At 38.7% G+C, this 84,837-nt stretch carries 88 protein-coding genes and 1 tRNA gene (1 of these 89 only partly in view); 79 read left to right on the top strand and 10 right to left on the bottom strand.

The genetic code is table 11. From position 1 onward, the window contains the following. The 21 genes from DXB77_RS11860 to DXB77_RS11765 form a co-directional block, all read left to right on the top strand. Window positions 1–575: restriction endonuclease subunit S (locus tag DXB77_RS11860; protein WP_182439488.1), on the top strand; the 575-nt coding region annotated here is incomplete at its 5' end. Window positions 576–682: 107 nt separating this feature from the next. Next, on the top strand, window positions 683–4,027 hold the full coding sequence (locus tag DXB77_RS11855; RefSeq protein WP_118663397.1) for a DEAD/DEAH box helicase family protein: 3,345 nt from the start codon (window positions 683–685) through the stop codon (window positions 4,025–4,027). A 38-nt stretch (window positions 4,028–4,065) separates the two neighbouring features. Further along, the gene (locus DXB77_RS11850) at window positions 4,066–5,496 is read left to right on the top strand and encodes a Wadjet anti-phage system protein JetA family protein (protein ID WP_118663395.1); all 1,431 of its coding nucleotides are present in this window, start codon (window positions 4,066–4,068) and stop codon (window positions 5,494–5,496) included. Window positions 5,497–5,509: 13 nt separating this feature from the next. Beyond that, entirely contained in the window at window positions 5,510–6,148 is a 639-nt protein-coding gene (locus DXB77_RS11845) for a DUF4194 domain-containing protein (protein WP_118663393.1), read from the top strand. Continuing rightward, window positions 6,141–9,452, top strand: a complete 3,312-nt coding sequence (locus DXB77_RS11840; RefSeq protein ID WP_118663391.1) for an SbcC/MukB-like Walker B domain-containing protein — start codon at window positions 6,141–6,143, stop codon at window positions 9,450–9,452. The genes DXB77_RS11845 and DXB77_RS11840 overlap by 8 nt, the downstream gene beginning before the upstream one ends. Beyond that, window positions 9,445–10,659 carry a Wadjet anti-phage system protein JetD domain-containing protein gene (locus DXB77_RS11835; RefSeq protein ID WP_118663389.1) on the top strand — a complete coding sequence of 405 codons (1,215 nt, stop codon included), beginning with the start codon at window positions 9,445–9,447 and terminating at the stop codon, window positions 10,657–10,659. The genes DXB77_RS11840 and DXB77_RS11835 overlap by 8 nt, the downstream gene beginning before the upstream one ends. A 215-nt stretch (window positions 10,660–10,874) precedes the next feature. Then, window positions 10,875–11,765 (top strand): Fic family protein, encoded by an 891-nt coding sequence (locus tag DXB77_RS11830; RefSeq protein ID WP_118663387.1) that lies wholly within the window; start codon window positions 10,875–10,877, stop codon window positions 11,763–11,765. Between the two features lie 109 nt (window positions 11,766–11,874). Then, the gene (locus DXB77_RS11820) at window positions 11,875–13,017 is read left to right on the top strand and encodes a DUF4366 domain-containing protein (RefSeq protein ID WP_347559491.1); all 1,143 of its coding nucleotides are present in this window, start codon (window positions 11,875–11,877) and stop codon (window positions 13,015–13,017) included. Then, window positions 13,017–13,151, top strand: a complete 135-nt coding sequence (locus DXB77_RS13460; RefSeq protein WP_347559490.1) for a hypothetical protein — start codon at window positions 13,017–13,019, stop codon at window positions 13,149–13,151. Before DXB77_RS11820 ends, DXB77_RS13460 begins: the two co-directional genes overlap by 1 nt. Window positions 13,152–13,184: 33 nt before the next feature. Next, the gene (locus tag DXB77_RS11815; RefSeq protein WP_347559489.1) at window positions 13,185–13,511 is read left to right on the top strand and encodes a topoisomerase C-terminal repeat-containing protein; all 327 of its coding nucleotides are present in this window, start codon (window positions 13,185–13,187) and stop codon (window positions 13,509–13,511) included. 136 nt (window positions 13,512–13,647) lie between these two features. Beyond that, window positions 13,648–16,182 (top strand): DEAD/DEAH box helicase, encoded by a 2,535-nt coding sequence (locus tag DXB77_RS11810; RefSeq protein ID WP_118663385.1) that lies wholly within the window; start codon window positions 13,648–13,650, stop codon window positions 16,180–16,182. Between the two features lie 9 nt (window positions 16,183–16,191). Next, a complete protein-coding gene (locus tag DXB77_RS11805) occupies window positions 16,192–16,407 on the top strand; it encodes an excisionase (protein ID WP_118663383.1) in 216 nt (71 codons plus the stop codon). Continuing rightward, window positions 16,407–17,687 carry a site-specific integrase gene (locus DXB77_RS11800; protein ID WP_118663381.1) on the top strand — a complete coding sequence of 427 codons (1,281 nt, stop codon included), beginning with the start codon at window positions 16,407–16,409 and terminating at the stop codon, window positions 17,685–17,687. Before DXB77_RS11805 ends, DXB77_RS11800 begins: the two co-directional genes overlap by 1 nt. A gap of 109 nt (window positions 17,688–17,796) precedes the next feature. After that, window positions 17,797–18,714 (top strand): hypothetical protein, encoded by a 918-nt coding sequence (locus tag DXB77_RS11795; protein WP_118663379.1) that lies wholly within the window; start codon window positions 17,797–17,799, stop codon window positions 18,712–18,714. Between the two features lie 136 nt (window positions 18,715–18,850). Further along, window positions 18,851–19,048 (top strand): hypothetical protein, encoded by a 198-nt coding sequence (locus tag DXB77_RS11790; protein ID WP_118663377.1) that lies wholly within the window; start codon window positions 18,851–18,853, stop codon window positions 19,046–19,048. A gap of 87 nt (window positions 19,049–19,135) precedes the next feature. Then, on the top strand, window positions 19,136–19,783 hold the full coding sequence (locus DXB77_RS11785; RefSeq protein ID WP_147353823.1) for a hypothetical protein: 648 nt from the start codon (window positions 19,136–19,138) through the stop codon (window positions 19,781–19,783). 535 nt (window positions 19,784–20,318) lie between these two features. Beyond that, complete coding sequence (locus DXB77_RS13070) at window positions 20,319–20,486, top strand: hypothetical protein (RefSeq protein WP_005604143.1); 168 nt, start codon at window positions 20,319–20,321, stop codon at window positions 20,484–20,486. Window positions 20,487–20,615: 129 nt separating this feature from the next. Next, complete coding sequence (locus DXB77_RS11780) at window positions 20,616–20,888, top strand: excisionase (protein WP_118663374.1); 273 nt, start codon at window positions 20,616–20,618, stop codon at window positions 20,886–20,888. 259 nt (window positions 20,889–21,147) lie between these two features. Beyond that, a complete protein-coding gene (locus DXB77_RS11775; protein WP_118663372.1) occupies window positions 21,148–22,008 on the top strand; it encodes a helix-turn-helix transcriptional regulator in 861 nt (286 codons plus the stop codon). 110 nt (window positions 22,009–22,118) lie between these two features. Beyond that, entirely contained in the window at window positions 22,119–22,331 is a 213-nt protein-coding gene (locus DXB77_RS11770; protein ID WP_118663370.1) for a hypothetical protein, read from the top strand. A 430-nt stretch (window positions 22,332–22,761) separates the two neighbouring features. After that, window positions 22,762–22,956, top strand: coding sequence for a SymE family type I addiction module toxin (locus tag DXB77_RS11765; RefSeq protein ID WP_118663368.1), 195 nt, complete (start codon window positions 22,762–22,764; stop codon window positions 22,954–22,956). Window positions 22,957–23,035: 79 nt separating this feature from the next. Here the strand turns inward: DXB77_RS11765 and DXB77_RS11760 are convergent, their stop codons facing one another. The 3 genes from DXB77_RS11760 to DXB77_RS11750 are packed head-to-tail and all read right to left on the bottom strand — an operon-like array spanning window position 23,036 to window position 24,968. Then, complete coding sequence (locus tag DXB77_RS11760) at window positions 23,036–24,121, bottom strand: HNH endonuclease signature motif containing protein (RefSeq protein ID WP_118663366.1); 1,086 nt, start codon at window positions 24,119–24,121, stop codon at window positions 23,036–23,038. A gap of 17 nt (window positions 24,122–24,138) precedes the next feature. Further along, a complete protein-coding gene (locus tag DXB77_RS11755; protein ID WP_182439487.1) occupies window positions 24,139–24,711 on the bottom strand; it encodes an ASCH domain-containing protein in 573 nt (190 codons plus the stop codon). Continuing rightward, entirely contained in the window at window positions 24,708–24,968 is a 261-nt protein-coding gene (locus tag DXB77_RS11750) for a hypothetical protein (RefSeq protein WP_182439486.1), read from the bottom strand. The genes DXB77_RS11755 and DXB77_RS11750 overlap by 4 nt, the downstream gene beginning before the upstream one ends. A gap of 199 nt (window positions 24,969–25,167) precedes the next feature. On the opposite strand from DXB77_RS11750, the gene DXB77_RS11745 reads away from it, so the two are divergent. The 8 genes from DXB77_RS11745 to DXB77_RS11710 all read left to right on the top strand — a co-directional run bounded on the left by DXB77_RS11745 (window position 25,168) and on the right by DXB77_RS11710 (window position 35,070). Beyond that, a complete protein-coding gene (locus tag DXB77_RS11745) occupies window positions 25,168–25,356 on the top strand; it encodes a helix-turn-helix domain-containing protein (RefSeq protein WP_118663360.1) in 189 nt (62 codons plus the stop codon). A 15-nt stretch (window positions 25,357–25,371) separates the two neighbouring features. After that, window positions 25,372–26,433, top strand: a complete 1,062-nt coding sequence (locus DXB77_RS11740) for a DNA cytosine methyltransferase (protein ID WP_118663358.1) — start codon at window positions 25,372–25,374, stop codon at window positions 26,431–26,433. Continuing rightward, window positions 26,433–27,497: a DNA (cytosine-5-)-methyltransferase gene (gene dcm, locus DXB77_RS11735; protein ID WP_118663356.1), complete on the top strand. Its 1,065-nt coding sequence runs from the start codon at window positions 26,433–26,435 to the stop codon at window positions 27,495–27,497. The genes DXB77_RS11740 and dcm overlap by 1 nt, the downstream gene beginning before the upstream one ends. Window positions 27,498–27,509: 12 nt before the next feature. Continuing rightward, window positions 27,510–29,087, top strand: coding sequence for an AAA family ATPase (locus DXB77_RS11730; protein WP_118663354.1), 1,578 nt, complete (start codon window positions 27,510–27,512; stop codon window positions 29,085–29,087). A gap of 1 nt (window position 29,088) precedes the next feature. Next, a complete protein-coding gene (locus tag DXB77_RS11725) occupies window positions 29,089–30,471 on the top strand; it encodes a hypothetical protein (protein WP_118663352.1) in 1,383 nt (460 codons plus the stop codon). Between the two features lie 33 nt (window positions 30,472–30,504). Next, window positions 30,505–32,391: a helix-turn-helix domain-containing protein gene (locus tag DXB77_RS11720; RefSeq protein ID WP_118663350.1), complete on the top strand. Its 1,887-nt coding sequence runs from the start codon at window positions 30,505–30,507 to the stop codon at window positions 32,389–32,391. A gap of 61 nt (window positions 32,392–32,452) precedes the next feature. Then, window positions 32,453–33,844, top strand: coding sequence for a hypothetical protein (locus tag DXB77_RS11715; protein WP_147353822.1), 1,392 nt, complete (start codon window positions 32,453–32,455; stop codon window positions 33,842–33,844). A gap of 677 nt (window positions 33,845–34,521) precedes the next feature. Further along, window positions 34,522–35,070, top strand: coding sequence for a sigma-70 family RNA polymerase sigma factor (locus DXB77_RS11710; RefSeq protein WP_118663346.1), 549 nt, complete (start codon window positions 34,522–34,524; stop codon window positions 35,068–35,070). Between the two features lie 117 nt (window positions 35,071–35,187). Here DXB77_RS11710 and DXB77_RS11705 read toward each other — a convergent pair whose 3' ends face one another. The 7 genes from DXB77_RS11705 to DXB77_RS13055 form a co-directional block, all read right to left on the bottom strand. Further along, a complete protein-coding gene (locus DXB77_RS11705) occupies window positions 35,188–37,167 on the bottom strand; it encodes a DNA polymerase (protein ID WP_347559493.1) in 1,980 nt (659 codons plus the stop codon). A gap of 93 nt (window positions 37,168–37,260) precedes the next feature. Then, window positions 37,261–37,437, bottom strand: a complete 177-nt coding sequence (locus tag DXB77_RS13065; RefSeq protein WP_182439485.1) for a hypothetical protein — start codon at window positions 37,435–37,437, stop codon at window positions 37,261–37,263. Continuing rightward, complete coding sequence (locus tag DXB77_RS13060) at window positions 37,434–37,610, bottom strand: hypothetical protein (RefSeq protein WP_182439484.1); 177 nt, start codon at window positions 37,608–37,610, stop codon at window positions 37,434–37,436. Before DXB77_RS13060 ends, DXB77_RS13065 begins: the two co-directional genes overlap by 4 nt. Before the next feature lie 70 nt (window positions 37,611–37,680). Continuing rightward, window positions 37,681–38,271, bottom strand: a complete 591-nt coding sequence (locus tag DXB77_RS11700; protein WP_118663342.1) for a DUF2815 family protein — start codon at window positions 38,269–38,271, stop codon at window positions 37,681–37,683. A gap of 12 nt (window positions 38,272–38,283) precedes the next feature. Further along, a complete protein-coding gene (locus DXB77_RS11695; RefSeq protein WP_118663340.1) occupies window positions 38,284–39,405 on the bottom strand; it encodes a DUF2800 domain-containing protein in 1,122 nt (373 codons plus the stop codon). Then, the gene (locus DXB77_RS11690) at window positions 39,398–39,778 is read right to left on the bottom strand and encodes a hypothetical protein (protein WP_118663338.1); all 381 of its coding nucleotides are present in this window, start codon (window positions 39,776–39,778) and stop codon (window positions 39,398–39,400) included. The genes DXB77_RS11695 and DXB77_RS11690 overlap by 8 nt, the downstream gene beginning before the upstream one ends. Further along, a complete protein-coding gene (locus tag DXB77_RS13055) occupies window positions 39,768–39,929 on the bottom strand; it encodes a hypothetical protein (protein WP_182439483.1) in 162 nt (53 codons plus the stop codon). Before DXB77_RS13055 ends, DXB77_RS11690 begins: the two co-directional genes overlap by 11 nt. A 455-nt stretch (window positions 39,930–40,384) precedes the next feature. Here DXB77_RS13055 and DXB77_RS11685 point away from each other — a divergent pair, with 455 nt between their 5' ends. From DXB77_RS11685 to DXB77_RS11440, 50 genes are all read left to right on the top strand, one after another. Then, the gene (locus DXB77_RS11685; RefSeq protein WP_118663336.1) at window positions 40,385–40,789 is read left to right on the top strand and encodes a DUF4406 domain-containing protein; all 405 of its coding nucleotides are present in this window, start codon (window positions 40,385–40,387) and stop codon (window positions 40,787–40,789) included. Further along, entirely contained in the window at window positions 40,790–43,081 is a 2,292-nt protein-coding gene (locus tag DXB77_RS11680) for a phage/plasmid primase, P4 family (RefSeq protein WP_118663334.1), read from the top strand. A 240-nt stretch (window positions 43,082–43,321) separates the two neighbouring features. After that, complete coding sequence (locus tag DXB77_RS11675; protein WP_118663332.1) at window positions 43,322–43,603, top strand: VRR-NUC domain-containing protein; 282 nt, start codon at window positions 43,322–43,324, stop codon at window positions 43,601–43,603. Next, on the top strand, window positions 43,584–44,939 hold the full coding sequence (locus DXB77_RS11670; protein WP_118663330.1) for a DEAD/DEAH box helicase: 1,356 nt from the start codon (window positions 43,584–43,586) through the stop codon (window positions 44,937–44,939). Before DXB77_RS11675 ends, DXB77_RS11670 begins: the two co-directional genes overlap by 20 nt. A gap of 73 nt (window positions 44,940–45,012) precedes the next feature. Continuing rightward, the gene (locus tag DXB77_RS11665) at window positions 45,013–45,246 is read left to right on the top strand and encodes a hypothetical protein (protein ID WP_118663328.1); all 234 of its coding nucleotides are present in this window, start codon (window positions 45,013–45,015) and stop codon (window positions 45,244–45,246) included. Further along, window positions 45,243–45,689 carry a sigma-70 family RNA polymerase sigma factor gene (locus DXB77_RS11660; RefSeq protein ID WP_118663326.1) on the top strand — a complete coding sequence of 149 codons (447 nt, stop codon included), beginning with the start codon at window positions 45,243–45,245 and terminating at the stop codon, window positions 45,687–45,689. The genes DXB77_RS11665 and DXB77_RS11660 overlap by 4 nt, the downstream gene beginning before the upstream one ends. Before the next feature lie 129 nt (window positions 45,690–45,818). After that, complete coding sequence (locus DXB77_RS11655; protein ID WP_118663324.1) at window positions 45,819–46,196, top strand: HNH endonuclease signature motif containing protein; 378 nt, start codon at window positions 45,819–45,821, stop codon at window positions 46,194–46,196. Between the two features lie 206 nt (window positions 46,197–46,402). Next, window positions 46,403–46,945, top strand: coding sequence for a P27 family phage terminase small subunit (locus DXB77_RS11650; protein ID WP_024853538.1), 543 nt, complete (start codon window positions 46,403–46,405; stop codon window positions 46,943–46,945). Window positions 46,946–46,955: 10 nt separating this feature from the next. Beyond that, window positions 46,956–47,738 (top strand): S-adenosylmethionine synthetase N-terminal domain-containing protein, encoded by a 783-nt coding sequence (locus tag DXB77_RS11645; RefSeq protein WP_118663322.1) that lies wholly within the window; start codon window positions 46,956–46,958, stop codon window positions 47,736–47,738. Continuing rightward, on the top strand, window positions 47,738–49,018 hold the full coding sequence (locus tag DXB77_RS11640) for a site-specific DNA-methyltransferase (protein WP_118663320.1): 1,281 nt from the start codon (window positions 47,738–47,740) through the stop codon (window positions 49,016–49,018). The genes DXB77_RS11645 and DXB77_RS11640 overlap by 1 nt, the downstream gene beginning before the upstream one ends. After that, on the top strand, window positions 49,002–50,849 hold the full coding sequence (locus tag DXB77_RS11635; RefSeq protein ID WP_118663318.1) for a DNA cytosine methyltransferase: 1,848 nt from the start codon (window positions 49,002–49,004) through the stop codon (window positions 50,847–50,849). Before DXB77_RS11640 ends, DXB77_RS11635 begins: the two co-directional genes overlap by 17 nt. A 99-nt stretch (window positions 50,850–50,948) precedes the next feature. Next, a complete protein-coding gene (locus DXB77_RS11630) occupies window positions 50,949–51,632 on the top strand; it encodes a virulence (protein ID WP_118663316.1) in 684 nt (227 codons plus the stop codon). Continuing rightward, window positions 51,632–52,024 (top strand): DUF4314 domain-containing protein, encoded by a 393-nt coding sequence (locus tag DXB77_RS11625; protein WP_118663314.1) that lies wholly within the window; start codon window positions 51,632–51,634, stop codon window positions 52,022–52,024. The genes DXB77_RS11630 and DXB77_RS11625 overlap by 1 nt, the downstream gene beginning before the upstream one ends. Further along, window positions 52,014–52,250 (top strand): hypothetical protein, encoded by a 237-nt coding sequence (locus DXB77_RS11620; RefSeq protein ID WP_118663312.1) that lies wholly within the window; start codon window positions 52,014–52,016, stop codon window positions 52,248–52,250. The genes DXB77_RS11625 and DXB77_RS11620 overlap by 11 nt, the downstream gene beginning before the upstream one ends. A 116-nt stretch (window positions 52,251–52,366) precedes the next feature. Continuing rightward, window positions 52,367–52,741, top strand: coding sequence for a hypothetical protein (locus DXB77_RS11615; RefSeq protein ID WP_118663310.1), 375 nt, complete (start codon window positions 52,367–52,369; stop codon window positions 52,739–52,741). A gap of 157 nt (window positions 52,742–52,898) precedes the next feature. Then, complete coding sequence (locus DXB77_RS11610) at window positions 52,899–53,093, top strand: hypothetical protein (protein ID WP_118663308.1); 195 nt, start codon at window positions 52,899–52,901, stop codon at window positions 53,091–53,093. Between the two features lie 62 nt (window positions 53,094–53,155). After that, the gene (locus DXB77_RS11605; protein ID WP_182439482.1) at window positions 53,156–54,754 is read left to right on the top strand and encodes a terminase TerL endonuclease subunit; all 1,599 of its coding nucleotides are present in this window, start codon (window positions 53,156–53,158) and stop codon (window positions 54,752–54,754) included. Between the two features lie 60 nt (window positions 54,755–54,814). Further along, complete coding sequence (locus DXB77_RS11600) at window positions 54,815–55,564, top strand: HNH endonuclease signature motif containing protein (RefSeq protein ID WP_118663306.1); 750 nt, start codon at window positions 54,815–54,817, stop codon at window positions 55,562–55,564. A 54-nt stretch (window positions 55,565–55,618) separates the two neighbouring features. Next, on the top strand, window positions 55,619–56,965 hold the full coding sequence (locus DXB77_RS11595; protein WP_118663304.1) for a phage portal protein: 1,347 nt from the start codon (window positions 55,619–55,621) through the stop codon (window positions 56,963–56,965). Then, the gene (locus DXB77_RS11590; RefSeq protein WP_118663302.1) at window positions 56,874–57,719 is read left to right on the top strand and encodes a head maturation protease, ClpP-related; all 846 of its coding nucleotides are present in this window, start codon (window positions 56,874–56,876) and stop codon (window positions 57,717–57,719) included. The genes DXB77_RS11595 and DXB77_RS11590 overlap by 92 nt, the downstream gene beginning before the upstream one ends. A gap of 14 nt (window positions 57,720–57,733) precedes the next feature. Then, window positions 57,734–58,927 carry a phage major capsid protein gene (locus tag DXB77_RS11585; protein WP_118663300.1) on the top strand — a complete coding sequence of 398 codons (1,194 nt, stop codon included), beginning with the start codon at window positions 57,734–57,736 and terminating at the stop codon, window positions 58,925–58,927. A 66-nt stretch (window positions 58,928–58,993) separates the two neighbouring features. Further along, entirely contained in the window at window positions 58,994–59,266 is a 273-nt protein-coding gene (locus tag DXB77_RS11580) for a head-tail connector protein (protein WP_118663298.1), read from the top strand. Next, a complete protein-coding gene (locus tag DXB77_RS11575) occupies window positions 59,266–59,598 on the top strand; it encodes a phage head closure protein (protein ID WP_118663296.1) in 333 nt (110 codons plus the stop codon). Before DXB77_RS11580 ends, DXB77_RS11575 begins: the two co-directional genes overlap by 1 nt. A gap of 1 nt (window position 59,599) precedes the next feature. After that, window positions 59,600–59,980, top strand: a complete 381-nt coding sequence (locus tag DXB77_RS11570) for an HK97 gp10 family phage protein (RefSeq protein ID WP_118663294.1) — start codon at window positions 59,600–59,602, stop codon at window positions 59,978–59,980. Next, window positions 59,980–60,297 (top strand): hypothetical protein, encoded by a 318-nt coding sequence (locus DXB77_RS11565; RefSeq protein ID WP_118663292.1) that lies wholly within the window; start codon window positions 59,980–59,982, stop codon window positions 60,295–60,297. Before DXB77_RS11570 ends, DXB77_RS11565 begins: the two co-directional genes overlap by 1 nt. A 14-nt stretch (window positions 60,298–60,311) precedes the next feature. After that, a complete protein-coding gene (locus tag DXB77_RS11560; RefSeq protein ID WP_118663290.1) occupies window positions 60,312–60,920 on the top strand; it encodes a major tail protein in 609 nt (202 codons plus the stop codon). Between the two features lie 13 nt (window positions 60,921–60,933). Beyond that, entirely contained in the window at window positions 60,934–61,311 is a 378-nt protein-coding gene (locus tag DXB77_RS11555; protein ID WP_118663288.1) for a hypothetical protein, read from the top strand. Window positions 61,312–61,506: 195 nt separating this feature from the next. Then, window positions 61,507–62,625: a hypothetical protein gene (locus tag DXB77_RS11550; RefSeq protein ID WP_118663286.1), complete on the top strand. Its 1,119-nt coding sequence runs from the start codon at window positions 61,507–61,509 to the stop codon at window positions 62,623–62,625. An 84-nt stretch (window positions 62,626–62,709) separates the two neighbouring features. After that, window positions 62,710–65,640 (top strand): phage tail tape measure protein, encoded by a 2,931-nt coding sequence (locus DXB77_RS11545; RefSeq protein WP_118663284.1) that lies wholly within the window; start codon window positions 62,710–62,712, stop codon window positions 65,638–65,640. Between the two features lie 2 nt (window positions 65,641–65,642). Further along, window positions 65,643–66,005 carry a hypothetical protein gene (locus tag DXB77_RS11540; RefSeq protein ID WP_117539116.1) on the top strand — a complete coding sequence of 121 codons (363 nt, stop codon included), beginning with the start codon at window positions 65,643–65,645 and terminating at the stop codon, window positions 66,003–66,005. A 12-nt stretch (window positions 66,006–66,017) separates the two neighbouring features. Continuing rightward, window positions 66,018–68,234, top strand: a complete 2,217-nt coding sequence (locus DXB77_RS11535) for a hypothetical protein (protein ID WP_118663282.1) — start codon at window positions 66,018–66,020, stop codon at window positions 68,232–68,234. Then, window positions 68,227–69,336 (top strand): hypothetical protein, encoded by a 1,110-nt coding sequence (locus tag DXB77_RS11530; protein ID WP_118663280.1) that lies wholly within the window; start codon window positions 68,227–68,229, stop codon window positions 69,334–69,336. Before DXB77_RS11535 ends, DXB77_RS11530 begins: the two co-directional genes overlap by 8 nt. 2 nt (window positions 69,337–69,338) lie before the next feature. Beyond that, on the top strand, window positions 69,339–70,757 hold the full coding sequence (locus DXB77_RS11525; protein ID WP_243100181.1) for a hypothetical protein: 1,419 nt from the start codon (window positions 69,339–69,341) through the stop codon (window positions 70,755–70,757). Between the two features lie 78 nt (window positions 70,758–70,835). Continuing rightward, window positions 70,836–71,258 carry a phage holin family protein gene (locus DXB77_RS11520; protein WP_118663278.1) on the top strand — a complete coding sequence of 141 codons (423 nt, stop codon included), beginning with the start codon at window positions 70,836–70,838 and terminating at the stop codon, window positions 71,256–71,258. A 38-nt stretch (window positions 71,259–71,296) separates the two neighbouring features. Further along, entirely contained in the window at window positions 71,297–72,157 is an 861-nt protein-coding gene (locus DXB77_RS11515) for a glucosaminidase domain-containing protein (RefSeq protein ID WP_118663276.1), read from the top strand. Window positions 72,158–72,435: 278 nt separating this feature from the next. Next, window positions 72,436–72,846, top strand: coding sequence for an RNA polymerase subunit sigma-70 (locus DXB77_RS11510; RefSeq protein ID WP_118663274.1), 411 nt, complete (start codon window positions 72,436–72,438; stop codon window positions 72,844–72,846). Beyond that, window positions 72,846–73,073 (top strand): excisionase, encoded by a 228-nt coding sequence (locus DXB77_RS11505; protein ID WP_118663272.1) that lies wholly within the window; start codon window positions 72,846–72,848, stop codon window positions 73,071–73,073. Before DXB77_RS11510 ends, DXB77_RS11505 begins: the two co-directional genes overlap by 1 nt. 143 nt (window positions 73,074–73,216) lie before the next feature. Beyond that, a complete protein-coding gene (locus tag DXB77_RS11500; protein WP_118663419.1) occupies window positions 73,217–73,462 on the top strand; it encodes a helix-turn-helix domain-containing protein in 246 nt (81 codons plus the stop codon). Then, window positions 73,396–74,676 (top strand): site-specific integrase, encoded by a 1,281-nt coding sequence (locus DXB77_RS11495; protein ID WP_118663270.1) that lies wholly within the window; start codon window positions 73,396–73,398, stop codon window positions 74,674–74,676. Before DXB77_RS11500 ends, DXB77_RS11495 begins: the two co-directional genes overlap by 67 nt. 235 nt (window positions 74,677–74,911) lie before the next feature. Then, a complete protein-coding gene (locus tag DXB77_RS11490; RefSeq protein ID WP_118663268.1) occupies window positions 74,912–75,832 on the top strand; it encodes a DUF4268 domain-containing protein in 921 nt (306 codons plus the stop codon). A 13-nt stretch (window positions 75,833–75,845) separates the two neighbouring features. Next, window positions 75,846–76,550, top strand: a complete 705-nt coding sequence (locus DXB77_RS11485; RefSeq protein ID WP_118663266.1) for a hypothetical protein — start codon at window positions 75,846–75,848, stop codon at window positions 76,548–76,550. 228 nt (window positions 76,551–76,778) lie between these two features. Then, window positions 76,779–77,261 (top strand): low molecular weight protein-tyrosine-phosphatase, encoded by a 483-nt coding sequence (locus DXB77_RS11480; protein WP_118663264.1) that lies wholly within the window; start codon window positions 76,779–76,781, stop codon window positions 77,259–77,261. Window positions 77,262–77,413: 152 nt separating this feature from the next. Next, window positions 77,414–79,081 (top strand): GGDEF domain-containing phosphodiesterase, encoded by a 1,668-nt coding sequence (locus DXB77_RS11475; protein WP_147353821.1) that lies wholly within the window; start codon window positions 77,414–77,416, stop codon window positions 79,079–79,081. Further along, window positions 79,065–79,655 (top strand): prolyl-tRNA synthetase associated domain-containing protein, encoded by a 591-nt coding sequence (locus tag DXB77_RS11470; RefSeq protein WP_347559488.1) that lies wholly within the window; start codon window positions 79,065–79,067, stop codon window positions 79,653–79,655. The genes DXB77_RS11475 and DXB77_RS11470 overlap by 17 nt, the downstream gene beginning before the upstream one ends. Before the next feature lie 107 nt (window positions 79,656–79,762). Then, window positions 79,763–80,971, top strand: coding sequence for a 23S rRNA (uracil(1939)-C(5))-methyltransferase RlmD (rlmD, locus tag DXB77_RS11465; protein ID WP_117821957.1), 1,209 nt, complete (start codon window positions 79,763–79,765; stop codon window positions 80,969–80,971). A gap of 19 nt (window positions 80,972–80,990) precedes the next feature. After that, window positions 80,991–81,692, top strand: a complete 702-nt coding sequence (locus DXB77_RS11460) for a TraX family protein (RefSeq protein WP_008401875.1) — start codon at window positions 80,991–80,993, stop codon at window positions 81,690–81,692. Window positions 81,693–81,925: 233 nt separating this feature from the next. Further along, window positions 81,926–83,023: a redox-regulated ATPase YchF gene (gene ychF, locus DXB77_RS11455; protein WP_117807322.1), complete on the top strand. Its 1,098-nt coding sequence runs from the start codon at window positions 81,926–81,928 to the stop codon at window positions 83,021–83,023. Window positions 83,024–83,052: 29 nt separating this feature from the next. Next, window positions 83,053–84,033, top strand: a complete 981-nt coding sequence (lgt, locus tag DXB77_RS11450) for a prolipoprotein diacylglyceryl transferase (RefSeq protein WP_117807323.1) — start codon at window positions 83,053–83,055, stop codon at window positions 84,031–84,033. A gap of 127 nt (window positions 84,034–84,160) precedes the next feature. Beyond that, window positions 84,161–84,232: transfer RNA gene (locus tag DXB77_RS11445), tRNA-Gly, on the top strand. A 560-nt stretch (window positions 84,233–84,792) separates the two neighbouring features. After that, window positions 84,793–84,837 carry the start of an LTA synthase family protein gene (locus DXB77_RS11440; protein WP_118615920.1) on the top strand. 2,001 nt of this gene lie beyond the right edge of the window, so only the first 45 of its 2,046 coding nucleotides appear in the window; the start codon lies at window positions 84,793–84,795; its stop codon lies off the right edge, out of view.

The following is an 84,837-nucleotide window of genomic DNA, read 5'->3' as shown; positions in this document are numbered from 1 at the left end:
ACCTCATCAAAGCCCGATTTGTCGAGATGTTTGGCAGTATTCATAAGAGCACAGAATATCCGTATGTAGCGGTAAAAGACTTGACTGATGTTATAAGTGGCGGAACTCCAAGCAGAGATAAGGCTGAATATTGGGAAGATGGAACCATTCCATGGGTAAAGACAACGGAACTACAGAATAATATTATTGTTAATGTTGACGAATATATTACGGAGGCTGGTTTGAATGGTTCTTCTGCAAAGTTGGTTCCTGTAGGCACTGTTTTAGTAGCAATGTATGGGCAGGGAAAAACAAGAGGAATGACAGCATATTTGAATATAGAAGCATGCACAAATCAAGCATGTGCTTGCATTTTGCCGTCAGATAAAATTGATTCAATGTTTATGTGGAAATTTTTCGAGTTGTCTTATGAAAAAATAAGAAGTTTAGCGCAGGGGGCTGGACAGCCCAATCTTAATGGGAACATGATAAAGAGTTTTCAAGTATTAGTACCTCCAATTGAGCTACAGAAGGAGTATGTAGACTTCGTCCATCAAGTCGACAAATCAAAAGTTGTAGTTGCAAGCGTTAGGTGAGATAATATATTATCAGTGTGGATGTATCCGCACAAAAAAGAAGAATTCATAATAATGAAATAATAGATTATTCAGATGTAAATACTTGAGAGAATGGAGGGGATTATATGATAACCAATTTTGATTACTTAAAAAACGAATCAAAGTTTTCCAGTTTTGCAGATGTTGCCATTTCGGCAGAGAAAATTATTCTTATAGATCCGGAAGCGAGTATTATTAACAGCCGCCGGGCTATGGAATTTGCATTAAAGTGGATGTATTCAGTAGATGAGGAACTTGAAAGGCCATATCAGGATAATTTATACAGCTTAATGAATGCAGAAGAATATCGCCAGATTGTAGGACCGGATCTTTGGAAACGCATGAACTATATTCGTCGAAGTGGAAATAATGTTGCTCATAGCAATAAGAAATTAGGACGGGATGAAGCTATGCTTTGTCTTGAAAATTTGTTTATTTATTTAGATTATATTGCACATTGTTATTCTGATCATTATGAAGACAGATCTTTTGATAAATCATTAATTATATCTCGTCTTGAAAAGGTAAAGCAATCAAAAGAGATTGCAAATGCAGTTAATGAGGAACTAATAAAAGAACAGAAAAAGTTTGCAAAACAAGAACTTGATTTACAAAAATTAATTGAAGAAAATGCTTCACTTAAGGAAGCTCTTTCTGCGCGAAGACAGGAACAACAGAAGACATATGTTCCGAAGCCACTTGATTTGTCAGAGTACAAAACAAGAAAATTATACATTGATTCTATGTTAATGGATGCGGGATGGACAGAAGGAAAGGATTGGATGAATGAGGTCGAAATTTCAGGCATGCCAAATAAATCAGGTATAGGATTTGCAGATTATGTGCTTTATGATGATATGCACCGTCCGTTAGCAATTATAGAGGCGAAAAGAACTTGTGTGGACGTTGCAAAAGGCAGACAACAGGCTAAGCTCTATGCAGATTTACTAGAAAAAGAATATAAGAGAAGACCGGTTATTTTCCTTACCAATGGATTTGAAACACATATTATTGATGGACAATATCCGGAAAGAAAATGTTCCGTCATTTATTCAAAACGAGACTTGGAAAAGTGGTTTAATTTATTAACTATGAGGACAAGTCTTAAGTATGTTGTAGTCAATAAAAATATTGCTGGACGATATTATCAGGAGGCTGCTATTAAAGCAGTTTGTAATAGCTTTGATGAGAAAAATCGTAGAAAAGCGTTGCTTGTCATGGCAACGGGCTCTGGAAAAACAAGAACTGTGATAGCGTTATGTGATTGTTTATTAAAAGCCGGTTGGGTAAAAAATATTTTATTTCTTGCAGATCGAAATTCACTTGTTACACAGGCAAAAAGAAGTTTTGTGAATATGCTGCCTAATTTATCATGTACAAATCTTGTTGAAGAAAAAGCCAATTACAATGCACATTGTGTATTTTCCACATATCAGACAATGATGAATTGTATTGATACAGTAAATGATAATGAGGGAAAATTATTTACATGTGGTCATTTTGATCTTGTAATTTGTGATGAGGCACATAGATCAATTTATAATAAATATAGAGATATATTTTCATATTTTGATGCGCCGTTGGTTGGTCTTACTGCTACCCCCAAAGATGAAATTGATAAGAATACATATGAGATATTTGAATTGGAAAATGGTGTTCCAACATATGGTTATGACTTAGCACAGGCTGTGAAAGATGGATATCTTGTTGATTATGTTTCAGTTGAATCGAGACTGAAATTCATTGAACAGGGAATTGTATACGATGAATTATCAGAAGAAGATAAAAAAGCATATGAAGATACATTTAAAGATGAGCAGGGTAATTTACCAGAGGCAATAAGTTCGTCTGCACTTAATACATGGTTATTTAATGAGGATACCATCAAACAGGTATTAAATATTTTAATGACGGAAGGCATTAAGATTGAGTACGGACAGAAAATAGGTAAGACTATTATTTTTGCAAAGAATCATGATCACGCAGAGAAAATATTAAAAGTATTTAATCAGGAATATCCGCATCTTCCTGACTTTGCAAAAGTAATAGATAATTATATGACCTATGCACAGAGCGCAATAGATGAGTTTTCGGATCCAAAGAAAATGCCACAGATAGCCATATCTGTAGATATGTTAGATACAGGTATTGATGTGCCTGAAGTTTTGAATTTGGTGTTCTTCAAAAAAGTTATGAGTAAAGCAAAATTCTGGCAGATGATTGGTCGAGGTACAAGACTTTGCCCTGGTTTATTGGACGGAGCGGACAAACAGAAATTCTATATTTTTGATTTTTGTGGAAATTTCGAGTTCTTCCGAATGAATAAAGGGAAAGCCTCAGCTAATATGATTGCACTTCAAGGGGCGATTTTTAATCTGAAATTTGAGATTACCTATAAGCTTCAGGATATTGAATATCAAATGGACAGGCTTATTGCATATCGAAAGGCATTAGTTCAACAAATGAGTGAGAAGGTTCAAGAACTGCCAAGGGACAATTTTGCTGTTTGTCAACACCTGAAATATGTAGAATTATATTCTACAGAATCGAATTATCAAACCCTTACATATGAGGATACTTTAATAGTTAAAGAAGAGGTTGCACCACTGATCTTACCGGATGGTGAGGATGCAAGTGCTGTAAGATTTGATGCGCTTATGTATGGAATTGAATTAGCATATTTAGTTGGCAAAAAGTATTCGAAGGCTCGTACAGATCTTTATAAGAAAGTGACGGGAATTGCAAGTGTAGCGAATATTCCAGAAATTCAGGCACAATCCGAATTAATCAATAAGATTTTGGATACAGATTACGTTGATAATGCGGGAATAAATGAATTTGAAGAAATAAGAGAGCAACTTCGTGATCTTATGAAGTATTTGCCACATCCGAATATACGTTATGATACTAATTTTACAGATGAAATACTTTCGACAGAATGGAATGAATCTGAACTTGAAAATGATGAATTAAAAAATTACAAGGCAAAAGCAGAATATTATATAAGGCAGCATCAGGACAATATTGCTATTGCAAAGTTAAAGACTAATCGTCCATTGACATCAACAGATATTGCTTCATTGGAAGAAATACTATGGCAGGAAATAGGCACAAAACAGGATTATGAACAAGAAATTGGTACAAAACCACTTGGCGAATTTGTTCGTGAGATTGTTGGCTTAGACATGAATGCAGCAAAAGAGGCCTTTTCCGAATATCTTACAAATACAAGTCTTGACAGCAGGCAAATTTACTTTGTAAATCAGATTATCGAATATATAGTTCATAATGGAATGATGAAGGATCTTTCTGTCTTACAGGAATCTCCATTTACAGATCAGGGAAGTGTTGTTGAAATATTTACTGATTTAAATGTGTGGATGGGAATAAGAAAGGTTATAGACACAATAAACGATAATGCAGCGGCATAGGGAAAAGGATAAAAGGCATTAATCCAGGAGGTGAGAAAGTGAACTTTTTTGAATATGTAAAAAATGATTCTTTTTTTAAGCCACTAACATTGAAATATAAAAGGATATATTATGATTGCATTCAGATATTAATTGATAGAACAAAAGAATTACCAGTATTGTATGAAACTGATGCAAAAGATAGTCTTACAGTTTATTTGAAAAATGTGGGAATAAATGTTACAAGAAAAAGTTTGTTGGAAGATATTGCAGTGGGTGAGGAAAGAGAAATAGAAGAAAATGGAATTGAATTGCAATCTTCTGAAATTCTTTCCCTGTTTCGTGAATGTGGATGGTTACTTCCTCGAGAGATCGGTAGAAATGGTGAGTATGTTGTTAATATCTCAATTGACTGCAGACGATTTATGGATTTTTTGAGAAAAATGACAGAAAAAAGTGGAGAAGGTATGATGTCAAACCGTATTTTCTCTATGTACGAAATTGTAAAATCTGCATTTGAGGAAGATTCTGTTCGTAGAGAGAGACCATATACTAATATTTTAGTGCCGCTAATTGATAATGAAACAGAATTAAAAAATGAATTGGTAGAGTTGAAAGATAATATTTCAAGTATTATGAAAGCGGTGATTGTTTTTCAAGATATCAATAGTTTTGGGCAATTTATAATGAAAGATGAAATGCTGGATCATTTTTTTAACGAATATTTTTTTATTAAAAATAATGGTTTAATTCCTACACAAATATCATTTATAAAGGCAAAATTAAGAATACTTAGACAGGAAGAAATGTGTGAAAAAATAATAAAAGAATGCTCGGAAAAATTGCAATTGAATTATGAAGATGCGAGAGAGCGTGTTGAACGATATTTTGCCGAACTCCAGTATTTCTTAAGTGTTGAATACGAATCAAATATGGAGCTTATAGATAACCGCATTAATAATTACTATAATCTTGCAAATACAAGAATTATGCTGATGGCAAGTAATGGGATAAGATTAGAAGCTGCAATTAATGATTTTTTAAATACTGTTTCTAAGATGACAGAAGAAGAACAGAATGTTGCAATGGAAAAAGTTGCAGATTGTACACGTATCACGAATCAAAAATATGTAGGATATAAATCTTTTGAAAAAAATAAGCGTGTAAAAAACGAGGGAGAAAATATTGGGCTTTCAACAATTGAGTTATCAGAAGAAGAAAAGAGAGCACAAACAGAAAGGTTGTTTAATAGTTCACCAAATAGATATTCTGTTGATAGGGTAACTACTTTCTTGGATGTACAATTGGGCAGTGAAAATGAAATGAATATTAAAGAAAGATCGATTCAGACAAAAGATGAGATATTGATGTATGCAGCGCCAATGCTTTATGCTAAAAATGATGAGTTCCCGTATGATATTCGACTGTCAGAAGAAACTGTAAAAACAGAGATTGCGGACATTACTGATATGACAGTAATTAAGAAATAGAAGGAGTCTGTTTATGAATGATTTCAACTTTATGAAAAAAATGAGTGAAGAAGATGCATATTTATTTAAGAAATGTATTCGTAAAATGCTTGATACAACATTTATTGTGGCTGACAAAGATGAGAAATTATATGATTTTATTTCGTCAGAAGCCAATCAATATGATGTAAACACATATTTGGCAGCTATTGGTTACAAGGTTGTTGTTGAAGAAAGAATGAAAGTGGCAATGTTACAACAAGCGGATGAAGACGTTGAGACAGTTGGGTTAAAGAGAATAAATCTATATCGTTTTGATACAAAACAAGTTAAATTATTAATGGTACTGTGGCTTTTGTTTTTGGAACGTATGGGATATGCAGATCCGGTGCATATTACAGTTGGTGATATTATTGACAAATGCAAAATTTATCAAATTAATATGAAACCGGCAGACTTTAAAGATGCGTACCGCATATTTAAAAAATTTAGCCTGATAGATTATAGTGATGACATATCAACAGAAGAAGGGAAAGTTCGATTATACCCATCATTACAATTTTGTATGGATATTGGACAACTAAAGCAAGTTATGGCAGAATATGCACCCGATGGAGAAAATATAGAGACTGAGCAGGAAGAATTCTTGGAAAGTGAGGATATAGATGAATAAAACTATTTTGCGTAATATACATTTGGTAAACTGGTATGGATTTAGTAATAAGACAATCCCTATTTCTGAAAATCTAACATTGATTTCGGGTGAAAATGAATGTGGAAAATCAACAATATTAGATGCTATTAAATATGCATATACAGGTGACACGCAATTCAATAAGGCTACTAGTGGGTACAATACTGGTGTGGGAAAACGTAATTTAGTTTCATATACGCGATGCCTGGTGGATGCGAGCGCTGGAATATATGCAAGACCTGCTGATAAGATACCAGTAGTGTACACACATATTGCGTTGGAATATTTTGACCAGATAAATGAGAATCCATTTGTGTTGGGGGTAGTAATAGAAACAGCTGTTACAGATATTAGGGGTACTTATTGGTATGCCATGGATGGAAAGAAAATTACAGATGTTTCATTTGTTTATGAAGAAGATTCACTTGTAAAACCTTATGATGCTTCGGGATTTCAGAAAAAATATGGGTTGCAGATGAAAAATAAAAAAGATGGTATTACTTTATTTATGCAAATGACAGGACTTAAATTGCCTTATCAGGAGGTCCCTAAATATCAAAGGAAGTTAAGAAATATAATGGCATATAATCCCGCTGCGAAAATTCAGGAATTTATAAAGGAATCAGTTTTAGAAGAACATGATGTTAATTTTGATAAATTGAAAGAAGCAAAGAAGAATATTGAACAGATAAATGGCAGTTTGGAACAAATAAATCAAGAGTTACAAGATTTAGATTCTATATTGGCAGATTATGACGAGCATGATAAGAAGGCATTACAGCTGAAGATAGATGATATAAAAATTAAGTATAAAGCTTTAGTGGAGTGCCAGAGAGAGATTTTGGAGGCAGAGGAATTAATCAAAAAGAGTGTTATTACATGTGAAGATCTGGAAAGGAGAATTGAAGAGCAAGACCAGGAAATAAATGATATTGATAAAATTTATTCGGAAACCAGAAGGGCTCTTCTTGATTTGGATGTTTCAAAGGCGATAGAAGCATCTAAACAATTGATAGATACGTATGAAAAGCAATTGACAAAGTTGAATGATGAAAAAAGGAAATTGGAAATCTTTCAGCAGAAAATGCAGGAAATGATTATTCGATTATCGGAGATGGGAGTAGCCGTACAAAATGATAATGTGCTTGGAAGATTGACATCAAAAAATCTTGAGGTGGCTGAAAAACAAAGATTTATTGATTCATTGAAAGAAGAGATACAGGGATGTCGTGACAACTTAATTGGAAAAAATACTTTGCTGAAAAAAGGGCTGGAAACAGTGCAGAGCGAATGTGTGGAACAAAATAGTATTATTGAAAGCTGCAATAAAAATAGGATGAATTATTCCAACGTTCAGGAGCAGGTAGAGCTTATTAAAGAAATTAATCGAGAGTTCAAAAAGCGTGATATTAGCGAAGAAGCTCATATGGCTTATGAATATGTAGTAGAGTTGAAGGATGAGAATTGGAGGAATGCGATAGAGTCCTTTTTGGGGGTACATCGTTATGCAGTTATAGTATCGAAAGATGTCTTTGATATTGCGAATGCTGTGTTGGATAAGTCAAGATATCGATATGTAGAGCTGGTAAATACAAAGCGATTAATGTCAAAGCAACTGAAATGTGAAGAAGATTCTGTATTTCGTTATCTTACTATTCAAAATGAAACTGCGGCAAATTATTTTAAATTTTGGTTGGGAAGAATTCATGCGGTAGATATTGAAAAAGTACCGGATTATGATAATGCTATGTCGATGGAAGGAAAACTGAGTCGCAATATGGCTGTAACCTATATTAATACAAGAAAAATCAGAAGTTATTGTCTGGGAAGTCAGGCAATAGAGCTCAATAGAAGATCAGCAGAGAAAAGGCTGCATGAGTTAGAAAAGAAAGAACAGGAGATACTTTTAGAACAAAGAATCCTGCAAGATAAATCAAAATATCTGCAGGATGGTTTAGATTGCTTTAAAGAGTTCAATTTAAATGTTCACAAGGAGTGGTCAGATGTATCTGTTAATTTGAATAATGAAAGAGGTCATTATAAAGAGCTGTTAGAAGCACAGAAAAATAATGTAGAATTTATGGCATTAAATGAAAGGGTATCTGTGCTTGAAAGCCAGCTAAATATCAAAAAGAATGACAGAAAGAAAAATATAGATCAAAAGACAATTTTAGAAGCAAGGATATCAGAAAATGAAAAATCAATTAAAAAGTCTAAAACACAGGAAACTTTAATACAGGTGGAATTAGACGAGAAAAGAATTGTAAGTAATTCTGCTGTGGAAAAAGCAATAGAAGAATATGACCAATATTTGTCCGGGGAAAACCAGAATGGTGCGCTTATGGTTCGTGTGACAAAAGAAAGAGTAGATCGCAGAGTGCGTGAACTTGAAGGAAATATTAATGGTAAGCAACAAGCGTATAATAATCGAAAGCAAGAAGTAGATAAATTACCTATTGGTTTGGAGTATGAAGCTGACTACCAGAGACGAAGAGGAAAAATCTGGATTGATGATTTGCAAGGAATACAGCAAAAACTCAAAGAGCAGACGGTAACTTATGAACGAATATTTAAAAGAGAATTTGTACTCAATATATATGAAACTGCAAAGAATGCAAAAAGTGATATAGCAGATATAAATAAGGAATTGCGAAAACTTCAGTTTTCTACGAAATATCAATTTGATGTAAAAATGTTGAGCGATAATTCGGATTATGCAAAAATTCTAAGATATGCAGAATATTTGCAAGACACAAACAATATGTCTGATGGTCAAATGATGTTCACAAATCTGATGGGATATGAAAATGACGAGATAGAAATAAGAGAAAAGGAAATTCGAGATATTATCAATAAGATTATTGACCATAACGATATTGCGGAAATAAAGAAATTTGCAGATTATCGAAATTATATGAGTTATGAGATTATTATCAATAATGATGAAGTAAAAGATGGTAAGCTATCGAAACAGGTGGGATATAATTCAGGTGCCGGGACTCAGATACCATATACGCTGATACTTTCGGCGGCGTTGTCAATGTTGTATAATGTCAGAGTTAATTCAGTTAGATTGATTTTCATAGATGAGCCTTTTGAAAAAATGAGCGATCATAATATAAAATTAATGCTGGATTTCTTTAAAAATCAGAATTTTCAGGTTATATTTTGTGCACCGCCTAATAAGTTGGAATCTATTGGTAGTGAATGTGGCGTAATTATTCCTGTTTTGAAATATAGTAATGATAATATGCAGATAGGAGAAATTAGATTCCATGAGTAGTAAGGAATACAAAAAAGAGATAATTGATGGTTTGCTAAAAAAATATAATATTCGATATGCAAAGAATATTGCTACCAATAGAAGGGTTATATTAAAACCAACAGAAATATATAAAGATTATGCTAAAAATAATGCAGATATATTGGAAAAACAAGGAATTAATGAAGCAGCATGTGTATTGGCTGGTATGGGTTTCATAACCGTTGATTATTTGAAATTCAGTGATGATATAGAAAAAATATATCTTTCAGAAGAAAAATTAGATGCCTTATATGAATACTTGAAAGAAGAATATAGTGTCATTCCTCAAAGTACTATTTCAAAACAAGTACATGAAATAGTAGAAAAGTATATTTGCACGGGGCAAATTGTGAATAAATATTGCGAAAGTATTCTTGAACAAATAGAAGATCCAAGGTGCATACTTGTTCCGAAACAAATTGAAGCAAATCTGAAAATGTTATTTTTTTTGGAAAATAATAAGGAACATTTATATGTAAGAGAAGCTTCGGTGTTGGTATATGGAGATTCAAAATGGTTTGAAAGTAATAACTATGAAGAAGTATGTACATTTTTGAGAACTGCAACCGGTAGAATTAGAGAAGAGGGAGAAAGAAATGATGCTATCTTAAGCTTCTTTTATATTACACCAGCAGAACAGGAAATATTTATAAAAGGTAGCTGGACAATTGAATGGGAGCAATATGCCTTAAATATATCAAAAATTCAAGGTGGTATAGCTATAGCATCCGGCGATGTTCAAAGTATAAAAAAAATCAGTGTTAATACTGAGAGTGTAATGACCATTGAAAATAAGACATCTTATCAGAGATTGAAAGATGGAAATTTTGCTATGATGTATTTGGGAGGTTTTGCTAATAGACATCAGATAGAGTTCCTTAAAAAAGTTATTTCGGATAATCCTAATGTTAGATATTATCATTTTGGAGATATTGATGTTGGAGGATTTCTAATTCATAAACATTTGTGTCGAGAAACTGCTAAAAAGTTTGAACTATATTGCATGGGAATACAGCAATTATGTGATAAGAGATTTAGTCATTGCCTAAGAGAATTGACGGATAATGATATGAGTAGGCTTGAGGCATTAATGGAAGAAGATTTGTACAATGAAGTGTTAAGTTATATGAAGGAACATAATGTGAAACTGGAGCAGGAAATAGTGAGTTATTATTTAGAGCAGTGATAATCAAGTGCTGTTCAATGATCTGGATAAGGAAGTGGCATCCATTTTTAAAATTAGAGTTTTCTGCGTCGGCAAAAACGACAGAAGAATGAGGGTAAAATATGGATTTATTGCCGATAATGTGGTATACTAACTATAGTAAACGTGATTTTTGAAATCATGATAATAAAAGGCTCACAGAATATACTTTTTATCGTGTGAAAGGAGGACGGCAGATGCGATATCTTTCAGTTGCTGAAATGACAAAAAAATGGGATGTATCTGAACGTAGTGTAAGAAATTATTGTGCCCATGGTCGTGTGCCGGGAGCATTTCTTACCGGAAAGACATGGAATATTCCGGAAAATGCAGAAAAGCCGGAGCGCACTAACAAGAAGAAAGAAAAACCAACGACCTTACTGGATATTTTGCAGGATGAGAAGGCAAATAAATATGCTGGAGGCATTTATCATAAGACACAGATTGATTTAACATATAATTCAAACCATATGGAAGGCAGTCGGCTGACCCACGATCAGACCCGATATATCTTCGAGACGAATACCATTGGTATAGAAAAAGAAGTGCTTAATGTAGATGATGTGATTGAAACAGCAAACCATTTCCGGTGTATTGATATGATTATTGATCATGCAAAATTGGCATTGACGGAAAAGTTTATTAAGGAGCTGCATCTGATTCTGAAAAATGGAACCAGTGATTCCAGAAAGGATTGGTTTGCTGTCGGTGATTACAAGAAAATGCCAAATGAAGTCGGCGGTATGGAAACCGCACTTCCGGAAGAAGTTGCAGACAGGATGAAGAAATTGCTGTCAGAGTACAATAACAAGGAAGAAAAGACCTTTGACGATATTCTGGATTTTCATGTGAAGTTTGAACGTATCCATCCATTTCAGGATGGAAATGGTCGTGTGGGACGTTTGATTATGTTCAAGGAATGCCTGAAATACAATATTGTTCCATTTATTATCGAGGATAATTTGAAAATGTTTTATTATCGAGGATTGAAAGAATGGGACAATGAAAAAGGGTATCTGACTGATACTTGCCTGACAGCACAAGATAGATATAAAGCATACCTGGATTATTTTAGAATTGCATATTAAAAGTGAAAATACTGCGGCACAATATCGTGCGACAGTTCCTGTGAATGCGGATATGCTACTTCTTTATTATGATATTTCTTTGATTTTATTCCTTTCTGGGAAGATATGCTTGAACGAGACATTGAGCAGGCACCGGTTCGGATGTCATAAAGCTTCTTCTGGAGCTTGGAACAGGATTTGCATTCCGGGGCAAAACAAGGAGAAATACAACAATGATAAAAGCCGTGCAATTAAATGTTTTGATACTATAAAGCCCACATTAAATGCTGCAGTCAGTGACGGACTTTTGAGTGTGCAGGTGCATGATACGGATTCCGGAGCAAAGGCAGTATATGTCAACGGATATGAATTTACAGACCTTACAAACAGAACTTTGAATATCCGCTTGCAGCAATTCGATGCGGGGTATGAGTATTTTACCATTTCTGCCATGGACAATGCCGGAAATATGTCGGAGGTTTATAAGACGAAAAATCCATATTATAAGGACCCGGCAGATGAGAGTGATGAAAATCCGGCAGAACAGCTTCCGGTCAATGCAGAAGCTACCAAGCCGGGAAGTGCCACAGGAACCGTAACAGAACATACAAAGACAGACAGTAATGGGAATACCACTTCACAGACCAGTTCTGCGGAGCAGAAAAAGCAGGCAATGGCGGAAGCGGATGCTTCGGAGAAAGCAAAGAATGAGGATAAGGACAGTAAGCAGTCCGAGCAGGGTAAGGAATTTTACACCATTCAGACAGCATCGGACAAGGTGTTTTATCTGATTGTCGACAGGGATGGTGAGGAAGGAATGGTCTATTTCCTGACAGAGATTACGGAAAATGACTTGTTGAATGCCACATCGGATAACAATGAAACCTTACCGAAAAATTATGCCGCATTAGAGTCTGCAATCCCGACTTCTGAAAGTGCATTGCCGAATAATAATACAGATCAGGAAAATAAGCAGGAGGGAGCTGCAGAAGATACAGAGGGAACAGAAGAAGATACAGAAAGTACAGAGGAGCTGGAAGAAAAGGACGTGCCAGAGCAGGAAAGTCCTATGATTTCTTATGTTTTGATGGGCGTTCTTGCTGTGGCATTCATCGGAGGTGCGTATTATTTTAAGGTAGTGCGTAAGAAGAAAGAGGACTTCATCGAGGATGAAGATGAGGACGAAGAAGATAACGAAGAATATGAGAATGAGGATGAGGAATCAGAGGAAAGCCCGGATGATGATTTCTTTGAAGAACAGGAGGGAGAATAATGCAGTTAGTGATTGCAGAGAAGCCAAGTGTCGCACAGTCAATTGCCAAGGTGCTTGCCCTTGTGGCAAAGGGAGAGTATTCCATGGAAGAGTTTATGGATGGCATTGCGGATATGGTAACAGACCTTGTGTAGACTTATCACAGCATTAGTGACGAACAGAAATCCATGTTTGGAGGGAAACAGAACGGACAGGAAGCCCTTGGAAAATGCCCGAAATGTGGCGGGGATGTAGTAAAAGGAAAATATGGAGCTTACTGCAAAAATAAATGTGGTATGAATGTTGGGAAGGCTATGGGAACAGTCCTTTCCGATACGCAGATCAAGAGTATGCTGGAGGGGAAAAAGACTTTCGTTAAAGGATTAAAGGGAAAGAAAGGAAGTTATGATGCCTACCTTATCCCGGAGGGAATAGAGGATTATTCCTATACCAAAGATGGAAAGGAAATCAAAGGCTCACAGTATAAGGTCAAACTGGAATTTCTGAAAAAGTAAAATGAGAATTATATTTGCTTTAAGATTTTCAGAAAAATAGAGAAGAACATACAATTCAATTTTGGTGGAATTATGGTATAATAAGTAAGAAGAATATATTATGTTCTTCATAAAAATATGAAGGGGGATGGCAAAAATGATTGATTTCAAGAAAAAACTTAATTCTGCCAAAATAGAAAGAAAAACAGAGCCTTGTGAATTATATTCTACATTAGATAGAAAAAGTGTTGCCGGTCCGTTACGCCCTGCTCAAGAGTGTATTTTAAGTGAATGGTATACAAACCATCGTGATGATAGAGATTTAGTTATAAAATTGCATACAGGAGAGGGTAAAACATTAATAGGTTTGTTATTATTACAATCTATGATTAATTCTAAAAATGGACCATGTTTATATATTTGTCCAAATGTATACTTAACTGCTCAGGTATGTGCAGAAGCAGAAAAATTTGGTATACCATATTGTGGGATAGGGAACGATAATCAAATCCCAGATGAATTTGTATGTGGTGAAAAAATTCTTATAACTCATGCATATAAGGTTTTTAATGGTAAATCAATTTTTGGAATAGGTAATAATTTTATTGATGTTGACACAGTAATATTAGATGATTCACATGCATGTATTGATGTAATAAAAGATTCTCAGACTATCAGTATAAAAAAAAGTGATTCGGACTATGTCTATCAAAAAATAGTATCATTATTTTCAGATGAATTGGTAGACCAAGGAGAGGGAAGCTTTTTAGATATAAAAAATGGTGATTATGATACATTTATGCCTATTCCATATTGGAGTTGGTATGATAAAAAAACAGAGATGCTAAAAATACTGTCAGAAGCAAATGATATACCATCAATACAGTTTGTATGGCCTTTAATGAGAGATAGAATTACAGATTACAGTTGCTATATTTCCGGAAATGAAATTGAAATAGTTCCTTACAACGCTAGCGTTGATGTATTCGGGTCATTTTCAAAGGCAAAACATAGGGTTTTGATGTCTGCAACAACACAGGATGATGCTTTTTTTGTTAAAGGGCTTTCATTTAGTACAAGTGCTGTAAAATGTCCATTGATGTTCAAGAAACAAAAATGGTCTGGAGAGAAAATGGTAATAATCCCATCATTGATAGATGAGAATTGTGATAGAGATTTGGTGGTAACGGATTTTGCAAGAATGGAAAATAAAAAATTCGGTATGGTATCACTGGTTCCTAACACTAGAAAAGCGAAACAGTATAGTAATTTGGGAGCTATTTGTGCGGATAAAAATAGTATCTTTAAGGTAATAGAATCCCTCAAAAAGAGAGAATTTAAAAGGCTTGTTGTTATTAATAATAGATATGATGGAATAGATTTGCCAGATGAAAGTTGCAGAGTATTGATAATGGATTCTATGCCATATTTTAATAGTTTATCTGATAAATATGAAAAGAAGTGTCGGCCAAATAGTGAAATAATTAACAAAAAAATAGCGCAAAAAATTGAGCAAGGTTTGGGCAGAGGGGTTAGAGGAGAAAAGGACTATTGTGCTATTTTAATAATTGGTTCAGATCTTGTAAAATTTATGAGAAGTGTTACAACAAAAAAATATTTCTCATTGCAGACGCAAAAACAAATAGATATTGGACTTGAGATTGTTAAAATGGCGAGTGAAGATTCGAATCAAACCGAATCCACTATGAAGCCAATTATTTCATTGATAAAACAGATGTTGTCTAGAGATGAAGGATGGAAAGAGTATTATAATGACGAAATGCAATCGATTGAAGAAGAAGAAAATGAGTCTAGTATATATGATCAATTATTAGAAGAGTCTATTATAGAGAAAATGTATAGTGTAGAAGAGTATGAAAAGGCTTCTTCTGCAATGCAAAAATTTATTGATAAATATGTAGTGGACCCATTAGAAAAAGGATGGTATTTGCAGCAACTTGCTCGTTATTATTATCCGATTAGGAAGGAGGAATCTATTAAAATTCAAAAAGCAGCGTTTCGATCAAATCCTCAATTATTGAAACCTAAAACAGGAGTTGAATATACCAAGGTATCATTTATTAATGAGAATAGAATTAATAGGATTTCTCAATATTTGAAACGGTATAAGAGCTATAATGAATTAATGCTGGCAGTTAATGAAATATTGGATAATTTATCATTCGGAATTGAAGCTGATAAATTTGAATCTGCGCTCAAGCAAATTGGTGATTTACTGGGATTTGTGAGTCAGCGTCCAGATACAGAAATTCGTAAAGGACCAGATAATTTATGGTGTGGAACTAACGATGAATATGCTTTTTTTGAATGTAAAAGTGAAGTAGAGGAAACTAGGCAAGAAATAAGTAAACATGAAGCTGGACAAATGAATAATCATTGTGCATGGTTTGAGACAGAATATGGTGATAATGTATTAGTAAATAGATATTTATTGATTCCAACAAAAGATTTGTCGTATTATGGTGATTTTACGCATGAAGTTAGAATCATTAGGAGAGGAAAGCTGAAAAATTTTAAGGAGTCTATAAAAAGGTTTATTAAAGAATTAAAACCATATAACTTATATGATATTTCAGATGAAAAACTTCAAAATTTAATTGATTTACATCACCTAAATTTGAAAGATATAAGGGAGTTATATTCAGAAGAATACTATCATAGAACAAAATAATATTGTTGCATACAAAATTATTATTTAAGTTTAGCAGAAAAAGATATTTTAAATCCTTCTGAGGCAATTGAATATTTTGTTTTGAGCCGGAGAAAATTTTATGATTTATTGAGTAATACGGATGGAGAAGATTTTCTGGCATACTACGGAGAACGCAAGCTGATTCTTCGTGTAGCCTTTGAAAGGTATCTGCGTAACTATCCAGAACTAAGGAGGCGGGTATAATGGCAAAGGCAGGAAGAGGACAGACAAGGCGAGACTCCAAGCGTAGAGTATTAAGACCGGGAGAGAGTGTAAGAGCAGATGGAAAATATCAATATAAATATCATATTGATGGAAAACCACATTTTGTATATAGTTGGAAACTGGAGCCTACGGACAAACTTCCAAAGGGCAAAAAGCCATGCCTTTCCCTTCGTGAGTTGGAAAAACAGGTAAACACAGATTTAGATTTGCTTATAAATATCGTGGACGGACAGATGACAGTCTGTGAATTGGTAGACCGATATTTGAAAACAAAGACCGGAGTAAGGCAAAGCACGAAGCAGGGATATGTTACAGTGCAGAGATTACTTGCAAAGGAAGCGTTTGGCAAAAAGACAATCCGAAGTGTGAAAACTTCAGATGCAAAGCTGTTTCTTATCAAATTGCAGCAGGAAGATGGGAAAAGCTACATTTCCATTCATACCATCCGTGGAGTGTTGCGACCAGCCTTTCAGATGGCGGTGGATGATGACATTCTGGTAAAGAATCCATTCGGATTTCAGCTTGCCGGAGTATTGGTAAATGATGCAGTCACAAGAGAGGCAATTACAAAAGACCAGATGAGAAAGTTTCTGAAGTTTGTGCATGACGATGTGGTGTACTGCAAATACTATGAAGTAGTGTACATACTCTTTCATACGGGAATGCGAATATCAGAATTTTGTGGACTGACGCTGAAGAATATTGATCTTGAGAACAGAACTGTGAATATCGACCATCAGTTGCAGAGAACATCGGATATGCGATATATCATAGAAACCACAAAAACGGATGCAGGAACAAGAGTATTGCCGATTGCAGAGGATGTGGCACAGATGTTTCAGGCAATCATCGAGGATAGAAATGCACCGAAAGTGGAGAAAGCTATAGACGGCTATAGCGGATTCCTATTTTATGATGATAATGGAATGCCACTTGTGGCAATGCACTGGCAGCATCGATTCAATCATATGGTTGGAAGGTACAATGATATCTACCGGGTGCAGATGCCAAACATTACTCCCCATGTATGCAGGCACACCTACTGTTCCAACATGGCAAAATCGGGAATGAATCCCAAGACACTACAATACCTCATGGGGCATTCGGATATATCGGTCACAATGAATGTGTACACGCATATCGGATGCGATGATGCTGAGGAAGAACTGAAACGAATGGAAGAGTTTAGGAAAGCACAGGCGGAGGTTGAGCAGAAGAAGGAGAAACCGATGTCACAGAAAATGTTCAAGGTAATTTAATATGGAGGATAGGTGACGCTCTGGCTTGGCTGGGGCTTTTTTTCTGTGGAAAAAGATAAAATTTGACGATATAATTGAGGCATAGTATTGAGAGGCGGTGATATTATTTATGTTTGAGGTTGAATACTGCAATAATCCAGAGTTGGGAGATATTCATTCGACTGATATAAAGTATGATTATACATTTGATGTGGAGTTTAATGCAAAACTGAAAGATTTAGATAAATTCCTCTTCTTAGTAGACATGCATACCATTATTAATTCTTGTGGAGATGATTTATTATCGATTACTATTGATGACTTTGATGAATTTTGGAAAATAAACAAACAACTTTTAAATTTTGTGAATGCAATATATGGTTACAAAGAGTATGTGAATAGTTATGAACCATCATTGAAGCCAATTACTGAAAAGTATTACAATATGAAAAAATGGTATAGATTTATATGTGATTTTAGAAATTATATTATTCATCAATCGATTATAATTAAAGATTACAGACCTTCTGATGGAGATGTTTTCATAAATATTGAAGAGGTTGCAGGACTACTAAGTGAGTATGATTATCCTAAGGACTGGCAGAGACGAAATGCAGAAGAATTTACAGAATGGATAAAGACTTTTAAAGGAGATTCTTTAGAAATAAAAGATAATCATTTTTTAAGTATGAAGAATGTAACTTCCTTGGTCATAAAGGAAATGAGTCAAATGAAGGACGATGTTTTAATGTTCGCATATAAGAAAAGTATAAAACCTTCGCTAGTGTGGTTGCTTGAACAGATTCCAAAGGTAGATGGAATCTTTCAGTATGCATTTATAGTGGATAAAGCAAATATGCCAGAATCCATCTGTGAGCCAAACTATGCATTGGAAGACTTTGTTAGAAGAATGATTAAGACTTTAGGAGATGACTCTATTATATGTAAGGAACTGCTAAATCTACTTGACAGAGAAGGATATTCGCTGTTCTATAATGGAAATTGTGGGATAAAGGATTTTATTAAAAATGCAAGAATAAGTAAATAGCTTATTGTTGAAGTCTAGAGTATATGCTATATTTAAAAATGAGAGTTGTGAATAATTGGTCTTGACTACTGGATTTTGGTTATAAGAGCCAAACAATGTGTTTGGCACCAAGGTTTATAGAAAGGTGGTCATTATTATGACAAATGAAAACACAAAAATTGTTGTATCACAGCAGGAAATTGATTTAAGGGATGAAGCTAAGAAGCAGTTTCGCATTGCAACAGTTGATTCACTGAATTGCGTGAGAAAACCTGCAAAAGATTTCACAAATTGTGCAATCGATTATCTTGTTAATCATTTTATCAGCTGGCTGGACAGCAAACTCTCAGCATAGATAGTTTTGCAATAGCAAAATAATATATGCTACTGACGCTCTGTTACAGCAGGGCGTCTTTTGATATACATTGAAGGGGAAAGAACTATGTTGAAATGGATAAAAAAACATAAAGTGTTTATGTGCATATGTTTTGTATTTATTGTTATTGGAGTTCCGTTTATTATTCACTGTTTATTTAAATTACATCCAACAGAAAAGTTTTCTTTTTTTGTTGCAGAGTGGAGCGCAGGAGAATTGTTGCAATATTATGGTGGCGTTCTTGCGTTTGCTGGTACTGTGATATTAGGGGCATTATCGTTGCATCAAAATGAGATTATTAAGCAAGAATCGGATAAAAGAATTGCAATGCAGGAAAAAAGAGAACATGATAGTAATATGCCTCGTTTTCGAGTAAAATTTTTATATTGCAGTGGAGGGCACAGTAATATGAAAGTAAAAATTGAAAATATATCTGATAATGTGGCGAATGATATTCTTGTATATAGAATCTGCATTGTTAAAAATAAAGATAAAATTTGGAAATGTTCAACTGCTACAAGATATGATGTAATAAAAGCAAATGATGAACTTGAGGTAGAATTGAAAACTGAAGAAATTCGAGAAGATAAATATACCATTCAATTTGACTTTAAATGTAATGACAAATATGGAGAGGAGCATAAGTATCATGCATATGCGTTTTGTGAGAATAATAGTTCAACACCATATTTTAGCTTGGAAGAAATTTCTTAGCGAAAATCTTTAGTAATAATCCATTCCATTTTACTACCAATTTTGCTACTAACAGGTAGTAACAACTTGCAGGGTTCTGCTCCAATCTGCCACAATTTGTAATTTTAGAGCATATCACAATAACCCCGAAAACCTTTGCAAAATACGCGAAGCAACGAGCGAAGTGTCCCGATATGCTTGCATAATCGGGCATTTTGCGACTGCCGCGACCGAGACGATAGTCGAGGTAGGGCATTTCCGGGCAAAACAAGGAGAAACAAAACTATGATAAAAGTACTTTTCATCTGCCATGGCAGGACTGTGAAAAACCTTATAAATCTAGGAATAATGGGGCAAAACGGGGCATAGTCTGGTAGTTAGAGCATTTGGGGACTACGGTAATACTACGAATGAGAAAATGAAAAATACGAAATGTGGATAACCGTTAAAATATGAGGAACAATCGTTAAAAAGTAGCAGTAACATAACAGTTTTCAACTTTTGCAAAAACAATACAGATGATTTACCACTGCAATAAAGAAATGAGGTACTGAACATGGATAGTACAATTAAGGTCAGAGTAGTAAATGGGTTAAAGAGTAAATTATATGCACCGATGACTGAGGAGGAGATGCTTGCAAGATTGAAAAAGTCTAGAGAACAGGAAATCTTCAGGGACGCAGATCATGTAATTTCTGATATGAGGTCAAAGTATGGATTATAAGACTTTTCTATGAGACAGATGGATAAAGTGTATATTAACTGAGAAAAGATTAACAGGAAGTTGACTTATTTTGCTGTAGGAGTGATATATGTTATACCCTTTGAAAAATCAGATTGGAGGATATGACACATGAAAAATTTACAGAATCAAAAGAATAATGAGGACATGGTTCCAATTCCTGAAAAGTATATGCTAACTATCCGAGAAGCTGCGTCATATTTTAATATAGGAATAAAGAATATGAGAAGACTGTGCGAAAGCAATGAAGGAGAGTTCAGCATTCGTTGGGGTAACAAATATCTTATTTGTAGACCAAGGCTTGAAGCATATCTGAATCAGTTGATGGTGCGAGAACAGAATCAAAATGATGTAGAATTGGAAGAAGATCATGGTGTAAGTTAGAACCATGATTTTTTGGGGGAATGTATCCTTAAGTAGAAAGGAATGGAATTGAAACAAATTAAATCTGAATTTGAATATATTGTAATAGAAAAAATCAGAAATTGAACTACAACAGGTCGGATTCGTCAGTAATCACCGAGGTTTGACGCATCCGGCTTTTATATTACAGAAATATGACATAAAATGGATATGCGATTCTGCCGATATAAGGTATAATGAATTTGAAATTACGAGCCTAAAATGAAAGGTAATAGATCAGATGGAGATTGATGACAATATCATCGGAAAAAACATAAAATATATGAGAACAATGCATGGAGAGACTTTGGAAGAACTAGGATACGCAATTTGTTCATCTAAAAATACCGTTCAAGGATATGAGAGCGGCAGACGGAAACCGGATATTAATACTGTAGAAAAAATTGCACGGTACTATGGAAAAACTGTAGATGAGATGATCCATAACAAATTATTTGAATTAGAAAAAATTAGTCCTGATAAAGTAATAAAAATGGATGAAATGATTGATGTTTCATTACATGTATTACCCATTATTGAAACTGAAGAAGCATGCAAGAATAAATCGTTTTTGGAAGGTGTTACTGAGATAAAAAGTATGATTAATTCATTACGCAGTGGAATGGAAGTAGAAGGAATGATAATTCCCCAAATTGGTGATTGCTTTATTAAAGCAGTAGAAGATAATGTTATTGAAGCTGTTGCTAATATGATTTGGTGTATATTCTTTATTTGGTCTCAGCAATATACTGATTTTGAGAGATTAAGAAAACTTCAAACACGGATAAATAATGGTGAAGTTGATTGGAAAGAATTAACATATGAGTATCAAAAAGATGCAAAGAAGTCATTTTCAAAAAAGAAATCTTTTATTTGTGATTTTGACAAGTTGCTTATTGAACTGATTAGAGAACTTAAAACAAATGAGGAATGGTCGCAATTGGGTGATTATTATTTGGCTTTGCGGTATGTATTAGGCATGGTTGATACGGAATATTCGGATGCAATGAATCAAGTTATAGGAATGCAGATGCTTATGGCGTTTGCTCAAATAGGAAATGTGTATGCACTCGATTTTCTAAAAACATGTAGTGATATTTGAGTGTGTTAAAAAGTGGGTTTTAGTCCGCAATATGCGGACTTGATTTTATTGATTGTTTTACTGATTAGACTTATCCTTTTATTAACAAATAAGATGAAAGGATGATTCATATGAGAGAAGAAATTATTAAATTTGGAGCAGAAGAATGCAGTCGGGAAATGTTTAAAAATTCAAGTGTTAGGTTATCACTTGAGGGGTGGCCATGTGCAGTTGCAGTTATTGGAATTGGATTTACATATGCTATGGTAACAAAAATAAAATGTGATGCACAAGTAAAAAATCCAGAAAATACTGATACAAAAAGAATTGAAAAGGTGGCATAAGAATAAATAATAAGATGCTGTATTCTTAGATTTCAGAGGGGGTTCATTTGAACCCCCTTTTGAACACCCCTAAGAAAATATGGTTAAATTGTGTCAACATCAGTGTCCAAACGAACAACTTAGCTATAAATATGATACAAACTGCGAGGTATAAATCCCTTGAAAGAAGGCTTTTTCATGGTTCAAATTATGGTATTATACCTATTCAGCTTGTAATAACGCAATACAGGACAAATTCTGAATATCCTATTTGAACCCCTTTTAACGATAGAAATGAATAATCGTTAAAATGTAGGGTATCGTTAAATGTTTCAAAAGCAGAGAATATCTGCATCAATTGTGCCAATTCTGGTACAAGTAACCATTTAAATTATGAAAGAGAGGAATAGCCTATTGTTCACATGGATGAAACAGAAAGGAAGGGTTACCTATGGCAGCATTTAAGAAAGAACGGAAGATGAAAGTATATGCACAGTCGGGATATCAATACAAGGATACAGCCACCATCATATTGAAAGGCGCATGGCTTGAGACACTAGGGTTCGAGCCGGGAACGCCCATAAATGTTGAGTGTGATGGAGGGAGGCTTGTGATTACCAGATCAGATGAAGTGATTGTGGAGTAAAAAAGATGTTAGATTGCAATTAGCTGTGGGAAGTATAATAAATGCAAGCCAGAATAGATGTTTCTGGCTTGCTCAATATTTATATTTTTAATTTAGAATGATGATCAGCCATATATGGTTGCATTTGTGCTGTTATTGTAATATTTGGTATAGATGAAATATTTAATTCTGCTTGTTCCCTGGCAGAAAGTGTAGGAGAGACAATAAGTGTACCGTTATGTTCGTCAAATGTAATAAGGTGTTTATCAAATAAAGCATCGTGGTGTGGGCATAATAAAAGTCCATTATTATCATCTAAACGTTCGGAGTCATTCGCACAATCTGACCATCTTTTTATATGGCTTGCTATTAACATTGATTCAGTGGTGATGCCACAAAGTGCGCACTTACAACCATATTTGTTTTTTAAGAGATCCTTAAACAATCCTTGACCAACTCTTTGCTTGACCACGACATCTTTTTCGGTTTGTGTCAAGCGAGAAATGGAACTTAATAGAGAGGTGGTGGTACGTATAGTTCTAGCACGCCTTCCTGGAAGTGTTGCGGAACGAACTCGCCCATTTAGTGTGGTATTAGTACCAGCTGTGCTTGGAGCAACGGGAGGCAAAGCAAGTATATTACCCGCTGTAACTAGGTCAATATAATCACTTAGGTAATCAGGTGTGAATGTATAAATAGTATTGTTATGTGAGTCGGTTGTTTGGTATATACCAGATACTAATCCAGATAACAAATCATTTACATTAACTTGACATGACTTTTGCTTTCCCCTTGAAGCATTTGCAGCAGCATCCCAAGCTGCAAAAATTGGGGTTCCACATGGACTATCATAAAGACCAAGGAGCAATGTTTTTTGCGTAGGTGTTATTGGACGTAAAAATCCAATCTGACTAGCAGTAACTCCAATTTCGATTCGTTTTTCGTTTACGAGTCTTGACCGTCCACCATTTATGATTCGCCAAGCATAGATATAAAGGTCTATAGGTCCTAATCCGTTATCAATTATTAGTTGATATGGTTGGTGCGAACGATTTTGCCAGTTTACGGTATAGCCATCGGCTAAGAGAGCATTTTCGATAGTTTGGCGTATGACATGTGGTGAGGGACCGGCGGGATCTGGCCCGGGTGATATTGTAGGTCCTGCTATAATTTGATTATATGGCATATTAATTCCTCCCTTTATTATTTGACATTGAGTTGTGAAATTATATATTCTATCTCATTTTCGGCTATTTCATCTGTAACTAGTTTGGTATTTCCTGATAGAAGATCTGAAATGGCAACAAGAGCAAAATACTTCTTTTTAATCCAGTAAATAAGCATTGTATTACCAAGAAATTTACAAGCCAATCTCTCTGAAACAAAAGAAATTGGATGAGAATTTATATTGTTAAAAATTGATGAATCAATATTTATGTATGGCTTTTGGGTTTCTCTGCAAATAGTGATTTTTGCTTCATACTTAAGAGGTGTTTCAAGTACCCATGCATACGCAGGAGAATTGTTTCTGCGATAGGGTAAAGATTCGTAATTGCATGAAGTTCGATGTTTTTCAAAATTCATTTCCCAACGCTCTTTGTTGAGAGGAATACAATCTTTTAAGTGCATTTGACAGATTACCATGTTAGATTTTGAGTCTATGATTGCAATTGCGCCTCGATATTCAGTTGGATAACTTCTTATTTCCCATGTTTTCATTCCTTTGGCGTAAAATGAAGGCCAAGGAGATGTTACAAACAGACCTAGCATATTCATAGAAGTTTCCATTTTCCTCGTTCAAGATTTTGAATTTTATGACGTTGTTTTAATTCTGTCCTTGCCCATCGCATCAGATAGCTATATTGGCTACCTGAACCATTTGCCTCTTCAATTAATAGTAAGTTTTCTGGAATCGACAACAGATTTACAACTTTGTCATTTATTTCCTTGGTTGTTAAAACAATGCTTGTATCGTTGTTAAAAACAGTTAATATAGCCTTTGATAGTTCGCTTCGTGTAGGTAAGTAATTCAACAGTACACCTCCTTACATTTACATTTATTAGTATATCATAGCATTAATAAAATGTATATATTTTTGTTAGATTATAAAAAAAGTGATTAAATCATAATTATTCATAGATATTCATATATAAAACCGTAAAACTCCTTTAGATATTGAATATTCATGAGAATTCTGATATACTTAAAGAACTCAAAAAGGAGGAAAAAATATGGAACAAATAGCTAATGAACCATGGGTAGGTTTGGAAGAGGTTGCGACATATTTAGATGTTAATAAGGACACCGTACGGAATTGGATAAAAAAGACGGATATACCTGCGCATAAAATTGGTCGGCAATGGAAGTTTAAAATTTCAGAAGTAGATTTATGGGTAAAAAGTGGCAAAAGTGCCATGTGAAAAGGAGACATTGTAATGAGTGAAATGGTTGTATCAGTAAGCCTGTTTTCAGGTGCTGGTGGACTAGATATTGCTAGTTGTATGGCAGGGGTCCCTGTTATTTCTAGTACTGATTTTGATTCGGATTGTATAAGGACACTTCGAGCAAATGAACAATATTTTGGAAATACAGAGATATTTGAAGGTGATCTTCATCAAATAGATAGTTCGATTTTTAAGGATGTAGTTGAAAAGTGCAAGCCTGATAAATTCATTGTCATAGGAGGAGCTCCCTGTCAGCCGTTTTCAAAAGCTGGATATTGGGTAACAAATGAAGTAAGACGAGGAATAAATGATCCAAGAGCAACTCTTGTTAATGAATATCTGAGAGTTGTTACTGATTTGCAACCAGATGGTTTCGTTTTTGAGAATGTTGAAAGTCTGCTGCACCCTACAAATAGAGTTATTGTTGATAAATTCATTGAAATAATAGAGGAAAATGGATATAAGTATAAAATAGTTAAGGCCAATGCTTTGGATTATGGAGTGCCACAAAAAAGAAAACGTTTATTTATTTTAGGAACTAAAGGTGAATTTAGAGCAGAAGAACCCAAAAAAACACATGGACCTTCAGAGATTTGTGAGAAGGAAGGATTATTGCCATATGTTAATGTTGGTGATGCGATAGCTGGATTTGATGGCCCCGAATATTTTGAAGAATATGAGGTGACAGAAGGAGGAACTTACTATGAAGATTTGTGTGAAGTTCCACCAGGGATGAATTATAAGGCATTAACCGCATGGGCAGGATATCCTAATCCTAAATTTGTAGCAGATAAGAGATTTTGGAATTTTCTTCTTAAGTTATCTCCAGATCAGCCATCATGGACAGTATGTGCTCAACCGGGTCCATGGGTTGGTCCGTTTCACTGGGACAATAGAAGATTACGTGCGCCAGAGGTGGCTGCTATTCAAACTTTCCCTAGAGGTTATATTTTTTGCGGAAACCGACGTTCTGTACAAAAACAGATAGGAAATGCCGTGCCTTGTTTAATGGGAAAAGCAATGATTGAGTTTGTAAAGGAGAGTTTACTGTAATGCCTAATGTACTTAGCATTTTTTCAGGTGGTGGTGGAATCGATTTAGGTTTCAAAAAAGCCGGATTTGATATATGTTTTTCAACTGATTTTTGGCAGCCTGCTTGTGATACTTTAGAGAAGAACAAGGTCGGAAAGCTGGTTGTGTGTGATGATATTCGCAATATAGATTATGATGCATCACTTGAACGTATCGGAATGAAAAAGAATGATATAGATATTTTAGTAGGGGGGCCACCATGCCCGGCCTACTCAAAATCACGTTTTTATAGAACTGAAAAGAAACGAGCATTGGAAGACGAAAATTCATTTACTCTTTATGAATATTTTAGAGCATTAGATGAAATTAGACCTAAAGTATTCTTCTTTGAGAATGTATTTGGATTTGTATATAAGCCCCACAAAGCTGCATTTGATTTACTCACTAGCAAGGCGGAAGAATACGGCTATAATCTTACATATAAGGTTGTAAATACTGCAAATTATGGAGTTCCACAGACAAGGGAAAGATTTATTTGTGTAGGTGTTAAGAAAGAATTTACTGAGAATTTTATTTTTCCAAAAGAAACTCACTATAATCCAGATGATGAAAAAATATCGGATGAAGATAAAATTGGAAAAAAACCATGGGTTACTTGCGGTGATGCTATCGGAGATTTGGATTACGATTTGCCGGAAGACAAGGATATGCAGGCAGGATCAAAACATAAGGATTTGTTAAAACTTGTTCCGCCAGGGGATAATTATCTGTATTTTACAGCAGAGAGGGGTTATCCAGAACCTATATTTAAATGGAGATCACGATATTGGTCTTTTTTGTTAAAATTATCACCTGATAGACCATCGTGGACTATACAAGCTAGTTTTTCAAATAACATGGGACCTTTTCATTGGAAAAACAGGTTCCTTAGAATTAATGAGATAAAGAGAATACAAACATTCCCAGATGATTATGAACTGTGTGGCGATTTTAGAGATCAGTGGAGACAGGTGGGAAACGCAGTACCTGTTGAAATGGCGTATATAGTTGCTGCAGCTATTATGCAACAGTATTTTCCAAAATAGGAGGTGTAATGTATGCCAGAATACCAATTTGCAGAAAAAGAAGGAAATATAGTTAATGTTGAATACGACAGAAGCAGTTCACTTTCAACTGAGCAAGTCTTTAATTATTTAAGGCAGGCATTTGATTTATTTCCGTATAAAGTAGATATTCTTCACGAAGATGGATATGAAGATGTATACCATGTTGTGTATAAAGATGGTGACTTTAAGGATATATATATTTGTGCAAAAGGAACAACACCGGGCGGAAGAAGTGGATTAAAAGACGAACAGCGTATTCAGCCTAAAGCAAAGTATCTTAACTATGTTTGTAACCAAGGAAAAGATGGAAAGAAAGCAGTTTTTCTTGGAATTTATAATAGAGATGGACAAACCATATTATGTACATGGAAAGTAACCTCTTCGGCCGCTGGCTCTTTAGAAACACCCATATCCAAACAGATAAAAATAGTAAGTATCGCAAAAGCTATTAAAGAAGGATTTGTTCAGCAGGATAAGGGAAAAGGGGAATATGCGTGTGCATTTAAACCAGAGTTTTTGTATTTTTATCTTAAAAACAGTGATTGGTTGCATGAGGGACCTGTAACAGAATTAGTTGATCATATGGAATTTGAGAGAACAGATAATATATATAGTGACAATCAGGTTGAACAAGAAGAAAAGCATAAAAATTGTCTTGAAATAGTAAGAGAACCAAGAACCAATAAGGTGCATCCTCTGAATTTCATTGTTTATGGTGCGCCGGGAACAGGAAAGACATATTCAATGGTAGAATATGCACTTTCTATTATTGATGGGGTTTCTATTGATGATTTTAGAAAATCAAACACAGACAGAAAAGCAAATGTTAGTCGATATAAGGAACTAGTAAAAGCTGGGCAGATTGTATTTACTACATTTCATCAGAATTATGGATATGAAGAATTTATCCAAGGACTACGTCCTGATAAGGATAGTGAAACGATGGCATTTAAGACAGTAGATGGTGTATTTAAGGTTATTGCAGATACCGCACTTAATGATACTGAGAACAAAAATTATGTCATAATTATTGATGAAATCAATCGTGCTAATATATCCAAGGTGTTTGGCGAACTGATTACACTTATTGAAGAGGATAAACGATGGGGTGAATTGAACGAGACAAGTGCAACATTGCAGTCTGGTGATAAGTTTGCAGTGCCTAATAATTTATACATCGTTGGTACTATGAATTCAGCAGATAAATCCATTTCGTTAATTGATGCCGCCCTTAGAAGAAGATTCGATTTTATTGAGCAGAAGCCAGATTCAGCACTTGTTCCAGAAGGTGTTTTAAGAAAAATGTTTGATAATATAAACGAAAACCTTGTTAGTGAGTTAGATAGTACAGACCTTCTTGTTGGTCATTCATATTTTATGAAAAAGACAGAAAAAGATTTATGTAATATTCTTAACAATAACATCATTCCGCTGCTTTATGAGTATTTTTATGATAATAGAAAAAAAGTGGCAAAATTGCTGAAGGATGCAATTGATAAATCTGGAGCGCAGATTGAAATTGTGGATGAAAAGGTTGGAAGACTAAGAGTGAAGGATAAGGTGGAGTAGTATGGTGCTAGACAGGTATGAGTATAGCAAAATTCCAAATGCTAAACTACCGGGAACCTGGCAATCACAAATGGCTCTTGATGAGTTGCTCGACTTTTTGCAACAAAACTGGGAACAGAGATCAGTTTTTTATGAAGACGGTGAGATAAACAGCAAGCAGCAGTTTCTGGATTTTCTTGGCTCCGGGGCAATAAGAACAAAAAAGTATATTGGAACAATTGTTTTTAATGGTGAGCAACTTAATATTTATCCGAGAGTGTTCAGCACCGAAAAAGAAGATCATGAAACAGATGACCTTACGCAGAAACACTTATTAAAAAACCTCGTTAAATGGATTGAATACTGTAATAAACTGGAATATCCCTTTATAAATATATCCAGTGAACTCAGTGATGCTGAGGATTTAAAGGAACTTTTTATCACGCTGTATATTGGATATGTGCGAAGTGCAATTAAACGAGGGCTGTACTATCAGTATGTTGATGAGACAGAAGATTGTACAAGTATAAAGGGAAAATTTGACCTAAAGGATTATTTGATATCAAAGATACCAAATGGACAAGCAGATAAGTTCAGATGTACATATTCTAACTTTGAGTTTGATAATGCTGTAAACCGAATTATAAAATATACTTGTAAGCAATTGATGAACATTACGTCAAAAAAGAATCAGAAAGCCATACGGACGATATTAACCAGACTGAATGAGGTTGCCGATGTTCGGTGTACACCTAATGACTGTAATGGCATTCGATTGAGTAAGATGCATAGACATTATGGTATTATTATCAGCATGAGTAAGATGTTTCTACTTAATAAAATGTCAAATTATACAGTTGATACAAATGAATCTTTTTGTTTTCTCTTCCCAACGGATCTTTTGTTTGAAGGGTTTATCGGAGGCTTCCTAAAAGAAGTATTACAGGATGTTGGCGGAAAAGTTCATTTGCAGGAAAGTAAGATGAGCCTTGTAGAAAAAATAATATACAAGGGCGAAACGAGTGGTGCTGCATTTATGATGAGACACGATATACTTGCAGAGTATCATGACAAGGTATTTGTATTGGATACAAAGTATAAGGAAATGTCACGTTTTGAAGATAACCCGGATTACAAGGAAACCATCAGCAATGAGGCTAAGCAGGGTGACTTATACCAGGTTCTTGAATATGCGAGAAAGCGAGATATTCAAGATGTTTATTTACTTTATCCGATGTACAGGTATGAGGAAAAAGAGGAAGAATTTCCTGTGGCGGTGAGCGAAAGTCCTAGCGGAGATATAAACGTTCATTTTATAAGAATGCCGTTTATATTTGAAGAGGACGAAGATAGAACAAAGCAGCAGTTAACGGATGTTATAAAGGCTGTATTTGAGATAAAATAAAACAATAATATTTATAATGGGGGGTGGAATTTATTGGCAAGGTCATTTTCGGATTATATATCTGATAGATTTTATAATGATATTATTCATTCTATCCAAAACTGTATAGATGATAATGGTGATTGTTTGAATTTATGGGTAAACAATATCCACAAGGTGGGAGAAGTGGTTGCGACAGATTTTCATATTAAAAAAATGTGGATTGATGATTTGCCAGATATGGAAGTCGGAATTGAGATGGCAGTGGAGGCTGACCTTGAAGTTAAAGAAGCTGACTACCATTATGATAATTATGAAGAATCCACCAAATGGTTTATGTTGCATTGTACAGGAAACTTAGATTGTAATTTGGATGATTTTATTATTTCATCGACAGATATTTATAGAGAAAAGGCAGAACCGAAACGACCTATGTCAGATTCCTTGGTTCCTATAATTTCAAAAGACAAACTAGATGATATTGCATCAGAAATACTGATGAGATATTACCCAGAGACATTAAAGACCCCAATGGCTGTTGAACCACATATATTGGCGGAAAGGATGGGACTGAATATTATTATCAGACCATTAACGGAAGATTCTTCTGTTTTTGGACAGATAATATTCTGTGATACTATAATAGATACATATAATGTTGATACTGGCAAGTTGGAGAAAACAGAGATATCAGGGAAAACAATAATGGTTGATCCTGCAAATTTCTTTTTAAGAAATCTTGGATCGGTGAATAATACCATCATACATGAGTGTGTCCATTGGGAAAAACACAGAAAGGCCTTTGAGTTAGAAAGGCTATATAACAAAGGTGCCAAATTCATTAGATGCCAGACCATTGGTGGTGTAAAGGACAATAAGATACGAAGTGCCACAGATTGGATGGAGTGGCAAGCAAATGCTATTGCACCGAGATTGCAAATGCCAATTGGTCCCTTTAAGGAAAAGACAAGAGAATTTATACAGAAATGTCGGCAAGAAATAGGTAATGTTGCAATTGTGGATGTACTGGAATGGGTTATTGATAGCCTTGCAGCATTTTTTGTAGTTTCAAGAGAAGCTGTAAAGATACGATTATATGACATTGGTTATGATGAGGTTTTGGGTGTTTTCAATTATGTGGATGGAAGATATGTAAGACCTCATTCATTTAAAAAGGGGTCACTAAAATCGAATCAGACATTTTCTATTTCACAAAATGATGCTGTTGCGGAGAGTGCATTAAATCCAGAATTAAGGGATAAACTTGTTAGTGGAGAGTATGTATTTGTAGATTCACATTTTTGCCTAAATTCAGGGAAATACATTCAAAGGAATGATGTTGGAGAACTTGAACTTACAGACTATGCACGACATAACATGGAGAAGTGTTGTCTTGTTTTTAATCTGGTTGTAAAGTCTGTAAATAAGTATGGAGAACGTTTTTTTACGGAATGTGTTCTATATAGAGATGCAGCATCAAATATTGTATTTGAAGCACATTATACTTCAACAGATGAAAACATAAGTGTTGATGATGAGATTAAGAAATACAATGCAGATATATTAAAGGTTGCAAAATCTTTACCTGCAACCTTTTCAGGAACATTGGATAAGTTGATTGAGTGGTCAGAAATGACGGAGGAAGAATTAGCGGAGGCAGCAGAAATTAGTGAAAAGACAATTCAGCGATTAAGGAATGATGAGCCAGATAATGTAACATTAGAAACTGTTGTACAGTTAATTATTGGTCTTTCATTACCTCCGGCTTTGAGCGATTGTTTATTAAGAGCATCAAGGAAAGATTTCATGATGACTGAACAACATATGATGTATCGTATGCTGGTTTTGACTTGCTATCCAAAAACAATTTATGAGTGTAACGAAATGCTCCTAGCACAGGGATTAAAGCCGCTTGGTAGACAAAATAGAACAAAATCATAAAAAATTTTTGTGTAGCCGGACATCGGATGTCTGGCTACTTTTAATATATGGAGGGTTTATGGTGGATAATAAGGAAATAAAAGAATTAGTCATTCAAAAACGATGGGGGAATGAGGGACGCTATGGAGACGATTATCGTAGTTTAAGCAAGCAGATTGACAATTTTCTTAAGCATATGGAAGATGAAGATTCGCCTCTTCAATGGTTGCCTCTTTATTTATTAAGTAGTCAGGAAATTGCAGATTTGATTTGTACTTATATTGATAGAAGTGCAGAAAATAGATTGCTGTTAGAGAACTTGGATTATAAGGGAATAAAATATAATTATTCAGATTTAATAGTGGAAAATCCACGACAGAAGCGTGAAATGAAACTTATCCTGGATTCGGAGCCTCGCCTTAAAGATTATAAAACTCTTAAAATTGCAGAATTGGCAGAGCAAATAAATATTATGTTGGTTGGGGCTAAATATGAGGGATATCGTAAAACAGCAGGTCAGCTATTGCGTGTTATCGATACGGTGCGTGCTGAAATATGGGATGAAAAGAATCTGTTCAAATGCATAGGCATTGGCTTTCTAAATACGGGATACATCGAACAGTTTATTATGATATGCGAAAGAATATCCTATGGTTCTCTCTTTTATTTTATTGTGGAAAATAATAATGTACAGGATAAAATGGCAACTTTGACTCAATTTGAACAATTACTTATTAAAGCAGACGAAACGATACAAGAGGAAGTGGAGGCTGCAAAGCAGAAATACAAGAAAAGTCGTGATTTTCATGAAGAGTATTATAAGGCTGTTCCAAGAGAAATGGATGAAATAAGCATATATTTTGTACAGTTTCTGGAAAGGCAGTCCTTTTATAATGAAATGGATATTATCTCTGATATACTAGTAGCGTCTTTTAAGGATGAGCAGATATGCCAGAATAATCTATGCCAAGCAATCGAGGATAAGGTTGAAGAATATGATGAAACGCAGTTGGAACAGTATTTGTGCAATGGTAGTAAGGTAGCGAATTACAAACAAAAGGTTTCTGATACAATTGGAATTATGGATTTTGCATTTGAAAAGGGGAGTCATTGGGCATCATCAAAAAATGTTTTTGATTTAAAGATTGCTTTTCAGGAACTAATACAATGTAAGGAAAAATATAAGAGACAAACAGCAATTACCATGATGAGAAACATATTATTTGATAAGAAACCTACGAGAGAGCAATTGATGTTTTTGGATTCAAAAATGATTCGAGGTTATTTTAGAGAAATGGGATTAGTGAATGAGTATGAGGTTTTTGTAAGAATATGTAAACAAACACGAAAGATGTACTTAAATTGCTATAGTGCGATAAATGATGTTGAGGCTTATAGGCTGATTCATAGAACCTGTTTTGAGTTTTTGTATTTGTTTGGGGATCCTACATATTCAAAAATAATAATTGAATAGAAAGATATCGTGATAAGCGGTGGCAGAAATGCTACCGCTTATTTTTTTTTGCACGGCTCGTTCCTCAACATCTAAAATCCTTAGCTATAAAATCGGACATAACAAGGGCGCACAATTCGGACATCCCATGTCCGAGTGTTTTTGATAGTTTTTTTGTAAGCTACTAATAACGAAAGGGATACATCAATGGATGTAGTACTGATTGATGATATTCAATTTATGCTGTTGATGCAGATAACTATGATGCTTGATTGGTTATCGTGAGTGAAAAAAGAAAAATCCCTAACCTATATTATTCTCCATTTGCATATGCGTAATTCACCTAAAAGTGTGAAAGCAAACGGAGAATAAATATATAGGAACCTCAATTGATGATTTTGAAACATCAGTTGTCCTAATTTTTTACTGAGTTAGGATTAGTTTTCTTAAGATAACGTCTTTTCTGAGTTAGATGTTGAGATGAGATATACATAACAGATGATTTCTCATCTGAACACCTAACAGTGTTCATATAAAATATTTTAAGCCTATGGCGCGCGACTTGGGCGAGGATATACATAAAATTTTTGAGTTACCTATAAGGGTATTTCAAACATTTTATGGTATCTCGTCTTGTTGTCGTGCCATCAGACAGATTGTCCTCGCCCCTTGCGTTGCAAAGGCGGAAAGAGGCAATCATGGTAAAAAAAGAAAATGTACAGGCACCCGTTAACGCAGCACTTAATTATGCACATCCTTATTTCATACCTATCGATGATGGGGACGAAGCAACCATCAAGCACTATAAAAATAATGATGTGCCAGTTGCTCATATTGCACTTCCTGGTCGTATGAAACATTATTATGCAGTGTTTGATGCAGACACACAGGAAGAGGCAGATCTTATGAACAGAACATTCAACACCTGGGAGAAGAAAGCTGCTCGTGAGGTGGAATTGAGAGCACTGAATGAAACTTCCTACGACAAGCTGTTGGATGAAGGATATGATCCGTCAGATGATGCCAGTAATCCTGAAGAGATTATTGCTTATAAGGTTGTGATGGATGCTCTGAATGATGCGTTGGACGTGTTATCGGAAGAAAAACTCCGTGCCTGCATGATGGTGGCTAATAAAGAGTCACAGCGCAAGGTGGCAGAAGAACTCGGTATTTCAAGACGTACTTTAAGAGACCGCAAGGATGATGCCATGTCGGAACTTAGCAAAAAAATGGATAAATACAGATAAAGAGAAGAACCCTTATGGCAGGCACGAATGTCATAAGGGTTCTCTTTATATAAAAAAATAACCATTAGTGTTATTTGTCAAATTTCTGACGGTAACGCTAACGGTTACTTTTTTCTGTTAGTCTTTTTTATAAAATGCTGTTTCATACCCATCGGCACGAAGGAGCAGTCCATCAATCCACTTTGGAGTTCTGCCCATCTGCTCACAGATGGCATTAAGGTCAGCATCCATAGGTGTTTCAATGATCAGTTCATCGTGTACATGACCTACAATAAAGCAGTGGGAGAGAGTACGCATGGCATGGCAGAGGATATCCCGGCTGATGGCCTGTACGATATTTTCTACGAATTTAGGACCATAGGATTCGATACGTTCCCATTTCTTGTTTGTGCCGACACCCTCGTATGTGACAGATTCACCACCGAATTTATTTTCACCAATCTTAGGTTTGACATAACATAAGCGTCTGCCGGAAGGAAGTGCAATAAATAACATACCACTCTGATAGATAAATCTGATTCCGTGTGTTTCTGTAGCAGTACGCTGCTTGATGGCTGTTTTAACGCAACGGTCAACATCCCACCAGAACTGTACGATGTTGGGATTAGAGGCTCGCCATGAATCAACCAGTGGCTGTAACTCATCTTCGGTAAGTCCCATATCCAACGCTCCCATAGCAGTTAAAGCACCAACAGAACCACCATAGCCGAGTGCTAACTCAGCGATTTTGCCTTTCTGTCTGAGGTGTCCGTTGACACCATGCTTTTCAACAGGAACATGGAACATGGCTGATGCAGAGGCACAGTAGATGTCCCCGTTTTCTTTAAATACCTTCATACGCCAGTTCTCTTTTGCCAGAAAAGCAATAACACGAGCTTCAATTGCAGAGAAGTCGGATACACAGAACTTGTATCCCTGCTTTGGAATAAAAGCAGTACGGATAAGCTGTGAGAGGGCGTCCGGCACATCATCGTATAACATATTCATAAGTTCATAATCCCCGGATTTTACGATATCTCTTGCATCTTCCAAATCGGTCATGTGGTTCTGAGGAAGGTTCTGCAACTGAATAATGCGTCCCGCCCATCTGCCAGATCTGTTTGCGCCATAAAACTGGAACATACCTCTGGCACGACCATCGGCACACACAGAATTCTGCATAGCCTGATACTTTTTTACAGATGATTTTGCAAGCTGCTGACGGAGTTTCAGAACATCTGCTACATCAGAAGGTACGGTCTTAAGCAGTTCAATGACAGCTTTTTTATCAAGGGAGTCAGTTTCTACACCTTTGGAAATGAGCCAGTCTTTCATCTGTGTTACAGAGTTTGGATTTTCAAGTTCAGTCTTATCCTTTAATGTTCCCATAAGCCTTGCCTTGCTGAAAGCATCAAATTTTATTGCATTTGTTACAACATCCATATCAAGCAGGATGCCACGGTCATTGATTTCCTGGTCTATGTGGTATTCATCCCATACGCTGTCCGGCACGGGAAAACGGGAAAGTTTCTGCTGAATGGACATCTCAACCTCAACATCCCTTTTATTATATTTTTTGAACAGTTCCCATTTATCTGGAGCATCGGATGGCATATTTCTTGTTTTGCCACCATTGACCTTGGTAGGCTTGCATGGAACACAGAAATAGCGGATGAGGTCTTTACCTTCTTTAAGTTTCTGTTCCTCAAGTCCAAGCACAGCACCAACACCTTCAAGTGAAAGTGGAAGTCCCATATATGCAGACCAGATTATACTGCATCTCCATGAGGACGGGTCGAGATAATTACCAACGGAATCTTCTGGGATACTGTAACTTTCAAAACATTCTGGATAGTTGCGTTTAAGCCAATAGGAGAGAAAGATTCGCTCGAATGATGCATTGAATGCCCATTTTATTACGGAATTATCTGTCAGTGCTTTCAGTATATAATCTGGGATTTTCTCTCCGTTTGCAACATCTACTACGATGACAGGTTCATCATTGATGGAATATCCAAACAGAAGAATCTCAGCATCTGGGGATTCGGCATATGGATATACTCCATATTTGATAGGTACGCTAGAGTAAGTCTCCAAGTCGATAGATAATTTTTTAATCACTTCTGGAATTTGCATAGATTGTCTCCTTTATAAAAAAGGTGGCAGATGAGATATCTACCACCCAGATTGTTGTGTTTCTCTGATTGAAAATCAGTTTTTCTTATGATTTGTCAGCCCTGGGCAAAGCCAATGGATGAACTTAATACCCAATCCGATAAGCCATTTCCATGTAGCTGCAAGTGCAAATATACAAAGCATCAGCACAACGGATGCTAATGTAAATTCGATTGCTGCGTTAATAAATGTGTTTACCATTTCCATTGTCATAGATTGTTACCTGTCCTTTCTTTGTCATCATTAATATTCTGTTCCTTTTTTGCTTTGTGCCTTTCCTTAAGGAGTTTGATGCCGTCTGTAATTATGATCATCAGACCACCAAGCATCCATCCTACATTCATGCCGAAGCACACCGACAGCATCATATGTTCAATATTTGTCATAGTTTTACCTCATTTCGTAAAAGTGACTGGCAGCAGTTATACCACTGCCAGCCGGGTTAATAGTTACAGATTAAGCAAGAAAATCGTCATCCTCTTCGGTAGCAAAGTCTGATTCAGCACTTGCCTTACCTCCGAGAGGCTCGCCATCTCTTAACTTCTGCAGGTTATTCAAGCCACAGGCAATACCACGATTGCCATTCACATTGAAAGCGTAGAAGTTGATGGATGCCCTGCCGTAGATGCCGGAATACATCTCAGAACGCTCGATGATAGGCTGTCTGTCTGCATCTACGATACCAGGAGCAGAAGCGGAATTCGCATTCACAAAATAGCTGTTAGCGTACGCCTCATCATCAGGTCTTTCGATGTCACCATCACGGAGAGGGTTCTTGATTGCTGTAAGAGCCGGTACTGACTTGCCATTGCCTTTAAGCTTTGACTGACCTTCCTCATATGCAGCCTGAATGGCAGCCTTGATCTTATTGATAGTGGCGGTGTCATCCTTTGGGATGATAAGTGAAACCGAATACTTAGGCTTACCACCATCGATTGCCTTTGGTTCCCATGCATTGAGGTATGAGAATCTTGTGTCTGGTCCTGTGATTACCTTTGTAGGTACTGTTAATCTTCCGTATTTAGTTGTGTTTGTCTTAATATCCATGATATTTTCCTCCTAATTTTCATTGAAATCATCAATTGCCGTGTTAAGTGCCTGTCGCTTGTCCGTTTCAGGCACAAGTGTTGGTTTCCCCTGTGGCTTTTCAATCAAGCCTCCAAGGAGTTCATTGAACTTCGACTTACCGAGAAGAGAAGTCATTGCTGTGATACCGAGAAGTTTCTTCTCGTAAGGGTCATATCCGGCATTTACTACAGCTGATGCGACAGCATCTGCATCCACATATCTGCGGTTGGATTTTCCCTCGACTACTTTGTAGCCATCATAGTGAGTTCCGCTTAAGGCTTGTCCGAGAGCGTATTCCTTGATGTCGTTAACCCAGTTTACGAGATCATCGACCTTTGGCAGGATAGCTGCAATCTCAGAATCCTCAAGTGTAGCAGGCATTGCAAAGTCATATTTTGCAAGTTCAAGATTGTACTCTGCCCGTTTACGGCAGGTAGCCTTAATTTTGCAGAAGGTGCAGTGGTCACCTGCTTTGAATTCTCCACCGCCTTCATATGCTAACTTTGCAGTTGGTGCAAGAACTGTATCTGCCCAGGTGAGAAGATCAGTCTTTGTCATGGTACAGGTGGAAACATTATCCCTGCGAGGCTGAAAGATTGTCATCTTTACAGTCTTGATGTCATAGATGCCATCGTAGATATCGATAGCACCCAAGGCATAACACATCATCTGTGGATTGTGTTCTGCATCAACCAGAACCCCAAGTCCGTATTTAAAGTCGATGATGTGAAGTACCTCATCTGCCACGATAAGGCAGTCACCCGTTCCAAAGCCGTCCGGCACCCAGTTGGAGAAGTCTAGTCTCTGTTCTACGAGTACAAGAGGGTCAGCACATAATATTTTTGCTTCTTCGTACTGTTCCATGACGAAGTTCCTGTATTCTTCCGTGCAGTTTTCCATCTCGGCATCATAGAATTCGAGGTTTTCTGTCGGATCATGTCCGGCATGACCAAGTGCTGACAGAACTTTGTATTCACAGAGTTCATGTGCATCGGTTCCCTGCTGTGCATAAGGGCTTGCCCTGTCCCGGATATTGGCACATAACCTTGCTGATGGTGGACAGTTGAGCCATTGCTTACTGGATGAAGCAGATAGCAGTGCGTGTTTAGGCATTGCCAACCACCTCCAGGGCAGCTACCACATCTGCGTATTTATCAGCCGGAATGCCGGAGAGTGTACCATCAGATGAGTATTTTGCTACGATGCCTTTAACATCAGCTTTGTACTTGCCTGCCTCAGCTTTTGACATCTGAGCCAGTTTCGCTCTGACCTCTTCCTTGGTATAAGTAACTGGTTCTGTGCTTTCTTCATCATCAGCAGCAGATTCCTCTGCCGGAGCGGTCTCTGTTTTCTTTTCTGCCTTTACAGGCTTGTCCTTTTTTACAGCTTTTGGCTGTTCTGCATCCTCGGAAGAGTAGTACTCACTGAGTTTTGCAAAGCCATCGGCTATTGTTCTGTACAGTTCAGCTAATTCCTTATTTTTCATTTGTCTTTGCCTCCTTTGACATATGTCTGACTGTGATTTTCCTTGCAAGCTGTCTTGAAATGACGCTTATTGCAATCAGCACATCTGCAATTTCTTTATCAAGTGCTTCATCACTGATTGCCGTGTTTTCTGTTTCTTCCGTGCTTGACATCTGTTTACCTACCTTTCTGAAGGAGTTCCTTTTCCCTTCACTATCCAATGGACATGAATCTGAAAAATGGGCGGTAACTTTTTTCTGTGATATTTAAGTTCCTTATCCCTTCACCATCCAATGGACATGAGTCTGAAAAATGGGCGGTAACTTTTTTCTGTGATATTTAAGTTCCTTATCCCTTCATCATCCAATGGACATGAATCTGAAAAATGGGCGGTAACTTTTTCTGTGATATTTAAGTTCCTTATCCCTTCACCTTCTAATGGACAAAGAATCTGATATCGGGCGGTATGTTTTTTGAAAAATGTGGATTTGTATTTTGCATTAATAAGGAAGAAACAGAATCAAAGAAAAAAATTTATAAAAATTCCCGCCCATTACAAGAAATCCTGTCCATTGGATATTGAAGGGAAAGATACATCCCTACCATTTAACGAAAGGAGACGGTTCATATGGGAGTAGGTTACAGAAACCCGGAAGGTTACGCAGATCCTGTACCGTATCAGGCAATCTCTAATATGGATAAGGAACAGAAGCGTTATATGCCGATGGTGTATATCTGTTCAGCATATAGCGGTGATGTGGAATGTAATACAGAGAAAGCCAGACGATACAGCAGATTTGCTGTAGATGCAGGAAGGATTCCGATAGCACCACATCTGTTACTTCCTCAGTTTATGGAAGAAGAGTCAGAGCGTGAACTTGCCATGTTCATGGATATTGCGATTCTTTCCAAGTGCAGGGAGTTGTGGGTATTCGGAAAGCCGACAGCCGGGATGTTAAATGAGATAACTTATGCAGAGCGTAAGCAGATGACAATTAAATACTTTAATGAAGAATGCAAGGAGGACGATTAAATGCAGATGACATTATGTTGTGCGACCTGTGTCGGGCAAGCTGCTAACTGTATTTATCCTAATAAGGTAGTCGTGGATAATGCAGCAGATATGGAAGCAGCAGTAGCAGTTGATCATGTATGTGCCACATACACAGGTAATCGCAGAGGCAACAGTAACTTTATTGAATCAGATGTAATTCCAATGGATATTGACAATGACCACAGTGATAATCCGGCAGATTGGATTACGGAAGATAAGATGGAAGAACTCTTTGGGGATGTGGACTATGCGTTAGTGCCAAGCAGACACCATATGCTTGCAAAGGACGGAAAGTCAGAGCGACCAAGATATCATGCATATTTTACTATTGAGAAATGCACGGATGCAGCACAGTACACAGCAATGAAAACAGCAATCCAGAAAGCCTATCCGTTCTTTGATGACAATGCCCTCGATGCAGCCAGATTTTTATTTGGTGCAACAACAGGCGAGGTTATCTGGCATGAAGGTTGGATGAGCATTATGGAAGTAGTGGCTGATACAGAGCCGGATGCTGATGACGGAGATTTCGATGATGGATTTGTCGGTGGTCCCATTACAGAGGGCAGCCGTAATAAGACATTATCCCTTTTTGCCGGAAGAGTTCTGAAGAGATACGGGGAGTGTGATAAAGCACATGAAGTATTTCTGGAACAGGCAGAAAAGTGTGACCCACCTTTGGATGATGCAGAACTTTCCACTATCTGGTTCTCAGCACTGAAGTTCTTTAGAAATAAGATAAGTGGCAGTAACGGATATGTCCCTCCAGACCAGTACAATAACGATTTCGGTGGAGAGCCTGGTTCATTAAGACCAGATGATTACTCAGATATCGGACAGGCAAAGATCCTGTCAGCCACATACGGAGATGAACTGAAACACACATCAGCAACGGATTATATAAGATATGACGGAGAAGTGTGGGTGGAAGATAAGCAGATGGCTGTTGGAGCCTGTGTGGAATTCCTCGACTTACAGTTACAGGATGCAAACGATTATATGGAGGCAGCCAAGAAAGCACTCATCAAAGCAGGATACCCAGAAGAGTCCGTAAACCAGGGGTCAAAGGTTCTTGCTAAGGATTGTGACATTAAGCCGGATGACCTTCCAATATTTTATATGCTTGTCGGAGCAGAGAAGTACCTTGCTTTTACTATGAAACGCAGGGATTACAAGTATATTACTTCGGCGCTGAATGTAGCAAAGTCTATGCTTGGCATTAAGGTATCAGACCTTGATAAGAATCCGAATCTGCTGAACACACCATATGCGACTTACAATCTGGAACTCGGCATGGCAGGAGAACAGCCACATGACCCGTTCGACCTTATTACTAAAATCACAGAATGCTCTCCGGGAGATGAAGGAATGGATATCTGGCTTGAGGCACTTGATACATTCTTCTGCGGTGATGTAGAACTTATCGAATATGTACAGAAGGTAATCGGACTGGCAGCTATCGGTAAGGTGTATGAGGAATTCATCATTATAGCCTACGGAGATGGCGCTAATGGTAAGAGTACATTCTGGAACACGGTGGCAAGAGTCCTTGGAACTTATGCAGGTAAGATTTCATCAGATATTCTGACGATGGGTAATAAGGTAAATGCCCAGCCGGAGATGGCAGAACTTAAGGGTAAGCGACTCATCATTGCATCCGAGATGCAGGAAGGTGTGCGCCTTAATACAGCTATGGTAAAGCAGTTATGCTCTACTGATGAAATACAGGCTTGCAAGAAATATAAGGATCCGTTCCATTTCGTTCCTTCCCATCAAGTGGTGCTTTACACGAACCACCTGCCAAAGGTCGGTGCAAATGATGACGGTATCTGGAGAAGATTAAAAGTAATTCCGTTCTATGCGAAGATTAAGGGTAATTCCGACATCAAGAATTATGCTGATTACCTTTATGAGAAAGCTGCCCCTGCCATCATGAAGTGGATTATCGAGGGAGCAGAGAAGGTAAGCAAAGCTGACCATAAGGTATCGGACCCGAAATGTGTGGAAGATGCTGTGGCATCATACCGTGAGGACAATGACTGGCTCGGACACTTCCTTGCAGACTGCTGTGAACTTGGCTCTAATTTGGAAGAAAAGTCTGGGGAGTTCTATCAGCAGTATCGTGCCTACTGTATTCAGGGCGGTGAGTATATCCGTAGTACGACTGACTTTTATGCAGCCATTGAACAGGCAGGATTTTACAGACACAAGACGAATAAGGGAAGTTTCGTGCATGGCGTGAAACTCAAATCTGGAAGTGATTTCATTTAATGTCTTGCAAGTGACGGTCAGTGACAGTCGTTTGTAAGTGGTGATGGTCAAATACAGACTTTTATGAGTTCTACTCATAATTTCACAAATCCTTATTTTAAGCCATTTGTGATAGTCATTACACTCTCTACTAAAAGTAGCCTATAGAGAAAAAATAATGATAAAAAAAGCCCTATAGAGAGGTTTGGGTAGAGAGTATCTTGACCGTCATAGTTACAAATTTTGATGGGAGGTTCGTGGATGAGAGAAAAGACCATTGAACAGAAATTAGTCAGCGAAGTGAAAAAGCGTGGTGGCATCTGTCCTAAGTGGGTCTGCCCATCCTTTGATGGGATGCCTGACCGATTGGTATTTTTACCGGGTAGGCATTTCGGGATGGTGGAGGTGAAAGCACCAGGCGAGAAACCGAGACCTTTGCAGGTGTCCAGACACAGATTATTACAGAGATTAGGCTTTAAGGTGTATGTCCTTGATGCCTTGGAAAATATAGGAGGTATCCTTGATGAGATTCAAACCACATAATTATCAGCAGTATGCAATTAACTTTATAACCCATAATCCCATAACGGCAGTACTTCTTGATATGGGAATGGGAAAGACAGCCATAACACTTATGGCAATCGACTATCTGATGTATGAATACTTCGAGATTGTGAAGGTACTTGTTATCTGCCCCCTGCGAGTTACACGAACATGGAGGGATGAGGTAAACAAGTGGGAGCAGCTGTCCGGCTACAGACTTTCCATTGTGACAGGTACTGTTGCACAAAGGAAGAAAGCACTGGCAGCAGATGCAGACATTTATATTATCAACCGAGAAAATGTACCGTGGCTTGTAGAAAAAAGCGGTGTTCCATTTGACTTTGATATGGTTGTGATTGATGAATTATCATCCTTCAAAAACCATCAGACAGCAAGGCACAAAGCACTTATGAAGGTTCGACCATTCATAAAAAGAATCGTGGGTCTTACTGGAACACCCGCAAGCCAAGGACTTATGGATCTGTTTGCAGAATTTAAAGTGTTGGATTTCGGGCAGCGTTTAGGTCGGTTTATCGGTCAATTCCGACTCAATTATTTCAGACCAGATAAGGTGAACGGAAATATCGTGTATTCATATAAACTTCTGCCGGGAGCAGAGGAGAAGATCTATGAGAAGATACAGGACATCACGATTTCAATGAAAGCGGTGGATTTCCTTGATATGCCGGAACTCATAAATACAGAATATCCCGTGTATCTGGATGAGAGCGAACAGGAGAAGTATGAAGGACTTAAGAAGGATTTGATTCTTTCTACTCCAGAACATGAGGTAACAGCTGCCAATGCAGCATCCCTTGTGAATAAGCTGTCGCAGATGGCAAACGGAGCAGTTTATACAGATGATGAGGATATCATCACATTTCATGATAAAAAACTGGATGCCTTAGAGGACATCATAGAATCAGCCAATGGCAAACCACTTCTTGTGGCATATTGGTTCAAACATGATTATACAAGAATTGTGGAGCGACTTAACAAAATCGGTGTGAAATATATGAAGATAGATTCCGATGAGAGCATCACCAAATGGAATAACAGGGAGATACCTGTTGCAATGATCCATCCTGCGTCAGCCGGACACGGACTTAACCTTCAGCAGGGTGGAAACACAATGGTGTGGTTCGGTATCACATGGTCGCTTGAATTATATCAGCAATGTGTCTGCCGACTTTACAGACAAGGACAGACGGAAGGAACAGTAACCATAATTCATCTTATAACACAGGGAACTGTTGATGAGAAAAGTATGAAAGCATTGTCCGAAAAGGATAATACGCAGTCAGCCTTAATCGAGGCTGTCAAAGCAGAGATATAGAAAATCATAGTCAATCAGAAGTCAATCATGGTCAATCCGAGGGAATAAAAAATTCATTTCGGAGGTAAAACCTATGAGCGTAAGAAACTTAAGTCCATATGAGGCATTAGGAAATGCTGTGGTTCTACAGGCAGTAAAAGACTATAGGGATGCAGTGCAGAAACTGTCTCGTGGAAAAAAGAACACGATTGCAGAATCCATGAAACAGGAATGTGAGAGATTCTTTCAATCCCCATATTTCAATGTGTTCACACAGCTTGATGGGAAAGCACTCCTGTCACAGCTTGAGAAGGAGGTGTCTGCATGACAGTAAAAGAATATTTGGGACAGGCTTATCTGTTAGATAACAGAATCAATTCAGATACAAAGGAACTGGAAGAACTCCGCCTTATGTCACAGACAATTTCCAGTCCGGGATTCGAGGAGCATTACAATGCAAGCAGAAATACCGATGCACCATACATTCACACATTGGAAAAAATCTTTGATATGGAATCCAAGATTCTGGAGGAGATGAATCTGCTGATGGCATTGAAACAGCAGATAAGGGACGTGATCAGCAAGGTGGAAAAGCCGGAGTATCAGATGATACTTAGGTACAGATATATCCACAATATGTCATGGCCAAAGATAGGAGAAATGCTTAGTGCTGATGGTCGAACTGTACAAAGGTGGCACAATAAGGCAATCGCAAGTATTAAGCTGCCGGAAAATATTATAAACTTGAAAGTTGTCACGGTTTGTCATTAGTTGACATGGTTGAGTTTGTGATATTGTATAATCAGCAAAAATGATAAAGATGCATACAGGCATGAGCCTTCATGGTGGAACCCCCACTGTGAGGGCTTTTCTTATGCCCTTATTGAAGGAGGTGCAGTGATGCCAAGAAAGGCAAAGCATCCGTGCCACCATCCCGGCTGTCCCAAGCTGACAGAAGGAAGGTTCTGTGAGGAACACCAGAAGGAAGAGAACAAGCGTTACGAGAAGTACGGTCGTGACCCTGCAACAAGGAAACGGTACGGACGTGCGTGGAAACGCATCCGTGACAGCTATGTTAAGACACACCCCTTCTGTGAGTTGTGCTACGAGAAGGGAGTGCTTGTCCCGGTCGAAGAGGTACACCACAAGGTTCTTTTGTCGGAAGGTGGAACACATGACAGGTCCAACCTTATCTCTTTGTGCAAGTCGTGCCACGCACGGATCCACGCAGAGAGAGGTGACAGATGGCACGGAAGAAAGAGTGATTCGTATGAATAATGGTCGTGCCAGTCAAATATAAAATTATTTTATTATATTTTTTATTATGACGGTCATGACAGTCATTTCGCAAAGGGTAGGGGAGTGCAAATCTCTGTGGGCAGAGCCACCGGGCAACGGTGCCGCCCCTTCGTGCGCACAAAAAGCGAAATTGAATGGGGTATTGCACACTAAATAGTTAAAAAGTTTTATTAGGAGATGAAATTATGGCAAGAGATGGAACTGCCCGTGGCTCAAATATCAAGGTCAATGCCGGAAGAAAATCCAAGGCATTAGCTGAGAAGATGGCAGCAGGCAATCCTGGTGGAAGAAAGCTGAAGATCATTGACTTGCCGGACGGAGCAGAACTTGAAGGGGAAGATATCCCAGAGCCAAGTTCTTACATTAAGTCCAAGCAGAAAGCTGTGGGAGAGTTCGATGCAGAACATATTTACAGATACATCTATCTGTACTTGAAAGAAAAAGGATGCGACAAACTGGTGAGCAAGCATCTGGTGGAGCAGTACGCAATGAGCGTGTCCCGACTGATGCAGTGTGAGGAGGCAATCTCAGAATACGGATTCCTTTCCAAGCATCCGACCACAGGAGCTGCCTGTGCAAGTCCATTTGTCGCTATGGCTCAGAACTACCAGAAACAGGTAAACACAATATGGTATCAGATTTTCCAAGTGGTAAGGGAGAACTGCTCGAAGGATTATAACCCTGATGAGTCCGACCCGATGGAACTTCTGCTACGAAGCAGGGGATAAGGAGATAAACATGATAGAAAAAGTAAATCCGATGCACCCAGACAAGGTTGCAGACCGAATAGCCGGTGCAATCGTTGATCTGGCATACGCATCTGAAGATAATCCCAAGATTGCTGCCGAGGTCTTAATTGGACATGGCGTGTGCCATGCGATTATAGAAACTTCAGCACACATTGATGAAAAAGAAATAGAAAAAGCAGTACACCGTATTGCCGGAAATGTTCAGACAGACATTGTTATGGTTCCACAGGACATTCATCTGTCTGAGAATCAGAAAGGCAATGTGAGATGCGGGGATAATGGCATCTTTAAGGGAATGCCACTTACTGGAGAACAGAAAGATCTTTCACAGATTGCAAGGGACATTTACAGAAAATACCCGACAGACGGAAAGTACATCCTTGATGGAGTAAGACTCATCATCTGCCAGAGCAATGCAGACAAAGAGGAACTGGAGAATCATTACCCAGGGGCAGAGGTCAATCCGCTTGGTGCCTGGGCAGGTGGTACAGATGTAGATACGGGAGCAACCAACAGAAAACTTGGCTCTGATATGGCTGATTCTGTTACTGGCGGAGGACTGCACGGTAAGGATTTATCCAAGGCAGATGTATCCGTAAATATCTATTCCTTCCTTAAGGCACAGGAAACAGGAATGCCAGTCACACTCTGCTGTGCAATCGGTGATGAGATGGTGGATGGAAAGCCTTATGCAGAAATCGTGCAGATGGCAAGAGAGTATATCCAGTCAGTTGGCGGATTTGAGAAATTTGCAGAATGGGGGTTATTCTAATGGCGAAGCATACAACAGAAATGAAAATGGTACAGACTTCCAAACTGATACCATATGTAAATAATGCCCGTACCCATTCGCAGGAACAGGTAAATAAGCTGCGAGGTTCCCTTCGTGAGTTTGGGTTTATCAATCCTGTTATTATCGATGCTGACTATAATGTCATTGCCGGACACGGAAGGCTTATGGCTGCAAAGGAAGAAGGTATTGAGGAAGTTCCGTGTGTGTTCGTGGATTATCTGACGGAGGCACAGAAGAAAGCATATATCCTTGCCGACAACCGATATGCACAGGATGCCGGATGGGACGAGGAAATGTTAAGGGTTGAGATTGAAGCCCTGGAGGGAATGGACTTTGATGTGTCATTCACAGGCTTTGATGAACAGGAGATTGCAGATCTTCTTGCAGGAGATGCTGATGATGCAAAAGAGGATGATTTTGATGTTGAGGAAGAATTACAGAAACCGTGCTTTTCTAAGACAGGAGATATATGGCATATCGGAAGACACAAAGTCATCTGTGGTGATTCCACACAGGAAGATACCTATACACAGCTTTTCGAGGATAAGAAGTGTAATCTTGTCTGCACGGATCCACCATACTTTGTAGCACTTGAGAATGCATCCGGCAAGATTGCCAATGATGACTTAAACGATAAGGACGGATATGAATTCCTTATGAAAGCCTTTACCAATTTCCATAATGTTATGGCTATTGATGCATCCATCTATGTATTCTATGCGACCATGAAGGCTCGTGTATTTTATGATGCATATGAAGATGCAGGTTTTAAGGTCGGTGCAGGTCTTATATGGAAAAAGCCAAGGGCACCGCTTATGAGGACTGACTGGAAGTTCAACATGGAGCCAATCATCTGGGGGTGGAGAAAAGATGGAAAGCACAAATGGTATGGTGACCAGAAACAGAAATCTGTATTTGAATTTGATGGTATTAAGAATTCAAAGGAAGATGGATTCGGGCATCCATCCAGCAAGCCGGTTCCGCTGATTGCATATCTTATCAAGCAGTGTACACAGGCAAACGGCATCGTCCTTGACGGATTCTTAGGCTCTGCATCCACGCTTATGGCCTGTGAGCAGCTTGACCGTATCTGTTATGGTGTGGAACTTGAACCGAAATTTGTGGATGTGGCGGTAAAGAGATACCTCGAATATAAGAATGATGACAGCACGGATGTGTATGTCATCCGTAATGGTGAGAAGATCAGTTACGAAGATGCAGTGGCAGGAATGGAGGATGCCGATGGAACAACAGAATAAAATGACGTTAACCCTCGGCAGTCTTTTTGACGGTTCCGGGGGTTTTCCATTGGGTGGAGTCATTGCAGGAATCACACCGAAGTGGGCAGCAGAGATTGAACCGTTTCCCATAAGGGTCACATCAGTCCGTTTTCCCAATATGACACACCTTGGAAATATAAGTGAGGTCAGTGGGGCAGAGATTGAGCCAGTTGATATCATCACATTTGGAAGTCCCTGTCAGGACATGAGCGTGGCAGGGAAAAGAGAAGGCTTGGGCGGTAACCGTTCAGGTCTTTTTTATGAGGCAATCAGAATCATAAAGGAAATGAGGGAGGCTACCAATGGAAAATATCCAAGATACATCGTCTGGGAAAATGTTCCCGGAGCATTCTCGTCAAACAAGGGCGAGGACTTCCGGGCAGTCCTTAATGAAATCTGCAAAGTCAAAGAAGAATGTGTGTCTGTACCTAAACCTGCAAAATGGGAAAATGCAGGACGCATCATGGGAGAAGGCTTCAGTATTGCATGGAGACTCCTTGATGCTCAGTATTGGGGTGTTCCCCAGAGAAGACAACGTATCTACCTTGTCGCAGATTTTGATGGAGGGGGTGCCGGAAAAATATTATTTGAGTCAGAAGGCTTGTCTGGGTATTCTGCGCAGGGCTTCAAGTCGTGGCAAGACGCTGCCAACGGTATTACAGAAAGCATTGGAGAAACAGGCTCAGACAGCTTAATGTTTGAAAACCACTCACAGGATACAAGATACCGGGGACCACTTGCTGTGGCACAGACGGTTTCATCTACTTATGGAACAGGTGGAAATAATCAGCCGTTTGTATTACAGACACCAAAAACTCTGAAAATCAGATGTGGCTGTGAGGGCGGTGGCAAGGGTGCACTGATACAGGATGACCTGTCAGCAACACTTGGAACAAATAATGATCAGACATTATTCCAGCCGAGGGCATTCGGTGTGTGTGCAAAGAACAGCAACTCCATGAAATCAGATAATCCGAACAGCGGTTTTTATGAAGCAGAGACATCAAGAACCCTTGATGCGAATGGTGGAAATCCTACCTGTAACCAGGGCGGTATTGCTGTGCTTGAAGGCAATGGCAGCAGACCTTCCCATAAAGGGGACGGATATAAGGAATCCGATATCATGTACGCTTTAAATGCAACGGAGCAACACGCAGTAGCATTTGCAGATGTTCATGCCACACTTTCTGCAAATGATGGCCCCAAGGGTCCATCCAGTCAGATGATGAAGAACCCGGAAGAGAACTTTGTTGGAGAACCATCCTATGGCATTGGCAGACCTGCAATGAACCAGGGTTACAACGCTACTTTCAGTTTCCAGATTGAAGAGGAAGTAGAACCAACACTTGTTGCAGCCGGAGCAAGCGGTGTGGCTCATCCGAGATTTTCTTCATCCAAGGCATCGTTCTTTACCGAGGCAAATGAAGAATGTGCCAATACCTTAGTTGCTACGGATTATAAGGATCCTCCAATTGTAAATGACGGAGAGAATACTGATTATATAGTACGAAGACTGACACCTACGGAATGTGCAAGACTGCAGGGATTCCCGGACTGGTGGTGTGACGGACTTGCTATTGCAGAACCAACCGATGAGGATATTGTCAAGTGGAGAGAAATCTTTCATATCCATGCCAGGGCAATGGGAAAGACCACAAAGCCAAAGACGGACAACCAGATCAGAAAGTGGTTACAGAATCCAAGGTCTGATTCTGCTGAATATAAAATGTGGGGAAACGGAGTGGCATTACCGAATGTTTATTTTGTTCTGTCTGGCATTATGTACTATGCACAAGAATCTGCCACATAAAGGCAGTATATTTGTACCCCTGTGAATGCACATAATCGTTGCTTTTACAGGGGTTTAGAGTGATATATGTACATACCAAGAGAAAAGGAGGTACATAGCATGGTACTACATTTTAATGTGAAAGGCGAAAGCCGGAAGGCAATGGTCACAGCCATTGAAAAAGAAATAGGCGGGAAGGCAAGATACCTTGGAGCTCCATCCTGCGCATACGAGATTGGAAACTACACGGTAGGCAGAAACGGGGAACTTGAATTCGGAGATTTCGATGACATTGATGAGGTTGCACCAATCGTTGATGCCTGCGTTATGGCAACAGGAATCACCCCGGCAGAATGGGAAGAAAACAAAGATGCCGAAGAAGCAGAAACGGAAGGTGCGATGGAACTTACAGTCACAATCCCATTTACAAAGGTAAATGTGGCAAATCTTACAAGCCTGCTTGAAGCAAAAGGAAGTCTTATAAAGGATGCCCTTGGGATTACAGACCTGCGGTTTGAGATGAATGAGGATTCCGTTTCATTCCCTTGGTTTTCAAAGGTCGAGCCGGAAGAGGCTATGACCTACACAAAATTTATTACAGCAATCTGCGAAATGACCATGAAGCAGAAACGAATTACTGCCAAGCCAAAGGAAAACGAAAATGAGAAATATGCATTCCGATGCTTTCTCCTCCGACTTGGATTTATCGGGGATGAGTACAAAGCCGACAGAAAGCTGCTGCTTTCCAAGCTGAACGGCTCATCAGCATTTAAGTGTGGAGCCAAGAAAGGGGGCGAGCAGTAATGTTCTTTCCATCAAGAGATATTGTAGAAAAAGTAAAGAAAGAATATCCATCGGGTACAAGGGTTGAACTTGTATCCATGAATGACCCATACCGTGATATGCCGACAGGCACAAGGGGAACCGTTGACTGTGTGGACGATACAGGCACGATTCATGTGGCATGGGATAATGGATGCCATCTCGGAGTTGTCTATGGCGAGGACTCATGTAGAAAGCTGCATACCATAAAGACCATCTGCCACGGGAAGGAAGAAACATGGGACTGTAAAGAAGATGCAGTTGCATTTTTCCTACAGGCGGTTGCAGGAAGTGAAGGTGCAGAGTGTGAGAGATACACAAAGATACTGACAGATCTTGCGATGGGCATGGGCATATGTACAGATGGTGAGTAGAGTTCTGGAAAGATACACAATAACTGGTGTGTATCTTTGTCCGGTAGCCTATGATGTATCCACAGATTATATCATCGGACATTTTCCATTGCCACTTCCGGCACCAAGCACGGAGTCAGAGTATGAACTCTATAGGAAAGTGTCACAAATGAGTGAAGAGGAATTGGTTGGGTTGTTTAAAAGATTGAAGGAAGAGAAGGCAAACTTAGAAGATACTACGGCATAATATACACAATAATCCCTCTGAAAATCTGGTACATGATCGTATTCCAATAAGTGTGAAAGTACGGTAATGTACACATACCGAAAGGGAAAACAGAAAAAAACAGGAGGGCATCAGCCATGAAGAAAATTGAGATTTTAGAGAAAGCAGCAGAAAACAGAACAAGCTACAAGGACATCAATGTGAATTCAACCTTTGGAGCAGCATACTTTTACAGCGAGGAGGCAGGAAACGAACTCATCAATTTTGCCGAGGCCATTTGGGATTACGATATTGACGAGATTATCGAAAACTGCCAAAGATTCGGAATTACAGAATTCACGATTTCAAGCACCTTTTCAAGCCTCATCCTTACGATTGCAGAATTTGAAAAGAAAGGATGCAAATTGCAGGGACTGGTTGAGATAAACAGCAGGCATGACGATTGGAAAGCTTGCTTTGAAGGAAAGCCAAGCGTAAAAGAAAGAATTCCGGCATTCAAATTAAGCCTTTAAGAACCATAACATGGGAGTTCACAGGGACTCCTTTGTTATGTTGATATACACAATAATCTCTCTGAATATCTGGTACATAATCGTATTCCAATAAGTGTGGAAGTACGGTAATGTACACATACCGAAAGGGAAAACAGAGAAAACGGAGGATACGAGCATGACAAGATATGAAAAGGATGTAAAAGAAATACAGGAAGGGAACGAAATCGAGGTTCTCAAAAGAAGGAAGGCAGAACTTGAGGAACTTTATAAGAAAGGCAGATGCGAAAAGAACGGATTCAGAAGACAGTGCATTGCACAGGAGTATGAGAGAAGATTGGCTGAATATGAAAAACTGGATGCCATGATTTGAATTTAAACATAAAGCATTTAAGGGGAACCCACCGGGGTTCCTTTTTTCGTGGAGGTGATCATGTGAGAAAACTGAAAAAATATAAAACGACTAGATTCATGGCAGAGGATTCTCACTATGATAAGTCTGAGGCAGATTTTGCTGTGAATTTTATAGAGAATCTGTGCCACACCAAAGGTACATGGGCTAGGAAGAAGTTCTTGCTGATGGACTGGCAGGAACAGATTATAAGGGATGTATTTGGAACGATAAAGCAGAATGGCTATAGGCAGTTTAACATGGCATATGTGGAAATCCCAAAGAAGAATGGCAAGAGTGAATTGGCGGCTGCCGTGGCATTGTTACTATTATGCGAAGGGGAACAGCGTGGGGAGATATACTCCTGTGCAGCGGATAAGAATCAGGCCAAAATCGTATTTGATGTAGCTGCCGATATGGTGCGTTTTTCAAAACCACTCAGCAAGCGAATCAAAATATATGAGTCACAGAAGAAGCTGGAGTACATTCCGACAAAGAGTACTTATCAAGTGCTGTCAGCTGATGTTTCTAACAAACATGGCTTCAATACACACGGTGTTATCTTTGACGAATTGCACACACAGCCGAACCGTAAATTATATGATGTTATGGTTCAAGGGTCAGGTGATGCAAGAATGCAGCCACTGTATTTCCTTATAACTACTGCCGGAAATAATACAGAAAGCATATGTTATGAAGTGCATCAGAAGGCTTTGGATATTATGGAAGGTCGAAAGCATGACAGCACATTTTATCCTGTGATATTCGGTGCAGGAGTTGATGAGGATTGGACAGACCCAGAAGTTTGGAAGAAAGCCAATCCGTCACTTGGGGAAACAATCGGAATCGATAAGGTCGAAGCTGCCTGTGAATCAGCAAGGCAGAATCCGGGAGAGGAGAATGCATTCCGCCAGTTAAGGCTGAATCAATGGGTAAAGCAGAGTATCCGATGGATGCCAATGGAGAAATGGGATGCCTGTGCATTCCCTGTTAACGAGGATGACCTTGAGGGACGTGTATGTTATGGAGGACTTGACCTTTCAAGCACCACCGACCTTACTTCGTTCTGCCTTGTGTTCCCGCCGGAAGATGAAGAAGGAAAATATTATGTACTTCCTTACTTCTGGCTCCCAGAAGAAACGCTCGACCTGCGTGTACGAAGAGATCATGTAAATTATGATATCTGGGAAAAGCAGGGATATATACAGACCACGGAAGGCAATGTAGTCCATTATGGATTTATAGAAAAATTCATAGAACATCTGGGTGAGCGGTTCAATATCCGTGAGATTGCATTCGATAGGTGGGGAGCAGTACAGATGGTACAGAACCTTGAAGGAATGGGATTTAATGTTGTGGCTATGGGACAGGGATTTGCATCCATGTCACCGCCTACCAAGGAACTCATGAAACTGGTGCTTGAACAGAGGATAGCCCACGGAGGGCATCCAGTCCTTCGGTGGAACATGGATAACATATACATCCGTACAGACCCTGCCGGAAACATTAAGGCAGATAAGTCAAAATCAACAGAAAAGATAGATGGAGCCATAGCCTGTATTATGGCGTTAGATAGAGCAATCCGTTGTGGTAATGAATCAATGGAATCTGTTTACGATAAAAGGGGATTATTGATTTTTTAGTGACTTGTGAGTTGAATTTGATATAATTAATAATAAATTCAATTTGCGAGGAGAAAAAATATGACGATAGATATGAAATATTTTAATGTTTATTATTTTTGTCAGTTGGCAAATGAGAGCATGGGAAAATTTGAATATATTCGAACTAATGCTGAATTTAGGGAAAATTTATTTATTGATGAGATTAAGGATTTCCCTAAGATATCTGTATTAAGAGAATATTGTAGTTGGTTGATAGACAGGGTGTTTTATGAACAAGCAAAATATATTAGCCAATATGGTGAGGTCGTAGATTTTAACCCGATCAGTTGGATAATACAAGCAGCAAAAAAATATTATGAAATAACAGTTGAATACAAGATCTGTGATAAAGAGGAAGATTTTGAGGACAATTTTACGAATTTTGTTGACTATCTTGGAGATGAATATGATGATTTATATTGGAATATTATTGAAAGAATAGCAACTGAGGTTGAATATATTCTGTTCCAGAATAGAGAATTTCTTCTTAGATTTAATCAAGAAATTGCAGTTTCTTTTGAAGAAAATAATGTAAAAAGGGCGTATATGCCAGAATGGGTAAAACGAGCTATTTTATTTAGAGATAAAGGGCGTTGTGTTTTTTGTAAAAAAGATTTAACAGGTTTATATACATTATTGGATGATGGGGATAAGCAATTTGATCATATAGTTTCACTAGATGAAGGTGGAATCAATGATGTTTGTAATATTCAACTTACTTGTCAGGATTGTAACTTAAAAAAATTAAATTCAAGTAGTACAAGTTCATTATATCAAAGTGCTTATTAGTGTTTATCTAGCACCTGCCCTATAAGCAGGTGCTTTTTTGAAAGGATGATTAATATGGGAATTCTTAGTGGATTATTGAAATCGAGGGATGCACCAAAGAACAGAACTGCAGGCAGTGCCTACAGTTTTTTTATTGGACAGAGTGCAGCCGGGAAAAGGGTAAATGAGCGAAGTGCCATGCAGACATCGGCAGTTTATGCCTGTGTGCGTGTTATTTCAGAATCTGTGGCAAGCCTGCCACTTCATGTTTACAGATACAACAAGAATGGTGGAAAGGAAAAGGCGTTAGACCATCCTTTATATCATCTGCTGCATGATGAACCGAACCCGGAAATGACAGCCTATTCATTCTTTGAGGTTGCTCTGACACATCTGCTGTTATGGGGAAACTCGTATAGCCAGATTATCAGAAATGGAAAGGGAGAAGTCCTTGGGCTGTATCCACTCATGCCAGACAGAATGAATGTGGACAGGGATGATAAAGGAAATATTTATTATGAATATTCAGTAAGTTCTGATGATGCACCTACCAATAAAGCAGGAACTGTAAGGCTAAAGCCAGAAGATGTTCTTCATGTTCCGGGGCTTTCCTTTGATGGTCTTGTAGGATATTCACCTATTGCGATGGCAAAAAATGCCATAGGTCTGGGAATTGCAGCCGAGGAGTATGGCAGTAAATTCTATGCAAACGGGGCTGCACCAAGCGGTGTGCTTGAACATCCGGGAACATTAAAAGACCCTTCGAAGGTAAGGGAAAGCTGGACACAGACATTTGGCGGTTCATCCAATTCCAACAAGGTGGCAGTTCTGGAAGAGGGAATGAAGTATACACCGATTTCCATAAATCCGTCTGAGGCACAGTTCCTTGAAACAAGGAATTTTCAGATATCAGAGATTGCAAGGATATACAGAGTTCCGGCTCACATGATTGGACAGCTTGATAAAGCAACCTTTTCCAATATTGAACAGCAGTCTTTGGAGTTTGTTGTGTATACACTCCGCCCTTGGATTACAAGACTGGAGCAGGCAATGGTACGCAGACTTTTGTCGGAAGAGGAGAAGAAAGACTATTTTATTAAGTTTAATGTGGATGGTCTCCTTCGTGGAGATTATCAGAGCAGAATGAATGGGTATGCAACAGCAAGGCAGAATGGCTGGATGTCTGCAAATGATATCCGGGAACTGGAGAACCTTGACAGGATACCCGCTGAACTTGGTGGGGATTTATACCTCATCAATGGAAATATGACAAAACTTGAAGATGCAGGAATTTTTGCAGATTCAGCACAAAAAGAAGAGGAGGATTCCGATGAAGAACAAGAAGTTCTGGAACTGGAAGAGCAGGAAAACGCTCAACCGGGAAACAAACGAGGAAATCGTAGAAAGAGTTCTCAGCCTTAACGGAACCATCGCAGAGGAGTCGTGGTTTGACGATGATGTCACTCCACAGCTTTTTAAGGATGAATTAAATGCCGGAAGTGGTGATATCACTGTATGGATCAATTCACCGGGAGGTGACTGTGTGGCGGCGGCTCAAATCTACAATATGCTCGCAGATTACAAGGGGAATGTCACAGTAAAGATTGACGGTATTGCAGCTTCGGCAGCATCCGTGATTGCAATGGCAGGTGACAATGTACTTATGTCCCCGGTTTCAATGATGATGATCCACAACCCTGCGACAGTAGCATTCGGGGACCATACCGAGATGGCAAAAGCCATCGAAATGCTCGAAGGGGTTAAGGACTCTATCATAAATGCCTATTCCTTAAAGACGGGAATGTCGAGGGCAAAGTTATCAAGGCTTATGGATGCTGAAACATGGATGGATGCAACCAAGGCGGTGGAACTTGGATTTGCTGATGATATCATCACAAAAAATGAGTTCCCTAAAAAAGAAGATGATGAGCCGGATGAAGATGGCGATTCTGATAAAGAAAGCACCGAAGAGGATGAGAAAAAGAAATCATCCAATTCAGTGCTTTTTTCACGCAAAGCTGTAAACAATGCACTTCTTAATAAGCTGGAAGAGCATTACAGAAAGCCAAGCGTGGATGTTGCAGGGCAGGCAAAAATCCCCGCCACGAATGTAACTGACGGTGTATCTGCCAAAGAAATCAGAGACCGTCTGGATCTTATCAAAAAGTATATTTAAGGAGGACTGCGATTATGACAGTACAGGAATTAGTTGACAAGAGAGCCAAGGCATGGGAGATGGCTAAGGAATTTGTAAATACCCATGAGGATAAGAATGGCAATTTATCTGCTGAGGATGCTGCGACATACAGCAGAATGGAGGCTGATATCGAGGAACTTACCAATTCCATCGACAGACAGCAGAGAGCCGAGAGAAGGGAGCAGGAACTTTCCAAGCCTGTGAATTCCCCTATTACAGGAAAGCCTTATAAGGATGGGCCACAGGGCAAGGTAAAGACAGGCCGTGCATCTGATGAGTATAAGAAGGCTATGTTAAATGCAATCCGCAGCAACTTCAGACAGGTTTCCAATGTATTACAGGAAGGTGTGGATGCAGATGGTGGTTATCTTGTGCCAGAAGAGTATGACCACAGACTGATTGATGTTCTTACAGAGGAGAATATCATGAGAGAAATTGCGACCAAAATTACTACTTCCGGGGAGCATAAGATTAACATCGCAGCTACAAAACCGGCTGCAGCATGGATTGAGGAAGGAGCAGCTCTTTCATTTGGAAATGCTACATTTGACCAGATGATTCTGGATGCATATAAGCTTCATGTTGCTATCAAGATCACAGAGGAACTTCTGTATGATTCTGCTTTCCCTCTTGAGAACTACATTATCACAGAGTTTGGTAAGGCGCTCGGAAATGCAGAAGAGGATGCATTCCTTAATGGAGATGGCAAGGGCAAGCCTACAGGTATTTTCAATGCAACAGATGGTGGACATCTTGCAGGAACACTTACGGCAGCACTTAAGTCTGATGACCTCTTTGACCTTGTTTATGCTTTGAAGAGACCTTACCGTAAGAATGCATCCTTTATTATGAACGATGCTACATTAGCACAGCTTCGTAAGTTAAAGGATAACAACGGGGCATACATCTGGCAGCCATCATACCAGGCAGGAGAGCCGGACAGAGTTCTTGGCTACCAGGTACGAACATCTGCTTATGCACCTGCAGATGCGATTTCCTTCGGTGATTATAAGTATTACAACATCGGTGACCGTGGAACCCGTTCCTTCAAGCAGCTCAATGAACTCTTTGCAGGAAACGGCATGATCGGTATGGTGGCTAAGGAGCGTGTGGATGGTAAGTTAGTACTTCCAGAAGCAGTGCAGATTCTTAAGCTGAAGTCCGATGCACAGGCAGGAAAAGCCTAAGAGAACCAATGGGGCAGAGTGACAAACAGTTGCTCTGCCTTTAAAGATTTATGGAGGTGTAACAGAATGATTTCTCTTGATGAAATGAAAAATTATCTTCGGATTGATTTTGACGATGATGATACACTTCTTGAAAATCTGATTGTCTCATCAGAGCGTCTGTGTATGGACATTGCCAGAATAAAAAGCAAGGCTGTATTTGAGAAAAAGGAAAATGCAAAGATAGCAGTCATGTATGCGGTGGCATATCAGTATGAGCATCGTGAGGACTGCGACCATCATGCACTTGCCATGTCGCTCCGTTCCATGCTTTCTGGGATTAGAAAGGCGGGATTCTGATGGAAGTAGCACTTTTAAATGTACGGATAACATTTCAGAAGGATGAGGTCGTAACAGATGCTATCGGAAACCATAAAAACAGGTGGACAGACTATTATTCGTGTTATGCCACGGTAAGCGGTGAGAGTGGTTCGGAAAAAAGTGTGGTAGCCAATACGCTGTATGAATCAGACCTTGCTTTTACAGTCCGTTACTGTAAGATGCTCGCCTGTGCTGACAGCACAAAACTCCGTATTTTATTTAATGGGGAACTTTATGATATTACATTTATTGACCACATGAATTACAAGAATAAATGCTTGAAATTCAGATGCAGGAAAGTGAGGAGATAGCATGGCAAATGTACAGATTGATAATTTGGCATCCGAAGTCATGAAAGGACTTATGGAATATAAAGACCTTGTTACCTCGGATATGAAGGTGGCTGTGAGAAAAGCAGGACGATCAGTGAAAAAAGACATCCAGGCAAATGCTCCAAAGAAAACAGGTGCCTACTCGAAGAGTTGGAAGGTCAGTACAACAAAAGAGACTTCTGAATCTTTGGAACTTACAGTACATTCCCCAAAGAAATATCAGCTTGCACATCTGCTTGAGAAAGGTCATGCAAAAAGGGGCGGTGGAAGGACAAAGGCAGTCCCACATATCGCACCCGCTGAAGAAAGTGCTGTCAAACAACTGGAGTCTGATATTAAAAAGGCAATTGGAGGTTCATGATGGATGCATTAGTGAAAATCATAGAAGAAATGGGGATTCCCTTTGCATATGACCATTTTGCAGAGGGAGAAAGTCCCGACCCACCATTTTTGTGTTACCTGTTGCCGGGTAGTGATAACTTCGCAGCCGATGGCAAGGTTTATTACAAAATGAGTGAAGTAAGGATTGAACTGTACACAGATTTCAAGGATGTGTCCTTGGAAGAAAAAGTAACTGCCGTGCTTGATAACCACGGTATTTTTTATGAGCAGTCGGAGGTATGGATAGAGGAAGAAAAACTCTATGAGGTAGCCTTCGAGTTTGCCATGCCAGTATGAAGGAGGATATAAAGATGGCTAATAAAAAGAATAAAGTCAAGTTTAATATCTGCAATGTACATTACGCACCGATTACTGTTGCAGAGGAAGGCACGGTCAGTTTTGGAACTCCTGTACCGATGCCGGGTGCAGTATCCATCAGCATGGATCCGACAGGTGAGCCGGAATCATTCTATGCAGATGGTATTGAGTATTATGTAATCAACAACAATCAGGGATATGATGGTGACCTTGAACTTGCCATGATTCCTGAGTCATTCCGCACAGATATCTTAAAAGAGGAACAGGATGCCAATAAGGTCCTTGTCGAGAATGCAAATTCTGAAACAGGTAGCTTTGCACTTCTGTTTGAATTTGATGGAGATATCAGAAAAATCCGTCATGTGCTTTATAACTGTACGGCATCCCGTCCAACAATTGAGTCTAAGACCAATGAGGATGAGAAGGAAGTACAGACAGAGACACTTACCATAAAGGCAAGACCGATGGCAGACGGATATGTTAAGGCTAAGACAGGTGATGCCACTACTGATACAGTTTATAACAACTGGTACAAGAGTGTATATCAGCCAATAGCGGCCGCTGAACAGCAGTCTGTAAAATCAGCCAAGGTTGTATCTTAAGGAGGAGCAGGATATGGGAATCAGAAAAGATATAGAGATTGACGGACAGAAGGTTGCATTCAAAGCGAGTGCAGCCATCCCACGAATCTACAGATTAAAGTTTCAGAGGGATATTTATAAAGATCTTGCCGTGCTTGAGAAAAGTATCGGTGATGGAAAGGAAGAGTCATCAAATCTGGATATGTTCTCACTTGAGATGTTTGAAAACATAGCTTTTATCATGGCCAAACACGCAGACCCATCCATCCCGGACACTCCAGAAGAGTGGCTTGATAATTTCAATACATTCTCTATTTACCAGGTTCTTCCACAGCTGATTGAACTTTGGGGACTGAATGTAAAAACGGATGTTGAATCTAAAAAAAAGTTCGCCCAACTGAGCGTGAAATGACAACCCCGTTGTTTTTGCTTCGCTGTGTGCAGTTAGGCTTATCGATGGCAGATCTTGATATGGTGTCGATAGGTCTTATCAATGATATGTATGCAGAGAGCAGAAACGATGACTGTAAATATGCAGAACTTGCAACGCAGGAAGATTTCGACAGATTTTAGTTTTCATGATAAAATTAATCATGGAGGTGGTTGCATGGATGAGAAAAAAAGTTCTGAATTAGAATGCTTGAATTCAGCTATAGATTTTGGAATGAGACATGGTACAGATGAAACCAAGAGAATATTGGAAATTCATGATTGTGAGGATATAGAGTGTGATGAACGTCCAGATTTTATAAGACGGAATGAAAAATACAATTGCCTATTGGGAATAGAACATTTTAGAGTTGATCATTTTGTAAAGAAGAAAAGGGGAAAAGTCCAGTCTACAGGTGTCATGAATAAAAAGGAAATTAGTGATGTATACAATACCCATAAGGAATCGGTATTGGCATCAGATGTAGTGCCGGGAGAAGCTATTGATGATCTTATGAAAACTGTTTCAAACCAAATAGAGCGGAAGAGCAAAGCAACCTACAAAAATTTTCTGACTTCATTTGAAAGCAGTTTGAGAAAACATCAAAATAGTGTCGATGTTTATAAAGAAAAACTTGAACAGATAAAGAATAGTGAAGATATTTCTATAACTTTTTTAATTGAGGTATACACAGATTTTAGCGAGTTATTCTTAAACAGATATAGCACGAAAAAGATGAATCTGGGTGGTCTTATGCCCTTTTTTAAAGATGTAGTAAATATGATAAGTAACATAAGCTGTGATCAAGTACATTATTACATTTTTTATTTAAAGAATTATAGCGGTAGCAAAGAAGAAGTTTATGCTTTTGATAATTCAGATTTAATGGATTCATTTAGAAAGCAGAATATTGATATCTACGAATATACGGGGATTGATATGTATGTTGAACCATTCAAATCAGTTGAAAATATAAAATTTCAAAATGACGGATTTGATAGAAATGATGATAAAATAACAATGAATTTTATGGCAGATTTTTCAGAAATGGATTTCAAAAATAGGATAGCTTTGATTTTTACATCTGCTAAGCAGGCACTTAAATTTAAAAAATTAAATGTAAAATATGCTTGCGATAAACATACAATGGAATTTGTTTATGTATATGGGGATCATGTATGTGGATGGCAGACGGCAAGAGGAGAACAGAATTTATATACACCGACAATCCGTCCAATGAGTCAAAGGATGTGTGAAAATAGATATAAACAGTTTGAAGAAAAATTCAAAAAATAAAAGTAAAATAATATTCCTTAGTTAAGGGCATCAACTTCGGTTGGTGCTTTTTTTGTACCCATTTTTAGGAGGAGGTGAGAATTCATGGCAAGCCGTATACAGGGAATTACCGTAGAAATCGGTGGTGATACAACTAAATTACAGAATGCCCTTAAAGGTGTGAATGGACAGATCAAGACTACCCAGTCGCAGTTGAAGGATGTTAACAAACTGCTGAAACTGGATCCGGGCAATACGGAACTTTTGGCACAGAAGCATAAACTGCTTGCCGAGGCTGTTGGCGAAACAAAAGAAAAACTGGCAACCTTAAAGACGGCAGCAGAACAGGCAAATACAGCACTTGCCAATGGAGAAATCTCACAAGAACAGTATGATGCCCTTCAAAGAGAAATAGTAGAGACAGAGCAGGATTTGAAGAACCTTGAAACACAGGCAAATCAGTCAGCTACGGCAGTCCAGAAGATAGCCACAGCCGGAGAAAAGTTAAAAACTACAGGAGATAACATTTCCTCTGCCGGACAGAAATTATTACCCGTTACAGCAGGGGTTACTGCTTTAGGAACTGCATCAGTTACTACGGCTGCCAATTTTGAATCTTCCATGTCACAGGTACAGGCAACAATGGGAATCACAAAAGATTCCATGTCTAAGGTAAATGGGCAGTCAGTAAATACAATGGATACACTTTCCAAACTGGCAAAGAAGATGGGTGCAGAAACTGCATTCTCCGCATCAGAGTGTGCCGAGGCTCTTAATTATCTGGCTCTTGCAGGATATGACACACAGCAGATGTGCGATACTCTGCCAACAGTACTTAATCTGGCAGCTGCGGGTGATATTCAGCTTGCATCTGCATCGGATATGGTAACGGATGCCATGTCAGCCCTTGGTATGGGAGTTGATGAGGCAGGAACGATGGTAGACCAGATGGCAAAGACAGCATCTACCACAAATACATCCGTGGCACAGTTAGGAGAAGGTATTCTTACCATTGGTGCAACAGCAAAATCCATTAAGGGTGGAACAGCAGAACTGAATACTGCTCTTGGTATCCTCGCCAATAATGGTATCAAAGGTGCAGAAGGTGGTACGCATCTTCGTAACATCATTCTATCATTGCAGAGTCCGACCGATGCAGCCGCCAAGCAGATGGAGGCATTAGGAATATCCGTATATGATTCGGAAGGAAACATGAGAAGTCTGAATGATATCCTTGGAGATTTGAACACTTCTATGGATGGCATGACATCAGCTGAAAAGTCAAATATCATCAGTACGATTTTCAACAAGACAGACCTTTCTTCCGTAAATGCTTTACTTGCCAATACGGGAAGTACATGGGATGACCTTCAACAGAAGATTACAGACAGCGGTGGGGCTGCACAGCAGATGGCAGATACACAGCTTGATAACCTACAGGGACAGATTACCATTCTAAAATCTGCCTTAGAGGGACTTGCCATTTCGTTTGGAGAACTGCTGATGCCTGCCATCAAGCAGATTGTTGGATGGGTTCAGAAGTTCGTTGATTTCCTAAACAGCCTTGATGAGGGAACAAAGAAAACTGTTGTCACCATAGCACTTCTGGCGGCGGCTCTCGGCCCTGTACTGATAGTCATTGGAAAAGTGATATCGGCAGTAGGTACGATCATGACAATTGTTCCAAAGATTGCCGGAGTTATCAATACAGTTAAGGGAGCATTTGCAGCACTTAATACGACAATGCTTGCAAATCCAATCGTTCTTATTATCGCAGCCATAGCAGCACTTGTGGCTGCTTTTATTTACCTCTGGAACAACTGTGACGGATTCCGTCAGTTCTGGATCGACCTTTGGGAGAATGTAAAACAGGTTGCTATTACAGTATGGAATGCAATCAAGGAGTTCTTCTCACAGGTGTGGGAGGCAATCAAGACGATTTTCTCTACAGTATTTGAAGTAATAAAAACCCTTGTGACAACTTATTTCAATCTGTACAAGACGATTATCGAGACTGTCATCAATGTGATAAAGACAGTTATCACAACAGTATGGGAGGCAATCAAAGGTGTGTTTACTACAGTCTTTGAAGTGATAAAGACCATAGTGACAACCTACTTTAATATATACAAGACCATCATCCAGACAGTACTGACGGTCATTCAGACTGTGATAACAACAGTATGGAATACCATAAAAACTGTGATTACCACGGTGCTTAATGCAATCAAAACAGTATTTTCTACGATATGGAATGCCATCAAGACCATAATTAGTGCAGTAATCAGTGGTATTAAGGGGCTGATTACAGGAGATTTTACTGCTGTAAAAAATTCCATTACCACGATAATGAACACGATCAAGAGCACGATATCGACCATCTGGAATACCATCAAATCCACGGTTTCCACAGTTCTTGGAGCAATCAAAAGTGCTGTAACATCTGTGTTCACTGGCATCGTGAATGCTGTTAAAGGTGCGATGGGAAATGTGTTAAATGCAGTAAAGACAGGATTTTCCAATGTGAAAAGCCATATCACGGGACTTGCTTCACAGGCATTTACATGGGGTAAAGACCTCATTATGGGAATTGTGAATGGCATAAAAAGCTGTATTGGTGCAGTAGGAGATGCCGTTAAGAGCGTGGCTGATAAGATCAAGTCATTCTTACATTTCTCTGTGCCGGATGAAGGACCACTTACGGATTATGAATCATGGATGCCTGACTTTATGGGAGGACTTGCAAAAGGAATCGAAAAGAGTAAAGGCATGGTGGCAAAGGCAATCGAAGGTGTGTCGCAGGATATGATAGTGAGTCCAAATGTAAGCGGAATGGAGACCGTTGCAGGAATGCAACCTTCTGAACAGTCATCTACAGGGATTGCAGGCATGATGTCAGCAGTCACATCTGCGATTAAAGACATGAAGGGGGATTCCGGGGATATTGTTATCCCTGTGTACCTTGGTGGAACGATGCTTGATGAAGTGATCGTATCGGCACAGCAGAGGGCAAATCTGAGAAGTGGAGGAAGATAAGGATGGCATTTATACAGTACTTAAAATTCGATGAAACGAATCTTCCTCTGCCGGATTCCTATGATCTTGATATTTCGGATGTGGAGGCAGATTCATCTGGGGAGACAGAAGCAGGAACAACACAGAGGGATGTGGTAAGGACAGGAGTTATTTCCATAGCAGTTTCTTTTTCTGTTTCCCCTAAGTGGTTAAAGCTACTGACGGCATATAGTAAAAGGTCAAAAATTGCTGTGAAGTATTTTGATACGGAAGAACTGAATCTGAAAGATGCAGAAATGTATATTACAGGATTTAAAGCAAAACTGGAAAAGGACACAAGTTACAAAGGATTGTGGACGGTGTCATTTACATTGAAAGAGTATTAGAGGAGTGGTTTTATGTACCCGGTTTCAAAAGAATATCAGAAAGCCATTAGTGAGTCATCACGTTCATTCTTTTGGACGGGGATGATTACCACTAAGGCAGGCAAAAAATATACATTTGGGAATAAGGACATTGTAAAGGGTTCCGGCTATATCAGCAGACAATGCTCCGGCTCGTCAGAGATTGAACTCGGATCTGTGTATGCAGCTGAACTTGGAATCTCTCTTTTTTCAGATATTGACAGATACAGTCTGGAAGATGCATCTATAACAGTTTCTTTTCATCTGAAGGTTGGTGATGCTTATGAGGAAGTTCCGATGGGGATTTTTTATATTGCAGAGGCAAACAGAAAGATAAAGACACTTGAGTTAAAGGCATATGATACAATGCTGAATCTGGATAAGAATTTCAACAAAGGTCTGTCGAGTGCATTCCCATATGATTTCTTATCTCTGCTTTCCAAAGCGTGTCATGTAGAACTGGCACAGACGAAAGAGGAGATAGAGGCACTTACAAATGGAACAGAACTGCTTGGTATATACCAGGAAAACGATATCGAGACATGGAGGGATTTTTTATATTATCTGGCACAGGCACTCGGATGTTTTTCTACCATAGACCGTGATGGAAAGCTGAGACTTATACAATATGGCATTACTGATAACAAGACGGTAGACAGCAGACACAGATTTTCAAGTACATTTTCAGATTTTGTGACAAGGTACACGGCAGTAAGTTCTACAAATAAAAAGACGGATATCGCAGAGTATTATTCGGTTAAGCCAGATGATGGTCTGACGATGAATCTGGGGGTAAATCCATTACTGCAGTTTGGCTTGGAAGAAAAGCGTAAGAGGATCATAAACAATATCCTGTCTGCCATTACTGTAGTAAATTATGTGCCGTTTGACTCGGACACCATTGGTGACCCGGCTCTTGATCTGGGGGATGTCATCAAATTTACGGGCGGTCATGCTGATGAAACAAAAAGGTCTGCCATCACATCCATTGAAACAAAGATAAACGGAAAGCAGACAATAAAGTGTGTTGGGAAGAATCCGAGACTTGCAAGTGCTAAGAGCAAGAATGACAAGAATATCGCAGGCCTTGAGAGTTCCATGAATGAGAACAAACTCAGCATATACACTTATGTGAATGCCTTAAAAATAGGGATTGGTACTGAGAAAACATCCATAATCAATATAGAATTTGCATCCGGGGATGAGACAAATGCAGAATTTCACGCAGAAGTCATACTGGACGTAAAATCCAATACCGTAAGCAGGAAGGTCGATGCAGAAACAACGATAGAGATTGGAGAAGAAAACAAAGTCATTTCAATCCCTGTCAACTGGACGGATGATGGAAAGACACTTCTAAAGGCATATTATGTGCTTGATGGGAAGGAAGTGGAGCAGTTCCATCCATCGGAGACATGGTTTAGCGGAAAGCATCTGCTGAATCTGTATTATCCGATTATAGAAATGAAAGCCAATGAACTTCATACCTTTGAGGTGCTGATAGAACTTACGAATGGAACAGCAACGATTGAATCACAAAATGCAATGGCAACCATATCAGGACAGGGACTTGGTGCACAGGAAAGATGGGATGGAAGGATTACGATTGATGAAGAAATCAAGATGGTTGAACTTTCTGGACTTCCTACAAATACGCTCCATGACAAGGTTGTGGCTGCATTTATTACACCGAAGAAAACAGGTATTACACAGCCTATGGATTCCATCAGAATGACAGGTCTTATGGTGCGGGAGTTTTATGATAATATTTTCTTCTTTGTACCGATTGTAAGGGATGTGATCGAAACTGCTGACAGGGATAAGATGGTGTACGAAAGAGCCTATGTGGAGGATGATAAGCAGTTCCGGCTCCAAAAGAGTTACTTCCTAAGTGGCGGTAATTATATCATCATGGACAGGGGAAGAGCCATCAGTCTTACGATTGATACAGAACCTTTCCAGGAACTTACGGATATTAAAATACAGACCTTTGAAACTGCACCATTTGTGAATAAACATAAGACAAAGGCTGGGGAACTGGCAACAAACCATTATACCAGACTTTCATCCGGGCAGATGGTACTTATCCAGGATTACAAAGAAAGGATAAAGGGAGTTGTGGAAGAACTGGATAAGGGAACGATGGCATCCTTTGACCTTGGATTTGATAAATTTGATGAAGTAATGACATTGGAGGTGCATAATGGCTGATTATGTTATGTTGGAAGATATATTTGAAACAACAGAAAATATGACTGTTTTGCGTGATAACAGTTATAACGATGATGGCACAGATACGGTAGCAGGTGTTGACTGGTTTAAGTTCCGGGAAACAACGGCTGCCAATTTTTATGTCAGCGGTAATACATGGATTGGCATAGGACAGAACTCCGAACAGCTTAAGATCAGCCGGAGGGATGCTGACCTTTATACGCTGAAAAGAGAGGAAGGAACTCTGCTTTCAAACTATAAATTCTTCCGTATCAGATGGGAGGGCTATAGCGTTCATGGAAATAACAATGCATCGACCAGACTTATTTGGGATGCGTTATTTTTTGATACAGGGGATATTGTCCTGTATTTTATTGAAGTTCCGACCTCTGCATCCAATATTGGGGAATGTGTTCTTTACACAAAATCAAAGAACATATCATTCTCGATTGCAAAGGGAAAGACTGTTACATTCCTTCATCAGGACGATGTTGGAAATGAGTATGAATTGTCTGATGAGCCGCCTGTATTTTTAGACCCATATAACCGCAGGTATCTGTTTAAGAATGAAGAGGGAGTGCTTTATACCATTGCAGATGATGTACTTGCTCCTCTTGAAGAAACGGAACTGACAGCAGAATTGTTTGAAATGCATGGTATCCCAGACCTGCCGGATGGGAATGTACTTCTGGGACTAAAAAATCCAACCATCCTTTACTGGCATGATTCCTATAACCGATTCCCAGATATGAAGATCAGTTACAAAGGAGTACCGAAACCACAGGTGATTTATTCAGAAAATGTTGATATGTCGGATGCGAGCATCCTTGGAATAGAAAAAGTTACCTGCGACTGTGATGAGAAGTGCCTGTTTGCTGTGTCCTTCGATAACGGAGAAACATGGCTCGGCTATGTAAATAATAACTGGGTAAAATTCACGGATGAATCATCTGGGATGTCCAAGGCAGCGATTGAGGCTGTCAGTTCTGATGCGTGGGCAGAAAAAGCAACAACGGGAATGATAAAGTACAGATTTGTCTTAAGCGGTGCAGATGGTTTTATCACAAATGTGATCACAGACTTTTTGAATACGGAGGAATAGTCATGTTAAAAGGAAAAAGCGTAATTGAACTTACGGATGTGCATACAGGTAAAAAAGAGGTGTATGAGGATACCAACCTTGTCACGGATGCAATCAATGCCATCCTTAATTCCAATATTTTAGGAATGCTCTATAACAACACATCTTTTGATGGGGAAACCGGAGAAAAATGGATGCTGCCAATCGTAAATAAACTTACAGGTGGTATTCTGCTGTATCAGGAACCTTTGGAAGAAAGGGTCGATAATCTGTATGCTCCGTTTTCTAATCCTTTGATTGGGTATGCATCAAGTGATGCAAATAATACAACGGATGTCGGAAGGGGCAGCAGAAATCTGACAGAAAGTAAGAGAATCGATGGCGGATATAAGTTTGTCTGGGATTTTGCTACTTCACAGGCAAATGGAACAATATCTGCAATAGCCCTTACGAATAGGATAGCCGGAATCGGACAGGAAAACGGCAACAATTATCTTGTCCGTATTGGTCAGTATGCATCACAGAATAATGCATATAGTGATGAAAGTTACAGACCAAATAAGAGAACTTACATCAAAGACGGATACAGGCTTGAGATGATTACAAGAAATAATTCAAAAACAGCTCTGCTTAAGAAGGTGCCGGAGGAATATCTTCATGCCGGACTTGTAGAGAACTTGATTTCACAGAAGGCTTTTGATGCTTCAGAAACTACGGAGATTGATTTAGGTCACTATCCGTACTGGATTCATAGAACCGGCTCTCCGTCAAAAGGAGAGTATGACTGTCCGAATGAGGATAATGCAAATATAAGGAGCCATATTTTTCATGGTACAGATGGCTGTTGGTATGGAATCGCAAGAAAGACTAATCAGAAGTATTCATACACATATCGTGATACAGAGCAGTTCGACCATGTCAGCTATGAATTCTATATGGATAAGATTGAGAATGGCAAGTGTACATCGCAGAAGATTTCAGTGCCAAGTGGTGTGAGTGATTTTTACAGCATCGGCATGAGTGGAAAATGGCTGATGTGCGTGTCGAGTGATAGCAGCAAGCTGTATCGGTTGGATACCACAAATGTTGCAAATCTTGAGAGGGTTACGGATTATACCTACAACAATAGTAATGAGTATTCCTATGTGGTAGATGATGATATGGTAATCAACGGATGGTATTTTGAAGATGGAAAGCCTGTACAGAAAATTGGCTCTATAGGTTATCAGAGTTACTATGCATGGGGTGTTAACCAGATGGCAAGGTACAAGACCTATATGATAAAAGAATGGGTTTATAGTTACAACGGCTATAGGAATTATAAAGATCTGTATCTGTATACACCATATCTTGCAACCATCAATAATCTTGATACGCCTGTTATTAAGACGGCAGATAAGACCATGAAAATCACATATACATTGACGGAGACAAAAGAATAAAACAATTTTGGAATCAGGCAGTTATCCATTATGGGTAGCTGCTTTTTTCATACAAAAATTTATAAGGAGGACAAGACGATGAAGGAATTCTGGAACGCAGTACAGTTCGTATTCACGGCTGTAGGTGGATGGCTTGGTTACTTTTTGGGAGGATGTGATGGTTTGTTATACGCATTAATTGCATTTGTGGCCATTGATTATATCACAGGGGTCATGTGTGCAATCAATGACAAGGCATTATCGAGTGAGGTTGGATTTAAAGGCATCTGCCGAAAAGTTCTGATTTTTCTCTTAGTGGGAATTGCAAACATTCTTGATTTGAATGTAATCGGGACAGGCAGTGTGCTTAGAACAGCAGTGATCTTCTTCTATATTTCCAACGAGGGAGTAAGCCTTTTGGAAAACGCATCCCATCTGGGACTGCCTGTACCACAGAAGATTAAAGCAGTATTAGAACAGTTGCACGACCGTGCAGAAGATGATGAGACCGGGGAGGAGTAATCTTCCCCATTTTTTATGCAGAAACGGAGGATTTTATTATGAGTGAAAAGACAACTAACTTTATTAACACAATCGGAGTGCTTGCAAGAAATGAGTTCCTTTCAAGGGACAGATGGGTTCTTCCATCAGTATGCATTGCTCAGGCTGCACTTGAGTCTGGATGGAATCTTAATGCTAAGACTTTATTCGGAATAAAGGGTAAAGGTTTTACAGCGACAACAAGTGAGTACTATGATGGACATTATGTTCAGATTCAGGATTCATTTAGAAGTTATCCAAATGCTGCAAGTGCAGTAGTAGGATATTATGATTTTATCACAGGTACATCAAGATATGCCGGAGTGGTCAATAATGCAGACTATAGGGATGCAGTTGATAAGCTGATTCATACAACGGATGGTGCACCATATGCAACAAGTCCTACTTACATTAATAATGTAATTTCGATTATCGAACAGTATAATCTTACAAAATGGGATGTAAGGGACACAAAGCCTAATACATCAAATAGCACCTCAACATCACATAATGTGGGTGAGAGAGTGAATTACCATACGATCTATGCATCTTCTGATTCAGAGCAGGCATTATCACCTCTTTACAAGGAAGGAACTATTACAAGAATTGTAGCAGGAGCAAGAAATCCATATCTTCTGGATGACGGTACTGGTTGGATTAATGATGCCTGTATTGGAGAGAGCAATACACCTTCGGTATCAGAGGACATCAGCGTGGGAGACAAGGTTCGTGTGTTGAATAATGAAACATACACGGGTGGCAGTTTTAGAACCTATTATGATGAATATGATGTTATTGAGGTTAAAGGTGACCGTGTTGTTATCGGCATTGGTGATGTAGTAACTTGTGCCATTAACAAGTGCAATATTGAAAGAGTATAAGCGTCAGGCTCGGAGGGAGAAATCCTTCTGAGCCTTATTTTTTTTGCCTTGAAATAGGGAAATGGCTGTTTCCCTTACTACCTCATTTGAAGGTGATAATAACTTTTTTATATTTTTTTCCGCCCATTTTGCTGTTTTCTGTCCAAGGGATAGTGAAGGGAAAAGGATATATTTTCGGTCAATCAATAAAAAAATGCCCAGCGAATAGTGAAGGGTATACGACTTAACGATGAACCTATAAAAGTTATTCCCTTCAAATTCGGTGGAGGTGAAACAGCATGAACGATATACAGCGACAGCAGATAAAGGAACTCAGAGGCAAAGGGTACGGATACGGAAGAATCGCACAGATGCTTTCTTTAAGTGAAAATACCATAAAGACATATTGCAGAAGGCACGGACTTGGAGGAGTGGTGGCAAACCCTGCTACCATTGATGGAGAAGTGCATCATTGCCTTTGTTGTGGCAAAGAGGTAGTGCAGCCGGGAGGACGGAAAGAGAAGAAGTTCTGCTCCGATAAATGCAGAAATAAGTGGTGGAACAGTAATCTTGATAAGGTGAATCGTAAAGCCGATTATGAGTTTATATGTCCCCATTGTAAAAAGCCTTTTAGTGCATATGGGAATAAGAACAGAAAATATTGCAGTCATGCCTGCTATATCGAGGACAGATTCGGAGGTGCAGAATAATGAATGAATTAGCCAATGAAGCAAATAAGAAGGAACCAATAGTGCCTGTGTGTGAAAAATACACTCTTACAATCAAAGAGGCAGCAGCATATTTCAATATTGGAATTAAAAAGATGCGTAGATTGGCAGAAGAAAACACAGGAAAATTTTCTGTTTTTTGTGGAAATAAATTTCTGATTATTCGTCCGAAGTTTGAAAAATTTATCGATGATTCTTCTGAAATATAATCTGCTGAAAGTAGTTATTTATCTGCCAAAAGTAGTTGATAAATAAGTGATTCAGAGTGATATATGTTATACCTCAAAAGAGGAATTTTAGCTGAGAAAGGGGCAAAGAAAAATTGAGATCAAAAGTTGATGACAAGGACACCATGACGGTTCAAGAGGCAGTTACCTATTATAAATTGAGCCGTAGAAAATTTTATGAATTATTACATCAAGAAGGATTGGAATTTATAGCCTTTTATTATAATGGCAGGAGGCTGATTCTGAAAAAAGAGTTTGAAAGATATCTGAATGGGCACCCAGAAATACGAAGGAGGGAACGAGGATGGCAGGAAAATCAGGATTGCGAAGAGATTCAAAACACAGAGTACTCCGAAGGGGCGAATCAATAAGAGCAAATGGAAAGTATCAGTTTAAGTATCATATAGGCGGGAAACCACATTTTGTTTATAGCTGGAGATTAGAACCAACTGATCCGCTCCCGGTTGGTAAAAAGCCATGTCTTTCTCTGAGAGAACTAGAAAAACAGATAGGTTACGATCTTGATAATCGGTTGGATCCATTGGGAAAGAATATTACTGTAAATGAATTGGTGGAGAGATATCTTAAGACTAAGGTAGGAATGCGACCAAACACATTAGCCAATTACAATTTTGTGAGAAACATTCTTAAAAATGAGCCTTTTGGAAGTCAAAAGATATCGAAAATAAAGACATCTGATGCAAAGTTATTTCTGATAAAGATGCAGCAGGAAGATGGGAGAGGGCATAGCACGATAAAGACAGTGAGAGGAGTACTTCGTCCGGCATTTCAGATGGCTGTGGATGATGATGTTCTTATGAAAAATCCCTTCCAATTTGAATTAGCCGGAGTGGTAGTTAATGATGCTGTCACAAGGGAAGCAATTTCAAAAGACCAAATGCGAAAATTCTTGAAATTCATACATGATGATGTGGTTTATTGTAAATATTATGAAGTGATTTACATCCTTTTTCACACAGGTATGAGAATTTCGGAATTTTGTGGACTTACAATGAGGGATATTGATTTAGAGAAAAGAACCATCAATATTGATCATCAGCTGCAAAGAACTTCCAAAAGAGAGTATGTAATTGAGCCAACAAAAACCAATGCCGGAACAAGGGTTATTCCAATGACAAATGAAGTGACAGAAATGTTTCGAGCAATTATTGAGGATAGACTAGATTATAAGGTTGAGAAAGTGATAGATGGTTATACGGGATTTCTTTTTCTGGACAAAGATGGAATGCCACTTGTAGCCATGCATTGGGAACACAGATTCAATCATATGGTCAGCAGATACAATGAAATCTATAAGGTTCAGATGCCAAATATTACCCCTCATGTTTGCAGACATACATATTGTTCCAATATGGCAAAGTCCGGCATGAATCCTAAAACACTGCAGTATTTGATGGGACATTCGGATATAGCTGTGACGCTCAATGTCTACACCCATGTAGGACTTGAGGATGCTGAGAAGGAACTTCAGAAGATGCAGGGATTGGAAAATGCCAGAAAAGAGATGGGAATTTCGGATACGGATGATAAACCTTTGAAACAGAATATGTTCAAGGTGGTATGATAATATAATATATGATAAGGAAGAGATTTTGAGGACACTCAGGCTATACGGCTTGGGTGTCTTTTTGGCTGGTAAAAGAAGAACTTGGATGCTATAATAAAATTTAATCATTTAATATTTATTTTTGAAAGGTAAAGCATTGTAAAACAGAGAATTCATCCCGTATTGATATTATAGACTATTGTTAGCATCCGGGCGAGTTCTGGGTGCTTTTTGATTGGAGGGATAAAAGGCTATGATTAACCTTGGCACATTAAAAGAAATTAGTGATTTGAGAAGTATATGGCCACATGAAGCTTTGAACTTTACTCCTTGGGTGGCAGAGAATGTTGAATTGCTTGCAGATGCTGTTGGTCTTGATATTACGGTTGATGAGACAGAGTCCTCTGTTGGAGACTTTAATGTTGATATCTATGCATCTGAAACAGGAACAGATAGAAAGATTATCATTGAAAATCAACTAGAAGATACAGATCATGACCACCTTGGTAAATTAATTACTTATGCATCTGGTAAAGATGCAGATGTGGTTATATGGGTAGTGAAGCATGCAAGAGAGGAACATAAAGCAGCTGTTGAGTGGCTTAACAATCATACGGATGATAAGATTGGATTTTTCTTATGTGAAATAAAGCTTTTCCAGATAGGTGATTCTGATATTGCTCCATCATTTACAGTAGTTGAAAGACCAAATGATTGGACGAAGGAGATTAAGAAGACAACTGCTACAAATCCAACACAGCAGCAGAGGCTGGAATATTGGCAGGCGTTCAATGATTATGCCTTTCAGAACGCAGAATTTAACAAAGCATTTAATAAGAGAAAACCAACGACAGATCATTGGATGGATTTTAGTATTGGATCATCAGCTTGTCATATCGCAGTATCTCAAATCCAAAAAAGAAATGCGATTGATGTTGAATTGTACATAAATGATGATAAGGAACTTTTCAGAAATTTGCTTTTACATAAAGATGAGATTGAATCAGTGATGGGATTGGTGCTTGATTGGAGAGAACTGCCGGAAAGAAAGGCAAGTCGTATTATTATTGAAAAAGAAGTGACGTTTGATAATCGTGCCACATGGTCACAGCAGTTTGATTATATCATGGATGTCTGCATGAAGATGAAGAAGGCATTCAAGAAGTACTTATAAGAAGGTGGTATCAATGAACACGGTAGATATGATTATTTCTTCATCCACAAGTTTTTATAATGATTTAAAGAAAGACCCGTATGGACGATATCGTTCATGGGAGCATTGTTATTCAAATTTTTATCATGCTAGAGAAAAAAATAATATTGATGTAGATTACTTAAGTTTACAATTAGCTTTTTACTTGGCGAGTTGGGGAATGTATAGAGGTTCTTCGTTTCTTTTGCAGAAAGATTATAAGATACATGCGCCTGTTGTTGAAAAGTTGCTGAATAAAAAATATGACTCATTGATGGGGATAAATTGTTCAGAATTGAAGAACGAAGTGAATCAGAAAAAACTTATAGAATTGAATGCATTTATGAGTAAGTATTATGATGTTATTCGCAGGAATGTAAAAGAGAAAGATTTGAAGAATAACTTATCATATACTCTGATTACGAAAATTTTAATGGGAACTATGGGCTGTGTTCCGGCATATGACAGATATTTTATTGCTGGCATCAAGAATCAAAAGGTTGCTACAGGAAGTTACAATATTAAGTCTATTTTACAGCTTGCAGATTTTTATGAAAGAAATGAATCTCGTTTAGAACCTGTCAGAGAGAATATGAGAGTGTATGATTTACCATACCCACAGATGAAAATGATTGATATGGGGTTCTGGCAAATTGGGTTTGATTTGGATACTAACAAAGGAATAAATGTAGCACATTAGTAATGGTTTATTTTGTACACCCTTTTGTTAAATAATGCACACCCCCATCCGTAGTCTGAACCCCCTTAACTGACTACGATTTGACTACTACACAAGGCATTGAATTGCTCCGTTTTGCATTATTTTGCAAAAAGTGTAGTTTTAGAGAAGAAAAATACGATGCCCGGAAAAGTCGATAAACCCTTGCAAAATAGGGCAATACAGGGCATTTCAGAACAGGAGAATTTTATGATTAGAGTACTTTTCATCTGCCACGGCAACATCTGCCGTTCCCCCATGGCAGAATTCATATTAAAAGATATAGTAACAAAACGTGGTATTGCCGATCAGTTTGAGATCGCATCGGCAGCCACCAGCACAGAAGAGATTTGGAATGGTGTAGGGAATCCGGTGTATCCGCCGGCAAGAGGAGAACTTGCCAGACATGGGATAAGCTGCAAAGGCAAACGGGCGGTGCAGCTTACAGCCTCAGATTATGATCATTACGATTATCTGATCGGTATGGATTCTATGAATATGAGGAATATTGAACGAATGACCGGACACAGACGTGGGGATAAGATCTATAAGATGCTGGAGTTTGCCGGACGAGATGCAGATGTCAGAGATCCGTGGTATAGTAGAAATTTTCGGGAGACTTATGAAGATGTTGTAGAAGGCTGTCAGGCGTTTCTTGACTGGTTGACAATTAACAAGAAATTAAGTAATTGATTAACCCAAATTTCACTTGATTTCCGAATAATTAAGTTGGATGCGAACTTTCTTTTTGCTAAAGAACATGTTAATATATATAATAGCAAGTTCCTGTGGGAACAGAACATGTAAAATTAGGTAAGTATTCATTGTTGGGAGAAGATATTATTATGGCATTTGAATCATGGAGAGAGATTAACAGAATAAGGAAAAATCACCGCGACGCCATATATTTTTACGCGAATCTGCAAGAGCGGTTTTACACGATTGAGGAAAATGATATTCTGCCTGATGAGTTGAATCCGGATGATAAAAATTTACTAAAAGCATTTTGCGACTGCACATGTATAGAAGAAACAGAGAAGAATAAAATGTGCAATTTGTATAGACAGATTGAGCAGGGAACAAAAGAGCCGATCAAGATGGATGATTTGGAGACATGGGTGCATCTTGAGACCAGATCAGGGAAGAAAGCTCTGATGGCAGTCCTTTGTTACCTTGAGAAAGATGAAAAAGGATTGATTCGGGAGTATGTGGGCATGATACGGATCATGCGCAAACAGGAATTAGAGAATCGGGAGATTGTGACATCGTTTAGCAATGATAAGAATCCGGCATTCTTTCTCAAGAAGATTGCGCGTTTTCAGGCAGAGCATCCGGAGCGGGAGTATGCATATATTCAGTTTGATGTCCGTAGATTTAAGTATATCAATGAGAAGTATGGCAGTGATACAGGAGATAATATTCTTCGGTATATATATGACACGCTGGATGTGATGTGTGATAAGGAACATCTGCATTGTAGATTGTCAGCGGATGTATTCCAGATCGTGACCTATTATAATTCCAGAGAAGAAATCATGGAATTTATTGATAAACTTGATGAAAAAATTCGGAGATATGGTGATATCAAGTTAAGCATTACATATGGAGTGAATATCGTACCGGGCAGCTCAACGGCATATCGCAAGCATGGAGATGAAGCAGGACTTGCCCGTGCAGAGGGTAAGCGGACGATTTTGAATAAGGTTGTATTCTATGAGGATACGCTGATGAATCATGTGAAACAGACGGGAGCGATCGAGGAAGTTGAGGAGGAGGCTCTGAGACGGGAAGAATTTCAGGTTTATCTTCAGCCGAAGTACCAGTATGACAGAAGCCATGCGAAGATCGTCGGAGCAGAGGCGCTTGTGCGCTGGATTGATGCAAATGGAAAATGCAAGTCGCCGATGGAATTTATTCCGGTATTTGAGGCAAATGGATTTATATACAAATTAGACTGTTTCATGTGGGAGATGGTATGTAAAGTTATCAGAAGATGGCTGGATACCGGAAGGCAACCACTTCCAATCTCGGTGAATGTGTCGAGAACCTATCTTCAGAAAGAAGATGTTGCAGGATATATCAGGAATCTGATCGACCAATATCAGATTCCGATGGAGCTGTTCCAGTTAGAAATCACGGAGACAACGGAGAATGCAGAATCATTGTCTTATATCAATAGTTTGAAACAGGCGGGATTTACATTGTTAATGGATGATTTCGGATCAGGTTATTCTTCCCTTTGTATGTTGAAGAATACACCATTTGACGTATTGAAGATGGATCGGCAGTTTTTGGATGAATGTTTGGACAGTAAACAGGGTAAGACGATCATTTCTCATGTGATATCCATGTCAAATGATTTGGGCTTAAGTATTATAGCAGAAGGCGTAGAGAATCGAGGAACGGCAGATTTCCTTTATGATAATGGATGTAGCGTATCTCAGGGATTTTATTTTTCCAAGCCTGTTCCGATTCCGGAGTTTGAGCATATGCTGGATGAACAGCAGAGGTAGATATAAGGAACGGGAGGACAAAGTACTGTTGGAACTTATGGATGGAAGACCGGAGAATACGGAAGGAAGACTAGAGAAGGAGATTCGGGTATATGATTTTCTTGACCATCTTGGAATAGAATATAAGAGAGTCGACCATGAACCGGCATTTACGATGGAAGTATGTGAGGAGATTGATAAGATGTTGCAGGCGACAATCTGTAAGAATCTTTTCCTGTGCAATCGTCAGAAAACACAGTTTTATCTGTTGATGATGCCGGGAGACAAGCCGTTTAAAACGAAGGAAATCACTTCACAGATCGGGAGTGCAAGACTGTCATTCGCATCGGCTGAGGACATGGAGAAATATCTGGATATCGAACCGGGGGCTGTCAGTGTCATGGGACTGATGAATGATACGGAGCATCATGTACGGCTGCTGGTGGATGAAGACATATTAAAAGGCGAGTATCTTGGCTGCCACCCATGTGTGAATACATCCAGTCTGCGGATGCGCACGACAGATGTATTCGGATTGTATCTGGATGCGGTCGGACACGATATGACAAAAGTCGTCCTGACAGGTGAAGCATAGAGCAAAGAAAAAACCAGGCCATAAGTCATATACATTCAGGGAAATGTTGTTGACCATGTGTTTGGTTTTTGCTATGTTTAGACGAGAGATTTGAAAGGAAATAAAATATGAAAGAAAATATAAAGGGACAGCCGGGAAATAGAAAACCGGATGGCAGAAAAGTCCAGTCCCCAAATAAGAAACCTAACCCCGTGGCATACGAATATACAGACGAAGAATACCGGAGATTACTTGTAAAGAAGCAGACAGAGATGGAAAAGCTGCTTTCAGGATTTGCACCGGTCGATCCAATCGTGGGAATGGAAAATCCGTATTATTACAGGAACAAAGTATGTGCAGAATTCAGAAAACTGAAGAACGGTACGATCATCTCCGGCCGATATCAGGAGGGTACTCATAATGTCATAGAGACAAAAGGCTGCAAGATCGAAGATCAGCGGGCAGATGCGATCATTCAGGATATCACAGAGCTGTTCCGGTCATTTAAAATGATGATCTATAATGAAGACAGCGGATATGGACTGATTCGTCATGTGCTGATCCGGACAGCACATCAGACCGGACAGATCATGGTGATCATTGTGACGGCATCTCCGGTATTTCCGTCGAAGAAGAATTTTGCAAATGCACTTTTGAAGCTTCATCCGGAGATCACAACGATCGTTCAGAATATAAATACAAAGGATACGAATATGGTGTTAGGTGACCGAAATCAGGTCATCTATGGCAAAGGCTATATAGAAGATGTTCTCTGTGGCAAACGGTTTCGTCTGTCGCCGGGAAGCTTTTACCAGATCAATTCTGTTCAGACGGAGAAATTGTATAACAAGGCGATCAAATATGCGGATCTGAAAAAGAAAGAGACGGTGATAGATGCATACTGCGGAATCGGAACGATCGGTATTGTTGCAAGCGACCGGGCAAAACGAGTGATTGGTGTGGAACTGAATGCAGAAGCAATCCGTGATGCGAAGATTAACAGCCGGATGAACAAGATAGAAAATATCGAGTTCTATGCAAATGATGCAGGCAGGTTTATGGTAGAACTGGCAGACGCAGATGAGCATATTGATGTTGTGTTTATGGATCCGCCTCGTTCAGGAAGCACAGAAGAATTTCTTTCTTCTGTTGTGACTCTGTCTCCGCGTAAGGTAGTTTATATTTCCTGTGGACCGGATACCCTTGCGAGGGATCTGAAGTATCTGACCACACATGGCTATCAGGTGTTAAAGATCACACCATTTGATCTCTTCCCGTTTACTGAGCATACAGAGGTTGTTACGCTATTGACGAGAGACAGAGTTATTTTTAAGTAGGAGAGGAACGTTATTAAAGATGAAAGAAAAGATAAAATTATTATCCGGTGCACAACTGAAATATATAGCATTTGCTTCAATGTTGATCGATCATGTTAATAAAACATTTTTCATATATTTTAACAGTAAGGCTTTAATAGTTATGAGTGAACTGTTTGATATATTAGGCAGGATCGCATTTCCTATCTTTATTTCCCTGTTGGTGGAGGGATATTTTAAAACGAGAAATCGATGGAGATATTTGGGAACACTCCTGGTATTTGGAATTATATCAGAGGTTCCGTTTGATATGTGTACATCTAATGTATTTTTTGAACCAAACTGGAATAATATCATGTTTACGCTTGCACTGGTGTTGGCGATGATCTGGATTATTGATGCCCTGAAAAAGAAGATGCAGACACTGCCCAAGTTCTTGTGGTATCTTGTATCTTTTATAATTGTAGCAGTAACTTGTCTGATAGCCATGAATCTGAGTCTGGATTATGATTCCCATGCGGTGTTGATTGGTTATTTTCTGTATCTTTTTCATGACAGACCGATTATTGCTATTCCGTTTAATTTTGCATCGATGTATAAGGAACCATGGGCACTTCTGGGTTTTGGCCTGATGCTTACTTATAATGGAAAGCGTGGAAAGCAGAATAAGCTTGTGAACTATTTGTTTTATCCGGTGCATCTTCTGATATTGGGAATTCTGAGAATGTGTCTTGGAATTTGACAGTAATTTGACGGCAACCGGCTGATAATCATTGAATTTTATGCCCCAATGTAGTATAATCATCGTGCTATTTTGGGGCTTTTTTGCACCATTATACAGGTAAAGAACAAGAATACAGAGAAAAATTACCTTGTGGCATCAACTTTGAACGGCCATCTGACATAACGTAATATGGCTGAATGGTATGAGTTGTATGACCTTATAAATCAAGGTTTTAAGGAGGAATTATAACCATGAAGCTCGGCATAGTTGGACTTCCCAATGTTGGAAAAAGTACATTATTTAACTCTCTGACAAAAGCAGGTGCAGAATCAGCAAACTATCCATTTTGTACCATCGACCCAAATGTAGGTGTCGTTGCAGTACCGGATGAGAGGTTAGACAAGCTGACAGAGATGTATCACTCAGCAAAGACCACTCCTGCAGTTATTGAATTCGTAGATATCGCAGGACTCGTAAAGGGCGCATCCAAAGGCGAAGGTCTGGGAAACCAGTTCCTTGCAAATATCAGAGAGGTAGATGCGATCGTTCATGTTGTCAGATGCTTTGAAGATACAAATGTTATTCATGTAGATGGTTCGGTTGATCCGATCCGTGATATTGAAACGATTAATCTGGAGCTGATTTTTTCCGATATCGAAGTTCTGGATCGTAGAATAGCAAAGACGATACGAGGTGCAAGAAATGATAAGATGCTTGCAAAGGAGCTGGATTTCCAGCAGCGTATCAAAGCGCATTTGGAGGAAGGCAAGCTTGCAAAGACTCTTGAAGTAACAGATGAGGACGAACAGGGTTGGATCGAGGAATACAACCTTCTTACATGGAAACCGGTTATTTTCGCAGCAAATGTAAGCGAAGACGATGTAGCAGATGATGGAGCATCAAATGAGCATGTTCAGAAAGTAAAAGAATACGCAAAAGAATTTGATTCAGAAGTGTTTGTTGTCTGTGCACAGATCGAGCAGGAGCTGGCAGAACTGGATGACGAAGAAAAGAAAATGTTTTTGGAAGATCTTGGAGTAAAAGAATCCGGTCTTGATAAACTGATAAAGGCAAGCTATTCACTGCTTGGACTGATCAGTTATCTGACAGCCGGTGAGACAGAATCCAGAGCATGGACGATCAAGAAGGGAACAAAAGCGCCGGGAGCAGCCGGCAAGATCCATTCTGATTTTGAGCGTGGATTCATCAAGGCAGAGGTTGTAAGCTATAAAGATCTTATGGAATGTGGCAATATGGTAGCTGCCAAAGAAAAAGGTCTGGTAAGACAGGAAGGTAAAGAATATGTGGTAGAGGACGGAGATGTCATCCTCTTTAAGTTCAATGTATAAAACAGCTTCCTTTAGGAGATAACAAGAAAATGGAAACAATTTCAGAATATTTTAACAGTATTATCTTTCCGCATTTGGGAATCTTCCTGAAGCATGTAGGTGATCATATATCCATTGGCAGCTTTGAGATCCGGTTTTATGGTATCATCATTATGTGTGGATTTATCCTTGCCTACTTCCTTGTGACAAATGAAGCGAAACGAACAGGACAGGATCCGGAAATGTATCTGGACTTTATCCTGATCCTGATCATTCCGGTAATCTTAGGCGCAAGAATTTATTATATATTGTTCCGACTGGATCAGTATATAGTGGCGGGAAATGTAAAAGAAACCATCCTTGGTATGTTAAATATCAGAGGTGGCGGACTTGCAATCTATGGTGGTGTAATTGCTGGTATTATTACCGGATGCATCTTTGCGAAGAAGCGGAAGGTAAATGTGCTTCGGCTTGCCGACACAGCAACGTTTGGTCTGCTGATCGGACAGATCCTTGGACGCTGGGGCAATTTCTTCAACAGGGAGGCGTTTGGTGCGTATACAGATTCTGTATTTGCGATGGGAATCCCTCTTGATTATTACAGACATGAAGGAACACTAAACAGTCTGATCAACAGTGGAGTGATCTCAGATACTATGCTTGCAAATACACAGACACTTCATGGTATGGAATGTATAACAGTACATCCTACGTTCCTGTATGAGTCACTCTGGAATCTGATGTTGCTGATCTTTCTTCTTATATATAGAAAGCATCAGAAGTTTACAGGTGAATTCGCATTTATCTATGTAGCAGGCTATGGCCTTGGAAGATGTATCATTGAAGGACTTCGTACAGATTCCTTAATGATTGGCAATTCCGGTATCCGTGTATCACAGCTTCTTGGATTTGCATGCTTTTTAGTTGGTGCAGTTGTGCTCATCGTTGGCTATGTTCGCAGAGCAAAAGGGCAGTTGCAGACCATTGAAAATGAGTCTGTTCAAGCGCCTTCAGAGGATGAAAACAACTAGGCTCAATGCGGTAATTCATTGCGTGAAAAAAATATTTAAAAAAGTTGAAAAAAGTTGTTGACAGAAACAACGTCTTATGATAACATATCCATTGTTGTGAGGCAAATAAATCACAACAATGGAAAATGCGCGAGTGGCTCAGCGGTGGAGCACCTCCTTGCCAAGGAGGGGGTCGCGGGTTCGATCCCCGTCTCGCGCTCTTATTTTTTAGAAGTCTTAAGATTTAAGACTTCTTTTTTTATGGTTGATACTTTGAACCTCAATGAGCCACTGCCATTTATCAGAAAAACAGTAGCATAGACGACTGACTTTCGATGATCCGATGCTGGAACGCCGGGCACAACGAATTTATCGTGCCCGGCGTTCCATGCAGATCGGATCGGAATCGAAAGGAGGAGAGTCATGCGTGTTTTACGATAAATGGCAGTGGCTCATTTGGGCTCAAAGTCTTAATCATCTTAAGAATCCTAAAGAAGATTTAATAATTGTTTTATTGTAGTTTTCTCCGAAATATGATATTTTCCCATCATATAAAGCATTCCCAAAGATATAGATAGAAGAAAAGTAAGTAAAAATTACGCAAAAAATGAAAAAATGAGGTAATTATTTGTAAAATTTGCGGATTGAATAAAAAGAAAGGAATGCTATAATGAAACCGGTTTAATCTTATTCTGAAATTACCGGTTTATGAATAAGATAACAGGATTGCATTAAGTATTTGGTTAGTGGTTGCCGAATCACGGCAGAATGGAGTTTTAGATGAAAGACAAATTGAAGAAATTGTGTAGTACAGCTATATTCCAG

This window comes from Clostridium sp. OM05-9, assembly GCF_003481465.1.
In the GTDB taxonomy this organism is placed as follows: Bacteria; Bacillota; Clostridia; order Lachnospirales; family Lachnospiraceae; genus Coprococcus; species Coprococcus ammoniilyticus.
The sequence above is the reverse complement of the archived record's forward strand: the minus strand, read 5'-3'. Positions and strand labels throughout refer to the sequence as shown.

Bases quoted from the DNA above. Each gene is read 5' to 3' on its own strand.
- lgt (WP_117807323.1), top strand. From the start codon at position 83,053: ATGGAAACAATTTCAGAATATTTTAACAGTATTATCTTTCCGCATTTG.
- DXB77_RS11625 (WP_118663314.1), top strand. From the start codon at position 51,632: ATGTTCTTTCCATCAAGAGATATTGTAGAAAAAGTAAAGAAAGAATAT.
- DXB77_RS11550 (WP_118663286.1), top strand. From the start codon at position 61,507: ATGGATGAGAAAAAAAGTTCTGAATTAGAATGCTTGAATTCAGCTATA.
- DXB77_RS11595 (WP_118663304.1), top strand. From the start codon at position 55,619: ATGGGAATTCTTAGTGGATTATTGAAATCGAGGGATGCACCAAAGAAC.
- DXB77_RS11585 (WP_118663300.1), top strand. From the start codon at position 57,734: ATGACAGTACAGGAATTAGTTGACAAGAGAGCCAAGGCATGGGAGATG.
- DXB77_RS11675 (WP_118663332.1), top strand. From the start codon at position 43,322: ATGAGAGAAAAGACCATTGAACAGAAATTAGTCAGCGAAGTGAAAAAG.
- DXB77_RS11580 (WP_118663298.1), top strand. From the start codon at position 58,994: ATGATTTCTCTTGATGAAATGAAAAATTATCTTCGGATTGATTTTGAC.
- DXB77_RS11610 (WP_118663308.1), top strand. From the start codon at position 52,899: ATGACAAGATATGAAAAGGATGTAAAAGAAATACAGGAAGGGAACGAA.
- DXB77_RS11475 (WP_147353821.1), top strand. From the start codon at position 77,414: ATGGCATTTGAATCATGGAGAGAGATTAACAGAATAAGGAAAAATCAC.
- DXB77_RS11700 (WP_118663342.1), bottom strand. From the start codon at position 38,271: ATGGATATTAAGACAAACACAACTAAATACGGAAGATTAACAGTACCT.
- DXB77_RS13065 (WP_182439485.1), bottom strand. From the start codon at position 37,437: ATGACAATGGAAATGGTAAACACATTTATTAACGCAGCAATCGAATTT.
- DXB77_RS11770 (WP_118663370.1), top strand. From the start codon at position 22,119: ATGAGAGAAGAAATTATTAAATTTGGAGCAGAAGAATGCAGTCGGGAA.
- DXB77_RS11650 (WP_024853538.1), top strand. From the start codon at position 46,403: ATGGCAAGAGATGGAACTGCCCGTGGCTCAAATATCAAGGTCAATGCC.
- DXB77_RS11495 (WP_118663270.1), top strand. From the start codon at position 73,396: ATGGCAGGAAAATCAGGATTGCGAAGAGATTCAAAACACAGAGTACTC.
- DXB77_RS11800 (WP_118663381.1), top strand. From the start codon at position 16,407: ATGGCAAAGGCAGGAAGAGGACAGACAAGGCGAGACTCCAAGCGTAGA.
- DXB77_RS11815 (WP_347559489.1), top strand. From the start codon at position 13,185: ATGTTTGGAGGGAAACAGAACGGACAGGAAGCCCTTGGAAAATGCCCG.
- DXB77_RS11775 (WP_118663372.1), top strand. From the start codon at position 21,148: ATGGAGATTGATGACAATATCATCGGAAAAAACATAAAATATATGAGA.
- DXB77_RS11790 (WP_118663377.1), top strand. From the start codon at position 18,851: ATGACAAATGAAAACACAAAAATTGTTGTATCACAGCAGGAAATTGAT.
- DXB77_RS11535 (WP_118663282.1), top strand. From the start codon at position 66,018: ATGTACCCGGTTTCAAAAGAATATCAGAAAGCCATTAGTGAGTCATCA.
- DXB77_RS11490 (WP_118663268.1), top strand. From the start codon at position 74,912: ATGATTAACCTTGGCACATTAAAAGAAATTAGTGATTTGAGAAGTATA.
- DXB77_RS11740 (WP_118663358.1), top strand. From the start codon at position 25,372: ATGAGTGAAATGGTTGTATCAGTAAGCCTGTTTTCAGGTGCTGGTGGA.
- DXB77_RS11830 (WP_118663387.1), top strand. From the start codon at position 10,875: ATGCGATATCTTTCAGTTGCTGAAATGACAAAAAAATGGGATGTATCT.
- DXB77_RS11785 (WP_147353823.1), top strand. From the start codon at position 19,136: ATGTTGAAATGGATAAAAAAACATAAAGTGTTTATGTGCATATGTTTT.
- rlmD (WP_117821957.1), top strand. From the start codon at position 79,763: ATGAAAGAAAATATAAAGGGACAGCCGGGAAATAGAAAACCGGATGGC.
- DXB77_RS11695 (WP_118663340.1), bottom strand. From the start codon at position 39,405: ATGCCTAAACACGCACTGCTATCTGCTTCATCCAGTAAGCAATGGCTC.
- DXB77_RS11615 (WP_118663310.1), top strand. From the start codon at position 52,367: ATGAAGAAAATTGAGATTTTAGAGAAAGCAGCAGAAAACAGAACAAGC.
- DXB77_RS13460 (WP_347559490.1), top strand. From the start codon at position 13,017: ATGCAGTTAGTGATTGCAGAGAAGCCAAGTGTCGCACAGTCAATTGCC.
- DXB77_RS11845 (WP_118663393.1), top strand. From the start codon at position 5,510: ATGAATGATTTCAACTTTATGAAAAAAATGAGTGAAGAAGATGCATAT.
- DXB77_RS11505 (WP_118663272.1), top strand. From the start codon at position 72,846: ATGAATGAATTAGCCAATGAAGCAAATAAGAAGGAACCAATAGTGCCT.
- DXB77_RS13055 (WP_182439483.1), bottom strand. From the start codon at position 39,929: ATGTCAAGCACGGAAGAAACAGAAAACACGGCAATCAGTGATGAAGCA.
- DXB77_RS11520 (WP_118663278.1), top strand. From the start codon at position 70,836: ATGAAGGAATTCTGGAACGCAGTACAGTTCGTATTCACGGCTGTAGGT.
- DXB77_RS11755 (WP_182439487.1), bottom strand. From the start codon at position 24,711: ATGAATATGCTAGGTCTGTTTGTAACATCTCCTTGGCCTTCATTTTAC.
- DXB77_RS11745 (WP_118663360.1), top strand. From the start codon at position 25,168: ATGGAACAAATAGCTAATGAACCATGGGTAGGTTTGGAAGAGGTTGCG.
- DXB77_RS11545 (WP_118663284.1), top strand. From the start codon at position 62,710: ATGGCAAGCCGTATACAGGGAATTACCGTAGAAATCGGTGGTGATACA.
- DXB77_RS11835 (WP_118663389.1), top strand. From the start codon at position 9,445: ATGAGTAGTAAGGAATACAAAAAAGAGATAATTGATGGTTTGCTAAAA.
- DXB77_RS11690 (WP_118663338.1), bottom strand. From the start codon at position 39,778: ATGAAAAATAAGGAATTAGCTGAACTGTACAGAACAATAGCCGATGGC.
- DXB77_RS11630 (WP_118663316.1), top strand. From the start codon at position 50,949: ATGGTACTACATTTTAATGTGAAAGGCGAAAGCCGGAAGGCAATGGTC.
- DXB77_RS11810 (WP_118663385.1), top strand. From the start codon at position 13,648: ATGATTGATTTCAAGAAAAAACTTAATTCTGCCAAAATAGAAAGAAAA.
- DXB77_RS11485 (WP_118663266.1), top strand. From the start codon at position 75,846: ATGAACACGGTAGATATGATTATTTCTTCATCCACAAGTTTTTATAAT.
- DXB77_RS11685 (WP_118663336.1), top strand. From the start codon at position 40,385: ATGGGAGTAGGTTACAGAAACCCGGAAGGTTACGCAGATCCTGTACCG.
- DXB77_RS11760 (WP_118663366.1), bottom strand. From the start codon at position 24,121: ATGCCATATAATCAAATTATAGCAGGACCTACAATATCACCCGGGCCA.
- DXB77_RS11780 (WP_118663374.1), top strand. From the start codon at position 20,616: ATGAAAAATTTACAGAATCAAAAGAATAATGAGGACATGGTTCCAATT.
- DXB77_RS11665 (WP_118663328.1), top strand. From the start codon at position 45,013: ATGAGCGTAAGAAACTTAAGTCCATATGAGGCATTAGGAAATGCTGTG.
- ychF (WP_117807322.1), top strand. From the start codon at position 81,926: ATGAAGCTCGGCATAGTTGGACTTCCCAATGTTGGAAAAAGTACATTA.
- DXB77_RS11640 (WP_118663320.1), top strand. From the start codon at position 47,738: ATGGCGAAGCATACAACAGAAATGAAAATGGTACAGACTTCCAAACTG.
- DXB77_RS11680 (WP_118663334.1), top strand. From the start codon at position 40,790: ATGCAGATGACATTATGTTGTGCGACCTGTGTCGGGCAAGCTGCTAAC.
- DXB77_RS11660 (WP_118663326.1), top strand. From the start codon at position 45,243: ATGACAGTAAAAGAATATTTGGGACAGGCTTATCTGTTAGATAACAGA.
- DXB77_RS11565 (WP_118663292.1), top strand. From the start codon at position 59,980: ATGGATGCATTAGTGAAAATCATAGAAGAAATGGGGATTCCCTTTGCA.
- DXB77_RS11460 (WP_008401875.1), top strand. From the start codon at position 80,991: ATGAAAGAAAAGATAAAATTATTATCCGGTGCACAACTGAAATATATA.
- DXB77_RS11655 (WP_118663324.1), top strand. From the start codon at position 45,819: ATGCCAAGAAAGGCAAAGCATCCGTGCCACCATCCCGGCTGTCCCAAG.
- DXB77_RS11635 (WP_118663318.1), top strand. From the start codon at position 49,002: ATGGAACAACAGAATAAAATGACGTTAACCCTCGGCAGTCTTTTTGAC.
- DXB77_RS11600 (WP_118663306.1), top strand. From the start codon at position 54,815: ATGACGATAGATATGAAATATTTTAATGTTTATTATTTTTGTCAGTTG.
- DXB77_RS13070 (WP_005604143.1), top strand. From the start codon at position 20,319: ATGGATAGTACAATTAAGGTCAGAGTAGTAAATGGGTTAAAGAGTAAA.
- DXB77_RS11645 (WP_118663322.1), top strand. From the start codon at position 46,956: ATGATAGAAAAAGTAAATCCGATGCACCCAGACAAGGTTGCAGACCGA.
- DXB77_RS11725 (WP_118663352.1), top strand. From the start codon at position 29,089: ATGGTGCTAGACAGGTATGAGTATAGCAAAATTCCAAATGCTAAACTA.
- DXB77_RS11540 (WP_117539116.1), top strand. From the start codon at position 65,643: ATGGCATTTATACAGTACTTAAAATTCGATGAAACGAATCTTCCTCTG.
- DXB77_RS11480 (WP_118663264.1), top strand. From the start codon at position 76,779: ATGATTAGAGTACTTTTCATCTGCCACGGCAACATCTGCCGTTCCCCC.
- DXB77_RS11590 (WP_118663302.1), top strand. From the start codon at position 56,874: ATGAAGAACAAGAAGTTCTGGAACTGGAAGAGCAGGAAAACGCTCAAC.
- DXB77_RS11515 (WP_118663276.1), top strand. From the start codon at position 71,297: ATGAGTGAAAAGACAACTAACTTTATTAACACAATCGGAGTGCTTGCA.
- dcm (WP_118663356.1), top strand. From the start codon at position 26,433: ATGCCTAATGTACTTAGCATTTTTTCAGGTGGTGGTGGAATCGATTTA.
- DXB77_RS11765 (WP_118663368.1), top strand. From the start codon at position 22,762: ATGGCAGCATTTAAGAAAGAACGGAAGATGAAAGTATATGCACAGTCG.
- DXB77_RS11500 (WP_118663419.1), top strand. From the start codon at position 73,217: ATGACGGTTCAAGAGGCAGTTACCTATTATAAATTGAGCCGTAGAAAA.
- DXB77_RS11525 (WP_243100181.1), top strand. From the start codon at position 69,339: ATGTTAAAAGGAAAAAGCGTAATTGAACTTACGGATGTGCATACAGGT.
- DXB77_RS11730 (WP_118663354.1), top strand. From the start codon at position 27,510: ATGCCAGAATACCAATTTGCAGAAAAAGAAGGAAATATAGTTAATGTT.
- DXB77_RS11570 (WP_118663294.1), top strand. From the start codon at position 59,600: ATGGCAAATGTACAGATTGATAATTTGGCATCCGAAGTCATGAAAGGA.
- DXB77_RS11575 (WP_118663296.1), top strand. From the start codon at position 59,266: ATGGAAGTAGCACTTTTAAATGTACGGATAACATTTCAGAAGGATGAG.
- DXB77_RS11710 (WP_118663346.1), top strand. From the start codon at position 34,522: ATGGTAAAAAAAGAAAATGTACAGGCACCCGTTAACGCAGCACTTAAT.
- DXB77_RS11510 (WP_118663274.1), top strand. From the start codon at position 72,436: ATGAACGATATACAGCGACAGCAGATAAAGGAACTCAGAGGCAAAGGG.
- DXB77_RS11555 (WP_118663288.1), top strand. From the start codon at position 60,934: ATGGGAATCAGAAAAGATATAGAGATTGACGGACAGAAGGTTGCATTC.
- DXB77_RS11840 (WP_118663391.1), top strand. From the start codon at position 6,141: ATGAATAAAACTATTTTGCGTAATATACATTTGGTAAACTGGTATGGA.
- DXB77_RS11470 (WP_347559488.1), top strand. From the start codon at position 79,065: ATGAACAGCAGAGGTAGATATAAGGAACGGGAGGACAAAGTACTGTTG.
- DXB77_RS11795 (WP_118663379.1), top strand. From the start codon at position 17,797: ATGTTTGAGGTTGAATACTGCAATAATCCAGAGTTGGGAGATATTCAT.
- DXB77_RS11855 (WP_118663397.1), top strand. From the start codon at position 683: ATGATAACCAATTTTGATTACTTAAAAAACGAATCAAAGTTTTCCAGT.
- DXB77_RS11530 (WP_118663280.1), top strand. From the start codon at position 68,227: ATGGCTGATTATGTTATGTTGGAAGATATATTTGAAACAACAGAAAAT.
- DXB77_RS11670 (WP_118663330.1), top strand. From the start codon at position 43,584: ATGAGATTCAAACCACATAATTATCAGCAGTATGCAATTAACTTTATA.
- DXB77_RS11560 (WP_118663290.1), top strand. From the start codon at position 60,312: ATGGCTAATAAAAAGAATAAAGTCAAGTTTAATATCTGCAATGTACAT.
- DXB77_RS11620 (WP_118663312.1), top strand. From the start codon at position 52,014: ATGGTGAGTAGAGTTCTGGAAAGATACACAATAACTGGTGTGTATCTT.
- DXB77_RS13060 (WP_182439484.1), bottom strand. From the start codon at position 37,610: ATGACAAATATTGAACATATGATGCTGTCGGTGTGCTTCGGCATGAAT.